Origin of the sequence: Arthrobacter sp. NPDC093139, from assembly GCF_044754165.1 — a bacterium.
Taxonomy (GTDB): domain Bacteria; phylum Actinomycetota; class Actinomycetes; order Actinomycetales; family Micrococcaceae; genus Arthrobacter.
Genome location: NZ_JBIVOO010000009.1, coordinates 1 through 113,281 on the forward strand (window position 1 = coordinate 1; position 113,281 = coordinate 113,281).

Genomic DNA, 113,281 nt, shown 5'->3' on the forward strand with positions numbered 1-113,281 from the left:
CGGCCCTTCACGGCGCTGATGATCGCGTCCGCGTCGTGCGGGGAGTCGATGATCACGCATTCGGTGTCGTTGCCGATGATCCAGACGTTGTTCTCCACGTCCCAGGTGCCGCCGTCCAGGGAGAACGTGCCGGAGGTGACGAGGTTTTCGATCCTGACGCTCATACCGACACCACCGCCGGCTCGGCCGCTGGTGCCGTGCCGGCCTGACCGGTTCCGGTTGCGGGTGCGATTTCGACGACGGAGCGCAGCACGGTGCCGTGGTGCATTTTGTCGAAGGCTTCCTCGACCTGGTCGATGGTGATGCGTTCGGTCACGAACGCGTCCAGGTCCAGGTTGCCTTGCTTGTAGTGCGAGACGAGCATCGGGAAGTCCCGGGAGGGCAGGCAGTCCCCGTACCACGAGGACTTCAGGGACCCGCCGCGGCCAAAGACGTCCAGCAGCGGCAGTTCGAGCTGCATCTCCGGGGTCGGCACGCCGACCAGGACCACGCGGCCGGCGAGGTCGCGGGCGTAGAAGGCCTGCTTGTAGGTTTCGGGCCGTCCGACGGCTTCGATCACGACGTCGGCGCCGTTGCCGTTGGTCAGTGCCCGGATCGCCTCGACCGGGTCGGCCTGCCGGGAGTTCACCCCGTGCGTGGCGCCCAGGGATTTGGCCATCGCGATCTTGTTCTCATCGATGTCCACCGCGATGATCGTGGTGGCCCCGGCCAGCTTCGCCCCGGCGATCGCGGCGATGCCCACGCCGCCGCAGCCGATCACGGCCACGGACTCGCCGCGCTTGACCTCGCCGGTGTTGATCGCGGCCCCGATCCCGGCCATCACGCCGCAGCCCAGCAGCCCGACAGCGGCCGGGTCGGCGTCCTCGTCGACCTTGGTGCACTGCCCGGCCGCGACCAGGGTCTTTTCCGCGAACGCGCCGATGCCCAACGCCGGGGACAGCTCCGTGCCGTCCTCCAGGGTCATCTTCTGCGTCGCGTTGGCGGTGTTGAAGCAGTACTGCGGCTGGCCCTTCGCGCAGGCCCGGCACTGCCCGCACACCGCACGCCAGTTCAGGATCACCCGGTCACCCGCAGACACCTCCGTCACGCCCTCACCCACAGCCGCCACCACACCCGTGGCCTCATGACCCAACAGATACGGGAACTCATCCCCGATCCCGCCAAGCTTGTAATGCAGATCCGTATGACACACCCCGCACGTCAGGATGTCCACCAACGCCTCCCCCGGCCCCGGATCCGGCACCAGAATCGTCTCCACCGACACCGGAGCGTCCTTCTCCAGGGCAATGACTGCCTTGACTTTATGAACCATTAGCTTGCGTTCCTTTCCTGGGTTCCGCGGACCCGCGGGTGACGGCACCAGTGCCAATCCAGCTGCTCGTTGGGGCTCTAAATCTTGGTCCTGCCGTTCGAGACCCTCGGCCATACTGTGACGCTTCGGCATTTGCGAATTGCGTATTACACAACACGATGCACATAGCGCTACTGCAAAATATGGCAGCCATCACACGGGCTGTCAACAGATACAGGCAGCACCCCAGGTAGAAGGCAGGGCCGGGTCGCGCTCACCGCAACGGACAGCCTCTTAGAGCAACCACGTGCCGCTTCCATGAGTACTAGTCGGAAAGATACGAAAAGCCGTGATGTCGGGAGTCGGCACGCCGCTGCCGCCGGCCAGGGGATTGACCGAGTCGCTGCTCACGCATACTCTGGTGCAACAGCGTTGCTTGCAATGCAACTCGCTTGATCTTGATTACGTTACAGCTCCCTCCCGGAAGCTAACGAAAGGACAAACCTCATGAGCATCACCGAATCCGAAGCCGTCAACGACGTCGCGCGGCTTGACCGCCTCAAGGTCCTCAACAACGGCGAAAAAGTCAGGCTGACGTTCTCTGACACGGAGTTCGAGCGCCGCCTGGCGGGCCTGCGCCGCATCATGGCGGAGAAGGAACTGGACGCCGTCGTCCTGACGAGCTACCACTCGATCAAGTACTACTCCGACTTCCTGTTCACCTACTTCGGCCGGTCCTACGCCATGGTGGTCACGAAGGACGACACCGTAACGGTGACGGCAAACATCGACGCCGGCATGCCCTGGCGCCGCAGCTACGGGGACAACCTGGTGTACACGGATTGGCGCCGGGATAACTACATCCACGCCATCCAGGAAGTGCTGCGCACCCGTGGCATCACTGTCCGCCGGCTCGGCGTCGAGGACGACTCCCTGCCGCTGGACAACCGCAACAAGATCCAGGCGGCCTTCGGATCGGCAACCCTGGTGGATGTGGCCCAGGCGGCGATGCGCCAACGCATGATCAAGTCCGCCGAAGAGATCGAAGTCATCAAGCACGGGGCGCGCATCGGCGACCTGGGCGGCGAAGCCATACGCAACGCCATCACCGCCGGCATCACCGAGTACGAGGTGGCGCTGATCGGAACCGAAGCCATGGTTCACGAGATCGCCCGCACGTTCCCCGACTCGGAGATCCGGGACACGTGGGTCTGGTTCCAGTCCGGCATCAATACGGACGGTGCGCACAACTGGGCCACCACCCGGAAGATCCAAGAGCACGACATCCTGTCGCTGAACTGTTTCCCGATGACGTCCGGCTACTACACGGCACTGGAACGCACGCTGTTCTACGGCGAACCCGATGCCCGCTCCCTGGAACTGTGGAACATCAACGTGGAAGTCCACAAGCGCGGCCTCGAACTGATCAAGCCCGGCGCTGTCTGCAAGGACATCGCCGCCGAACTCAACGAGATCTACGTGGGCCACGGACTGCTGGCCAACCGCACTTTCGGTTACGGACACTCCTTCGGCGTCCTCAGCCACTACTACGGCCGGGAAGCCGGACTGGAGCTCCGCGAGGACATCGACACTGTGCTCGAACCCGGAATGGTGGTTTCCATGGAGCCGATGATCACCGTTCTCGACGGCCAGCCCGGAGCCGGCGGCTACCGCGAGCACGACATCCTGGTGGTCGGCGAGGACGGCGCGGAGAACATCACGAAGTTCCCGTTCGGACCCGAATACAACATCATCGGCGCCTGACCTCGTCCGTCCCGCAGGACGGGCCGGAAGTGGCGCCACATTTAGGGGTGGCGCCACTTCTGTGTCCTCTTAGGGAATGATGGTAAGCACCATGAGCGCAGCAGAATCACCTAACGTCGCTGGCAGCGGCGACTCTAAAGGCGCGTCCGTCATCGTCAATGCCATTGCCGTCCTCCGGACATTCACGGCGGACGAACCGCTGCTGGGCGTCACGGAGATCGCCAACCGGGTGGGTCTGCACAAGAGCACCGTCTCCCGGATACTGGCGACGTTCGAACAGGAGCGCCTGGTGGAGCGGGACCCTGAGACGCGGAGGTTCCGCCTCGGGCTGGGCCTCATCGCTGTGGCCGGGCCGCTGCTTGCGGAGCTGGAAGAACGCCGCGTGGCCTACCCCGTGCTGCGTGAACTCGCCGAGCAGACGGGCGAGACCAGTGCATTAATGGTGTGGAATGGCTCCGAGTCGATGTGCGTAGAGCAGATCGCGAGCCATCACCAAATCAAGCACTCAACACCCCTTGGCGCCCGCTACAACGACGCCCTCAGTGCCTCGGTGCAGGTGTTCCTCGCGGCGGAGTCCCCCGACCGCGTACGGACCTTGCTGCGCAGTGGAACCATCACCTACCCCGGCCTTGATGAGACAGGCCTGGAGGACTACCTGGTCCGCTTAAAGAATGCCGGCCAGCGCGGCTGGACCATTAACTACGGCGACACATCGCTCGACGAGGTAGGAGTGGCGGCACCTGTCTACGATCACCGCGGCGGTGTTGTTGCCGCCGTCCTTATTCCTGCTCCCCGCTTCCGCGTCTCTCCGGAAACACTGCAGAGCCTCGGCGAATCCTGCCTGGCCGCGGCCCGCCGTGTCACCTCCCGGCTTGGCGGAGTCACTCCGGACTAGGATCGGCCCCGGCGATTCCATTTCCTCGGTGAACGATCTCTTGGGCGAAGTCGTCCAGCGCCGCAGCCACAGCGTCTGGATTGCTCAAGGTGGCGTAATGACCCCTTGGAATTTCCCGCGGTTCGACTCCAAGTCGCTCGTGTACTTGGCGTTTCATGAATGAGGCTGGAAAGAACCGGTCGTCGCGGCACAGTATTGCCCTGGTGGGGATGGCCGGATGCCGCTGACCAGGCCAAGGCCGTGCCATCCATGCACCTTGCTGATCGCGCTCCTTGCCGCGTGCCTGGTGTACCAAATCTTCAGAGACTTCGTTGAAAAACGCCGCCTGTGGATCCGGATCTATGGTCTCGAGATTATGACCCGTGTTGGTCCACCAGTCGCCGAATGTCTCTCCCGGCAGTGGGATCATTCCTGCGAGATATACGAGTCCGTCGGATTGGAGCGCGTCGCAAACTAAGGGCGCCGTAAAGCCTCCCAGCGAGTGGCCGACGACGATGGTGTGCTGAGCGTCGCCCACCGCTGCAGTCACGGCATGCGTGTAATCCTCAAGCCCTGCATTGTCGTCTTCGATGGGCAAGTCAACCGCAATGACATCATGCCCCGATGCCTCAAGCAGTGGTTTGACCAGATGCCAGTCCCATGCGGTGGAGCCGCCGCCATGAATCAGTACGAAAACCGCCAAGATGCCATCCCAGTTCCAAGACATGTACGATCACGTCCACCCTAACCAACAGCACGCAGAAGGCGGCCGCGGCTTGGATGGGTGCCGGAGTTGTAGAGTCAAGCTCGGATCGCTGAGATCGTGCCGGTAATTTCGCCCAGAAAAGTCACGCTTCCGCATGCAGGCGGGATTTCATTACGGTCACGTACACTCTTGCAATGAGGCTTCTGTACGTGACAGAAAGTATGCCCAACCGCGACCCGGTGTTTGGTGATGGCAGCTCTATGATCCCTTTCGAGTTTCTCCGTAATATTCCCGAAGACGTCCATGTCACACTGCTTACCTTTTCCGGGCCTGTAGGGCTTCCGGACGAAGTGCGGGAGCGTTGCGAAGCCGTTCATATCCTCTCTCCCCGTAATCGCAAAGTGGCATTCTTGCGCTCATGCTTTGGCCTGAATGGCCTGGGAAAGCAGGAACGGTCCACTGCGAAAGCAAAAGAAACGGCGTCGCGGCTTTCCGCGCAAAGCGACGCAACGCTGATACATGGTCCGCATGCGCTCCCCCTCGCCCACCATGTGCGTGGACCCATGGTCCTGCAGACCGTCGACCCCTGGTCGATTCGCGCCGGCATGGATACAGCCATTGCAGGGAGAATGCGGCCGGCGTACCGGGCCCGGGAGTACCAGGCGCTCAGGGCCGAACGTCGCCTTCCCGTACAGGCGAGGCTCCTCACCGTTGGCGCCCAGGACGCCGTCGAATGGTCGGACCGCCTCGGACGGGATGTGAGAAGCATTCCGAACGGCGCCGAGCTGGCAGTCCGCTCCGGCACCAGGCGCGACGGACCCGTGGTGTGCTTTGTCGGCAGCCTTAACTATGGTCCGAACATCGACAGCGTGGGCGTGCTCATCAACAAGGTGGCGCCGCTGGTGTGGCAACAGGTTCCGGATGCCAGATTCGTCATCGCAGGCCGCCGTCCCGCACCGGCGGTCCTCGCCCTGGCCGGGGACCGCGTGGAGATCCTGGCGAACGTTCCCACGGTCCTGGATGTTTTCCACGGCGCCGATGTTGCTGTGTTCCCTGACGAGCACGGGGTAGGCATCCGGAACTCGGTGCGCGAAGCCCTTGCCGCGGGAACTCCCGTAGTCGCCACGCCGGTGGCTGCCCGTGAACAGGAGGCCCACCCTCTGCTGACCGTCGAGGAGGACATCGGCAGGATTGCGGACCGTGTTGTGGGGTACCTGACCGAGCCCCGAACGGAGCAGAGCGGGACAGAAAGTGAGGCGGCTGTCCGGACATGGGGCGTGGTCACGCGGGAGTATCTCGACGAGCTTCGCCTGGCCATCACCCAGGACGGCCATAATCCGCAGCCCCGAAGCTCGCCGGTATGAAGTACGCGCCCGGGGAACTCGCCCAGGCCGGCGCCCGGGGGGCGATGTGGCAGGGACTCGCTTTCGTCGCCGGCAAGGTGTTCGTCCTGGTCACCATCATCGTGCTGGCGCGGCTGCTGTCTCCCGAAGAATACGGACTGGTCGCGCTGGCGATCGTCCTGATGGCCTATGCGGAAACCATAGCCGATGCGGGTGTCGCCCAGGCGCTTGTCTACCTGCCACACACCGGGGAAATCGCCAGGTCAGCCCTCCTGATCTCCGTGCTGCTGGGCTGCCTCCTGGCGTCAGGTGCCGTCCTTGCCGCACCCGCCATAGCCGATGTCTTCAACCTTCCCGAGGTGGCACCCCTGGTGCAGGTCCTCTCGATCTCATTGCTGGCCACCGCCCTGGCCGCCGTCCCCGAGGCGCTGCTGCGCCGCGACCTGCATTTCAAGCGCCAGACGGCGGCTCCCGTTCTTCGTGCAGCCATCATGGGCATCGTCACACTGTCACTGGCCTTTGCCGGCTACGGAGCCTGGTCGCTGGCCATCGGAACGGCGGCCGGATCGGTGGCCTACGCCGCTGCCTGCTGGTTCCTGCTTCCTGGTCGGGCACCGTGGCAGGTGTGGCGCGTCAGCAAGGATGCCCTCCGGGCGAACCTGCAATTCGGCGCCCCGGTCGCAGGAAGTTCATTGCTGGCCCGGCTGATCTTTGACATCGACTATCTCATCATCGGCCTTTTTCTGGGTGCAAACGCTCTGGGGTTCTACACCCTGGCCTTCCGCGCACCAGAGTTGGTGATCATCAACGTATTCTTCGTGCTGTCGACTGTCCTGTTCCCCCTGTACGCCAAGGTGCGCGGCGAACCGGACCGGCTGCGGAGCGGATACCTGAAGAGCGTCGAAATTCAGGCGCTTTACGGGATGACTGCCGGCGTAGGCCTGGCGGTTACGGCACCGATTCTTGTGCCCGCTGTCTTCGGTCCCCAGTGGGGGCAGTCCATCCTGCCGCTGGTCTTTCTGTCCCTGTACGCGGCCGCGCGTTCCCTGGGTGCCGGGGCCAACGACGTGTACAAGGCACTCGGCCGCCCCGGCCTCTCCATCGGCATTTCCCTCGTACGGCTGGCGATCCTGGCCCCGGTCCTGCTTTTTGCCGTCCAGTGGGGCATCGTGGGGATCGCCTGTGCGCAGCTTGCCGCGGCACTGCTGTTCGCCCTGGGGATGCAGATGGTGGCGGCCAGGGTCATGGACCTGCGGCTGCGGCAGCTCCTCCGGGCCGTTGTGCCCGGTGTGGTCTGCGGCGTGGCGGTGGCGGCCGTGGGCCTGGCCGGACTCGCCCTGCCGCTTGCCGACGGTCTCCTCACGATGTTCGGGATTGCGGCCGCTGCCATTGGACTGGTCTACGTAATCCTGCGCTGGGGCTTCTCGTCCCTGCACAATGAACTGCTGAAGCTGGTCCGGCGCCCTTCGCAGTGAGAGGCTGTCCGCCGGCTAACGCCCCGACCAGGTATCCACGACGTGCCGCCACAGCCAGAAGTCACGGTCTCCGAAAACCGCTGCCCGCATCTGGTTCCTGCCCTGATCTGGGCCCCGTTCGCTTTCCAGCCGATAGGCCAAGGTGGCCGCCGACCTGGCCCACACCGCGATGACCAGCAGCGGAAGCAGCTCCGGGTTCACCCCTCTCAGCTGCAGGTGGCCGCGGAGGGGTGCCAGGGCCCACCCGGTTGAACCGAACGCCTTGTCGAAGGCGGCGAGCTGGGCCAGCCGGGAGAACGCCCGTTCACTGGATTCACTGAGGTACTGAAGGTAGAACACGAGGTCGTGTCCGGGCACGCCGTCGGTACGCGACCGTTCCCAGTCGACAACCTGAAGCTGGCCGTTCGGCTGCAGGAAGAGGTTTGGGTGACTCATGTCGCCATGTTCGACGACGGCGGGAAGCTCCACGGAACGCAGCGGTTCCAGCATCGCGTGCGTGCGCTCTACGAGCGCGGAAACGTCGCGCTCCGCCGGCAGGAGGGATACGAGGTCGTCCAGGGGGCCGCTGATCGTCCGCTGGTACCAGTCCCCGTTCGCCGGCGCCGTCAGCGTGCACGGCAGTGCGGCCACAAAGGCCGTACCGGCGCTCACAGCGGCGCGTACGTTGGCGCCGACACGTTGTGGATTCAACGGGGCCCCGGTCACGGCGGTTTCGATCAACACGGCGTGGGGTCCGGCGTCGAGCACGGCCACCACCTCGGGGACGCCGATCTCCGGGCCCGCACCGTGTGACCGGAGCTGATCCATCACCTGTGCCTCATGCCGAACACTGGAGTTATCCCCCGGCTGCCGCGGCACCTTCACCACGAGGCTGGGTTCACGCGCCCCGGAGGCGAAGATCAGAGCCACCACGTGGCGGGACGTGACGAACCTCGGCGTGAGCAGCACGGTGTCCCATTGCCGGCCAATGCCGTGCCTCTCCAGCCCCAGCTCGCCGTAGTGGTCCGCGAGAACCCGGTCAATGAACGTCATCGCCGTTCCTCCCCCCATTGCGGCGGCCCATCACGGTGCCTTCCGGAATCGCCGAATCAAACAGCTGCAGCGCGAGGGCAAGGCGGGCTATCGCCACCTTGGTCCTGCGGAACCTGATGGCGTCCTGGAGCGACAGCGTGTCCCGGATAGCGGTCGTTGATGCCACCGGCACAATACGTGCTGTGCGCTCCAGATTCGGCGCGTGCCAATAGACGGCGACATCAGTGAAGCCTTTCTTCTCGAAGACGCGCTTCCAGCCTGCCAGCGTGCGCGGGCCGGAGCGGCGGAACAACGAACGGCTGACCTGGGCGCACACCCATCCACCAGGCTCCACCGCCGCCGCTGCCTCCTCAAAAAGCCGGAGGTCAGGTGACGAAAGCAGAACGACGTCGAAAGTCCCTGCCGCCGGGCTCTGGCGGTCAGCTCCGATGCGGTCGGGTTCAATACGGTCAGGTTCAATGCGATCAGTTCCGATGGGGGCGGCGTCGGGGTCCAACAGGTGCAGCGCCGCCACCATGTCCCGCCCCATATCCCCGCCGTAACCCAAGCTCCTTGGCTGCACCACGGGCAACAGGAACCGCCAGTCGAGCAACCTCCACAAGTGCAGGCTCAGCTCAGCCGGGCCTGCAGGAACTGTTTCAGGAGTCCTCGCGGCGCTGCGTGACGCGTTATGCCAGACAATGTCCGTGGCCAGCCTCTGCACCTCGCCCTGCGGCTGCACGGCGTCAAGAACCCTGGCCTGGGGCAGGCTGTCAGCCAGCTGCAGGTAGGCCTGCCGCCGGCCCTCCAGGATCTCGACAGAATGCTCACCCTTCCTGGCGAACATCACCTCACCCGGAGCATCAAGGACAAGAAGGACATCCGGATCCGGCACCAGGTAAAAGGCCATGGCATTGGTTATCCTGCCGAGTGCGCTGTTGTCAGCTGAACCCGGCAGCACAGCATCGTAAGCAACCCGGTCCATCAGCACCACCCGCCCCCGAAGGGAGTGATAACGTGCGGCCAGCCCGCCGCGGACAAGGCGGAACACCTTCTTGCCCAGCCGGCCGCCGGGGATCCGGCGGAGCCAGGCGTCCCAAGGGCCCGCGCCCCACAACCCCATATAGACGTAGCTGTTGGGAAGCGGGACTGCTGCGCCAAGATTTCGGAGCAGGGTGGTCTTACCGGCACCATCAGGTGCCATGACCCCCACCACCGGTCCGCGGCCCTGCAGTCTCGGGGTAAGAAGCCGCTGGGCCCTGTTCGCCACGGCAAGGAAGCTGGGTCGCCGTCGAGTCGAAGTGGTCCACGTGGACCGCATACGGGCTGCAACTGCCGGCACTTCGTCGAATCTGCCGGAGCGGATCAGGTTCAGCACCTGCCCGGCGGCGCCGGGACCTGCGCGCCGGTCCAGGAATTTAGCTATCACATCGTCAGCCGACGCGGCTGAGGCCGCCCGGCGCGCAATGTCGGCGCGTTCCGGGCGGACCTCCCCTTTGTCCAGCACCAGGTGGAGCAGCTGCAACCACGCCTGGTCTGCAGGCTCCGGCAGCCAGAACGGACCGTTCCGGACCCGCCTGCGGAGACAGCCGGCTGCCAGCCCGGTACGCCACTGCTGATACGGGCCGAAGGAGATGTCAGACACGAAGTCCAACTTCAGCCACAGGTCATCCGGGCCGGCATAGGCGAAATAGAACCGGTGGCTGCCGTGCCCGGTAGCCAGAACGCGGCGGAAACCTATGCCCGCCATCAAGTGGTCAAGACCTGGCAGCTGCTCACTGGCGACCAGAATGTCCACGTCACCCGAGGGCCGGGCAAGGTCGTGCTCGCCCCTCAGCAGAACCCATGGCAGACCCGTTCCATCCAATGCCCGGAAGACTTTGGCCACGTCCGGATGCAGAACCGTGGGCAGGCTCCCCGGTTCATGCACGCTGTGGTGTCCCTCGTCCACAGTCATCCGTTCCTCCCGACTCCAATTAAGTGTTGCTGCCGAACCTATGGAGTTCCGGCAATTTGGTAGATCCGGACGGTTTCACTCTCAAACACGCGCGACGCTCTGTTGTCGAATCCCAGGTCCCGTTCGAAGTTGGAAACCGTCCCGGAGGGTGACAGCTTGGCCGCAGCCTCGTCTTCGCGTTTGTCGTCCGAAAAGACAACATAGACATTGGACGTGGGCTTGATGCTGTCAGCGTATTTCTCAATGTTTTCCGCATTGACCGGCCCGGTCATGTTCTTAATGAGGCCTGACAGCGGCGTCACCCTGATTGTCCGATAGTAATTTGGATAATTTGATCCAATAAGCGTCGGGAAAAAGTAGCCCGGTTCGAAGATCACATCACCGGAACGGGCGCGGGAATCAATCCATTGGCTGGCAGCCACGTCGCCCTGCGGGACCCGGTGGTCCTCCTCCGGCTGGAAGTACACGACGCTGAACAGCAGGGCCATTGCACTCAGGGACGCTGTGGCTCCCACGAGTGCCTTCCGTGTACGCAGTGGTCCTGACCAGAACAGCCAGGCAACGCCGATGGCCAACCACGGCAGTGCGAAGAGATAGATGCGGAGCCGCGCCTCTCCACCGTAGGACTGGCCCAGCAGTCCGAACGCGGGGGCCACCGCCATCCACGCGACCATCAACGTGGTCCGGACTTCACCCTGGATAAGGCGCCGGACGAATCCGGCCACCGCCAGAACCCCGGTCAGGACGGACAGGAGCACAGCCGCACGGGCCATCCACCGGGTTGTCATCAGCCAGGCTGTGGGATCCGTGAATGTGTCACTTCGCGGTTTGTATCCAGCGTTTTCAAAGACATCGAATCCGGAGAACAGGCCATATTTGTCCTCGATGTAACCAATATTCGGAATCAGATAGAGAAGGGTCATGACCACAAGGGCGGGTGCCAGCCACCGTGGCCGGAAATACCCCAGCACGAAAAGCGGGACGAGCCCCAGGAGGGCCAGATATGGGCTTAACTGGTGGCTCACAACGATCGCGGCCTGCAGAAGCAGCACAGCAACGATTGCCATGATTCTCAGTGACCGGCCAACAGGCCTCTCATAGGATTCAATCACCGGCAGCTGGGGCCTCGTGAGGCGTTCTTCAAGTACCTGCACCACCATGATCGGCGTACTGCGCAGGAACGTGAGAACGACGAGGCACATAGTCAGATACAGCGTGTATCCGAACGCCTGCGGGGAGTAGTAATTCTGGTTGACCCAGTTAGCCAATACGAACACCAGCGTCGCCGTCCAGTACACCCGGGGATTCCTTGAAAGGGTGCGGACTATGGCCAGGACGGTGACGACATTCAGGAGCGCGAACCCGATCTCCGCCCATGCAGCGTAGTCCAGGGCCTCCCGGACTCCGATCGCCTCGCCAAAAAACGCACTGCTCGCAAAAAAGCCTGGCCATCGGTTGTAGATATCCACGGACATATCCATCTGGCCCGTGGAGCCAATGAAATCTGTCACGGCGATGTGTTTGTAGCTCCACGGCAGGCGCGGCACGGCTGTCAACAGGCTCGCTGACGCATAAAGCATGATGACCAGGCCGGAGACGGAGGCGATCAGGAACCGTGCGGAGATTTCCCGCCGCGTTCCGATACCCCAGATGCAGAGACCCAAGACAGCGGCCACGGCAACATACCAAGTCACCGGGTATTTGGACAGCAGGCCCCAGCTGTCCAACTTCCCTGTTCCGGTCAGTGCGAGCGAGATGCCCCACAGGATCAGAGCGGCACCGAGGATCAGCCAGGGCAGGAGTTCCCGGAGGCTCCGCTCGCGCATCCGCTCCAGCGGACGCAGCCGGCCCAGCGGAATCAGCTCCCGCAGCGGACGCAACCGCCAGTCGAACGGCCGGGATCCGAACCCGTGGGTGGCCGGGAACAGAACAATGGCGGCCGATGCGGCCGCCAGGCCCGCCGCGGCAACAGGGCGTGGATGCCAAGTGCCGGACCACGCCATGAGAAAAGCGAACACCGTGAACAGCATGGCACTGGCCACAACGGTCCATACCAGCCGTGCCGCCGGGTCGGCGTCAGCAAGGCGGCTGACCAGGGCCCATCCCGGCAGTGCCAGGCACATGATGAGCTTGAAGGGGGCGAGTACTGGCCCGCCGGCGTCCAGCAGAACCAGTAGTGCTGCCGCCAGGCCCAGAACCCCAATGACTCCATCCCACGACCGGAATGAACTCAGGGCCAACTCCCGGTAAATCAGCAGCCTCGATGTACCGACTTCCTCCTGCAATGACCGACTCATGTGGCTGAACCCTTCTGGTCCGAATGAAGAAAATGTGGGGAGACGCGAACGCGAACTTTGGGCAGTTCGGCGCCGCGAAAGACGGCCGCCTGACTCACGTCATGAACGGCGCTGCAGCAGGTAATTCAGGGGTCCCCGGGCGACCGAAAGCAGTTCCAGCCGCAGGACCTTGGCAAGCTCTGGATCCCAAGGATCAAAGGCTCCCGTTCCGACGTCCGCCGGCTCCACGGAGTGATGCCGGGCGTTGGCCAGCAGTTGGCGGAGCGCATGCGGCGTCCGCGCCAAGGCGAGCCGGGCAGTACGGGGATTCAGCAGGATCTTCATGAGCCAGGCGCCCAATCCGCTACCGTAGCTCCGCGCCTGGGCCTGCAGTTCCTCCAGGCCGTCGCGGTGACGGTGCCAGACCACTGCTGAGGGATGGACCACTAAGGGATGGCCCGCAAGAACCACCCGGGTGAACATGTCAATGTCTTCGCCTCCCCCGGTCCTGGTCCCGGCGCCCAGGGCGGTGTCGAATCCGCCCAGGCTGAGCGCAGTGCGGCGGTCCAGGGCGAAGTTGGCTCCTGTGCCGTAAGCGCCCACGCAGAAGGGAAAGTTCGGAAGATCAGCAGGAGGGTCGGCAAGGGAGTACACCTTCGGTGTGATGCTCTTGGACCAGCTCACCCGGTAATCGAAGTAGCCTTGGGCGCGCGAGCGGACCTCGCCTGCCGGCACGAGCCCGGTGACACACGCTGTGCCCGGAGCCCGTTCGAAACCGGCCGCGATTTCCCGCAGCCAGGCGTGGTCCACGACGACGTCGTCATCCGTGAAAGCGACGATGTCGCCCCGGGCGTGCTTGAGTCCGGTGTTGCGCGCCTGGGACAGTCCCGGGACGGGCTCCTCAATCAGCCTTACGCGGGGATGCTGGAACTCGTGCAGCACCATGTCTCTGGTCTCGGTGGTTCGCGCCGCATTGTCGACCACGAGGATGTCGTAGTCCGGATAGTCGAGGCGCAGTAAGGCCTCGAGGGCGCCGCGCAGCACGGCGGCCCGGTCCCTCGTGCAAATGATCACGGTAATAAATGGGGCCGACACCGCTGCGGAAACCGGCTCAGCCTTGGGCAGTGCAGCCGCTGCGGAATCGAGGACCGTCCGGTCCAGGACGCCATCGGGCGCTTCAACATCGACGAATCCCCGCAGGGATGAGCCCTCCCGCACCAGCAGCCGGGCACGCTCGTATCCCTCGGAATCCTGCAGCTTCAGGCTCTTGTGCCCGTTAAGTGATGCCAGGTCCACGGCGCCAATCCATCTGGCTCCGGACCAGTCCGGGGGGACGGGGCTCTCCATCGCGCGCGGCAGGTCCAGGACAAGGTGCTCGTGCCCCTCTTCCCGATGAACCGGCGCCCCCAGGGGGTCGCTCACGTCCATGCCTGCCACGCCGGCGCGCTGCTCCGCGAAGGTCTTGCCCGGCCCGCGGGCTCTGCATACGGAGCTGGAACTGCTCTGGGTCTGGACACGGGCCTCACCGCTTCATGAAAGGTAGCGACTTCTGGTGACGCCGGCGGATTCCACTGTTCAGAAGAAACCGACGGCAACTTGCGGCACTATAAGGCGTGTATCCGCGGCGACGATATTCTGTGCGCCACGCTTAGGCCTTGTGGGCTAAAAGCCTATGATTGGCCCCACTTAGTGTCACCAGTAGGCGATACCTGTTTTTCGAAGCGCGAATCGGCTCTCACTACTTGGTTGGTAGCAATGAAAGGGTAAGTACTAACAGGAGCGGATGTTCTTGACTTTGTCGGCGTCCTTCCGCTTCACTATTACGTATGCTGAAATAACAGTTCCATGATGCGGAAGAGCCGAGTAGCGAACAGGGTTCGGGCTTCGCCGGGAGAGGACCCGGCATTCCGCATAGCCGTCACCATGGATGCCAGCACCTGCAGAGAGAACAACAAGCATGAAGCTTGCCGAATTCAATGAAGCGGACCGCGCCGCCGCCAGCGCCGTGCTCCGGCCCTGCATCGACGTCCAACGCTGGGTGGACCAGATCGCCGATGCCCGTCCCTTCGCGTCCTGCGACGCACTGCTCGGCTTCGCCCGCGAAGCCGCCTCGCCGTTCACTCCGGACGAGGTTGAGGCCGCTTTGGCCCACCACCCTCGGATCGGTGAACGCCCGACGGCGGCGACCGCGGAGGCGTCCATGTCCCGTTCCGAACAGGCGGGAGTCGACCCCGCGGACGCGAAGGTCACAGAGGCACTGGCCGCCGGAAACCGCGCGTATGAGGAGAAGTTCGGCCGCGTTTTCCTGATTCGCGCCGCCGGCCGCACGACACCGGAAATCCTGGCGGCACTGCAGGAGCGCCTGGCCAACAGCCCCGCCCAAGAAGACGTCATTGTGGCGCAGCAATTGCGCGAGATCGCGCTGCTGCGCCTGGAAGGAGTGATCAGCGAATGAGTGTTTCCCACGTAACCACCCACATTCTCGACACCGGCGCGGGGCGCCCGGCGGCGGGGGTCGCCGTCGTGCTTTACGCGAACGACGGCGGCCGCTGGACACAGCTGGCCAGCGGCACCACCGATGCGGACGGCCGCGCGAAGGACCTCGGCCCCGAGGAGCTGGCCCCGGGCAATTACCGGCTCAACTTCGCCACGGGCGACTACTACGCCGGCCTCGACACGGCCACATTCTTTCCCGAGGTGGACCTCATCTTCGAGGTGACCGGCCCTGAGCACTACCACGTGCCGCTGCTGCTGAGCCCGTTCGCCTACTCCACCTACCGCGGAAGCTGAAAGGACGAGCATGCGGCTGATGCGCATTGGCACGACCGGGAACGAGATCCCGGTCATCATCGACGACGAGGGCAAGGCGCACGACCTGAGGCCCGTCACCGCCGACATCGACGGCGCCTTCCTGGAAACCTGGGCCCACGAGCTGGACGACCTCGACCTGACCGGCCTGCCGCTCGTTTCCATCGAGGGGAAGCGGATTGGGGCGCCCATCGCCCGCCCGGGCGCGGTGATCGGGGTGGGGCTGAACTACGCCGGGCATGCCGCCGAATCGGGCCTCCCCGCGCCCGAGCGGCCCATCATCTTCTTCAAGCACCCCAACACCGTGGTTGGGCCCAACGATGACGTCGTGATCCCGCCGGGCGCCCAGCGCGTGGACTGGGAGGTGGAGCTCGGGGTGGTGATCGGCCGGCGCGCCAGCTACCTCGGGTCCAACGCCGCCGCCGCAGCCTGCATTGCGGGGTATGTGCTTTCCAATGACGTCTCCGAGCGGGAATACCAGCTGGAACATTCCGGGCCGCAATGGTCGCTGGGCAAATCCTGCCCCACGTTCAACCCGCTGGGTCCGTGGCTGGTTCCCGCCGCGTCGGCAGACGCCGGCAGCATCGACCTCGCATCCTGGGTCAACGACGAGCCGCGGCAGAAAAGTTCAACGCAGGACATGATTTTCGGCGCAGCAGAACTCGTCCGCCGGCTGTCCCAGTACATGGTGCTCGAGCCGGGCGACCTGATCACCACCGGCACCCCGGCCGGCGTGGCGCTCTCGGGCCGCTACCCGTACCTCAAAAGCGGGGACGTCATGCGCATGTCCGGCGGGGAGGTGCTCGGCGAACAGCGGCAGCGGCTCGTGGACGCTCCGGTTCCAGTCTGACACTGCCCTGACAGTAGGCTAGATGGCATGGCCTCTGAACCCACCCCAGAACGGCGCGAGAACGCTGAACGGCGCGAAAACCCTGAACGGCGCGAGATCACCGTACGCCGCGCACCCAAGTACGTCCCGTTCCTGATTCTCGGCGGGCTCGTGGGCATTGCAGTGGCGGCGGTCATCGCCTATGCGCTGCCAGGCAACAACACCTACGACCCGGGGACGGTCTTCGGCTTCTTCATGGTCCTGTGCGGGGCCGGCGGTGTGATCCTCGGCGCAATTGCGGCGCTGGTCCTGGACCGGGTGAGCGTCAGGCGGACGCGGCACGCCGTCGTCGAGGCCGTCCCCGAGACCGAAGAGCAGCCGCTTCCTGACGCGGAACAGCCCGGGCCGGGCGCCGCTGGGCAGCCTGCTCCCGGGCACCGGCAGGACAACGGCAACGGGCCGGACCTCCGGTCATAAACGGGCCGCCGGAAGTTCCTTACCTGATGACGTGAGATAATCGACCAGTGGCACGCGGCGATGGAAAACTTTCTCATGATCTTCTCCCTGGCGAAAAGGGCCCTCAGGACGCATGCGGCGTCTTCGGGGTGTGGGCACCAGGCGAAGAAGTAGCAAAACTCACCTATTACGGGCTGTATGCATTGCAGCACCGCGGTCAGGAGTCGGCTGGCATAGCCACCAGTGACGGCAAGCGGATCAACGTGTACAAGGACATGGGCCTGGTATCCCAGGTTTTTGACGAGACCACCCTGAACACCCTGACGGGGCACCTTGCTGTCGGCCACTGCCGGTACTCCACCACCGGCGCCAGCCACTGGGCAAACGCCCAGCCCACCCTTGGTGCCACGGCCACCGGTACGGTCGCCCTGGCCCACAACGGCAACCTGACCAACACGGCCGAGCTCAATGCCATGATCAACGACCGCAACGGCGGCCAGCTCAGCGGCGAAATGAAGCAGGGCAACACCTCGGACACCGCCCTGGTCACGGCACTGCTCGAAGGCGAAGAGGGCAAAACCCTCGAACAGACCGCCATCGAGCTGCTCCCGAAGATCAAGGGCGGCTTCTGCTTCGTGTTCATGGACGAAGGCACCCTGTATGCCGCGCGGGACACGTTCGGCATCCGTCCGCTCTGCCTCGGCCGGCTGGAGCGCGGCTGGGTGGTAGCTTCTGAGCAGTCAGCACTCGCCACTGTCGGCGCGAGCTTCATCCGCGAGATCGAGCCCGGCGAGTTCATCGCCATCGACGAGCAGGGCGTGCGGTCCCAGCGCTTCGCTGAGCCGACGCCGGCCGGCTGCGTGTTCGAATACGTCTACCTCGCCCGCCCCGACGCCGCAATCGCCGGGCGCTCCGTCTACGAGTCCAGGGTGGAGATGGGCCGCCAGCTGGCCCGCGAAAACACCCAGGAAGCGGACATCGTCATCCCGGTGCCCGAGTCCGGCACCCCCGCCGCCGTGGGCTACGCCGAGGAATCCGGCATTCCGTTCGCCCATGGCTTCGTCAAGAACTCCTACGTGGGCCGCACGTTCATCCAGCCGTCCCAGACTCTCCGCCAGCTCGGCATACGGCTCAAGCTCAACGCCCTGGAATCCGTCATCCGCGGCAAGCGCGTCGTGGTGGTGGACGACTCGATCGTCCGCGGAAACACCCAGCGGGCCATCGTCCGCATGCTCCGCGAAGCCGGCGCAGCCGCCGTGCACGTGAAGATCTCCTCCCCGCCCGTCCAGTGGCCCTGCTTCTACGGCATCGACTTCGCCTCCCGGGCGGAACTGATCGCCAACGGCGCCACCATCGAGGAAATCTCGCAGGCCATCGGTGCTGATTCGCTGGCCTACATTTCCGAGGACGGCATGATCGGCGCCACCCGGCAGCCCCGGGAGCGCCTGTGCACCGCATGCTTCACCGGCAAGTACCCCATCGAGCTCCCGGGCTCGGACAAGCTGGGAAAGAACCTGCTCGAGCGCACGGACCTCGGCGGCCTCCCCGCGGATGCGGCCCGCCCAGATGCGGCCAGCACCGCTGCTCCCGCCGCGGGCGCAGCGATCCCCGGCAACCCGGACAGCATCACCGTCACGGAAGATCCGGCCGAGAAGCCCGGCGCAACGGGATGCGACCCCGGCCCGGATTCCGAATTTGAGAACCTGCTGACCGAGGCCGACCTCGTGCCTGAAGTTCACCACGACGCTGCCCCCGTCGGCGCTGACAAGAAAGAGTCCGTATGACTTCCGCCTCCCCCACTGCTGACATGAACGCTGCCCAGAGCGGCGTGGCACAGAACACCGCCGGCATCACATACGCCTCCGCCGGCGTCGACGTCGAAGCGGGAGACCGCGCCGTCGAACTCATGAAGGATGCCGTCAAAGCGACGCACAACGCCTCGGTGATCGGCGGCGTTGGCGGTTTCGCAGGACTTTTCGACGTTTCGAAGCTCCTGACCTACAGGCGTCCCCTGCTGGCCACGTCCACGGACGGCGTCGGCACCAAGGTGGCCATCGCCCAGGCCATGGACATCCACGACACCATCGGATTCGACCTCGTGGGCATGGTGGTTGACGACATCGTCGTGGTGGGCGCCGAGCCGCTGTACATGACGGACTACATCGCCTGCGGCAAGGTGGTCCCCGAGCGCATCGCGGACATCGTCCGCGGCATCGCGGCTGCCTGCTCCGTGGCCGGTACCGCCCTGGTGGGTGGCGAAACGGCCGAGCACCCGGGCCTGCTGGGCGAACACGAATACGACGTCGCCGGTGCTGCCACCGGTGTTGTCGAGGCCGATGCCCTGCTGGGCCCGGACCGCGTCCGCGCGGGCGATGTGGTGATCGGCATGGCGTCCTCGGGCCTCCACTCCAACGGCTACTCGCTGGTCCGCCGCGTCATCAACCACGCTGGCTGGGCCCTGGATCGGCAGGTTTCCGAGCTCGGCCGCACCCTGGGTGAGGAACTGCTGGAACCCACCCGCGTCTACGCTGCTGACTGCCTGGACCTGGCCCGGACCTTCCCGGTGGCCGCAGGCTCTGCCACGGGTGGCAAGGCCGTGCACGGGTTCAGCCACGTCACGGGCGGGGGCCTCGCAGCCAACCTGGCCCGTGTCCTGCCTCAGGGCCTGGTAGCCACCGTGGACCGTGCCACCTGGGAGCTGCCGGCCATCTTCAAGCTGGTGTCCGAGCTCGGCCGCGTCCCGCTGGCTGACCTCGAGCGCACGCTCAACCTCGGTGTGGGCATGGTGGCGATCGTCTCTGCCGACGCCGCCGACGCTGCCGTGGCCCGCCTCAACGAGCGCGGACTGCCGTCCTGGATCATGGGCACGGTCAGCGCCGACTCCGATTCCATCCTCAAGACCGGACCGGACTACGTCCAGGGCGCCAAGGGAGTGGACGGCGGCGCCGTCCACATGGTCAACACCTACGCGTAAATCCGCTAAACCTCCAGGACGCTGAATACCCCGCCCTGCGGGTCCTTCAGCGTGGCGATACTTCCGGCGTCCTCCACGAATTCGGGCTCCACGAGTACTTCGGCTCCCGCCGTCACTGCTGCGAGCACGGCTTCTTTGACGCTGGACACTCCGAAGTAGACCTGCCAGCCACGCCGGGCACGGGCCTCGGCGTCGTCTGCGGCCGGCTCATTCCCCGGCTCCGCATCCCTGGTACCGCCCTCCTCCCCGTTCCCGGGGACGGGGGCTATGCCGGCCACCTCGGAGCCGCGGACGATCAGCGTGGTGTACGTTCCGCCGTCGTCCTGGGGGTACTCGGTCACCTCGTGACCGAAAATCTGCTGGAAAAATCCGACGGCGGCCCGGGGCTCGGGGGTCAGGAGTTCGGCCCAGGCGAAGGCCCCCGGTTCATTGTGCCGCCCGCTGCCTGGATGCGTTCCGGCCTGCCAGACGCCCGTGGCACCGCCGCCGGGCGGCTCCAGGAACACCATGACGCCGGTGTCCCCCACATCTTCGGGCCCAAACTGCACCGTGCCGCCCGCGTGCGGCGCCTCCTCGGCCACTGCCTGAGCGTCGTCCGCGGAGAAGTACACGTTCCACTGCGCTGGGGTGCCTGATGCCTGCTGGGCGGGATTCTGCGGCGCCACAACCGCGACGAGGTCATCGTCGATGAAGGCCTTCGAGTAGCTGCGCCCGTCCGGCGTGGGCAGGTCCTCAAAGCGCCATCCGAACACAGCGGCATAAAACGACTTGGCGGACCCTACGTCCGGAGTCTGGACGTCTGCCCAGCACACTTCCCCATGGGCGTACCCGCTTCGCTGAACCATGCCAACTCCCTTCGCCGGACTGAAACCCCTAACAGCCTAGTGGAGTCCCGGCCTTCGAGTCCCAGCGTCCAGGAAGCAGAAAACCCGCCGGGCACGCCAATGGCTGGCATGCCCGACGGGCCTGTTAACTTGGTGGCCGCGCTCGCTTTAGGGAGAGCTTCCGTGAAAGAAAACTCTCTCCGAAACGAAGGGTGCCGGAATGTGACGACGGTAGGTGACGCCGAACCGAAGTGTACGACGCCGCGTGCAGCCGAAAGCCTTACGGCAGGTTCCGGCTGTACGACTAACCGATCCGACGGGTGTCTACCTCGTCGTCGTCGTCTTCCAAATCGTCCGCGTACTTATCCACGTAGGCTGAATAGTCCGGTTCGACCGGTTCATTCGCGAAATGGCTCGTGGCACGACTTCCTGGACCCGTGAGCTCACGCTGAAGGGCCGAATAGTCAGTGTTCGGGGAGTAGTACTTGATGTCCCGAGCCTGCTTGGTAGCTTTTGCCTTTTGACGGCCGCGCCCCATGGCGTGACCCCCTTTTGTACTTGGACCGGAGGTGGTCACCTTGGCGATCGGTGAGGCCCCGGAATGATTGGTCAATTTGTCGTATCCCTAGATTACATGCTTTCGGCGGCAACTGCTCGCCACCGGTGCGTCGGCCGGGCCGGTGTCGGGGCTACAACCGCGGCAATCATGGGGTAGGAGAGGAAATTTTCGGTAGAGTCTCCTGAACGAGTGAAATAGGCCGGTCAGGGAAACCTGCGCTGGGCAGCGCCGGAAACCCGGCAGCACAGCAAGCCGGACAGCGCCGGAGACCCCTCCAGCAGTCGCTGGAGGAAGCTGGTCCGAGGCCGCGCAACCGCATGGAAGGGGTGCTGAGCCAGTGAACGAAGGCAATCCAGTCCCCGGCGCCGGGCCTCGGCCCATCCCGCCGCCCCCCGTCGTCCCGCCGCGGACTGCACAGCCTGACCCGCAGGTTTCCGGCCCTCCTGTGTCTGACCCTCCTGTGTCCGAGCCGCAGGTTTCCGAGCCGCAGGACGGCTCCTCAGCACCCGGGACGAATCCCGTCGAGGAGCTTGGACCCGGTCTGCAGCAAAACCTTATGAAAGCGGGCTTCCTGGTCGCGTTGCTGGCGGTGGCCGGCATGCTCGTGTGGATCCTCGGTTCGCTGCTGGCCGGCGCCACGCTCCAAGCCGTCGGCGAGCCCGGGCCGGCCGCAGCCCCGGCGTCCGCTCCCCCGCCCCCGGCAACACCGCGCCCCAGCCTCCCCGTGAAGGGTGTCCGCCCCCTGGACTTCAGGGTTGGGGACTGCTTCAAGGACTTTGACGCCTCGGCGGCCGACGCCACTGTGGTGGCCTGCACGTCGGGGCATTCCGCCCAACTTGTGGCCATCCACCGTTACCCGGCCGGGGACTCTTTCCCGGGCGCCAAGGAAATGAAGGCAAAGGGCCGGGAAGCATGCCAGGCTGCGAAGCTGAACAGCAAGACCAACGCCTATGTGCTGACGTACCAACTCGCCTACCCCAGCCCCGACAGCTGGCGGCAGGGAGACCGCCGGGTTGATTGCTACATCACTTCCGCTTCGGGGAACATCATCAAGACCAGCCTGCTCCCCTAAGACGATCCCAAGCAGCGGTGACCCCGTCACCCCTTCCTGCGCACCGAGAGTCCACTTCCTGCCAGGGCGCGGCCGTCAGGCGTTCCCATGGCCTCCAACGCCTCGATGGTGAGTTCGTTGACGTCGGCCGCTGTATCCACGAGCACCGTGTCGCCGTCAGAGATCTCCCCGGCGAGAATCGCCTTGGCCAGCCGGTCGCCGATCTCACGCTGAACGAGGCGGCGCAGCGGGCGGGCTCCGTAAGCCGAATCGAAGCCGGACATGGCCAGCCACGCGCGGGCGGCGTCGGTCACCTCGAGGGAGAGCCGCCGCTCGTGGAGGCGGCCGGAAAGCTCTGCCACCTGCAGCTCGACGATCCGGGCCAGTTCCTCCACTGTCAGGGCGTCGAACAGCACTACTTCGTCCAGGCGGTTCAGGAACTCCGGCTTGAAGGACGCGTTCACGGTGGCCATCACGGCTGTGCGCTTCGCCTGCGCGTCCAGGGTGGGGTCCACCAGGAACTGGCTTCCGAGGTTGGAGGTCAGCACCAGGATCACGTTGCGGAAGTCCACGGTGCGGCCCTGGCCGTCAGTGAGCCGGCCGTCGTCGAGCACCTGCAGGAGGATGTCGAAGACCTCCGGGTGCGCCTTTTCCACCTCGTCCAGCAATAGCACCGAGTAGGGACGGCGGCGGACGGCCTCGGTCAGCTGGCCGCCCTCCTCATAGCCCACGTAGCCGGGAGGCGCGCCGACAAGCCGGGCCACGGAATGCTTCTCGCCGTATTCGGACATGTCAATCCGCACCAGGGCGCGTTCGTCGTCGAAAAGGAACTCCGCCAGGGCCTTGGCCAGCTCAGTCTTACCCACACCGGTGGGACCGAGGAACAGGAAGGAGCCGGTGGGCCGGTTGGGGTCACTGATGCCGGCACGGGCGCGGCGCACTGCGTCGGACACGGCCTGCACCGCCTTGGACTGGCCGATCAGGCGCCTGCCAAGTTCCTCTTCCATGTGCAGCAGCTTCTGGCTTTCGCCCTGCAGCATGCGTCCGGCAGGGATGCCGGTCCACGCCGAGATGACCTCGGCGATGTCGTTGGCTGTGACTTCTTCCGCGACCATCAGGGCAGACTTGTCAGCGACGGCGGCCTCGGCCTCGGCGGCGGCGTTCAGTTCACGCTCCAGGGCCGGGATTTCGCCGTACAGGATCCGGGAGGCGGTTTCCAGGTCACCCTCACGCTGCGCCTTGTCCGCCGTGGACCGCAGCTCGTCCAGCTTGGCTTTCAGGTCCCCGACGCGGTTGAGGCCCGCTTTCTCGGCCTCCCAGCGTGCGTTAAGGGCGGCCAGCTGCTCTTTCTTGTCCGCCATGTCAGCCCGCAGGGCGGCCAGGCGCTCCACCGAGGCGGCGTCCGTCTCGCCCTGCAGGGCAAGCTCCTCCATGGTGAGCCTGTCGACGGCGCGGCGCAGCTGGTCAATCTCCTCCGGGGCGGAGTCGATCTCCATGCGCAACCGGGATGCAGCCTCATCCACGAGGTCGATCGCCTTGTCCGGCAGCTGCCGGCCGGAGATGTAGCGGTTGGACAGCGTCGCGGCCGCCACCAGCGCGGAGTCGGCGATAGCCACCTTGTGGTGGGCCTCGTACCGCTCCTTCAGGCCGCGGAGGATGCCGATGGTGTCATCCACGCTGGGCTCTCCCACGTATACCTGCTGGAAGCGCCGCTCGAGTGCCGGGTCCTTTTCGATGTTCTCGCGGTATTCGTCGAGGGTGGTGGCACCGATCAGCCGCAGCTCGCCCCGGGCCAGCATGGGCTTGAGCATGTTGCCGGCATCCATGGCGCTTTCACCGGTGGCCCCTGCACCCACCACCGTGTGCAACTCATCAATGAACGTGACGATCCGGCCTTCGGAGTTCTTGATCTCCTCGAGGACAGCCTTGAGGCGCTCCTCAAACTCGCCGCGGTACTTCGCGCCGGCCACCATGGATGCCAGATCAAGGGCGATCAGGGTCTTGCCGCGCAGGCTCTCCGGCACGTCGCCGGCCACGATCCGCTGGGCCAGGCCCTCGACGACGGCCGTCTTGCCGACGCCAGGCTCACCTATCAGCACAGGATTGTTCTTGGTCCGGCGGCTGAGCACCTGGATGATGCGGCGGATCTCGCTGTCGCGGCCAATGACCGGATCGAGCTTGCCCGAGCGTGCCACGGCAGTGAGGTCAGTGCCGAACTTTTCGAGTGCCTGGAAGGTGTTCTCGGGATCGGGCGAATCGACCTTGCGATCGCCCCGGACGCCCGGCAGCGCCGCCGCCAGCGCCTCGTGGGAGGCGCCGGCGTCCCGCAACAGCCTTCCCACGCCGTCACTGCCCGCCGAGAGTCCCAGCAGCAGGTGTTCGGTGGAGACGAAGGTGTCTCCCAGCTTGTCCGCCTCGTTCTGCGCATTTTGAATTGCCTGCAGTGCAGGCCGGGACAACTGAGCCTGCTGGACCGAGCTTCCCGAGGTGGCGGGCAGCGCCTTGATGGCGGTGCTCGCCTGGACGCTGACGGTGTCCGGGTCCGCGCCGGTGGCGCGGAGGAGGGCGACGGCGACGCCCTCGCGCTGATCCATCAGCGCCTTCAGCAGGTGCGCCGGTTCCACCTGGGGATTCCCCGCCGTCGAGGCGTTCATTGCTGCCGCCGAAAGAGCCTCCTGGCTCTTGGTGGTGAATTTGACGTCCAAAGAGAGCTCCTTTCGGGATGTTATTTCTAAGTTGAGTCTACTACGCTCAACTTTGCTGAAGGCACCCCTGGAGCCTTCGTTTGCCCACAGCGAAACGCCCTCTCAGGGCAGGTGAACTTCGGGAAAACCATCGCTCTTGAACTGTATCCCTGCCGCCCGAATCCCCCTAGGATCGACCTGTGACCTGCGACGACCGTTAATCGCATACGTGAACCGAGGAGCCCCCATGAAGAAGTTTGTAGTTCTTTACAACGCCCCCCAGTCGGCACAAGCGCAGATGGCAGAAAGCACGCCGGAGGCAGCCCAGGAAGGCATGAAGGCGTGGATGGAATGGGCGCAGCGTGCAGGCGACGGGATCGTAGACATGGGCAATCCACTGGGCGCGGGCAAGGAGGTCACCGCCGCCGGCACCTCAGACACCAGCACGAACGTCGCCGGGTACGGAATCCTCCAGGCTGAGGATGCGGACGGCGCCCTCGCCCTGCTTGAAGGCCACCCGCACCTCATGATGCCCGGCGCCAACATCCAGGTCTACGAAGCCCTGGATCTGCCGGGGATGTAGCTCTGGCGGAATGAAACCGCGTCAGAAACCTGTGATGCCGATGGTCCCTGTGATCCAGCCGAAGTTCCGGGCAATGGACGCGTGGTCGCTGTAGTACTGCGAGTAATCCGATGGGTTCCCGCCGGGCAGGACACTGGATTCGGAGAGCACACCTGCCAGCTTGCCGTCCACCATCAGCGGACCACCGGAGTCTCCGCCAATGGGATGCCCCGACTGAGAATTGGTGCGGACGGATGCTCCGCCGTAGGTGTCCGATCCCGGTCCGGTGACGGTGACATCGGCAGTCTTCAGGAAGTACGACATGCTGCCGGATCCCTCGGCCTGGTAGCCCCAGCCGTAAACCTTGGCCGCTGTACCGGGGGCGGGCACGGAAGAGGAAAGGCCCACGTAGGCCCCGGCGTAGGGTGAGGACAGCTTGAGCAGCAGAAGGTCACCCATGGGTGACGCGTAGCGCGCAGCCACTGCCCGGACAGCCCCGTGCGCCTCCAGATACGTGCTGCCGAGGCGGACCGACCTGAGGCCCGGTGAGTCGCAGTGCTTGGCCGTGATGACCCAGCTGGCGGAGATTTGGCTTCCCGCGCAGCGAACGTCGGTGCCTGTGGCATCGAACGAGATCTGGGCCGCCGCAGGAGCCGCGAAAATGGATGTCGGGCTCCCTCCGGCGACCTTCCGGTTCATGGTCCCGCCTCCGCTGCCCTCCTCCGTGACGCCGGCGTGCCTCTCACCAGTCGGAGCTGCGGCGGCGGGCAAGGGTGCCAGCAGTGCGGCGGCAGCGGCAACTGCGGCCAGGGCTTTGGCGGTCTTCAAGAACTGTCTCCTTTGCAAGAGGCCGGACGGTCGGCCATGGTCATTCCTTGGGCATGCCCGCTCATGCCGGGTAGACGGACACCGCCCCGGCCTTGATCACGAAGAACACGGCCATTCCGGGGGTGAGCCCCAGATCTGCTGAGGCAGCGGGCGTGACATCCGCGGAGAGGTCCCCCGCCCGGACGCGGATCTGGTCGCCGTGCGGCTCCAGGTCCGTGATCGTGACCGGAAAGGAATTCCGGGGACTGCCGTGCGCTTCGGTCAGGAAAACCGAAACGGCCGACGGCGGGAACACCGCCACGCCTGCCTGGCCCGGAGCAGCGGCTCCGGCATCCAAACCAGACCATTCTTCCACGGCTGCCCCCGCGGCTTGAGCCGTTCCTGTGTCGGGGTGGGAATCTTGCTGCCCGGTGATGTCCTGCCCGGCGGCGGTCCTGAGACCATGGTCCGTCAGGGTGCCCGGTATCAGGTTGAGGCCGGCCAGGCCCGCCACGAACCTGCTCCGCGGCCGCTGCAGGACCTCGCGCGTGGGACCGGACTCGATGATCCTGCCGCCCTCGAGGACGATCACGCGGCCCGCGAGCATCAGCGCGTCCAGGGCGTCGTGGGTGACGATGATGGCCCGCCGGCCGGCCAGTACCCGCTTGAGAAGCCTGCGCAGCAGCGGGGCGGCGTGGACATCCAGGGCGGCCATGGGTTCATCGAGCAGCAGCAGCCCGGGATCGGCGGCCAGTGCCCGGGCTACCGCCACGCGCTGGGCCTGACCGCCGGAAAGTTCGGCTGGCTTCCGCCCGGCCAGCCCGCCAGCGTCCACCGCCTCGAGCCAGTGAAGCGCGGTTTTCCTCGCAGCACGCCGGGATTCACCCCGGCTTCGGGGGCCGAACGCCACGTTCTCCAGGGCCGTCAGGTGCGGGAAAAGGAGTGGCTCCTGGGCCAGCAGGGCGGTGCCACGGTGATGCGGCGCCATCCAAGCCGGCCGGCCGGAGCCAAGGCTGAACAGGGTCCTGCCATCCAGATCGGCCGTGCCCGAGTCCGGGTGCAGCAGCCCGGCGATGACGGCCAGCAGGGTGGATTTTCCTGCACCGTTGGGGCCCATGATTGCCACCGTCTCCCCGGGACCTACTGTCAGGTCCACGTCAAAGCCGCGCGCCGCCACCGCGGCTTTCAGCCGGAAGCTCACCTACTGCCCCCGCCCCGGCCGGGCACCGCCGTCGTACGCTCTTCGTTTCCGGACCTGCCGGCAGCGCTGGGCCCCGTATTGAACGGCCCCGCACTCAAGAGGCCGGAACCGAAGGGTCCGGCCGGTGGCCGCCGCGGGCCGCGGTAGGACACCGCCACCACGGTTACCGCTACGGCCACCAAAACGAGGGAAAGTGCGACGGCGGCGTCGGCGTCGGTTTCGCGCTGGAGGTAAATCTCCAGCGGCAGCGTGCGGGTGACACCCTGCAGGCTGCCCGCGAACGTGAGGGTGGCGCCGAATTCACCGAGGCTCCGTGCGAACGACAGCACGGCTCCGGAGGCAAGACCCGGCAGGACCAGGGGCAGCGTCACCCGGCGCAGAACCGTGCCGGGACGTGCCCCGAGCGTTGCCGCCACGGCCTCGTAACGCCCGCCGGCGGTCCGCAGTGTGCCCTCCAGGCTCACCACGAGGAACGGCAGCGCCACGAACGTCTGGGCAAGGACCACTGCGGTGGTGGAGAAGGCGATCTGGATCCCCAGGACCTCCAGGCTCCGGCCCAGCAGCCCCTGCCTGCCGAACGTGTAAAGGAGGGCGATGCCACCCACCACCGGTGGGAGAACCAGCGGCAGCAGCACGAAGGACCGGAGCAGCCGCTGCCCGGGAAAGCTGCCCCTGGCCAGCACCAAAGCCAGCGGAACGCCGAGCACGATGCACAGGACCGTGCTGGCGGCGGATGTCCGCAAGCTGAGGCTCAGGGCGGTGAGCGACGATTCGGATGTCACCAGCGGAATGAACTGGGCCCAGTTGACCCTGCCGGCCATGGCGGCGAGCGGGAGCAGTACGAGCAGTCCGCCTGCCGCAGCGATGAAGTAAATCCAGGACGGAATGCCGGTGTAGGCGCCGTGTGTCCGCCGCTGGCCGGTCCTCATCGGCTCAGGTTTCATTGGGCCGGGCTTCGGTCCGGTGGGGCGGGGACGCCGAAACCGGCGTCCTCCAGTGTTGTCCGCCCCTCGGTGCCGGCAACCAGGGCGATGAACTCCGCCGCCAACCCCGTGTTCCCGCTGGCTTCGAGCGCAGCGATCGGGTAGGTGGTCACGGCCTTGCCGGCCTCGGGGAACGGGATCCCTTCGACCTTGCCACCGGCGCTCTTCACATCCGTGGTGTAGACCAGGCCAGCGTCCGCCTCGCCCGACGTGACCTTGCCCAGGACATCGGCGACCGATGATTCCTCGCTCACGGGTTTGAGCGCCGTGCCCGTTTCCCTTTCGGCATTTTCAGCCGCCGCGCCGCATGGCACCTGGCTGGCGCAGACCACCACCCTCACTCCGGGCCTGGCGAGGTCCGCAAAGGACGAGATCGATGCCGGGTTGCCTGCCGGGACGGCGATCTCGAGGATGTTGGTGGCAAAATTCGTGGCGTGGCCGTGAATAAGCGAGGCGTCCGAAAGGCGCTCCATGTTCCGGGTATCGGCCGAGGCGAACACGTCGGCCGGGGCGCCCTGGGAAATCTGCGTGGCCAGGTCCGAGGACCCGGCGAAGCTCAGGCTGACTTTCGTGCCGGGATGGCGGTTCTCAAATTCAGCGGCGAGCCGGGTGAAGGTTTCCTTGAGGGAAGCGGCCGCGAACACGGTGAGGGTACCGGAACGCTGGGGAGTCCCGCTGGCCACCGAATGTCCCGACAGGCCCGGGGCGCAACCGGACGCAGCCGCCACCAGGAGGGCGGAAGCGGCCAGCAAGGCGGCGATGCGGGTGCCGGGGAACCTCATACGGCGCTCTTCCCCCGTGGCGTTTCCACAATCACTGTGGTGGCTTTGACCACGGCGGTGGCCACGGATCCCAGTTCGAGCCCCAGTTCGCGGACAGCTTCGCTGCTCATGAGGGACACCACACGAAAGGGCCCGCACTGCAGTTCCACCTGGGCCATGACCTTGTCAGCAGTGATGCCGGTGACCAGTCCAACAAAGCGGTTGCGTGCCGAACTGCCTGTTCTGGACGGGTCATCCGGAAGGTGCGCCTGCTTGCCAGCCAGCTGGGCCAGTTCCAGCCCATCCACGGCCAGCCGCCCGGACGCATCCCGGTGCGGCGTCAGGCTGCCGGACTCAGTCCAGCGGCGGATGGTGTCGTCACTGACGCCCAGGAAGCGGGCAGCCTCGGAAACGCGGATCATGGCCATCTCACAAGCCTATCCCGCTTCTGCGGTCTTTTCTCCATAAATCCGCCGCAGTTGCGTTCCAAAAAGCGAGAAGCCTCCGCCTCTGGTTTGGGCCGCCCTCCAGCGTTACGCTAGGGCGCAAGCATGTTCATGCTTTCGTCCCAGCCCGAGCTGTGGCGTCAGGTTCCATGTTGGTGATGCGAGGGATCATGAGTGGACCGAAAGGTACCAGGCTCCGGGTGAAAGCCCTCCCCGCCGCGGCGGTTGTGACCGCGACGTTGTTCCTGACGGGGTGCCAGCCGGCTGCCACGCAGCCGCCGCCGGCAGGCATTCCCACCGCGTCGGAGACTGCAGCCGCGTCGGAGACTGCAACCCCTGAAACTCCGGTCCTGCGGCGGACGCCGGATCCGGGCACCACTGCGGGAGTTTCCGCCGCCGCACCACGGTCTGTCCACTTCACCGCCCAGGGCGACGTCGGCATGGGCAAGGACGCCAAACGGGTGCTGGATACCATCGCGGGCCTGAAGCCCCAGCTGAGTCTTGCGCTGGGTGACTTCAGCTACCAGGCCGGGAAGGAAAAGGAGTTCTGCGCCATGGTCGCCGAAAAGCTGGGGGCTGACTTCCCGTATGAGCTGATCACAGGAAATCATGAGAGCGACGGCCACGACGGCGATATCAGGAACTTCGTCCAATGCCTGCCCAACAGGCTTCCGGGCCTCAAAGGCGAATACGGAACACAGTGGTATGTGGACGTTCCGGAGCAGAACCCGCTGGTACGCATCATCATGGTGTCGCCCGGCATCAAATTCCAGGACGGCAACAAGCTGGACTATTCCAAGAACAGCCCCCGCTGGCTCTGGACCGCGGCGGCCGTGGATGCGGCCAAGGCGAAGCAGATCCCCTGGACCGTGGTGGGCATGCACACACCCTGCCTCAGCATCGGCAAGTACGACTGTGTGGCCGGTAAAGACCTCACGAACATGCTGGTGGAGAAGAAGGTGGACCTTGTCCTGACCGGGCACAACCACTCGTACCAGCGGACCCACCAGCTAAGCCTCGGCAATGGCTGCACGGCGCTGGTTCCCGGGACGTTTTCTGCAGCCTGCGTTAAGGATTCGGATGCGTCCATGGCGAAGGGTGCCGGCACGGTCTTCGCTACATCCGGCCTCGGCGGAGCAGGGCTGCACCCGGTGAAAGAGGACGACTCGGAAATCCGCTACTTCGCGACCTGGTCCGGCCAGAACCGCCGCGCGGCGTTCGGCACGCTTGACGTCACCGCAACACCGGACCGGCTCGACGCAAGATTCGTTCCGGCCGAGGGCTCCTCCTTCAAGGATTCCTTCACCATCGAGAAGAAATAGCTATTCGGCCCGGGTCCACACACCAATCCAGTCCAGCTGGACATGCCCTTCCGTGCTGGGATCCGGGCATTTTGGCAGGCAGGACTCCGTCTGCAGGATCAGGTGCATAGGGGTTTTGGGGATGTTCTTGGTTGCGACCCCGATGGAGCGCCCGTCAAGGAAAAACTCCACCTTCCCGGGGCTCCACTCCATGGTGCCAACATGCCACTTCGTAAACGTCTTGTTCGAGTCGAACATCTTGAAGTCGGCAGGATCGTCACTCCTGAAGTGCACAGCGCCATGGGGCGATTCGGAGAGATCCCCTTCCGGGAAGTCGATCTCGCCGTCCCTGGGCCATTCGTCGCTGTTCGGCCACAGAAGCCACGCCATCTTGTAGCCCTTGAGGGCATCAGCCTTGAACCGGACCGAGTACCTCCCGTACAGAAAGCTGTTGTCCCGCCGCGGGTTCTCAGCCTTGTTGGGGAACCTGGGCCTGGGTGCCGCCCCCATGGATACGCCGTTTTCACTGTGGAGATACCAGTCCAGTACACCGTCCTTCACGCTCAGGACCTTGCCCGGGTAATACCCCGAATCCTTTCCCTTCTGGCCGGCCGTGTCCGGTGTGCCGTCCTTGTACCCCGCGCTCCACTGCGGGCGGTAGGCATCGCCCGGGAATTCTCCAATCGGAACGTCCCCCCGGTCGAAGTCTTCCCAAAACACCTGCTTCCAGCCGGGGAGGTCGCCCGAGGCCTTGTGGGACGGCGCCGGAGCGGACGTCCTTGGCCGCTCTATGGCCGCGACACTGCAGCCGGTCAGCACCAGGACGGTCGAAGAAACAAGCAGCCGGAGTAGCCCGGGACGGCATGAACTGCCCGGTGAAACCCCCCGCAGGCGGGCAATCCACATGGGGAAAGTCTCGCATCGGAGCCCTATGCACTCAATAGCCCCAAAAGGGGTGCGCAAAATGGCCGAAAACGCAGGGTGCCTTCAACTAATTCCAAGCTTTTCACAAGTCAGCAAATCAAACTTAGACGAGGGGGAGTGCAAGCAAGTTGCCTCCAGTAGCAGCGAGTGCCGGGTCTACGTCCTGGGCTTAGCAGCCAGGAAATCCTGCTACTGAGGCAAAAAGCAAACGACTCCATTGAGTGGTGAGGCTAGTGACCGTCCCGATACTCCTTTCAACACAAAGCTCTACAACTGCGCTCCCTGCAAGCATGCCTTCTGTCAGTGTTGTGATTCCCACGCTGAATGAGGCACTGAACCTTCCCTGGGTGCTTCGCCGTATGCCCTCGTATGTGGACGAGGTAGTGATCGTCGACGGACGCTCACTGGACAGCACCGTCGACGTCGCGCGGGCCCTTCGCCTCGACGTGGTGGTGGTCGCCGAGCCCAACAAGGGCAAGGGCGTCGCCGTCCGCGCAGGACTGGCCGCGGCCACAGGTGACATTATCGTCATGCTGGATGCCGACGGCAGCATGGACCCGCACGAGATCGGCTGGTTCGTGTCGCCGCTGCAGCATGACTTCGACTTCGTCAAGGGATCGCGCTACGTCACGGGCGGCGGCTCGGACGATATTACGTTGCTGCGAAGCGCCGGCAACCGGGCGCTGACTGGACTGGCCAACATGGTGCTCCGCAGCGATTATTCGGACCTGTGCTACGGCTATATCGCCATGCGCCGCGAGTGCCTCCAGGTCCTTGAGCTGGAGTCGGACGGTTTTGAAATCGAGACGGAGCTGATCGTACGGGCTTCACGTGCAGGGCTTCGCATTGCCGAGGTTCCCAGCCGTGAGCTTTCGAGGATCTCCGGAAACTCGAATCTCCACACGTTCCGTGACGGCTGGCGGGTGCTGCGAACCCTTGCCCGCGAGTATGTCGGGTGGGAAGCACCGACGGCCGGGGCCCGGCCCGAGGCGCTCAGACGGGTGAAGTACAAGTATCCGAGTATCGCCTTCCCACATGTCCCCACGGACCCCCGTACGGTCCTCGGTGCTACGGCAGGTGACTGAGATGTCCCGCTATTTCGACGTCCCTGACGTTTCAGTGGTGATCTGCTCCTACACGGAGGACCGGTGGGACATGTTGATGGCGGCGGTGGACTCCGTCCGCACCCAAACTGTCCCCCCTCGGCAGACGATCGTCGTCGTCGACTACAACAGCGACCTCTACAAGCGGCTCATCTTTACGGTGTCTGATGTGGTGATCCTCGAAAACACCGGGGCAAAGGGTCTGTCCGGTGCCCGGAACACGGGTGTTGGCGCGGCGACCACCGGCATTGTCGCCTTCCTCGACGATGACGCCCAGGCCGCACCCGACTGGCTCGAGCGCATGACCGCCATGTATGACGACCCCGATGTGCTGGCCGTGGGCGGCCGCGTTGATCCCGACTGGGAGGCCGGGCGGCCGGGCTATTTTGCCCCGGAGCTTGACTGGATTGTCGGGTGCAGCCACAGAGGGCTGCCCAAAGTCGCCGCGGAGGTCCGCAACGTCATCGGGGCGAACATGTCGTTCCGCTCAGAGGTCCTGACCGGCGTGGGCGGATTCAATACGGCACTCGGCCGACAGGATACTTTGCCCCTCGGATGCGAAGAGACCGAGATCTGCATCCGCGCAGTCATCGGCTCCCCCGGCTCCCGGATCGTCTACGAGCCCGAGGCCGTGGTGCGGCATTTCGTCCCGGCCACCCGTGGATCGCTGAAATACATGTTGAGCCGCGCCTGGTCCGAAGGGATTTCCAAGGCCCAGGTGAGCAAGGTTGTGGGACACAAGAGGGCTCTCGGGCCAGAACGCCGCTACGTCCGAAGGGTACTTCCCCGCGCCGTGTTCCTGGGAGTCAAGGACTGGCTCGTCGGCAAGGACAAAGACGGACTGCGCCGCGCTGCGACGGTTGTTGCGGTGCTCGCCGTCACCACCTGCGGATACGTCCAGGGCCGCAGGTTTCCCGGTGAGCCGGTTGGCGCGGAACCCGGGCAGGACGCCGCCCCCGCCAGTTGGCGGGAAGTCAGCTGATACCTGCCGTGAACTCCGTTAGCAGTGCCGGGGCGTCGAGACGCCCCGGCACTGCGAGCCGAAAAAGGACGTGATGAAGGACTCAGACGCGTCGACCGGAGCGAGTTTTGACGTCCACGGTCTCGTGGGCATTGAAGTGGACTCCGGCACGCCGGGCGGGTCCGAGTTACACGACGTGCTGGCGCCGTTCCGGGGTGGGTCCCGGTCTCCGCTGAAACTCCGCTTCTGCGGGACCGTAACCCCCATTCCAGAGCAGTCCCACGCGGACGGGCATCGCTTCACGGAGGACTCGCTCTATCTGCCCGCGCACGAGGTCCAGATCGTGGCAAACCGGCACGGTTATGTGATCCAGGGACGCGGCGAGCTGCTGTCTGCGCTCATACCCCTGCTGGACAGTCTGTGCATCAGGGCCAATGTGGCGATGATCCACGCTGCAGCGGTGGAGTACCGGGGTTCCGGAGTCCTGCTGCCGGCTTCGGGCGCGTTGGAGCCCGCCACGGTCACCAGACTCGCTGCACAGCCCGGGGTGCGCTTCATGGCCGATGACTGGTCCTTCCTGGATGCTGACGGAATGCTTCTGGGATACGCGAAGCCGATGCCGCATGGCCCGCCGGAAGGAACCAGGCACGCCGGCGGCATGAATCTGCTTCCCCAGCCGCCCGCACCGGAATGGCTGGCCAGATCCGCAGCCAAGCTGGCGGCATCAGCGCAGCCGATGTTAGAGCGATACCCCGCGGGCAGGGCTTTTGCCCGCAGCTGGTCGCCCCGGACAGTGCCCCCGGAGCAGATATTCGGCCCAGGCCGGATTTCGTCGGCCGCACTGACCCGGCTGGCCATCTTCCTTGAGCGCTTTGACGGCCGCGACGCGCGGTTGGAACCACGAAGTGCAGAGTGGATGACGTCACGGGTTGTGGGCAACTTCCACGCCGGGTTGCCCGCAGCGTCGCGGCGTCTGATCGAGGCGCTGGGCGCCACTGGGCTCGTCCCGCTCGAGGACCACTTCGGACAAAAGGCCGCCGTGGCCCGCCGGGCGCTCTCCGAAGTCCCGTGCTTCCTGCTGCGCGTGCCCGCATTCTGGCCCGCGGGGCGGACATCGGAGTACGTCGCCGGGCTCGTAAATTCCAAGCTGGAAGAGTGACGTGCTGCTAAACGTGGGTGTGCGCCCCGAAGACTAGACTTTGCTCCATGGCCATCTACCTTGATCCGCCACTTTGGCCTGCACACGAAACGCACTTTTCCCACCTGATCTCTGACACGTCCCTGGCGGAGCTGCATGCCTTCGCTGCGGCGGCGGGGATACCGGAGCGGGCCTTCGACGGCGACCACTACGACGTCCCGGAACGCCGGTACGACTCGCTGGTGGCCGCGGGTGCCATTCCCGTGGAAGCCCGGATCCTGGTCCGCAAACTCATTGCGAGCGGACTGCGGATTCCGGCCCGTGAGCGCACCAAGTCGCTGAAATTGCCGCTGCTGAACCGGTGGAACACGGTGATGCCCGGCCACGACGCTCTTTTCCTGGACCTTTTGGACCGCTGGAGCGAAAGCCACCGCCAGTACCACGGCTGCACTCATCTGCTGGCGGTCCTCGAGGCCCTCGACCTGCTCACGGAACCCGCCGGGCCGCCGCGCACTGTGCTGCTCGCGGCCTGGTTCCACGACGCCGTCTACCGCGGCGTCGCCGGCGAGGATGAGGAAGAGTCGGCACGGCTCGCCGAAGCCAGGCTTTCCGAGGCCGGCCTCCCCGCCCGCGAAATCGACGAGGTGGCCCGCCTGGTCAGGCTGACCTCCGACCACCGGCCGGCACCGGGGGACGACGACGGCGCCCTCCTCTGCGATGCGGACCTGTCCGTCCTGGGCGGCGAACCTGAGCCGTACTCACGGTATGTGGCCGCCGTCCGGAAGGATTACGCGCACATCGGGGACGCCGACTTCGCGGCCGGAAGGGCCGCCGTCGTCCGCCACCTGCTGGAACTCGATCCACTGTTCAATACGGAACGTGGCCGGGAGCTGTGGCTGGACGCTGCCCGGAGGAACCTCATGGGCGAGCTGGAGGCGGCTGAGCAGTGAGCAGCGGCCCGGGTCAGCGGTAGCTGGTCACGAAGGGCGCACTGGTAGGGACGATCTGCTTGCCCAGCGGCATGAGCGAGACAGGGATGAGCTTGAGGTTGGCGATGGCCAGCGGAATGCCGATGATGGTCACGGCCATGGCGATGGCCGTGACGACGTGCCCGATGGCGATCCAAATGCCGGCCACGAGGAGCCAGATCACATTTCCCAAGAGGGCGAACACTCCGTTTCCGCCGGGCTTGTCCACCACCATCCGGCCGAACGGCCAGAGCGTGTAGGAGGCGATCCGGAACGAGGCGATGCCCCAGGGGATGGTGACGATCAGCAGGCAGCAGACCACGCCGGCGAGGAAATAACCGATGGCCAGCCAGAGGCCTCCGAAAACGAGCCAAATGATGTTGAGGAGTGTCTTCATCTGTCCATTCTGCGGCCTGAGGTCTGCGGGCGCCTCGGGGCATGCCCTGAATTTAACCCTGAATCAGGCTTTCGCGGCCGTCACGAAGGCCCGGATCTTCGCCAGATCCTTGACGCCCCGGGACTGCTCCACGCCGGAGGAGACGTCGACACCCCAGGCCCCGGCAGCCCGCGCCGCTTCTGCAACGTTTTCGGCGTCCAGCCCTCCGGCAAGGATCCAGTTGCGTCCTTCCAGGCCCTTGGCGCGCATGGAGCCGTAGTCCCAGCTCTCCCCCGACCCGGGGACGGCGGCGTCAACGAGCAGCAGCTCTTCGCCCCAGTTTGCGAAGTCGTCCTGTGCGGCGCCCTTGGTGACGGCCCGGATGACTTTCATGCCGGCGTCGTGCGCGGTTTTGACGTCGTCCGGGGTGCGGTCACCGTGCAGCTGAATCCACTCCAGGCCCGCCGCGCGGGCTATCGCCACCGCATCTGCGGCCGGCTCGTGACGGAAAACGCCGACGGCGGCGACGCCGTCGGGAACGCTCCTGAGCAACTGCGTGACCTGCGCGGGGGAGACCACCCGGGGGCTGGCCGTCAGTATGAAGCCCACGGCGTCCGCTCCGGCATCCACCGCCTCCCGGATCGATTCAGGCGTACTCAGCCCACACACTTTGACGAACATTCACGGCTCCTAGCGTTGATGTGTCTCCGACGAACGAAGTCATCCTGCGCTGACTTTACGCGGGCGGAATGGCGGGGGCAACGAGGCCGGGCAACGAAGCCTCCCGCCCCAGCAGATGGCTGCGGCAGGTGCGTGCGGCGGGTGCTTGCAGGCGGGGCTCCGCGCGGCAAGGCTAGGCTGGGCGGATGGAGATCATTCGCTTCGCAGACCTCAGACCGCAGCCGTGGCGCAACGGAGGCGGCGTGACCAGGGAGCTGGTGAGCCATCCCCTGGCCGCGTCGGCGCAGGACGGCGCCTGGGACTGGCGGGTCAGCATCGCGGACATCACGAAGTCCGGAGATTTTTCGCCCTTCCCCGGCATGGAACGGGTGCTGACGGTGATCGAGGGCGAGCTCCTGCTCCTGAGCGTCGACGGTGGCGAACATCCTCTGGAGAAGTACCGGGCGTTCCGCTATTCCGGAGATGCGGGCTGCTCCGCCGCCCTGCCCACAGGCGATATCCGCGCCCTCAATGTCATCACCCGCGACGGCGCGTACAAGGGGTTCGCCTCGATCGTGGAGCTTTCCAAGAAGCGGGCCCACCCGCTGTTCGACGGGCAGCTGGGCATCCTGCTCCAGGGCGAGGCGACGGCGACCCCCGGCCCCGACCTTGAGGCATCCGGTGACGACCCCGAGGCCTCCGCTGACGAAGCGGGCACCGGCGGAAATGCCAGCCCGGGCGCTCCTCAGGCGCTCGGCCGCTATGACGCGGTAGTCGGTTCCCGCTCCCGGTCACCGGAAATTTTGGGCCGCGGGTTTTTGGCTGTGGTGTCCATCGACGCGGTCCCGGCCGGGCCCTGAACAGGGAAGCCTCCGCTTCCTTAGCCCAGCATTGCCACACTGGTTAGGCGGGACCGGCGGACCTAGACTCGGAGCCATGACGAAATCAAAGTTCAATGATCTCCTCTCGCTCCAGGTCGGCAACGAGTTCTCAGCCTCGCAGCAGTACATTGCGGTGGCCGTCTGGTTCGCCAACCAGGACCTCCCCCAGCTCGCGAAATACTTCTACCGGCAGTCGGTGGAGGAACGCAACCACGCCATGATGATGGTGCAGTACATGCTGGACCGGAACCTTCCCGTCTCCGTCCCCGGTGTGCCCAACGTCCGGAACGACTTCGCCTCCGTGACCGAGCCGCTGGCCCTGGCGCTGCAGCAGGAAAAGGAAGTCACCAAAAGCATCGAAAGCCTGTTCAGGGCAGCCCGGGCGGAGGATGACGCACTGGGCGAGCAGTTCATGCTCTGGTTCCTCAAGGAACAGGTCGAGGAAGTCGCTTCGATGAGCACTCTCCTCAATATCGCTGAGCGGGCGGAGAACCTCTTCGACATCGAGAACTTTGTCGCCCGGGAAACCATCGGCGACAGCGGGCATGACGCAGCTGCACCGGTGGCCGCCGGAGGCACACTCTAGGAGCTGCTGCCGTGGCGGGACACGCGCCGCGGTGAGGTAAACCACCAACGGTGGCACCCGCCGTCGGGCGTTGCTAGGGTGAAACCCAAGGTCCCTTTCCCGGGCCTCCGGACGACGGTTCAGTACCCGGCACGCGACAAGACTGGCCACAAGGAGCAGTCATGTCGTGGTTCATCCTCATTCTCTCCGGTGCCCTCGAGGCGGTGTGGGCCGCTGCGCTGCACCGTGCCTCCCAGTCCACCGGCCGGCGGCGGATCGCAGCCGCCGCGCTCTTTCTGGCCTCCGTTGTGGCCAGCACCGCTGGCCTGGCCCTTGCGATGCAGTCCATCCCCACCGGCACGGCCTACGCCGTTTGGGTCGGCGTCGGCGTCGTCCTGACCTCCGGCTACGCGATTGTCACCAGGGTGGAACGGCCGACGGCGGTGCGGATGCTGCTGCTCGGCGGGATCGCCGCGTGCGTGGTCGGCCTGAAGGTGGTGGCGTGATGACTGCGAACCAGATGTCCTCGGGAAAGCACCGCGCGGCCTGGTTCATGCTGCTGGTCTCCGCAGTTCTTGAGGCGGTGTGGGCCACAGCCTTGGGGCTGTCCGACGGCCTGACCCGCCAGGTGCCGTCCCTGGTGTTTGTCGTGGCCGCGGCGCTGAGCATGTGGGGCCTCGGCCTGGCGGTGAAGCGCATCCCGCTCGGCACGGCATACGCCGTTTGGGTGGGGATCGGCGCGGCGCTGACGGTCGGCTGGGCCATGGCCACCGGGGTCGAGCCTTTCAGCGTGCTCAAGGTGCTGTTTATTGCCGGGATCGTGGGCTGCGCGGCGGGCCTGAAGCTGCTCCCCGCCGGGACTGCGGGCGGGCCACGGCAGACACCGCACGGGTAGCCGGGTTAGCCGGGTGGAATATGCGGGGCGGAATATGCGGGGCGCCGCCAGGGTTCTTGGCTGGGAAAGCTGTTTACCAACAGACTGACCAAGATACTGCTGACGACGAGACGGAGATTGAGATGACGGACAACGCGGCAACATCGGTTCAGGCAGCATCGGTGCATCTGGGTGACGGCCTCCACGTCAGCCCCCTCGGCTTCGGCGGCATGGCCCTCACGCCCGTGTACGGCGAGGTGGACCCTGTAGAGGCCCTCCGGACCCTTCACCACGCGGTGGACGCCGGGATGAGCTTCATCGACACTGCTGACATATATGGCGGCGGCAGCAATGAGGAGCTGATCGGCCGGCTGCTCAAGGACCGCCGCAACGACGTCCAGCTGGCTACGAAATTCGCCCTCGTCGGCAACCCGCATGCCGGCTACAGAGACGTACGCGGAGACGCGCCCTACGTGAAGGCAGCCGTAGACCGCAGCCTGCAGCGCCTGGGGACGGACGTCATCGACTTGTACTACATGCACCGCCGGGACGTCCGGGTTCCGATCTCAGAAACCGTGGGGGCCATGGCCGAACTGGTCCGCGAGGGCAAGGTCCGGCATCTCGGACTGTCCGAAGTGACCGCCAGTGAACTCCGCGAGGCCAGCAGTGTCCACCCCATCGCGGCGGTACAGAGCGAGTGGTCCATCTGGAGCCGGGATGTGGAACGCAACGTGGTTCCGGCCGCGGCGGAGCTGGGCGTGGGCTTCGTGCCGTACTCTCCCCTGGGCAGGGGATTCCTCACCGGAACCGTCGACGCGGCGCAACTCGGCGACGACGACTTCCGGCGCAAGATCCCGCGTTTCGCCGAGGACGCAGCGGATGCGAACCGGGCGGTGGTGGCGGCCGTGCAGCTAGTGGCCACGGTGCTGGGGGCAACGCCGGCCCAGGTGGCGCTGGCTTGGCTGCTGGCCACCGGCCGGCGGCTTGGCCTCCCGGTGGTCCCGATCCCCGGCACGCGCAAAGCGCACCGCATCGACGAAAACCTGGGCGCACTGGCTGTGGAGCTGACGCCGGCGCAACTGGAAGCGCTCGACGCCGCCGCGGACGCCGTCGTCGGTTCCCGGTCCGCTGATCCTCAGTGGGTGTCTCTGGGCCGCGAATAAGCAACTCCCGGCATGGGTGCCGCGTACTGAACGCAGAAACGCCGCGGCCCTCCGCATTCCGATTCTGGAATCCGCGGAGGGCGCGGCGGCCCTGCAGGAGCGTCAGCGCTCAACCTTCGTAGACTGAGGCGCATGGACACGCTCATTCATTCACTCCGGGATATCACCATCCGCCGTATTTCCGTCAGCGAGATGGACAACAACGTGTACCTGCTGACCGCGAAGGAGTCAGGCGCACAGCTGCTGATCGATGCGGCGGATGACCTGCCGGCAATCCAAGATCTGCTCTCGGACGCTGCCGCCGACACCGCGGCCACGCCCAAGCTGGCCTTGATCGCCACAACGCACCAGCATTGGGACCACGTTCGCGCACTTCCGGAGCTTGTGGAAGCAACCGGGGCAAAAACGGCGGCGGGCACGGATGATGCTGCGGCGTTGCCGGTGGCGGTGGACGTGCTGCTGGACCACGGCGACGTCGGCACCTTCGACGGCTTCGACATCACGGCCGTGCACCTGCGTGGACACACCCCCGGCTCGGTGGCACTCGTCTACCAGGACCCGGCGGGGCCCGCACACATCTTCTCCGGTGACTCCCTCTTTCCGGGTGGCGTGGGCAACACCCAGAAGGACCCGGTAAGGTTCAGCCAGCTCATCGCCGACGTCAGCGAGCGGCTGTTCGATGTCTACCCGGATGACACCGTGGTCCACCCCGGCCATGGCAGTCCCACCACCCTTGGCGCGGAGCGTCCGCACCTGGCGGAGTGGCGCGCCCGGGGCTGGTGAGGCCGCTGCCCAAAGTGCCTGTCGCTGCGCAAAAAGCCGGACGCTGCGGAATTCCCGTAGCGTCCGGCTTTTTGGCTAGCGAAAAACAGTAACCTTAGCGGCCGCGGCGCTCGTTCGACGCCGGAGCCGAGGCGCGGCGGGGGCCGCTGCGGGCTGGCCGGCCGCCGCCGGAACGGCCATTTCCGCCGCCGGCGAAGGAGCCGCCCGAGGTGCCACCGGTGTTGGAGGACCAGACCGGGGCGCTTCCGCCCGACTTGCCGCCGGTTGCAGCGCGCTCGCCGCCCGTAGCGCCAGTGCGTGCACCGGATGCCGCGGCGCGCTGGCCCGTGGCCGGACGTCCGCCGCGCTGCCCGCCGGATGCGGGCGGGCGACCCGTGCCGCCGCGGGGAGCATCGCTGCGGGTGATGCGGGATTCAGAACGTCCGTCCGAACCGCGGCCGGCCGAGGAACGGCCACCTGCTGCGGGGACGTCGTTGCGGTGCGTCGACGCAGTGCCGCGGCCGCGGGCGTTGCGCCGTGCAGCAGCAGCTGCAATAGCGCGGTCCTCGTTCTGCTCTGCTACACGGTCGAATGCGGCGCGGGCTTCAGTGCGGCCTTCGAAAGCTGCTGCGCGGCGCTCGGCACGGGGAGCATCGGATCGGGCCGGCTCTGCGGAAACGCGACCGCGTCCGCCACGTCCGCCGCGGCCCCCGGCCGTGGGGGCGGCTTGGCGTCGGGCGCGCTTGCGCTCGGCGTTGGCCCCGGTGGAGGTGCCGCCGCCCTGCTGCTGCGCCTTGGCAGCGAGCAGTGCCGCGCGGGTGCGCGGATCGATCTTGTCGGCCATTTCGCCCACCAGTTCAGAAACCAGGGGTGAGTTGGCGGTGACGCGCTCGAAGTTGACCTCGACGCCGGCGGCCTTCATCAGCTTCTTGACGTCGGACTGCTGCTCGGGCAGGGTCAGCGTGACCACGGTGCCGTCGGAACCGGCGCGGGCCGTACGGCCTGAGCGGTGCAGGTAAGCCTTGTGCTCCGTGGGCGGGTCTACGTGGATAACCAGCTCGACGTCGTCCACGTGGACGCCGCGGGCGGCGACGTCTGTGGCCACCAGGACGCGGACGTCACCGTTGGAGAACTCGGCGAGGTTGCGGTCACGGGCGTTCTGCGAGAGGTTGCCGTGAAGATCGACGGCGGGGATCCCGGCGTCAGTAAGGGTCTTGGCCAGCTTCCGGGCGTGGTGCTTGGTCCGCATGAAGAGCACGCGGCGGCCGGCGCCCGAGGCGAGTTCGACGATCAGCTGCTTCTTGACGGTCTGGTCGTTGACCACCAGCACGTGGTGTTCCATGGTGGTCACCGCGGCCTGCGGATCGTCCACCGAGTGCGTCAGCGGGTTGGACAGGTAGCGCTGGACGATCTTGTCCACGCCGTTGTCCAGGGTGGCGGAGAACAGCAGGCGCTGGCCCTGGGTGGGGGTCATGTCCATGAGCTTCTTGACCACCGGCAGGAAGCCGAGGTCGGCCATGTGGTCGGCCTCGTCAAGCACGGTGATCTCGACGCCTTCGAGGGTCAGGATGCGCTGGCGGATCAGGTCCTCCAGGCGTCCCGGGCAGGCGATGACGATGTCGACGCCCGCGCGCAGGGCCTTCTCCTGGCGCGCCTGGGAAATGCCGCCGTAGATCACTGTGGTGTTCAGGCCGGCAGCCTTGGCCAGCGGCTCGATGGTGGCGTTGATCTGGGTGGCCAGCTCACGGGTGGGTGCAAGGACCAAACCCATCGGGCGGCCGGGCTTGCGAAAGTACGGTGCTTCGCGCTCGGCGAGGCGGGCCACCAGCGGGATGGCGAAGGCGATGGTCTTGCCGGAGCCGGTGCGGCCGCGGCCCAGGACGTCGCGTCCGGCCAGGGTGTCCGGCAGGGTCTTGACCTGGATGGGGAACGGGGTCTCGATCCCCTGTGCTGTCAGAGTGTCGGCAAGTGCTTTGGGCGTGCCGAGGGCAGCGAAAGTAGTCATGGGTTTCAAAGGTCTTTCAGGCGGTATCCATACGGATATCGGCCCCCGACGCCGGTTGGCACAGGGGTTCGCCGAAGAAAAGTCAGGTGATCAACCGGGCTGCTGCCAGTGATGCAATGCGGCAGTCGGGACCAAATAGAACGCGTTCATCGACGCAGGATGTGCCTCTCACGTGAAAAAACCCACTCCCTGCCGGATAAATCCTTCGGGGAAACCGGTTGATGAACCGGAACCGGTCAATCAAGACCAAAGTGGGCATCACTGCACATCAAGTTCCACCAGCTTAGCATCCGGCAGCACGCAGCCCCGACAAGGCGGCTCCCGCAACCGTTGGCGGGGACCTGACTTCAGCTGCCCGTACATTAGAAGTGAGGTGAAAAAGCCCGTGGTGAGAAAGGTGTTAAGCGGAAATTACACAGCCCGCAGGGGGCTGTAACACGGCGAGCGCAGGATGGCCCTATGCCGGGATAAGTGCACCACTCGCCGAAAGGGTCTGACCATGGTTCTGAAGAATCTCTTCCTCCAAGGAATCTTCCCGTTCAACGGAGCGGGGCTGGAAAAACCGGTTCCCATCCACAGCCAGCTTTCCCGCTATGTACCGGACGGCGTGATCAACCAGACGCTGTACTTCCGGGGAGGCAACTCCTCCGGGGAACTTATCACTGTCGTCCTGATGCGGGACGGCATCCCCATGCGCTACTTCCCCATCGGGGCCAAGAGCGACGTCCACGTTCCGCTGCGGGTGGTGGAGGACATCGAGGGCGGCTCGCTGATCGAGCTCAGGCTGCTGGCGGACACCGGCGTCAGCGGCTCCGTAGTGGTGGACCTCGGCATGGTGGAGCACTGATGACCACGCTGGCGAGCCGGGCCGCCCGGACCAAAACCGTTGACTCCCGCCGTCGCCTCGTGGTGATCGGCAACGGCATGGCCGGGGCGCGCGCCGTCGAGGAAATCCTGGCCCGCGGCGGCGGTCTGCAGTACAGGATCACCATGTTCGGCGACGAACCGTACGGCAACTACAACCGGATCATGCTCAGCCACGTCCTGTCCGGCGAGGAGGACACCGGCAACATCTTCCTCAACTCCTTGGCCTGGTACCAGGAAAATGACATCACCCTGCACGCGGGCGTCCGGGTGGAGAGGATCGACCGGTTCGCCAGGCTGGTATTTTCCGACGACGGCAGGGCAACCCCGTACGACGTCCTGGTGATCGCCACCGGCAGCCGCTCCCACCTGCCGCCGATGGACGGCTTGTACACGCCCGGTGGCCGCCTGCTGCCCGGGATATTCGCCTTCCGCACCATTGACGACACTCGCAACATGGTCGCGTACGCGCAGCAGGACCACCACCGCCGCGCGGTGGTGATCGGCGGCGGACTCCTGGGGCTGGAAGCCGCGCGCGGGCTGCAAAGCCACGGCATCGACGTCGACGTGGTGCACTCCGGCGGCCATCTTATGAACGCGCAGCTGGGACCCGACGGCGGCGCGGTCCTGCGCGGCAGCGTCGAAGCACTCGGCATCCGCGTGCACACGGGCAGCCGCACCACGGCAATCCTGGGCGGGGACAAAGTGAGCGGCGTCCGATTGCGGGACAAGCCGGACATCGGCTGCGACATGGTGGTGGTGGCGGCCGGCATCCGCCCCAACGTGGAAGTGGCGGTCACCAGCGGCCTGCCGGTGGAGCGGGCCATCGTGGTGGACGACCACATGCGCGTGCCGGACGAGGAGGACATCTACGCGGTGGGGGAATGCGTCCAGCACCGCGGCGAGGTGTACGGCCTGGTGGCACCGCTGTGGGAGCAGGCCGCCGTGCTGGCGGACCACGTGACGGGCGCTGACCCGAAAGCCACCTATCTGGGGACCCGGACCGCCACCAAGCTCAAGGTGGCGGGCGTCGACGTCGCGTCCATGGGGCTGCAGGCCCCCGAACGGGAGACGGACGAACACGTGGTGTTTTCTGAACCCAGCCGCGGCGTCTTCAAGTCGATCGTGATCCGGGACGGCAAAATCGTGGGCGCCACACTGCTCGGGGACAGCCGCAAGGTGGCATATCTGACGCAGGCGTTCGACCGCGGCCTCCCGCTTCCGGAGGAGCGCGTCTCGCTGCTGTTCGACGTCGGCGGGCCGGCTGAGGAGGCGGGAGTGGCTGAACTCGCCGGCGACTCGCAGGTCTGCAACTGCAACGGGGTCAGCAAGCAGGCGCTGGTGGATACGGTGAAGGGCGGCTGCAGCACGCTGGCCGGGGTCATGGACGCGACCCGGGCGGGCAAGGGCTGCGGCTCCTGCAAGCTGCTGGTCCGGCAGGTGGTGGAGTGGGCCGCGGACGGGGCCGTCGGGGAGGACCCGGCCGCCACGTACTACGTGCCGGGCGTTCCGCTGGAGAAAGCGGACCTGATGAAGGCCATCCGCGAACAGGGGCTGCGGTCCGTGTCGGCAGTCTTCGCGGCTCTGGCTCCAGGCGGCGCCGAGGACGCCAAATCCAAGATGGCCCTGGCGTCGCTGCTGAAGATGATGTGGGCCGGTGAGTACATCGATGAGCGGGACGCCAGGTTCGTGAATGACCGCGTCCACGCCAATATCCAGCGCGACGGCACGTTCTCCGTGGTGCCGCAAATGAAAGGCGGCGTCACGTCGCCGGCGCAGCTCCGCCGGATCGCCGACGTGGCGGACAAGTACAGCATTCCCCTGGTGAAACTGACGGGCGGGCAGCGGATCGACCTGCTGGGCGTCCCCAAGGAGGACCTGCCCAAGGTCTGGGCCGATCTCGACATGCCGTCCGGTTACGCCTACGGCAAGAGCTTCCGCACCGTGAAAACCTGCGTGGGGCAGGAGTTCTGCCGCTTCGGAACCGGTGATTCCACGAAGCTGGGCGTCGAGATCGAGTCGAGGTTCCAGGGCATCGAGTCGCCGGCGAAGCTGAAGCTGGCCGTGTCCGGATGCCCGCGGAACTGTGCCGAATCGCTGGTGAAGGACGTGGGCGTGGTGGCCGTGGAAGGCGGACGCTGGGAGATCTATGTGGGCGGCGCCGCCGGAGCACACATCCGCAAGGGTGACCTGCTCGCCACCGTGGACGATCCCGAGACGGTCAAGCTGCTGACGGGCCGCTTCATGCAGTACTACCGCGAGCGGGCCAACTGGCTGGAACGGACCTACGCCTTTGTGCCGCGGGTCGGGATCGAGCACCTCCGCTCGGTGATCGTGGAGGATTCCGAAGGAATCGGCCCGGAACTGGACGCCGCCATGCAGCAGTCCATCGACGCCTATGTGGACCCCTGGACGGAACGCAACGATCCCCTCACCCCTGGGCAGTTCCGCACCTCGCTTCCCCTCACGGTCCTCCCCCAGGTGCCGGTCCGATGAGCGCCGGGGCTGGTCCTGTGTCAGGCGGCGTGCACGTCCTCGGCCCGCTCGAGCAGGTACCCGTTGGCGAGGGACGCGCCTTCGGGGTGGCCGGTGAGCAGGTGGCGGTGTTCCGGCTCCGGGACGGCTCCCTCCGGGCAGTGTCAGCCATATGCCCGCACAAAGGCGGGCCGATCGCCGACGGCACCATCGACCGGTCCGTGGTGATATGCCCGCTGCACCAGCACTCCTTCGAACTCGATACAGGCTGCTCTACCACCGGCGCCGGGCCGCTGCGCAGCTATTCGGTAAGAGAGGACGGCGCGGGCAACATCGTCCTGCAGCTCCCCTGACGCCCCCTGACACCTAGTTGGGCGTGGGGTTCTGTGGCAGGGTGATACCCATGCACTACACCGCCGATCCGCGCGTGGACGCCTACATCGATGCCCTGCCGGAGTGGCAGCAGGCAGTGTGCCGGCAGGTCAGGGAGCTGGTCCATGCCGCCGATCCGGAGGTCACCGAAACCATCAAGCGCACGCGCCAGCCGTACTTTGAACTGCAGGGGAATGTCTGCGCCCTGCTGGCGGCCAAGGACCACGTGAACGTGTTCCTGTACGACGGCGGGCTGACGCCGGACCCGGAACACCTCATCACCGGCGGGCACGGGAACAAGACCGGCCGGACGGTGGCCTTCTACGAGGGGGAAGCGATCAACGCGCCGGCCCTGCTCGAGATGTTCAGGTCGATCATCGCCAACAACCGCGCCGGCGGCTGGCGCCGGATCCAGAAGGGCCAGTAACCGATGAGCGATGAGCAGCACTCCCCCGGCGGGCAGGCAGAACCAACAGACGACGGCGCCGCCCGCCTTTGGGACGAGATGTACCGCAGCCGCGCCCGCGTCTGGAGCGGCCGGCCGAATCCGCAGCTGGTCGTGGAAGCAGCCGGGCTCACGCCTGGAACGGCCCTGGACCTCGGCTGCGGAGAAGGGGCCGATGCCCTGTGGCTCGCCGAACGGGGCTGGACGGTGACCGCGGTGGATGTGTCCGCCGTCGCGCTTGAACGGGCGGCCGGACGCGCAGCGGAATCCGGGGCGGGCCACCGCGTCACCTGGCTGCAGCGGGACCTGGAAACGTGGGCTCCGGACGTGCAGTTTGACCTGGTCTCCGCGCAGTTCCTGCACTCCACGGAAATGCCCTGGCAGCGGTCGCACAGGATCGCGGCGGACGCCGTGCGGCCCGGCGGGACCCTGCTCGTCGTGGGTCACCATCCGGACGGGCTGCCGCCTTGGGCGAGCCACCGCAACAGCAGCCACGGCGCCGACGCGCCGGACGGCCACGGGACGGGCGGCCACGGGACAGGGCGATACTTCACGCCCGGGCAGCTCGTGGCGGAACTCGGCATCGCGCCGCCGGAGTGGGACGTGGAGGTGGCCGAAAGCCGGGAACGCGAGGCGTCGGGCCCGGACGGGCAGATGGCCATCCTCGCCGACGCCGTCGTGCGCGCCACCCGGCTGCCGCTGCAGTAGGCGGCGGGCCGGGCCGACGGTCCGCCCAGGTTCTATGCTTTGAATCCTCGCATCTGGGCCCTGCCCTCTTCAGTGATCTTTTCCGGTCCCCACGGAGGCATCCAGACCCAGCTCAGTCGCCATCCGTCAACGACTCCGTCCAGCGCCCTGGCAACCTGCTCCTCGATCAGCTCCGTCAACGGAAAGGCAGGCGAGGTCAGTGTGATCCTGATCAGCAGCGTGCTGTCGCACTCATATTCCAGGCCGTAGACGAGCCCGAGATCGACAACGTTCACACCCAGTCCGGGGTCAACAACACCCTTGAGGGCCCTTATGACATCCTCGATGGGCGCGGCGGCCGGGCTCACCGCTTGTGGCGTCGGCCTGAACTCTGTTTCTGACATCGACCCGGGACCTTCTATTACGTCATGCGTTTGTCACGCAATTCAAAGATCTTGATACAGTCTTCCGAAGGAGGAAGGTAAGCCTTACCTAAGCGCCTTCCTCCTGATCGTAGTTGGGAAGCGGTGCGATGAAAACACCCAGTCTCAAGCGGTGGTGTGCCAGGGGTGGGCCTTCACCGCGGTCGAGCAGTGGAGACGCACCGCTTTCGTCCGCCAAACCCCAAGGACCTTTTATGGCAATCCAGTACGCCCTCGCAGCCTCCAGGCCGCGTCATGGGGCCACGAGCCTCTCTTCCGACATGCCCAGCATCGATGATTTCAAGGCGGCTTTCGGCAACCATCCGGCCGGCGTCGCCATCATCACCGCCCAAGGCGCCAGCGGACCGGTGGGGCTGACGGCCAGTTCGGTCTTTTCCGTCTCGCTCAATCCGCCGCTCCTGGCGTTTTCACTCTCCGCGCAGTCATCGTCGGCGCATGCAATCCGCAAGGCCGGGACCCTCGTGGTGCATCTGCTCGGCGCAGACCAGATTGGTCTTGCGAAAACTTTTGCCACCGGCGGCATCGACCGCTTTGAGGACACGTCCGCCTGGTCCCGTTTGGTCACGGGTGAGCCCGTTCTCCCCGCGGCCGATGCCTGGCTGCGAGGGACCATCGTCAACGAGATGCATGCCGGTGACTCCGTAGTGGTCGCGATGCGTGTGCTCCAGGTCAACGTCCGCTCCGCTGGGGACGGGGTTGCCGGGCCGTCCCGGCCGCTCGTGTACCACCACCGTTCCTGGCACTCACTCAGCCCTGGCTCCATGGTCAGTTAGGACACCACTGCCCGCGGCCGGCCTCAAGACCGGCCGCCTGCTGCCGCTCGGGATGGGCTGTCAGAGCGTCCCTCCGGCGGCTTCCGGTGTTCCGGAGTCGTGGCCCCCGTGCCCGCCGTGGTGTCCGTGATGACCGCCATGATGGCCGCCGGGGCGACCGTGATCGCCGACGCGTTCGCGGGCGAGGAAGTTTTCGATGTCGAAGAGGTTGTCCGCGCGCCGGGCGATGTTCAGCAGCGTCGTCATCGAGGCCACTTCCTCGACCTGTTCCTTGAGGAACCAGAGCATGAACTGTTCTCCGAGGGCGTCGTTTTCCGCCCGTGCCGCGGCAAACAGTTCTTTGATGTTCTCGGTGACTGCCTGTTCCTGGGCGAGGGCAAGGGCCAATGGCTCCTCTACATTGTTGAAGTCATTGCGGACCGGTTCCACGCCGGGGATGGGGATCTTCAGCCCGCGGTCCAGGATGTAGCGGACCATCATCATGGCGTGGTTTCGTTCTTCCAGCGATTGACGGTAGAAATGTTTGGCCAGCTGGGGCAGGTCCTGGCCGTGAAACCAGACGGCAATGGCGATGTACTGCTGGGAAGCGGCGAACTCGTTGCCGACCTGGTGGGCCAGCAGATCATTGAATTTAGCGTTACGCATCGGAGTCTCCTCGGGTCGATGTTGAAAGGCTGGTTCGGTGTTGAAACGCTGTCCAGCGCCCGGGCCGGGGCTGCAGGCGGGCCCTGCAATGAGAATCCTCCGCCGCCAGCCCGGGGTCAATACGTCTCCATTACCTGGTTTCAGCAGCGGTTCCGTCGTGGGTCAGGCGGTCCGGAATCAGTCGGCGACACGGGGCGCTGTGACCACCGCGGCGGCGGCGATCACCGCCGTCAGGGCGAAAACTCCGGCGAAGGAAGCCGCCGTCGTCGTGAATGCAGTGAACACGATGCCTGTGGCGGCGAGCGCCAGGGCACCGCCGAGGGAGTCCGCAATGGACATCGCGGAGCTGTTGAAGCCTTCCGTGTCCGGCGCGGACAGTGCGAGTGTCATGACGCTCAGCCGCGGATACATCAGCCCCATACCGCCGCCGGCGAGAATCCATCCGGAAATCGCGACGGCGGCCGGCCAGCCAAACGCTGTCGTCACCAGGGCGAGGACGATGGCGGACAGCACCAGCAGCGAACCGATCCGCACCGCGACGGGGCTGCCGAGCCGGTTTCCCAGCCGGCCCTGAATGCCCGAGGCGGCTGCCCACGCGAGCGCGCCGCCGGTCAGGGTGAGGCCGGCGAACGTCGGCGCGAAGGCATAGCGCTCCACCAGCAGGTACGGCAGGTAAACCTCGGCGCCAAAAAACCCGGCGGACGCCAAACCACGGGTGAGGATCACGCTCGGCAGGCCCCGGCGGGCAACCAGCGTGCCGGGCGGCACCAGCGGCCTGACGGCCAGCAGCGCAACGACGACGGCGGTGCAGGCCACGACAGCCCCGGCCGCCGGAACGGCGGAGGACAGGTTAAGGCCCAGCACGGCTAACGCCGCGAGCGCAGCCCAGGCAAGCCTCCGGAATGCCCAGGGCGCCGGCTGGTCTTCGGGCCCCGAGCGGACGCCCCGCAGGGCAGGGACGAGCATGGCCAAGGCCGGGATGACCAGGCCCACCACGCCCAGGAACACCCACTGCCACCCGGCCAGCTGCGCCACGAGGCCCGCAGCGAAGGGCCCCACAAGGGAGGGGATGACCCATGCTGCAGAGAAGGCCGCGAAGATTTTGGCGTGCAGCCCGGGCGGGTAGGCCCTGGCCACCACCACGTATAGGGCCACCGTCATGGCCCCGCCGCCGAAGCCCTGGACCAGCCGGCCCGCCACGAGAACCGCCATGCTGCCGGCGGTGCCGGCAATCAGCAGGCCGAGCACGAACACCGCCACCGACACATAGAGCGGGGCGAGGGGGCCGCGCCGGTCGGACCAGTTGCCCGCGCCCACCATGCCGATCACCCCCGTGGCCAGCGGCCCGGCAAACGCGAGGGCGTACAGGTTGGCGCCGTCGAGCTCGCGGCTCACGAGCGGCATGATGGTGGTGACCGCCAGTGATTCGAAGGCGGCAAGGAACACAAGGGCGCACGATCCCACGGTCACCAGAAGATAGGGGTGCCGGAGGATCCCGGCGGCGGGGGCGGCGGAGAGCGGCGGAGCGGATTCGTGCACGGCAGCCTGATCGGTAGTCGGTTGGTACGGGGTAGCTTGCCACAGGACGGCGCCGATGTGGAGCAAGCCGGCTAGTCCGCGAGCTCCAGGCCGTGGGCATCCACGACGACGGCCCCGCTGGCCGTGGAGTCCTCGTTCAGCATCCAGCCCACCCGTTTAACCGTGGACAGCATGACGACGCTCTCTACCAGTTCGATGCCGGGCACCCTTTGCTGCAGGGCGAGCTCGGCGTCCATGACGTCGGCCAGGGACTGCAGCCACATGATGATCACGAAGTTGGTGGGGCCTGTCGTCGAGGCGCTGAGCCGCACATTCCGGATGGACCGAATGCTCGCGGCGGCGGCTTCATGCTGGCCCGCAGGCACGTTGACGAACCACTGGCAGGTCACCGGAAACGACGAGTATCGCTGCGCGACCTCGCACCGCAGGGACAGGATGCCGCTGGCCAGCACCCGGTTCAGCTGACGCTGGACGGTGGCAGGATTGCGGCCCAGGGCCCGGGCAATGTCGGCCGCCGTGGCCCGTCCGTCCCTGGCCAGATACGGCAGCAGGTCCAGGTGGCTTGCCGGCAGCGGCTCCCGCGCAGCGCCAGTCCGGTCCGGCTGCGAAGGTGCGGGCCGGGCGAACGCCTGGAGGGCAGCCTGCTGCGCACGGCTCAGAACGTTCAGCCGCCAGGTGTCAGCGCCGGTGTGAAGTCGTGTGCAGAGGGCCGTCTGGTACTTCACCAGTCCCTCTGTTTCCTTCAGCCGGGACACCACTTTGGTGCTGAAGTCCTCCAGGGAGCGGGTAACGACGGTCAGCATCAGATCGCGGTTGCTGGCCGCCTCCTCCACGGTGACCACCTCCGGCAGCGCAGCAAGACTGGCCGTGACCTGTTGCCGGCGGTCCATTTCGCAGTCCACAGCCACGAAGGCGAGACACATCTGCTTCGGGTCTCCGATCAGATGTGCCGTGGTCCACGAGGCGCCGGCCGCCCGCAGCCTGTCCCAGCGGGCGGCAAGCGTCGTGGCGTGGACGCCGAGAATGCCCGAAGCGTCCGACCAGCTGATCCGCGGCGCGATCTGCAGGGTGTTGATAAGTGCCAGGTCTTCCTCGCTGAGCTCCACGGCAGCCCCTTCATGATGCATGATTCCTGCGATTATCGTCTTGGCCTGCATTTTTCCAGCACTTAGACCGGTTGTGAAGCAGGTCACCCCAGAATAGAGCGAGACCGAGTAAGCCGAAGTCAAAGGGAGTACACGTGCCGATTGCCGCAGACGCCAGGGAAATGCAGGGAGACCTCGCCAGTCTCCGCCACAACTTGCACCGGGAGCCGGAAATCGGCCTCGAGCTGCCGCGGACGCAGGAAAAAATCCTCAAGGCCCTGGACGGTTTGCCCTTCGAGATCACCTTGGGCCAGGACACGACCTCGGTCACGGCGGTCCTGCGCGGCGGAGCCCAGGTTGGAGACGGGGAGGGGGCTACGGCCGGCGACTGTGCTGCGGCCCGACGCCCGGCAGTTCTCCTCCGCGCGGACATGGACGGGCTGCCCGTCCAGGAGAAGACCGGCGTGGACTACACCTCCAAAATCGACGGCGCCATGCACGCATGCGGCCATGACCTCCACACGTCCATGCTCGCCGGAGCCGCCACGCTGCTGGCGGAACGGCAGCACCAGCTGCCAGGCGACGTCGTGCTGATGTTCCAGCCGGGCGAGGAAGGCTTCGACGGCGCCAGCTACATGATCCGCGAAGGCGTGCTGGACGCCCCGGGCCGCCGGGTGGACGCAGCATACGGCATGCACGTGTTTTCCTCCCTCGAACCCCACGGCACGTTCTGCACCAAACCGGGCGTCATGCTCAGCGCTTCCGACGGGCTGGTGGTCACGGTACTCGGCGCCGGCGGCCACGGCTCCGCCCCGCACTCGGCCAAGGACCCGGTGACCGCCGCCGCCGAGATGGTGACGGCCCTGCAGGTCATGGTTACCCGGCAGTTCAACATGTTCGACCCCGTGGTCCTGTCCGTGGGGGTGCTCCACGCCGGCACCAAGCGCAACGTCATCCCGGAAACGGCCCGCATCGAGGCAACCATCCGCACGTTCTCGGAAAAGTCCCGGCAAAAGATGATGGACGCCGTGCCCCGGCTGCTCAAGGGAATCGCAGCAGCGCACGGCCTCGGCGTTGACGTGGACTACCAGCAGGAATACCCCCTCACCATCACCAACGAGGATGAAACACACACCGCCGAAAAGGTCATCACGGGACTCTTCGGCGACTCCAGGCTTTCGCGCTGGGCCACCCCGCTCAGCGGTTCCGAGGACTTCTCCCGCGTCCTCGCGGAGGTGCCCGGCACCTTCATCGGCCTGAGCGCGGTGCCCCGGGACACAGACCCTGCCACGTCCCCGTTCAACCACTCACCGTACGCAACGTTCGACGACGGAGTCCTCGCTGACGGAGCCGCCCTCTATGCGGAACTCGCCATCTCGCGGCTGGCCACGCTGGCTGCCGCCCCGGCGGCGGCAGCGGCCGCCCTTTCCGCCTCCTCAGCTTCCTAAGCCCAGCCCCACCAGGAGAAACCATGACCACCACCATCAACCACCAGCGAGCAGACCGGGCGTCCACCCGAAGGACTGTGGTCGGCACTGGCATCGGCAACGCCGTCGAATGGTACGACTGGGCCATTTACGCCACCTTCACGCCGTTCATCGCGAGCCAGCTGTTCAGCAAGTCGGACCCGGCCTCGGCGGTGCTGTCCACCTTGGCGATCTTCGCCGTCGGCTTCGTGGCCCGGCCGTTCGGCGGGTTCCTCTTCGGCTGGATCGGCGACAGGGTGGGCCGCAAGGCCTCCATGACGCTCGCCGTCGGGCTCGCCTCCCTGGGCAGCCTGATGATCGGCATCGCGCCGACGTTCGCAGCCGTTGGCGCGTGGGCATCACTGATGCTGCTGGTGGCCCGGCTGGTGCAGGGCATGGCGCACGGAGGTGAGCTGCCGTCGTCGCAGACCTATCTTTCCGAGATGGCACCCAAGGAACACCGCGGCTTCTGGGCCACCCTGATCTATACCTCGGGCACCGTCGGCATCCTGTTCGGGACGCTGCTGGGGGCGGTCCTGAACATGGCGCTGAGCACCGAGGTGATGAACGCCTGGGGCTGGCGGATCCCCTTCCTCATCGGCGCCGTGATGGGCCTGTACGCGCTGATCATGCGAGCCAGGCTGCACGAGACGGACGTCTTCGAGGGCGAGACTGTCACCGAGAAGCGCGCCCCGATCTGGCCGCAGATCGTCCGGCACCGCAAGCAGGCCCTGCAGGTCATCGGCCTGACGGTCGGGCTCACGGTGATCTACTACATCTGGGGCGTCGTGGCTCCGAGCTACGCGACTACGGCCCTGAAGATCGATCGCGGCGAGGCACTGTGGGCAGGCGTCATCGGCAACATCGTATTCATCGCCGCACTGCCGTTCTGGGGCAAGCTCTCCGACCGGATCGGCCGCAAGAAGGTGCTGTGGTCCGGCGCCATCGGCTCAGCCGTGATGCATTTCCCGATGACCTGGCTGCTGAAGGATTCGGCGTGGCAGCTCGCCGTCGGCATGTCCGTGATGCTCATCTTCATCGCCGCGAGCGCCGCGATCGTGCCCGCCGTTTACGCAGAGCTGTTCCCGACGAGCATCCGGACCGTGGGCGTGGGAGTGCCCTACTCCATCTGCGTGGCGCTGTTCGGCGGAACAGCCCCTTACCTGCAGCAGTGGCTCGGCACGTCGCTGCGCATGCCCGACCTGTTCAACGTTTATGCGGTGGTGCTGCTGGCCGTCAGCGCGGCGTTCGTCTTCACACTCCCGGAGACCAAGGGCAAGGACCTGGCGCACTAAAGACAGTCTCAAGGCGGGTCAGATGAAGCGGTTGCGGCCTGCCCGGTAGCCGAAGGCGGCCGCAAGCAGGCCCACTGCGAGGAACAGCACTCCGGCCGCCGCGAACGAGCCGGTGCTCTGGTGCAGCTGGCCTACGAGGAGTGTCCCCGTGGAGCCCAGCCCGTAGCCCACCCCCTGCATCATGCCGGAGAGGTGGGCTGCGGCATGCCCGTTCCGGGTGCGGAGCATGATCATGGTCAGGGCCACCGCGGTGAGGCTGCCCTGGCCCAGGCCCAGGAGTCCGGTCCACACCCAGATCAGCTCCAGCGGGCCGAAGATGCTCAAGGCGAAGCCGCCCCCGGTCATGAGCGCCACGACCATGTTGATGGCCCGCTGATCCCGCAGCCTCGCTGCCAGCGCCGGGGCGAACAGCGAGCCGAGCATCTGCAGGACGATCGAGGCGGAGACCATCAGCCCCGCCGTTCCGCCGTCGATGCCGCGCTCCCGCAGAATCGGCGCCAGCCAGGCGAAGACGCTGAACGACATCATGGACTGCAGCACCATGAAGATGGTGACCTGCCAGGCGACCGCGGAGCGCCACACGTTCAGGCCGTCGTGCACGGCGTTCTGCCGGCCGTGGCGTTGACGGATCGCGACCGGAAGGAATAGAAGTAGGACGACGGCGGCCGGCACTGTCCAGAACCACAGCGCGGCGGTCCACTGACCGGTCGCGCTGAAAACCGGATAGGTGAAACCAGCCCCCAGGGCCGCTGACGCACAAATGGCCGTGGTGTAGAGCCCGCCCATCAGGCCGAGCCGGTGCGGGAAGTCACGCTTCACCAACCCGGGCAGCAGTACATTGCACAGCGCAATCGCCGCTCCGCACGCCGCCGTGCCTGCGAGCAGGGCGGGCAGGTGCCCCCCGCCCGGAACAGCCGCGGGCCTGGCCAGCAGCCCGGCCGTCAGGACGGCCATGGCCCCCAGCAGGACGCGCTCGGCACCGAATCTTCTCGCCAGGACGGGGGCCAGCGGGGCGAACACGCCCAGCAGAGTCACCGGGACGGTGGTCAGTACCACCACTGCCCAGCCCGGCAGGCCGGCGCCGGACGTTATTTCGGGGAGCACTGCCGAAAAGCTGGAGAACACAGTGCGCAGGTTCAGCCCGATCAGCACCAGGCAGAGGCCAAGGTATGCCAGCCCCCGGCGACCGCCGACGTGCGTGGGCTCTGCGGACGGGACGTCGTCCACCTCGGCATCCACGAGCGATCCGGACACGGCACCCAGGGCGGGCCGGGGCGCGCCGTTCTTCACTGTCCTGTTCTTCACTGTCCCGTTCTTCGCTGTCCCGTTCTTCGCTGCCCCGCTCTTCCCACCGGTCATCCGGCCATTCTTGCAGGGGCCGGCGCCGCGTGAGCGCCACGCCCCCGGACCGCCACACGGCTATATCCCCGGGCCGGTAGCGGTGCCCGAAGGGTTATCCACATACAAAAGAACACCGGTTACGGCTGTCGATGGCCCGGAATTAGTGTGGCTCCAATAACGGGCCGAGGCACCGCCCACCCGCCTACCACTGGGAGAACCATGAGCATTCCGTGTGCTCCCAAGGTCCCCGACCATCCCAGGCCGTCACGGGGCCGGGCGGCATCGGAAGGCACGGGCGAAGGTGGGGCGAGCGTCGTGTTTGGTGCGCTGGTGCTGCCCAGCATGCTCCTGACTATCGTGCCCAGCATGTTGGCCATGCTGTTCACCCGCCCCGACACCGGCAGCAACGGCCTGGAGTGGGTGGCGGCGGCAGTCTTCTGGAGCCTGCCCACATTTTTCGGGCTGCTGGCCGCCCTCTTCGGCATCCTTGCCGTGAGGCGGCATCAGCGCGACACCTCGGCGTGGAGCGCCGGCGTGGCAGGACTCTGGCTCGTGGGGACGCAAGCTGCCTTCGTCCTTCTCCCAGGGGCCATCCACGTTGTTGTCACAGCCCTGCCGTGAACGCCCATCCTGTATGTTCGGGGGCGCCCCCACTGCCGATGCCGGCGGCGTCCGGCGCCGCGAACTCCACTATTCTGGAGATGATGAGTGAAACCCCAGATTCCCCCCGGCCGCCGGAGAACCAGACACCTGAGAATCCCAGGACGCCGAGGCCCGTCACGCCCGGCAGCCAGGCCTCATTCGGCACCTACGGCGGACGGCCCGTCAGTTTCGTGCGCCGCGGAACACGCCTCCAGGGCCGCCGGCAAGCCGCCTGGGAAGAACACTCGGACCGCTGGGCAGTGGACGTCCCGCGCCACGTGGCCAACACCTCGGTCCACCCGGACTACACGTTTGACGCGGAGACCGAGTTCGGCCGGAAAGCACCGCTGATCGTTGAGATCGGATCGGGACTTGGCGATGCCGTCTGCCACGCCGCCGAGCAGAACCCGGACACGGACTTCCTCGCTGTCGAGGTCTACACCCCCGGGTTGGCCAACACCATGATCAAGATCAACAGCAAGGGCCTCACCAACGTCCGTGTGGTGGAGGCCAACGCGCCTGAAGTACTCGCCACCATGCTTCCGCCTGGATCGGTGAGCGAGCTGTGGATCTTCTTCCCGGACCCCTGGCACAAGTCGCGCCACCACAAACGCCGGCTCATTCAGCCCGAGTTCGCCGAGCTGGCCGCCAGGGCCGTGAAGCCCGGCGGACTGTGGCGAATCGCGACCGACTGGTCCAATTACGCCGTGCACGTGCGCGATGTGCTCGCCGGTTCCACGGCGTTCGTCAATATGCATGATGGTGAACGCAGGGGGCCCGAGAGCCCGCTCACCCACGTCTGGCAGACGGGCGTCGAGTCGCTCGTGGGCGGCGCCCCGGTGAAGGAAGGCCGGGCGCCGGTCAGCACCGAGCACACGGGACCCAACGAGGGTATCGATGAAACCGGTGGCTGGGCGCCGCGGTTTGAGGGCCGCATCCGCACGAGCTTTGAGAACAAGGCGCACGAGGCCGGCCGTATGATCTTCGACCTCTGCTACCGGCGGGTCTGACGCCGCCCCGGAGCCTGGTCCGGGGAACATCTGCGGGCCCTATGCGGGGCACAGTTCCGGGGCACAGACGCGGCGCTTGGTTGCGCGCAGCCCCATCTGTTGTGCAGCCTCTGCCCGTGGCACGATGGGGAATGTGGCGGGTAGCCGCGGGAGACGCATGAGCCATGCCGGCGCGAAGGAACGATCATCAAACGAGAACTGCAGGGCGCGGCAGACAAAGCCGAAGAGGTCACCAACTCCCGCGCACTCGAGCTGCTGGCCCGGGCAGGGTTTGCCGTCAGCGGCGTGCTCCATTTTTTAGTGGGGACGATCGCCATCGGGCTGGCAGTGGGAAAGAGCGGCCGGGCTGACGTCAGCGGGGCTGTCGCAGAATTGGGCAGCCAGCCCTTCGGGCCCCTGCTGCTGTGGGCCAGCTTCGCCGCCTGCGTGGCCCTGGCACTCTGGCAGGCCAGTGACGCCATCTTTGCCTACCAGAACCTTCCGTCCAAGGACAAAATAGTCAAGAAGCTCAAGGCCGCCGGCCAGGCGGTGGTCTACGCCGCAATGGCTGTTTCACTCGCCGCGTTCGCGCGAGGCAGCGGCAGCGACAACCGGGAATCCACGAGTGACATGACCGTGGGTCTCCTGAAGGCACCGGGCGGCCTCCTGCTCCTGATTGTTGTCGGGGCAGCAGTAGCCGTCACCGGAGTCGTCTATGTGCTCCGTGGATTCCAGAGGAAGTTCGAGCGGCACATCCGCATGCCTGCATCACCGTCGGCACGCAAGGGTATTACGCGCCTGGGCATCGCCGGCTACGCGGCCAAAGGCGTCGCCCTCTTCGTGACGGGCCTGCTCGTCATCACCGCCGCAGCCACGCTCCGCCCCGAACAATCCACCGGACTCGACGGCGGCCTCCGGGCGCTGCGCGAACAGCCCTTTGGCATCTACCTGCTCGCCGCCGTGGGGGCAGGGCTCATCTGCTACGGCGTTTTTATGGTGGTTCGGGCCAGGCTCGGCCGCATGGAATCCCAGCGCCACGGGACCTAAGGCTTGAAGTCATCGTGCAGCACGATGCGCGAAAGCTCCACTTCGCCACCCGGAGTCTTCCAGTAGTGCAGCCGCCGTGCCGACGCCACGCTTCGTTCAATGGATGCGCGAAAGCATCTGGCACCGTCCTCGCGCTGAATCTGGGCCGCATCACCGCCACCTGTGGCGCGCAGGGGATGCACCTCCCTGGCCGAGCTCCGCTCCGCGAGACCGCTCAACACTTCCACCACCGCTTTCAAGGCCTTAGGCACGGCGCCCTGCTCCGTCCGTGAATACAGTGAGGCGGCGAAGTCGGGACCCACGCTGTACGCCCCTGGAAGTGGAAACCTGGACTTGTCCTCGCCGGGAACGTTACGTACCCAGGCCAGATAAATATCGTGCCGGACGCGGTCATCCGCTGTTTCGAAGGCATCTGTTGAGTCTTCACGGGACCGCTTCAGAGCCTGCTGCATTTCACGGTTGCGCGCGCGAAGCGTGCGCAGGTCCTCCAGCTGTTTGGCGTTCTTTGCTGCCAGTCCAGCCCGCAGCCCGTCACTGGCCGCCGCTTGCCGTCGCTCCAGCTCCAGCTCCGCCCGCAGGGCTGCGACCTCGCGTTCCAGCCGAAGAAGCTCCGGCCCGGCGCTGCTCCCCGCCTTGACCAACTCCTGGAGCCGGGCCACCTCAGCCTTCTCGGTGGCAAGGGAGAGCTGCACCGTGATCAGAGCGGGCGAAGGAATGTCGGGGGCGCGTCCTGCCGTGGCCGGCCGAACCGGTTCCCCTGCAGCCACCGGAGTTTCATCGATCCCGGTGCCCACGCGTTCCAGCAGGTGTCTTCCTGCCTGCAGCCAGGGAGTCCCGCCCAGCAGCAGCCCGGGGGGACGCCCGGACCTCCCCATCATCACCAACATCGATGAGGGAAAGAACAACGGCGCCCTTCACCCTGAGGAACCGGACAACCACCACTTCCCCCTCCGTCACCAAAGTGTCTGCGGTGTCCAGAGGGTTCGACGACATCCGCTCCAGGGGAACTGGCCACCTGCAGCCGGGGAAAAGGTTGAGCGTGGCCGCCTTGCCGGTCACCTCCTCCACCAGCGCAAGCACCAGGTCACCGGAGGAATAGAGATCTGTGAGCCGGGGAACCACTTTCAGCGCACTGACGTCCAGGGTCCTGGCACCGGCATCGTACAGCCCGGACACGGCTTGGCCTTCAGCCAGCATCCAGTCCAGGCGCACGGCCGGCAGGAGTTGCTCGCGCTGGATCGTGCAGCGCCGGCCGTCTGACAACTCCACGATGGCACGGGACCCACCGCTCGCAAAGGCCTTGACCACGCCGTCCATCTTTTCCGCGCGCTGCGGCACGACCGCCGGCGGCGGCGATGACGTAAGCCGTCCCAGCACGTCGTCAATGATCTCCTCCGCTGCCTGTACAGCAGCATCCGGACTCTGTGCCATCCAGAGCGGGCTTCTGTACACATCCTGAATCCAGTCGAGGTCCGCGGAATAGACCCGGGCGGCGTTTCCGTAAACATGGGCACCGGGAGGCAGCGCGTCACCGAGCCTGTAGGTCTCGGGGCCGTTTTCGAGGTAATAGACATCGGCGAGATCCCCCACTTCACGGGCGATATGCTCGACGTCGATCCTGTTCCGGGGCTGGCCGGGATGCCAGGCAATCACCGCTGCCGGCCGCACCCGGCCGGCTGACATCAGAGTCCGTGCGAGCTGCTCCCCGGAGGCCACAACTTCGTAGGAGCCGCCCGCATAATCACGCTGGGGATGGCCGCGGTTACCTGGCCGCCGGCCCACGGCGGCGCGGTTCCTGTACTCCCGGCTGCTGTGGCCGTGATCCCCGCCGCGCTGCTCCATCGAGTCCCCTTCGTCCTGGACTCCAGTAGAACACCCGGCTGAGACAAAAATGGGCTAATTCAGGCGCCCGGCACGGTGATCACAGCAATTGTCTGCTGCTGTTCGTTCCGCACCTCGACACTGGCAATGCTCGAGTACTGCAGCGGGGTCGCGCTGGTGACCCTGGCCCGGCCACTGGGGGTCGCCATCCATGCGCAGGCGCGGTCTTCCGTTCCTGCCCGGTCCTTGACCCACAGTGACAGCTTCCCTTTGTTCGGCAGGCTCTTGCCGTCCACCGCCAGTTCGGTACCCCACGTCTTCTTGACCATGCCCACTGTCACCTGGATGCCGGTATCTGCTTCCACCGAATAGCTGGCATCAGGCCGGTTAGCCGGGGCCAGAAGCGGCGCCGCAGCGAAGCCCAGGGCTAGGCATGCGGCGGCGACGGCACCGACGAACGCGGTCAGCCGCCGTCGGGAATGACGACGGCGGGCCGCCAGTTCGTCCAGGACAGGTTGCGGGACGTCAGCAGAAGGCTCCGGGGTGCGCGGCGCCCGCGGAGCCGGAACGGCGAGCGCCACGGCGTCGGGAACCGGCACGGCGTTCAGGAGGCCGGGAAGGGTTTCCAGGTCCGCTAGTTCATCCCTGCAGATTGCGCACTGCTTCAGGTGGTCCTCGAAGCGCGCCTTGTCCGCGTCGTCGAGGCCGCCCAGGATATATGCCCCCAGCAACTCATGGAGTTCCTTGCCGTTCACCGTTCCACACCCATTTCATCAAGAATTGTCCGCAGGGCCTTCACCGCGTAGAAGGCCCTGGATTTCACCGTGCCGCTTGGAATGTTCAGCTGGACGGCGGCCTCATTCACTGTGAAGCGCCGGTAATGCAACGCCACGAGTACGTCCCGGTGCTCCATGCTCAACCGGAGCAGGGCCTCTTCCATCAGCACCCTGGTGAGCAGTTCGTCGACCTTCCCGATAACCTCCGCCGGATCGGCAAGGTCGCGTTCCTCGGCCTCCCGTGGCCTGCGCTGGGATTTCCGGTAATTGTCGATCATGATGTTCCGGGCCGTCCGGAACAGGTAACTGCGCATGCTTCCCGTGATAGTCGGCGCCTGCTGCCAGACTCGCAGCACTGTCTCCTGGACGATGTCATCGGCCAGCATCGGGTCATGCGAGGCGCTGATCACAAAGCGGCGCAGGGCCATCCCATGATCGCGATAGATTGCGGCAACCACATCTTCGTCCAGCGGCACCAGGACCTCCCGGAAGTGACTCGATGACCGGTCCCTGCGGTCCGGCATTCTGGCATGTAAGACGCGGACCGGCCCAGAAAAGTTCATTCAGGTCCGTCGTCTGCGCCTTGAACCATTCTTCACCTTCATGCGTCATTCCAAATAGCGCCGGTTCCCAGATTCCGGCCTGAGCCAAGGAGCAGCACATGAACAAGCAATTGAGCGTTGGCCTTGCAGTTTTGGCCCTTGCCGCGTCGCTGACCGCCTGCGGCGGCGGAACCGGCACAACTCCTACCACGGCCGCCCCCACCACCACTGCCGCCGAGTCGCCCACCGAAACCGCCACGTCCACAGCCACTGAAACGGCCGCAGTTGACCTGATGACCGCATCGTCGGCCAAGGGCGACATCGTGGTGGACGGCAAGGGAATGAGCGTCTACTACTTCACCAAGGACGTGAAGGACTCCGGCAAGAGCAACTGCACCGGTGACTGCCTCGTTGCCTGGCCGCCGGTCCTCACCACCAATGACACCCCCACCGTTGAGGGCGTCACCGGAAAGGTCGGAACCATCGACACCCCTGACGGCAAGAAGCAGGTGACCATCGAAGGCATGCCCGTCTACCTGTGGGAGAAGGACAAGGCCCCCGGCGACATCACCGGCCAGGGCGTAGGCAATGTGTGGTACCTCGTGGCCCCCGACGGCACGATGATCAAGTAAGGCATCACAAGCGGTAGTGCCGGAGCCCATGCCCTCGGACACCGGCACTACCATCGGAGCATGGCGAACACACCTAACCTGAAATCCGCTGCCAAGACCTGGCAGACCATGGTGGAAAGCAACCAGGCGCTGCTGCTCCGAAAGTCTGGCCACGACGTGCGCTGGTGGGCGGAGCAGGGCCGCACGGCCGGAGTGCGGAACGACGGCGAACTCCGCGACTGGATGCGCGACGAGCACGGCATCACCGGCTACGCGCAATATGCCGTGTCCTGGGAAATGTTCGGCTATCCGGAGTTCATGCTGCGGGACGCGGACGAACTCATCGACGGCCAGTACGAATCCCACCCGCACCTGCGTCCCATAGCCGATGCCCTCCTGGCATGGGCGGCAGCCACTGACGGGGTGGAAATCCAGATGCGCAAGGGGTACGTCTCGCTGCACAGCCCCCGGCGCAAGTTCGCCCAGGTGACGCGGGCCAACAAGACGGCCGTGGACGTGGCGCTTCGCATCGAGATGCCTATTGGGGGACGTCTCGAACAAGTGCGCGTCCGCGGCGGCGACTTCTTCGACCGAAAAGTCCGGCTCACCGCCGTCGAGCAGGTGGACCAAGAGCTGCTGGACCTGCTGGAGAAGGCCCTGGAGCAAAACAGCTGAGACCGGGCCGCCGATTCGACGGTTCCGTGCACACTCGATGCTGCGAAGCATCGAGCCGGCAGGGAACCGTCGAATTGGCGGGCCGACTCCGCGGCCGTTGGCTCAGCCGGTGACGGTCAGACCCACCACGGTGCCGCCGTCGCCTTCTGCCAGGAGACCGACGGCGGTGCTGGAGTCCGATGGGAACACCTGGTCCGTGATCGTGGCCAGTCCATCCTGCGCGAAGACCTCCACGGAGCAGCGATCCAGGAAGACCCGGAGCCGCAGCCTGCCGTCGATCAGCGGAACGGCCACCCGCTCCACAGACGGGAAATCCTCGTGGAAGCCGACGTCGCCGGACGCGGTCCTGTCCAGGCTCAGCTCGCCCGTGGCGGAATCGTAAGCGAGCACGGTGCGCTCGAGGCCGGCGGCGTCACCGCTTCCGGCGCGGAGCACCAGACCCGTTTTCCCCGAGCCTGCGGGCTCAAACTCCGCCTCGATCCGGAGCACGTCCCCGGACGCCTCGGCCGGGAGCCAGGTGATGCCGCTCTCCAGTTCCTGCCTGCCGAGCGTGAACAGCCCGGTTCCGGAGGCCGCGAAGGGATCCACCGCTTCCTGGATCAGCACGGGACGTCCGCCCCGGGATTCCAGCCGGACCTCCCGGACCAGGGACATGGCGCTGCGCCAGCCCTCCGACGGCGTGGACGCGGCGTACTGCCAGTTGTTCATCCAGGCGATCATGAGCCGCCGGCCGTCGGGGGCGTTGCTGAAGGACACCGCCGCATAGTAGTCCCGGCCCCAGTCCAGCCAGCCGTAGTCGGCCATCCGGCTCCCGCCTGTCTGCTCGCCCTCGGTGACGGTCGTTTCGGAGTGGAAGGTCACGCCGTCGAACGTTCCGATGAAGTACTGGCCGCCGGAGCCGCCGGCGACGCCACCCGGGCTGAGGTTGACCACGAGCACCCACCGGGTGTTTCCGGCGTCACCGTCCACGGGCAGTTCGAACAGATCCGGGCATTCCCAGACGCCGTCAGTGGCGTTCGCCGGGCCGAAGGTGCTCAGGTACTCCCAGGTTTTCAGGTCCGCCGACTTGTAGAGAACCACTTCATGGGTGAGGGCTTCGACGGCGGCCATCACCCAGTAGCTGCCGGCGTCGCCGTCGTACCAGAAGACCTTGGGGTCGCGGAAGTCCGAGGACGCCCGGTCCAGCACCGGGTTTCCGGCGTACTTGATCCAGGTGGCGCCGTCGTCCGTGCTGTAGGCGAGGGACTGCGCCTGCCGGCCGGCGAGCAGCGAGTCGGGCGCATAGGCGCTCGTGTAGATTGCCACCAGCGGCGGGACTCCCCCTACACCGAACCCGCTGGTGTTGTGGGTGTCCACCACTGCCGACCCGGAATAGATGGCCTCCTGCTCGTCGCACGGGATGGCCACGGGCTGCTCGTCCCAGGTCAGCAGGTCCGCGGAGGTGGCGTGGCCCCAGGACATGTTGCCCCAGACATCGCCGTGCGGGTTGTGCTGGTAGAAGAGGTGGTAGACGCCGTTGGAGTAGACAAGGCCGTTGGGGTCGTTGAGCCAGTTGCGTTCCGCGGCGTAGTGCCACGTTGGCCTGTACCGGCAGTCGAGATCGGCGGTGGGATTCATGGAAGTGGTTGTCTTTCGAACTAGGAAAATGCCGGTCAGCCTTTGACGCCGCTGGAGGCGATGCTGTTGATGAAGGAGCGCTGGAACGCGATGAACAGGACCACCACGGGAACCGTGATGAGGGAGGCGTAGGCCATCACCTCGCCCCAGGAGACGTTCAGCTGGAAGAAGTACTGGATGCCGATCATGACCGGGCGGAGTTCTTCGGACTGGACCACCATGAGCGGCCACAGGTAGGAGTTCCAGGCGGGCAGGAAGGTCAGGATGGCCACGGTGGCGGTGGCGGGACCGGCCAGGGGCATCACCACCTGGCGGTAGATCTTGAACCAGCCGGCGCCGTCGATCCTTGCTGCCTCATCCAGTTCCTTGGGGATGGACTCGAAGTACTGGTGGTAGAGGTAGATGGAGAACGCGTTGGCGATGAACGGGATGATCTGGACCTGGTACGTGTCCAGCCAGCCCTTGGAGAACTCGAGGCTGAAGCCGTTGAGTTCAAAGTAGGGCAGCTGGTTGACCCACCACACCAGCGGCAGCGCCAGGGTCTGGAAGGGAACGATCAGGGTGGCCAGGATCGCGGTGAACACGATGCGCTTGCCGCGGACCTCCATGCGGGACAGGGCGAAGGCGCAGAGGCTGTTGATGAAAATGCCGAGCACCACCGTGACCGCGGAGATGCCGATGGAGTTGATAAGGAAGCGGGCCGCCGGCACGCGGTCAAACACGGCCGCGTAGTTGTCGAACGAGATGTTGCCGATGGGCAGGAATGCGGCCACCGAGGACATGTCGCCGAAGATCTGCTGATCCGGCTTGAGCGAGGACACCAGCATGAACACGATGGGGAACGCGGCGACGGCGGCGAACAGGATGCGCACGGCCATGGCGCCGATGGAGTTGAGGCGGAGGGCGCTTTTCACGTCAGTCCTTCTCTCGGGTCAGGTAGCGCTGCACTGCGGAGATCAGCAGCACGAGGACGAAGAATACGAGCGAGATGGCCGAGGCGTAGGAGGTTTCCTGCTGCTTGAAGCCGGAGCGGACTGCCTCGTAGATGATGGTGGTGGTGGAGTCGAGCGGCCCGCCCTGGGTCATGACGCTGACCTGGTCGAAGAGCCCAAGAGCCTGGATGGTGATGGTCACCAGGACCAGGCTTCGGGTGTGCTTCAGGCCCGGCCAGGTCACGTAGCGGAACTGGTGCCAGCGGCTGGCGCCGTCGAGCTGCGCGGCCTCGTACAGTTCGCCGGAGATGCTCTGCAGGCCGGCGAGCCAGATGATCATGTGGAAGCCGGCGGCCTGCCAGATGGACAGCGCGATGATGGCCGGCATAGCGGTGGCGGGGTCGTTGAGCCAGTCCGCTCCCGGAATGAGGCCGAAGCTCACCGTGGAGAGGATCTCATTGATCAGGCCGTCCTTGCGGTAGAGGAACAGCCACAGCAGGGACACCACCACCATCGAGGTGACCACGGGCAGGAAGTAGATGGTGCGGAAGAAATTCACGCCGCGGAACTTCTTGTTGATCAGCAGCGCCATGGCCAGGGCCAGCGCTGACTGGACGGGCACGACCACGACGGCGAAGTAGCTGACGTTCAGCAGGGCCCGCCAGAAGGTGGGATCGGTGAAGAGCCGGGCGAAGTTGTCCGTCCCCACGAACTCCACGGGCCGGGGCGAAATGAGCCGGGCGTTGGTGAACGCGAGGCCGAAACCGAGGATCGCGGGGAGAAAGACGAAAGCGAGCAGGAGGATCGCTGCGGGTGCGATCATCCCCCAACCGCTGAGCTGTTCGCGCAGCCGGCCGGGACGGCGGCGGCGCGGAGTGGCCGGGGCCGGGGCTGCCGGGGCGGGGGCGCCGGAGCGGCGCGTGGGAAGCTGGGTGGTTGTCATGGGAGTCTCCGTTGACGGTCAGTGCCGGCGGGAGGACGACGGCGGCGGGCGGGTACCGCCGTCGTCCTCCCTTTCGGCAGCCGGCTAGCTCTTGTAGCCGCCGTTGGACTTGATGTTGGCGTCAATCGCCTTGACCGCCTTGTCCAGGACGGTCTTGGGGTCGGCTCCGGCCAGGATGTCCTGGACGGCCTTGCCGTACTCGGTGGCGATGAAAGGGTAGGCCGGCGTCTCGGGGCGCATGACAGCCTGCTGGCGGGAGAACTCCATGAGCACCCGGTTGGCGCCGCCTTCGGCGAAGTCCGGGAGGAGCGCAGCGGCCTCATCCGTGGCGGGGATGGTTCCGGTTGCCTTGGCCACGGCGGCGACGTTTTCCGGCTTCAAGGAGTAGGAGAGGTAGTCCATGGCGGCCTCGGAGTTCTTGCAGCCGCTGGTGACGCCCCACTGCCACGAGGCGCCGCCGATCTTCGGTCCGTTGCCGAGGTCCACGCTGGGCATGACCACCAGGTCCTTGCCGAGTGCCTTGCGGGCCTTGTCGGCGGCCCAGGACCCGGTGTAGACGATGCCGCTCTTGTTGTTCAGGAAGTCCTGGGTGGCATCCTTGCCGCTCTTCTTGGCCATGAAGCCCTGGTCTGCGAGTCCGCGGAACCATGTGGCCCATTCGATGGCCTTCTCGCCGTTGAGCGCACCGTCCGCGGACTGGAAGCCGTCGCGGTTGACGAGGTCTCCGCCGAAGGACTGCAGCAGCGGCGAGTAGGCGTAGGGAAGCCACTCTCCCGTGCCGGCCGTTCCCATGTCGAGGGGGTACTGCCACTTGCCCAGGGCCTTGAGCTTGGTCAGCGCCTCCTGGAACTCGTCCTTCGTCCATGGCTTCTCGAGAGTGGCTACGCGGATGCCGGCAGCCTTGAGGTCGGAGGCACGGGCGAGCATCGCCAGCGCGACGTCGTAATAGCCGACTGCGTAGGTCTCGCCTTCCCACTTGGCCACGGTGCTGGGCAGGTTCTTGGACAGGTCGGCCGAGAGCTTGAGCGGAGTCAGGTACTGAGCCCACGCCCAGTTGGGGACGTTGGGGCCGTCGATGTCCACAATGCAGGGCAGCTTGCCCGCGGCGGCGGCGGACACCACCGAATCGTTGTAGGACTCCTGCGGGAACGCCTGGACCTTGATCTGGGCTTTGGCGCCGCTGCTCTTGTTGTAGGAGTCCACGACGCCCTGGATGGCCTTGAGCTCATCCGGGTTGCCGGCGTTGTGGGTCCACATGGTGATTTCGTTGCTGCCCTCGGTTGTTGCCGAGGCGCTGCCCTTGCCGCAGGCGCCCAGGGTGCCCACGAGGGCCGCGGCGGCTATGCTGGTGGCCAGGATCCGAGTGAATCGCTTGTTCATGACGGTCAATCCTTCTGCTGAATTTGTGCGTGGTTGATTGCCCCGGGTCCGTCGGGACGCGGCCGCTGCAACGGCTGCGTCCCTTTTTCGGGTCCGGGCTTCGGACTGAATGATGTTGTGGTGGTGGTTGCTGACCGGTTATGCCGGGGGCGGACCCACCGAGCCCCGCTCGATCAACGGGCAGTCCAGCTGGGTCTGGACCGGCGGAGCCCCTGGATTCTCGATGTCGTCCAGGATGCGGTTCACCGCCCAGCGCCCCATGTCGTAGTGCGGCAGAGCCACGGTAGTGAGTCCCGGCCAGAGAGCGTCCGCGATGAGCTCCAGGTTGTCGATGCCCACGATGGAGACGTCTTCGGGAATGCGCAGCGACAGTGCCGTTGCTGCCTGGTAGGCGCCCATCGCTACCCTGTCACTGAAGCAGAACAACGCCGTAGGCGGTTCCTCCTGGCCGAGCAGGGCCAGGGCTGAGCGGCGGCCTCCCGGCGTGTCCGACACGCCGGCGACGAAGTGCCGGGGATCGTGCTCCAGACCGTGCCGTGCCAAAGCGTTGCGGAAGCCCTCCAGGCGCCCGTGCGTGGCTGGAATATCGTCCAGGTTGTTGATCATCCCGATCTTGGTATGGCCCGCCCGGATGAGAGCTTCGACGGCGGTTTCGGCGGCGCCAACCTCGTCCGGAACCACGGATGAGACGGAGCCGTCAGCGGTAACGGCGTCCAGCAGCACGGTGGGCAGGCCGGCCAGCTCGCCCGGCACCTGCACGCCCTGATGGTAGAGCCTGGCATACACAACACCGTCCACCTGGTGCTGCTGGAGCATGCGGATTTCCCGGGCCTCCAATTCGCTGTCCAGGCCGGAGTTAACCACCATGACCACGTAGCCGCGTTCGTAGGCGGCGTCCTGCGCCCCCCGAATCATGGCACCGGCAAAGGGAGTGGTGGTGATCTCATCACTGACAAGCCCAAGAATCTGGGACCGCTGGTTGCGCAGTCCGCTGGCAAGCCTGTTGGGCGCGTAGCCAAGATCCTTGGCAACGTCCCGGATGTGCTGCTGAGTTTCCGCTTTGACCCGGAAGCTGGTGGCGTCGTTGAGCGCGTGCGAGACCGTGGTTACCGAAACCCCGGCGGCTTTTGCCACCTCGCGTATTCCAACCCTTGTCACCATCGACTGTCCTTTGCAAAACGTTTTGTACTTCGTGTGACCCACAGTACACAAAACGTTTTGCAAATGTCAACGTGCTCGCTGACGGGCGCGCTTCGATGCGGCCAAGGGCCAATCGACATAGGCTGGCGTTGGCTCATAAAACGCGAATACTCCCGGCGGGCCGGGGTACGTGAACTCTGGGCAAAGGTCTTGGAGGCATCCACGGCACCGAGGAAAAACCTGTGGAAGGGAGCAATCAGTGCGGAAATCAACTACCGACGAGAGAAGCGCAGGACCGGAGGCCGTAGCCGCCGAGGCGGAAGAAACAGCGGCCGAAGAAACAGATTCGGCCACGGCCGATTCTGTTGCCGAGCCGGCGGACATCACCTACGACGAGCAGTTTTATCCGGCCCGCCCGAAAGCCCTGAGACCGATCGCCCGCAGGCGCCAGTACCTGGCCGCCAGGCCGTCCCTTGAGTTTGACGGGCGGAACGCGGCCTACGTCGAGTGGCTGCGGAACCAGGCCATGCTGGGAGACGCCAACACGCTGGCCCGGCAGCTCTCAGGGCAGGCCAGCATGTGGCAGAACTCCTACGCGCATCCCAACCCCCGGGCCGCCGTCGAGCGCGCTCCCGTATGGTTCACCGCCTACCCGCTGTCCTTCATTACCCGGCCTGGCCAGTCCTTCCTTTCTGCCCTGGGTGACCCGGGCATGTGGGAAGCCTTCCGGGAGATTGGGATCAGGGCACTCCACACCGGACCCGTCAAACTGGCCGGAGGCATCAGCGGCTGGACCCAGACTCCCAGCGTCGACGGGCACTTTGACCGGATCAGCATGGCGATCGACCCCGTGTTTGGAACGGAGGACGAATTCCGGCAGATGTGCGACGTCGCCGCCGACCACGGCGGAACAGTCATCGATGACATCGTTCCGGGCCACACCGGCAAGGGAGCGGACTTCCGCCTTGCCGAAATGAACTTTCGGGACTACCCGGGCATCTATCACATGATCGACATTCCCGAGGAGGACTGGCACCTGCTGCCGGACGTGCCCGAAGGGCAGGATTCGGCCAATCTCAGTCCCGACTCTGAACAGGCGCTGCAAAAGGCCGGATACATCATCGGCCGGCTCCAGCGGGTCATCTTCTATGAACCCGGCGTCAAGGAGACCAACTGGAGCGCAACGCGGCCGGTCGTTGACACCACCGGAAAGACCCGCCGCTGGGTCTACCTTCACTACTTCAAGGCGGGCCAGCCGTCCATCAACTGGCTGGATCCCACCTTCGCCGGCATGCGCCTGGTCGTCGGGGACGCTTTGCATTCACTGGTCGATCTGGGCACCGGCGCGCTCCGCCTGGACGCCAACGGCTTCCTGGGAGTGGAAAAGAGCGCCGAGGAACAGCCGGGCTGGTCTGAGGGACATCCGCTCTCCGAGGCAGCCAACCAGCTCATTGGATCGATGATCCGAAAGGTTGGCGGGTTCTCCTTCCAGGAGCTGAACCTGACAATCGACGACATCAAGGCGACGTCCGAGTCCGGCCCCGACCTTTCCTACGACTTCATCACCCGGCCCGCCTATCACTACGCGCTGGTCACCGCCGACACCGAGCTATTGCGGCTGACGCTCCGCCTGTCGATGGAAATCGGCGTCGACCAGGCCTCTCTGGTCCACGCCCTGCAGAACCACGACGAACTCACCTATGAGCTGATGCACTTCGCCTCCGGACACCGGGATGAGGTGTTCGAGTTCAACGGCCAGGAACTCACCGGGGCCCAGCTCGCCGAACAGGTGCAGCAAACCATGAGGGAGCGTCTGACCGGGGAGAACGCACCGTACAACGCCGTGTTCACGACCAACGGCATCGCCTGCACAACGGTGAGCTTCATCATGGCCGCGCTCGGCATCCAGGACCCTGAAGCGATAACCCGCGAGCAGGAGGCACAGGTGCTGGACGCCCACATCCTGCTGTCAATGTACAACGCCCTGCAACCCGGGGTTTTCGCCCTTTCCGGGTGGGACCTCGCCGGCATATCAGCCCTCGACCGCAAGCATGTCCACGAGCTCACCTCCCAAGGCGACACCCGCTGGATCAACCGCGGAGCCCACGACATCATGGGCACCAGCCCGGACGCGGAGACCTCATCGGCGGGCATGCCCCGCGCCCGCAGCCTGTACGGGCCGCTTCCCGAGCAGCTCCAAAATCCCGATTCCTTTGCACGTCGGCTCCAGCGGATCCTGGCCGTGCGGGAGGAGAGCGGCATAGCCACAGCCACTTTGTTGGATGTGCCGGACGTTTCCCACCGCGGACTGCTCGTGATGGTCAACCAGCTGGGGGACGGGACGCTGCAGGTGACTGTGCTCAACTTCTCCGGCCAAGACATCGCCGGCAGCATCCAGTCCGCGCACCTGCCGCCCGGCGCCGCCGTTCACGACCTGTTCAGCGGGGAGACTGTGGGGCACGTGGATGACCTGCACAGTTTCTTCCTCGAACTGTCCGCCTATCAGGGCACAGCCCTGCTGCTGAAGGAAGAGGACGCCGGGGACGAGGCCTAGTTAGGCTCCGGTTCGACGGTTCCCTGCAGGCTCGGTGCTGCGAAGCATCGAGTGCGCAGGGAACCATCGAAATGGCGTGCCCTTGCCGGTGCCGGAGCTAGAGGTGCCGTGCGTCCACCAGCGCCTCGTCAGCGTCCTCGAACTCCACGGCCGCGACGATTTCCCTGGTCTCGGGATGGATCATGAAGGCCTCGTCGTCGTCCTCGATCATGAGGAAGTCGCCGTGGTCCGTGCTGAACTGCCACGCCAGGACGGTCTCGCCGTTGTGCTCGAAGTTGGGGTCGCCCATGGTGATCTTCTGAAGTGTGTAGCCCGCGATGTCGCACAGTTCGCGGATGATCAGTTCAAACTCGGGTGCGGTCTCGAGAGCGGCCTGCTCGGCTGCGGCCCGGCGCTCTTCAAGATCCGGAACCCGTGCCACGCGCGAGGCGATGTGGGCGGCGAGCTCCTCCCCCACCAGGACCAGCAGGCCCTCCTGCCCGCGGAGCCACGCGGCGTTGAGCCCTGTGATGTCCTCGGTTTCCAGCAGCGCCTCGAACTCGGCGTCAAGGTCTTCGAGGGCCTGGACACCGTCCGGCAGTTCACCGTCCGACTCTGCGTCCCATTCGCCGTCCAGGTAGATCTCCGTTTCCTCCTCGGAGAGGGCGTCGAAGGCCTCGGCCGTGCGGTCGAACAGCGCCAGGTGGGCAGTGGCGCCCATGGCCTGGAGGCCCTCCCGGATGTACGTGTCCAGCTCGTCGCGGTCCGCGGCCGTGAAAACGTACTGCGCGAATCCGCCGCCCAGCGCCTGGGTGACGTAAAAGTCCACAAAGTAGCTGCGCAGGGCGTTGGGGGCGATTTCCCCGGCATTGAGCAGCTCCCGGAACATGGCATTGACCACGGCGACGTTGGCGTCAACCACCTCGTCGTTCGCGGCGTCGGTGCCTTCAAGCATCAATACGACGGGGTACTCGTTGGAAGTCATGGGGATCCTCACTGCAGAAGCCGGTGTTGCTCGGAACAGTTTCAACGTACGCGCCGCCGCCTGCCGCGGGTTGAGGCGCAGGTGAACGGCAGGCGAAGTTTCGGGGCCTCTGCCGGCTGACTAAGATGGATCAGATAACCTGCAGAATTTTGACCTGCCGAAAGTAGCGCGCACCATGCCATCCAAACCGGACGAGAGTGCGGCACTGGCAATCCAGACCCCGGCGATCAACGACCGCTCCCTCGCGGCCGGACTCGCCTATGCCATGGGCAGCCGCGTCGCCGGAATTTCGTTCGACGCCGCCACCGGCCTGATGCTGGGCAAGGTGCGCGGCGGCGCCGACGCACCGTACTCAACCACCGCCAAACTGGTCCGGCGAGGGGGAGGCTGGAGCTGTACCGTCGGCGTCTGCAGTTGCCCGGTCCGCAAGGACTGCAAGCATGTGGCTGCCCTGCTCTTCGCCGCCGAAGACAACCCGGCCATCAGGGTGAAGCTGTTGGCACCCGCTGACATTTCCCGGCTCTCCAGGGAGGGCACCGCGCCCAAACTCGCAGACTGGGAACAGGCCCTCAGCCCGCTGATTTCGCAGCCCGGCATCACGCCGTCCGCGGGCGGCATCCCGCTGGCGCTCCAGTTCGAGGTGGAGGAGCCGGCCCCGCACTTCTCCTACACCGGCCGCCGGGACCCGTTGCGCAGCGTCCGCCAACTCAAGGCCCGCCCGGTGATCATGGGCGCCAAGGGCAAGTGGATCCGCGGCGACGTCTCGTGGAACACGCTCAGCTACCTGAATTTCAAGCGGGAATGCAACGAGGCCCATGTGGAGTGGATGCAGTCCTTCCTCGCCGCCCACACGTCGGCGGCCAGCCGGGTGCACTCGTCGGCCGCCCTGTGGCTGGGGATGAACACGTTCGCCGGCAAGAACCTGTGGAGCCTGCTCGACGAGGCCAAAAAGATCGGTGTTGCCCTGGTCCACAGCCGCGGGCAGGAGCCCGTGAGGGTCGCCGAGGCGCCCGCCGCCGTCGGCCTTAATCTGAGCCGCTACGGCAGCCCGGCATCCGACGACGGCGGGCTGGAGCTTGCCCCCACCGTCACCGTGGAGGGGGTGGAGGCGGATCCCGCGGCGGTAGGCACCATCGGCCGTCCGGCGCACGGCATTTTTGTCACGTCCGGCGAGGGCGGCGCGCTTCCCGGCGTCGCCGGGGACAGCACCATCACCCTCGCCCCGCTGGAAAGCGGGCTCAGTGAGGAGCTCCTGACGTTCGTGACGGCCGGCAGCACCCTTCATATCCCGGCGCGGGATGAGAGCCGTTTCCTTACAGGCTTCTATCCCAAGCTCAAGCAGGCGGCACCGGTCACGGCATCGGACGAGTCGGTGGAACTGCCCGAGCTGGCCGTCCCCACGCTGTCCCTGCTGGCGAACTACGGCACCGACCACCTGGTCCGGCTGCACTGGGAATGGCACTACACATCCGGAAACCTCGTCACCGCGCAGCCGCTATGGCGCCATCCTGGCGACCATGGCTACCGCGACGACGCCGCCGAGGCCCGGATCCTGGAATCGCTTGGCCAGCCGTGGGATGTGGTGCCGAAGCTGGGTGAGTCCGCGACTGGCGGCTGGGGTACGCCGCGGCTCGCTGCAACGGCAGAACTCAGCGGCCTGGACACCCTGGCGTTCACGGAGGAGGTCCTCCCCCGGTTGCGGGAAACCCCCGAGGTGTCCGTGGAAACATCGGGCGACATGGCCGACTACCGCGAGGCCGAGGAAGCCCCGGTGGTGGAGATCTCCACCAAGGCCACGGACCAGCGCGACTGGTTCGACCTGGGCATCGTGATCACCCTGGAAGGCGAGCCCGTGTCCTTCGCCGCGCTGTTTTCTGCGCTTGCCGCCGGGCAGACGCGGATGCTGCTGCCCAGTGGCGCCTACTTCTCCCTGGACCTGCCGGAGCTGCACCAGCTGCGGGCGCTGATTGACGAAGCCCGCTCCCTTCAAGACAACCCCGACAACAAGGACGGCACGCTGCAGATCAGCCGTTTCCAGGCCGGGCTGTGGGACGAGCTGGCGCAGCTGGGGATCGTCGATGAACAGGCCGCCGCCTGGCGCCAGTCGGTGGGCGGTCTGCTGGAGGGCGACATACGGGGCCTGCCCCTCCCTCCCACCTTGAACGCGGAGCTGCGCCCGTACCAGCTGGAGGGCTACAACTGGCTGAGTTTCCTGTACCGGCAAAGGCTCGGCGGTGTGCTGGCCGACGACATGGGGCTCGGCAAGACGGTGCAGGCGCTGGCCCTGATGTGCGCCGCGAAGGAGCATGAAGACAGCCCGGCCGACGGCGGTGCGCCCTTTTTGGTGGTGGCTCCCACGAGCGTCGTGGGCAACTGGCAGGCGGAGGCCGGGCGCTTCGCCCCGGGGCTCACGGTGCGCGCGATCGGCGAGACGTTTGCCAAGAGCGGGGCCGACCCGGCCGAGGCCATGGCCGGGGCGGACATAGTCATCACGTCCTACGCCCTGTTCCGGATCGACTACGAGGCTTACGCGGGGCGGCGGTGGTCCGGACTGGTGCTTGACGAGGCCCAGTTTGTGAAGAACCACCAGTCCAAGGCCTACCAGTGCGCCCGCAAGCTTCCGGCGGCTTTTAAGCTGGCCATCACCGGCACGCCGTTGGAGAACAATCTCATGGAGTTCTGGGCGCTGACCTCGATTGTGGCTCCCGGGCTGTTCGCGAGCCCCTCGCGGTTCGCCGAGTATTACCAGAAGCCCGTGGAAAAAAACGGTGACAAGGGGCAGCTGGACAAGCTCCGCCGTCGGGTCCGTCCGCTCATGATGCGCCGCACCAAAGAGCAGGTCATCAAGGACCTGCCGCCCAAGCAGGAGCAGGTCCTTGAGGTGGTCCTCAACCCGCGCCACCAGAAGGTGTACCAGACGCATCTGCAGCGCGAGCGGCAGAAGATCCTGGGCCTGATCGACGATGTGAACAAGAACCGCTTCACGATCTTCCAGTCGCTGACACTGCTGAGGCAGCTGAGCCTGGACGCATCACTCGTGGATGCCTCGCTGTCGGGAGTGCGGTCCAGCAAGCTGGACGTGCTCTTCGAACAGCTCGAGGACCTGGTGGCTGAAGGCCACCGGGCCCTGATCTTCAGCCAGTTCACGGGCTTCCTCGGGAAGGTCCGCGAGCGCCTCGTCGAAGAGAACATCGAGTTCTGCTATCTCGACGGCGGCACCCGGAACCGCACGGATGTGGTGAACGAGTTCAAGAACGGCGCGGCCCCCGTGTTCCTGATCAGCCTCAAGGCCGGCGGCTTCGGCCTGAACCTCACCGAAGCCGACTACGTGTTCCTGCTGGACCCATGGTGGAACCCGGCGTCGGAGGCGCAGGCTGTGGACCGCACACACCGCATCGGCCAGGCCAGGAACGTCATGGTGTACCGGCTGGTGGCCAAGGACACCATCGAGGAAAAGGTCATGGCGCTCAAGGCGAAGAAGTCGCAGCTGTTCGCCGACGTGATGGAGGGCGACGCGCTCTCCGGCGGCGCGCTGACAGCCGAGGACCTGGCCGGGCTCTTTAACGACTGACTTAGCGCCTGACGGGCAGGGCGACGCGTGCCAGTCCGGCAGCCGGGGCAACCAGGGTCCGTGACCCGGCCTGCTTCCGGAGCCATTTGCCCAGCGCCTTGCCTTTGCCCTTCCACCAGCTGTCCTCATCGGTGTCGGTGCGCCACCGGTAGGTCAAAACCACCAGCACGAACATCCCGGCGGTAACGTTCGGCCAGACGCCGGAGGCCGCATCGAGCAGCACCCGGAGGGCCACGGTCAGAACCGCCAGCGGCGCAAGCGTCCGGAAAACAGTGTTGGCCACATACCGTCCGTGGGAGCGCGGCACGGACATCATGCGGACCATGTCCGAACAGGCGCACACGACCACCAGGGTCTGCCCCAGCGTCAAAACGATCGAGCCCGGCAGCGAGCCGGCGAACTGCACGGCCGAGGCCAGCCCGGAGCTCATGGTCTGCCCCCGCACGCTATGCGCGCCGCCCCGGATCTATGCCGGTGTGTGCCCGGCTTCCGCGAAAATTTCATGCTGTTCCCCCCGCTGATGTTGACTCCTGCCCTGTGACAACCCATTCAACGGCGCGTCCGGGCCTGGCGTCACGCGAGGCGACTACCCGTTTTTAGCACGGGAACTACCCGGAATCTTCCGGCAGTACGCGGCTGGTCAGGTAGGGCAGCCGAGCCTGCGGGGCCTCGCCTGGCCGGGCCCACGCCGGTAGAATCGGACAAACTTGCGGCCGGAAATCCGGCGGAACCGAGCGGCAGTCCCGTGAAACCACCCCGCTGCATCACGCCTCTCATCACACCGCGCAGAACGGACAAGACGCATGTCGAGACTGCTGATCATCGGCCCTCCCGGCTCGGGCAAAGGCACCCAGGCGCACCGCCTCAGTGAACAGCTGGGCATCGTGGAGATCTCCACGGGCGACATGTTCCGGACCCACCTGGCCGCCCACACTCCCTTGGGGATCCAGGCGGAAAAGTACCTGGACTCCGGCGACCTCGTCCCGGACCACGTCACCACCGCCATGGTCCGCGAGCGGCTGTCCCGGCAGGACGTCACGAAGGGTTTCCTCCTTGACGGCTACCCCCGCACCGTTGCCCAGATGAATGACCTGGACGCCATCCTGAAGGGCACGGGAAATGCATTGGAGGCCGTTCTGGAAGTCACCGTCGGTGACGAGGAGATCGTCCGGCGGCTGCTGCTCCGCGCCGGCATTGAAGGACGAACCGATGACACCGAGGACGTCATCCGCCACCGCCTGCGGATTTACCGTGAAGAAACCGAACCCGTCATCGCACACTATGCCGAACGGGGCATTGTGGTCCGCGTCGACGGGGCCGCCGACATCGACCGGGTCACCGCCAGCGCGCGGAAGGGGATCGAAACCGTCATGGCACGGACGGCCACCTGAGCACGCTCACCCCGCCTTCCATTCGTACCGCCGCTCGGGGCGTCCGACGCCGTACTTCAGGGTGACTTCCACCATCCCCTCGTCATTGAGGTACTCAAGGTAGCGCCGAGCGCTCACACGCGACGTGCCTACCAAGCCTGCCAGCTCAGCGGCGGAGACGTCGCCCGCGGCCTCGCGCAGCGCCCGCTCCACCACCTGCAGGGTCTCCGCGCTGCAGCCCTTGGGCAGCGGACGCTCCCCACGTTCCAGTCCGAAGACCCGGTTGACGTCGGCCTGCTCGGCGACGTCCTTGGAGGAATCCAGGCTCTGGTAGGTGTTCCGGTAGTGCTCCAGGCGCTCCTGCAGGTCCGTCTGGGAAAACGGCTTGATCAGGTAGTGCACAATCCCGCCGCGGAGCGCCCGGCGGACGGTTTCGACTTCCCTGGCGGCGCTGATCACCAGCACGTCCAGCTCCGGCGCCACTTCCCGCAGCTGGTGCATCAGGTCGAGGCCGTTGATGTCGGGCAGGTGGATATCCAGCAGGACCAGGTCCGGCTGGAGCCGTTGTGTCTCCAGCACCGCCTGGGCGCCGGTGTGGGCCACCCCCACAACCTGAAAGCCGGGCGTGCGCTGGATGAAACCGGCGTGCACCTTGGCCACCATAAAGTCGTCATCGACAATCAGAACGTTGATCATGGCCGCCTCGCTTTGCCTGGCTTGTCTCTTCCCGCCGGTCCCGCGCGGAACAGTTCCGCCGTGAACACTGCCCCGGCGTCATTGTGCACCGTCAGGCGGCCGCCATGGCGCTGGCAGACCACGCGTGCCAATGCCAGACCGTACCCCCGCCCGCCCTCGGACGTCGTCTTGGTGCTGAAGCCCTGCCGGAAAATGTCGTCCATGACCCCTGCCGGGACCCCTGGCCCGGAATCATGCACCACAACACTGATGCCGCCGTCGGCGTCCTCGATCAGCACCTCCACCTCGGCACCGGCCGTGTTGGTGACGGCGTCGAGGGCGTTGTCCACGAGGTTCCCCACCACCGTCGTCAGGTCCCGGGACAGTTCCTCATCGACGCGGTCCAGCCGGGACTCCGGCGCGAGTTCCAGCGACACGCCGCGCTCGGCGGCCAGGCTCGACTTGGCGATCAGCAGCGCGGCCAGCGCCGGGTCCGCGATCCTGCTGGTCACCTCGTCGTTGAGGCGCGTGCGGTTGGAGGTGGCGCCGTTGACGAACTGCACGACCGCGTCATACTCGCCGATCTGGATCAGGCCGGAAATCGTGTGGAGCTGGTTCGCGAATTCGTGCGCCTGCGCGCGAAGGGTGTCCGTGGCCGTCCGGGTGGTCCCGAGCTCACGCTCCAGGGAAGCAAGCTCCGTGCGGTCGCGCAGCGTGGTCACGGAGCCGATGACGCGCCCACGGGACCGGATGGGCACCCGGTTCAGGACCACCAGGCTCTCCCCCACGAGGACCAGCCGGTCGGCAACTGGCTGGTCCTCGGTGAGCACCTCCTTCAGCGACGGCTCCACCTCGAGGCTCGCGAGGTCCTTCCCCACACAGTCATCCGGCAGTCCCAGCAGCCGCCGGGCGCTGTCATTGGCCACGGTTATCCGCTGCTCCGGGTCGAGCGCCACCACGCCCTCCTTGAGCCCGTGAAGCATCGCCTCCCGGTTTTCGACGAGGCCGGTGATCTCATCCGGCTCCATGCCCAGGGTCTGGCGCTTGACGCGCCGGGCCAGCAGCAGCGACCCGGCCACGCCGAGGACGCTGGCAACCCCCAGGTACGTCAGCAGGTTCGGCACCGCATCCCCGAGCCGCTCCGTCACGGACGGAAAGTTCCTGCCGACGGCGGCGATTCCCACCATCTTGCCTTTTTCGTTCAGCACGGGGACGTGGGCGGAAAGCGCTTGCGACCGCCCGTTGCCCACCAGCCCGGTCCAGGCCCTCCCGGCCATCACCACGCTGTCGCCCAGCTCCATCTGGCGGCCCTGCTGCAATGGGTCCGAGGACGTCACCACTGTCCCGTCCGCGCGGGCCAGGGCAACATGCGCGGACCCCGAGATGGTGCGCACCGTTTCGGCGACGGAAGGAAGGGCAGAGCCGCTTCCCGGCTGGGCGTTTTCCAGCAGGCCGCGGACCGTTGGGTTGGCGGCAAGCGTCTCAGCAGCCGACAGCGCCCGGCGTCCTTCGATGCGTTCGAAGGAGGCCGCGGACTGCGCCAGGGAAATCGCCACCACCGCCACTAGCACGGCGAGCACTATCAGCAGCTGAAGGCGCAGATACTGCCCCGCCAGGGACACTCCTCGCCGTCGAGTCATGCGCTGCTGTCTTTCCGTGTCTCAGTGGGCTGGTCCCCGCCCCGCGATTCCGCGCTGTTTTCAAGGCTGTGGGGTGAACTATACCGCACCTGCGGCGGCTGATTTCGCGGCTTCAAAGCCCCCGTGTTTGCGCCAACTGCAGGCCGTTTCGACGGTTCCTTGCACACTCGACGCCCGGAAGCGTCGAGTGTGCAAGGAACCAGCGAAATGGCGTCTCGGCCGTAAGCCGCGACCGGTCCGGGCCGCTGAGGTTCGGCTGGCGGCTCCCCATGCCCGGTGACGGGCCGAGCGTGGGAGCCTGCCCCGGGAGCCGGGCAGTGCCCCTACCCCTTGGCTACTTTCGGGTTCTCCGCGTCCACGAGCTCAGCTTCCGCTGTGGCCTGAATGAGTGCGAGCAGTTCCGGATCCAGCCCTGGCGCGAACTCTTCACGGCGTTCAGGCGAGATGGTCATGGGGAAGCCCTCAGGCATGATGTCGGTGCTGAGATCGGTTCCATCGTTGGATGGTGAAGCCCCACGGTAGAGCTTTCCCGCTTCGCTGAGATTGTCTGCGCTGAACGTGTACTGGATGCTCTGGAGCCCCTTGTCGAGCAACTTCTTCACCTCCGGAAACTGTTCTGCGTTGGTTTTGGGTATGGGCAGGACCTTGCCCCAGTTCACACCGAGGCTCTCAAGCGCCTTCGCAAAGGCGTTCTCATGAGCCTGGTCCCGGACGATCAGGTACGCGATGGTGGAGCGGGCTGTCTTGTTCTCCGTCATCTCGTAGATCCGACATTTCTGCAGCCGTCCTGTGGACTCCAGCATCAGGTTGTAGAGCAAGTCCAGGACGACGTTGCCGCTGTTGTACACGTACGATCCGCTCCACGGATTGCCGGCAGCATCCACGGGCAGGGCACCTTGGGCACCCACGAGGTAATGATGGATGTTGCTGGTATCCAACGCGATTTTCAGTGGGGTGGCCCCCTTTGCGCCCGGCTCATCCACAGGATCGGTTTTCTTGCCCTGATACCGCGGCGAGCCGTCCAGGAGTTGTGAAATCGTGGTTCCGATAAGCTCCACATGGCTGATCTCTTCAGTGCCCACACCCTGAAGAAGGTCCTTGTAGGGCTTGGCGGCTGCGTCGCCGCGGAAGTTCATGCTCTGGAACAGGTACTGCATCATGGTGCGCATCTCGCCGAACTGCCCGCCGAGGCCCTCCTGCAGGGCGTTCGCTGCGGCGGGATCGGGTTCGTCGGCGGCAATTTCGTTAATCAGAAGCTGTGTGTGCAGATACATGGTCAATTCCTTATTTTGGATCTGATAACTCTGCTGAACTGTGCTGGTTCGATCTGTTGATGAAGCCGGGGGAGGCGGCAAGGGCAGCTGCGCTTGGGCTTGTTAGCCGGCCACCTAAAGGGCGGGACCGATAGGTCAGGGCCAGGGCATTGCCCTGGCCCTGACCTGTCCACTTGTCACACCACTACCGGCGGGTGTCGTCTACACCGTCGGTTTCAATACGTTCCTTGCGGACTTCCTCATCGACCGTCACCTCGTCAGTGACAGTTTCGGTATCGAGCCGGACCCGTTCGACCGGGACGGTCTCCTTTTCAACGACGGGCCGCTCCTCATGGAGGGTTACCTCGTGCTCCTCGTCGCTGAGGTCCGGCCCCGACAGGGCTGCCCCGCGGTTGGCGTCCGTGATGGGTTCACGTTCGATCCGCACTTCTTCACGCTGCACCGGGACGGTCCGGGTGACGTTCTCGGTGGTGACGTACTTCCGCAGCCGCGCCCGTCCCGTCGCCTGTTTCTCGGTGCCGACGTTCAGGCGCTCCTCGGACCGCGTCATGGCGTCATCCGTGGTCGGTCCCGACGTGTCACGGCCCACGGTGTCGTTTGCATCAGCGGCGCTGAAACCGCCGGTGGCAGCGAACCCGCTGTCCGTCTGCGCCCGGTCAAGGTTTCCATCCCGGGCAGCGGCCGTATCGGTGTAGGCCCGGCCGGCGCCGGCGAGACCGTAGTGGTCGTAAAGACGGTCCTCCTCCGAAGGGTCCAGGTGGCCGTTGGTATCCACCCTGGGTGCGTCCTTGACCTGGTCCTTGGTGTACGGGACCACGACGTCAGCGCCTTCGAGACGGGCACCTTCGAGCGGGACGAAGGATTCGGACGTCCCAAAAAGGCCTGTCTTGACCGTGACCCACGTGGGCTGGCCGTCGGCGTCGTCCGCGTAGACCTGGCCAACGGATCCGATCTTGTCACCGTCGGCGGACAGGACGTTTCCATTGCGGTTGAGTAGATCGTCGATGTGTTCCTTGGCGAGCATAATGTCTCCTTGGATGGGGTATTTGGGGTAGCTATGCCTCCCTGCAGGACATGGCGCTCCACTACCATAAGCATGCTTAGTAACTATTTGGCAAGCATACTTAGTAATTTTCATGGCACCGGTGTTCCTCGCCCGCCCGGCGGCTTGCGCGGCAACCAACACGCCCGCGTACTATCTACTAGTAATCCTGCTTACTGTTCGAATGGAGTGGTTTCAACCCTAGATAAGGAGCATTAGCCATGATTGGATTCATCATCGCAGGACTCGTCATAGGCGCCCTGGCGCGCCTGATCAAGCCCGGGAAGCAGAACCTGGGGCTGCTCGCCACCTTGCTGCTGGGACTTGCGGGCTCTGTTATTGGGGGCGTCATCGCGAGCCTGCTGGGCACGGGAAACATCTTCGAGTTAAACTTCCTGGGCTTCATCGTTGCCGTAATAGCCGCGGTTCTCCTGATCGGTACGGCGGAAGCCCTGGCCGGAAGGCGGAGGGTGACGCGCTGATCCGGTCGGGGTAGAGCAGTTCACGCCTTGGCTGGTCGATGCGTCGTCAGCCAAAATTCGGCACATTCCTAAACCTTTTATTGGACCGAAACGGGCCGCATGATAGGCGCATGACTCACCTCGCATCGGCCGACGAATCCGCCGCAGCCAGGGCCCAGCGCGAACTCCAGGCGGCCGGAGTCCGCAGTGTGACCGGCACGATGGTGAACGCTGCGGGCATCACGCTGGCCAAGAGCGTTCCGTTGGCCAGGCTGGGAACCTTCCAGCAATCCGGAATGGGTGCTGCCCCTGTCTGGCATGTCTTCACGATTGACGGGGGGATAGCGTTCACGGACAGCATCACCACCGTTGGCGATATGCGCCTCAAGATCGATGTTGCGGGACTCCGCGTCCTGCAGGGTGGACGGGCGTGGGCACCGGCCAGCCTGTTCGAACAGGACGGAACCCGCTCTCCGGCCTGCGCTCGCGGCCTTCTGGCCGACGTCGACAGCCGTCTCGATGCAGCCGGATACCAGGCACTCGTGGGCCACGAGCTTGAATTCTTCCTCATCTCCCCGGATGGCTCAGCACTGCAAAGCACTCACTGGGTTCCGTATGGGGCAACCGGCCTTCTGGACCGTTCGGAATTCCTCGATGATCTGCTGACGCCCATGAACCAGGCCGGCATTCCCGTGGAGCAGGTCCACGCCGAGTACGGCAGAAACCAGTTCGAGTTTTCCCTTCCCCCTGCCCCACCCGTTCAGGCCGCGGACACCGTGGTCCTTGCCAGGATCATCGTTGGCATCGTCACCAGGGCCCACAGCATGCAAGCCTCGTTCTCCCCCTCGCCCTTTCCCGGCACCGTCGGAAACGGTGCCCACCAGCACTTTTCGCTCCACAAGAACGGCCTGCCGTTGTTCTCCGGCGGCAGCGGACCGCACGGCATCTCCGGCGAGGGAGGCTCGGCCATCGGAGGAATAATCGCAGGACTCCCCGAGGTCCAGGGATTCCTCACCGGATCCATTTTGTCCGGAAGCCGGTTGGCACCCGGCACGTGGTCGGGCGCCTACTTGTGCTGGGGCCTGGAAAACCGGGAAGCCTCGGTGCGCTTTCTGAACGAGGGCCAGAGCAACCCGCACGGAGCCAACGTCGAGGTGAAAATCGTCGACCCGTCGGCAAATGTGTACGTGGCCTCCGCAGCCATCCTTGCACTCGCCCTTGACGGCATTCGCAGCGGGTGCCAACTTCCGGCAGAGATCCCGGGTGACCCGGGAAGGCTTTCGGAAGACGAACGGCAGCGGGCCAACGTCCGCCTGCTCTCCGACTCCCCCGCCGCCATCATCGACACACTGGACAAGTCACGTCTCGCACGTACGCTGCTCGGAGACGCCATCGTCGATGCCACGGTGGCAGTCCGGCGTTACGAACAGCAGACCTCCGCGGAACTCACGTCTGACGAGCTTGCCGAGCGCTTTCGGCTGGCCTGGTCGATCTAATGGCGGGCAATGCCTTCCCGGACTTCGTAGAACAAGTCAGGCTTATCGATCACCACGTGCATGGCGCGTTTCACACCGACGGCGGCGAGGCACGCTTTCAGAACTCACTCAACGAAGGGAACACCGAACCCCTGATCAACCCAGGGGACACCTACAACACGCAGCTCGGGCTCGCCATCCGGCGCTGGTGCAGCGGCATTCTTGATTTACCGCGGCACGCCTCAGCGGCGGAATACTGGCGCAGGCGCTCCGAGCTTTCAGAACTCGAGATCAGCCTGCGCATGACCCGCGCTGCCGGGGTGAGCGACTGGCTGATCGATACAGGATTGGACAGCGCCGACTACCTCGGCCTGGCGGCCATGGCCGACGTCTCCGGTGGGCGAACCCACGAGATCGTTCGACTGGAAGTTGTCGCCGAGCAGCTGATCCAGAAGCTTGCCAATCCGGCAGACTACGCCGAAGAGTTCGGTCAGCGGCTGCACAACCTCGCCCTCAACGCCGTGGGCTTCAAAACAGTTCTCGCCTACCGTGCAGGATTCGACCGAAATCTGGGCCGACCGACCCCGGGTGCGGTCACTGAAGCAGCCCGCCGCTGGCAGGAGAACCTGGCCTCCGGAACGACTTCGAAGCTCACGGACATGACACTCATCGCCCATGGGATCCATACCGCGGTGTCGATGAAGCTTCCGCTGCAATTCCACGTCGGATTCGGCGACCGCGACCTGGACCTCCACAAAACCAATCCCCTGTACCTCCTGGACTTCCTCAGGTCCACCGGAGTCCGGGAAACACCGATCATGCTGCTCCACTGCTATCCGTTCGAGCGTGAGGCCGGCTATTTGGCCCACGCCTTTGAAAACGTCTACATCGACGTGGGCCTTGCCGTGAACTTCACAGGGTCACGGAGCCGGGACCTGGTGGCGCGCTCATTCGAACTGGCTCCGTTCACCAAAATCCTCTACTCCTCCGACGCTTTCGGTCCGGCCGAACTTCACTACCTGGGAGCAAGGCTGTGGCGCAACGCAGTCACCAAGGTTGTCGGCGCATGGATCGACGACGACGACTGGTCAGAAGCGGACGCCCGGAGGATCGTGCGACTCATCGCACACGAGAATGCGCGCCGTGTGTACGCGCTCCCCTGAGGCACCGCGCCGACCCGGCTGCCCCGCGTTGGCCTGCGGAAACGTGAACGCAATGAACTTAACTTTTTCTGGTTACACAAGCGTGATTCGCATCACTTTAGTCCTAGCATCGGAGAACACCGATCAATCGGATCAACGAGAAGAGGAACAACATGCGCGGATTCAGCGCTTTGCGGGTAGCAGCAGTTGCGGCAGGCATTGCACTGGTGGCCACCGGCTGCGGGGCTACAGGCAAGACTGACGCCGGCACCACCACCGGAGCAAGCACCGCACCCCTCACCGGGCTGCGCATCATGGTGCCCAACACCGCCGGCGGCGGCTACGACACCACGGCCCGCGTCGCGGCACAGGTACTCGAAGACGAGAAGCTCGCCACCAACCCCGAGGTCTTCAACCTGGCCGGTGCCGGCGGCACCGTCGGCCTTGCCCGCGTGGTCAACGAAAAGGGCAACGGCGACCTGGCAATGCTCATGGGCCTCGGCGTCGTCGGTGCGAGCTACACCAACAAGTCCGAGTCGAAGCTGACCGCGACCACACCGCTGGCGAAGCTCATCGAAGAGCCGGGCGCCATCATGGTTTCCAAGGACTCCCCGTACAAGACCATCGATGACCTTATGGCCGCATGGAAGAAGGACCCGTCCAAGGTCAGCGTCGGCGGCGGCTCCTCGCCCGGCGGCCCGGACCACCTCCTGCCCATGCAGCTGGCTGGTGCCGTGGGCATCGACGCGACCAAGGTCAACTTTGTCTCCTACGACGGCGGCGGGGACCTGCTGCCTGCCATCCTCGGCAACAAGCTCGGCTTTGCGGCCTCCGGAGCGGGCGAATTCATGCAGCAGATCAAGTCCGGATCCATCCGCGTGCTGGCAACGAGCGGTGAGAACCGGCTGGAAGGCGTGGACGCCCCCACCCTGAAGGAATCCAACATCGACCTGGTCTTCAGCAACTGGCGCGGCATCGTGGCTCCTCCCGGCATCAGCGACGCTGACCGCGACGCACTGATCGCTGCGCTGGAGAAGATGCACGCCTCAGAGTCCTGGAAGGCAGCATTGAAGAGCAACGGCTGGACCGACGCCTTCATCACCGGTGATGAATTCAAGACCTTCCTCACCGACCAGGACAAGCGCGTGGCAGACGTTCTGACGAAGCTCGGCCTGGCGTGACCTCCCTGGCCTCCCGCCTCAAAGGCCGCTCCGAGCTGGGCATCGCAGCCCTGCTCGGAGTGGTCGGCGCCCTGGTCCTCATCGACGCAGCGCGCCTGGTTGTGCCGTACTCCCAGTCGGACCCGGTAGGCCCCAAAGCCCTGCCCATGATCGTGGGAGCACTCCTGCTCGTCTGCGCCGTGCTGCTGGCAGTCAACGTTTTGCGCGGCGGCCACGGCGACGCCGAGTCCGGCGAGGACGTCGATCTGAGCCACCCGAGCGACTGGAAGACCGTCCTCCCGCTTGCTGCCGCCTTCATCGCCAACATCCTGCTGATCGACTGGGCCGGCTGGGTCATCTCCGGAACCGTGCTGTTCTGGGGCAGTGTCTGGGCGCTGGGAAGCCGCCACTACGTCCGCGACGGACTGATCTCCCTCGTTCTGGCGCTCCTGACCTTCTACGGCTTCTACTCCGGCCTGGGCATCGCCCTTCCCGCCGGGCTCCTTGAAGGGATTCTCTAGATGGACATCCTGTCCTCACTCATGGACGGGTTCGCCACGGCGCTGACCCCCATGAACCTCCTGTACGCCCTGATTGGCGTCATCCTGGGCACCGCCGTCGGCGTGCTGCCCGGCATCGGCCCGGCAATGACCGTTGCGCTGCTGCTCCCGGTGGCCACCGTCCTTGAACCAACGAGCGCGTTCATTATGTTCGCAGGCATCTACTACGGCGGCATGTTCGGCGGTTCCACCACCTCCATCCTGCTCAACACTCCCGGCGAATCGTCCTCGGTGATCACCGCGATCGAGGGCAACATGATGGCCAAGGCAGGCAAAGCCGCCCAGGCACTGGCGACGGCGGCCATCGGCTCGTTCGTCGCCGGCACCATCGGCACCACACTCCTTGTAGTCTTCGCACCGATCGTCGTCCAGTTCGCCGTGAGCCTTGGCTCGCCGAGCTACTTCGCCATCATGGTCCTGGCCCTGCTGGCCGTCACCGCCGTCCTGGGCTCATCCCGGCTGCGCGGTTTCGCGTCCCTGGGACTGGGCCTCGCGATCGGCCTCGTCGGCCTCGACATCGTCTCCGGCCAGGCCCGCCTCACCTTCGGGCTGCCGCTGCTCGCTGACGGCCTGGACGTCGTCGTGGTCGCAGTGGCGATCTTCGCCGTTGGAGAAGCCCTTTGGGTGGCGGCGCACCTGCGCCGCACGCCGCTGCAGATCATCCCGGTCGGCACCCCCTGGATGGGCAAGCAGGAGTGGAAGCGGTCCTGGAAGCCGTGGCTGCGCGGCACGGCCTTCGGGTTCCCGTTCGGGGCACTGCCCGCGGGCGGCGCCGAGATCCCCACGTTCCTCTCCTATGTGACAGAAAAGCGGCTGACCAAGCACCCCGAGGAGTTCGGCAAGGGCGCCATCGAAGGCGTCGCCGGGCCGGAGGCTGCCAACAACGCCGCCGCGGCCGGTACCCTGACTCCGATGCTGGCCCTCGGCCTGCCGACGAACGCCACGGCCGCCGTCATGCTCGCTGCGTTCGTGCAGTTCGGCATCCAGCCCGGACCGCTTCTGTTCGAAAACGAAGGCCCGCTGGTCTGGGCGCTGATCGCCAGCCTGTTTATCGGCAACTTCCTGCTGCTGCTGGTCAACCTCCCCCTGGCCCCGGTCTGGGCGAAGCTGCTCCGGCTGCCGCGCCCCTACCTGTACGCCGGCATCCTCTTCTTCGCCACGCTCGGCGCCTACTCGGTGAACCTGCAGGCGTTCGACCTGGCCATCCTGCTGGTCCTGGGAGCACTGGGCTTCCTGATGCGTCGCTACGGGCTGCCGGTCCTGCCGCTCATCCTCGGCGTGATCCTCGGACCGCGCCTTGAAAAACAGCTCCGGCAGACGCTGCAGCTGAGTGCCGGTGACGTCTCCGGTCTCTGGAGCGAACCGATCGCCGTCGTCGTCTACATCATCGTGGCGCTCGTGCTCCTCTGGCCGTTCCTGTTCAAGATGTGGCGGCGCGCCCGCCCCGCCCGCGTGGCGGCGGTGGGTCCCACGGCTGACGGTCCGGTGCCCGCCAGCCCGGTGCCCGGAAGCCCGGTGCAGGATGCCTCCGCAAAGGAAAGCCCGACGGCGGCCGGATCCCCGGCGGGACGCGACGGCCAAGATGTTCTCACCGACGGACGGAAAGACGCCGACGCATCCAAGGTCACCCATGCCAACCACGGACAGGAGAAAAAGTGAGCATCATCGTCGGCTACGTTCCCACGCCTGAGGGGGCAGCCGCCCTGAGCCGGGCGATCAGTGAGGCCCGGAAAAACCAGAGCCGGCTCGTCATCGTTAACTCCTCCCGCGGCGACGCGCTGGTCGACAAACGGTATGTCCAGGCCGAGGACCTCACGGCGGTCACCCAGCGGCTGGAGAAAGAGGGCATTGAGCACGTCGTCCTCCAGCCGGTCCGCGGGAACGACGCGGCCAACGAAGTGCTGGAGGCCGCGGACGAACACCAGGCGGAACTGATCGTCATCGGCCTGCGGAAGCGCACTCCCGTGGGGAAGCTGATCATGGGCAGCACGGCACAGCAGATCCTGCTCGAAGCATCCTGCCCCGTGTTGGCCGTCAAGGCGGGCACCTAGTCACAGCACCAATCCAATACGCCGCAGGCCGGGGGCCGGATCCGTTGGGAACCCGGACCCCCGGCCTGCCACCATCCGCACGTTGAAAGGACCATCATGACTGCTTGCTCCCCCGATGCACGCGCCGTCCCGGGAAGGCTGACCCCGGAGCCCGTAATCAACTGGGCAACGCTCTCCCCCGGCGACAAGGTCGAAATCCACCACCAGGGGCGCGCCGTCGCCGCGGGCCGGATCGACATGCGGGCTCCGGACGGCAGCGTCATCTGGGTCATCCGGGATGGCGGACAGGGCCGTGCACTGTTTCTGCAGGGCGACGGCGCGACGCTCTTCCGCCGCGCCCGGAGGCACAAAGCCGGCGCGGGCCGTCCCCGGGTCTCCAGCCAGCCGCGCAGGTCCTGACCGCCCGCGCGGTCCGCTGACTTAGCGTCGTCCGATAGCTTAAAGCCATGACTCAGCACCGCCTCGCCATTCTCGACGACTACCAAGGGATAGCGGAGGATTACGCCCCGTGGAGCTCGCTGGAGCAGCGAGGGGTCGCCGTCACCGTGCTGCGCCACCATCTGCGCCCGGAATCCGCAGTGGTGGCGGCCCTGGCGGACTTTGACATTATTATCGCAATGCGGGAACGCACACCCTTTCCCCGCTTTGTCATCGAGCAGTTGCCTAGGCTGAAACTGCTGGTGACCACCGGTGCCGCCAACGCTTCGATCGACCTGCAGGCCGCCGCCGATCATGGCGTCACCGTGTGCGGCACCGCCGGCTCACCAACAGCGGCTCCCGAATTGACCTGGGCTTTGCTGCTGACTTTCGCCCGGCACATCTCCGCGGAAGAGACCACCCTGCGCGCAGGAGGGTGGCAGCAGACAGTCGGCTTCGAGCTGTCAGGCAAGACGCTCGGGGTCGTCGGCCTGGGCAAAATCGGCCAGCGCATCGCCGCGTACGGCCGCGCCTTCGGCATGGACGTGCTGGCCTGGAGCCAGAACCTGACTGACGAGACGGCTGCCGCTGCCGGCGCGCGCAAAGTCACCAAGGATGAGCTCTTCCAGAAGTCCGACGTCGTGTCCCTGCACCTGCGCCTGTCGGCGCGTTCGGAGGGGACAGTCGGCGAACGGGAGCTGCGGCTCCTTGGCCCCGACGGCGTTCTGGTGAACACCGCACGCGGGCCCCTGGTGAACCAGCAGGCACTCGTCACTGCACTCCATGAGGGCTGGATCCGCGGCGCCGCGCTGGACGTTTTCGACCAGGAGCCGCTGCCCTCCGGGCACCCGCTCCTGGAGACCCCGAGGACACTCCTGACGCCCCACCTTGGCTATGTCACGCAGGAAAGCTACCGGGCATTCTTCCGCGGAGCGTTCGAGGACGTGACAGCCTTCCTGGACGGAACCCCGGTCCGGACGCTGGCGCCCTAACACCCAGCAGACGCGCCTCCTTTCCTGACGGCCCTGAGCCGTCCCTTCCGGTTGAGCGCCAAATCGATTCTTCGCGGCGGCGCAGTGTTGACCCTAGCCATGGGAACCCGGCGGTCAATCACTGGTTTTCTTTGGCTGTGACCCTTGACACACGTCCTGAGGCTGCCTTAATGTCGTGCCATAACGATTTGGCAAAACGGTTTTTCACCGATCGTCAGATCTCCAAGCCCCAGTAACCCGTATTTTCCCTTCAAAAGAAAGGGAGTCGACAGCGATGTCCTCTCGAACCACGATCTCCCGGATCGCCGCCATCGGCGGCCTGTCCACCGCGGTCCTTCTGGCAGCAACCGCCTGCGGCGCAGGGGGCCCGGCGCCAACGTCGGGTAGCGCCGGCGGGACGGTGAACGTCCTCGTCGAGGCCGGCGGCCACGCCGAACTGACCGGCGTCGCAGAACAGTGCAAGAAAGACACCGGTATCAGCGTCAACTTCGTTGAACTGCCCTATGACGGAATGTTCAACCGGCTCTCCAGCGAATTTTCCTCCGGCAATGTCTCTTTTGACGTTGCAGCCTTGGACTCCGTCTGGCTGCCGAGTTTCAAGGACGCAGTCCAGCCCATAGACGATCTCTTCACGGACGAAGCGAAGAAGGACATCTTCCCCGCGCTCGTCAAGGAAGCGAACGTGGACGGGCACTTCATCGGCATGCCCGCCTGGACCAACGCCGAGATCATTCTCTACCGCAAGGACCTCTTCGAGGACGCCAAGAACAAGGCCGATTTCCAGGCCCGGTACGGCTACGCCCTGGCAGCCCCCACCACCTGGAAGCAGTACCAGGACATTTCCGAGTTCTTTACCAAGGACGGCATGTACGGCACGGACGTCAAAGGCGGCGTCGAAACGGAATGGCTTGCCCACGTGCTGCAGGCCGGATCTGCCATGGTCCTGGACGAGAACAACAACGTGATCGTGGACAACGCCGCCCACAAGGAAGCCCTCGACTTCTACGTCAGCATGACGAAGTCGGCTCCCCCAGGGGCGGCACAGGTGGACTGGGCTGCGGCCCAAAACCTGTTCAACCAGGGCAAGACAGCCATGACCCGATTCTGGGCCCACGCCTACCGCCAGATCCCCGCGGACTCCCCGGTGGCCGGCAAGGTTGGTGCCGCGGCCATGATCGGCGGCTCTGCAGGTGTGGCCGGCGTTCCCGGACCGTGGTACCTGTCCGTCCCGAAGGCAACCAAGAACACGGACAACGCCAAGAAGTTCATCAAGTGCGCCTACGACCACAACAGCATGGGAATCGAGTCCAGCCTCGGCCTGGCGTCCCGCATCTCGGCGTTCGAGAAGTACCAGGACAAGCCGGGCTACGAGAGCTTCAAGCCGCTGATCGAAACACTCAACGGGAAGGCCACCGACACGCGGCCCGCAACTGCCAAGTGGCAGCAGATCGTTGACACCGTCCTGGTTCCGATGCTGCAGAAGGCCGTCGCCGGCGGCGACTCCGCCGCCCTCCTGGCCGATGCGAAGAAGCAGATCCAGGACCTCCTCAAGTAAGACTCCGCGGCCGGCACCTGCCTAGAGGTGCCGGCCGTGGCCCCAACCAGCGGAAGAGAAAACCGTGCGCATCTCCGATCGCCGCTTCGCCCTGTACCTCATGACTCCGGCGGCCCTGTTCCTGGCAGTGTTCGTGGCCTTCCCCCTGTTCCGCCTCGTGGCGGACAGCTTCTTCAAGATCTCGCCGATTGCCGGCGGACCCCGGGACTTCGTCGGGCTGGACAACTACTTCCGGGCCTTCGCCTCCGAGGCCTTCACGGGCGCCGGATGGCGCACGCTGGCCTACACCCTGGTGGTGGTCACCCTGGAATTTGCACTGGGACTCGGCATGGCCCTGCTGTTCACCACGCTCGGACGCCGGTCCCAGATCCTGCGGACCGTGTTCCTCTACCCTCTGATGATCGCGCCGATCGTCGCAGGCCTGTTGTGGAAGTTCCTCATGATCGACAACTTCGGCCTGATCGGAACCCTCCTGCACCAGGCGGGCATCCTGCAGAACCCGAACCAGATCGGCTGGCTTTCCGACCCCGGGATCGTCCTCTACTCGGTGGCCGTGCCGGACATCTGGCTCACCACATCCTTCATGTGCCTCGTCCTCTTCGCCGGACTCCAGAACATCCCCGGCGACCTGATCGAGGCGGCCCGGCTGGACGGCGCCAAGGCCCACACGCTGCTGTTCCGGATCATCCTCCCACTGCTGCGACCGGTCATCGCCGTGGCACTCGTGGTGCGCGGAATCGATGCCGCCAGGGCCTTCGACACCATCCTTATCCAGACCAACGGCGGCCCCCAGTCCGCCTCCGAAACCATGAGCCTGCTGATCTACCGGACAATGATCCGCTTCGGCGATCCGGGACTGGCCAGCGCCATGGGCACGATCTACCTGCTGGCCATGCTGGGTGTCGCCTTCTTCGCGGTGGCAACCATCTGGCGGCCAGGAAAGGACAACTGATGAGCATCGGCGAAACACACACCGCCGGAGGAACAACCGGCGGGAAGGCCGCTGGTGAGGTGGCCAACCGCCCCCGGCACACCGGCGTCGTGCCTTCCGGTCCGGGCAACGCAGCTGAGCCGGCAGCTCCGACGGCGGCCAGCAACAACCGCCGGCCCCGCCGTCACCACGCCGAAGGCCTCGAGGCCGGAAAGCGAAGCACCCGAACCCTCCTGTGGATCCTGCTGGCAGCGGCCATGGTGCTCTACGGCTTCCCCTTCCTGTACCTGCTGTTCACGTCCTTCAAGACCCCGATCGACACCATCGCGGTGCCGCCCACCATCCTTCCCCGGGAATGGACGCTGGAGAACTACGCCAACGCCCTCGGCCGGAGCGGCGTGCTGGCCTCGTTCATCAACAGCGCACAGACCGCCGTCATCAGCACGGTCCTGTCGCTGGTCCTCGCCGTCCCGGCGGCTTACGGCATCACGCGGTACAAGACGCCCAGCGGCAGGGTTTTCATCATGGCGGCCCTCGTAACGAGGATGGTTCCACCGGTTGCGATCGGCATCCCGCTGGCTTCCATGATGACTTCAGCAGGCCTCGCCGACACGCCCATCGCCCTGGCGATCGCTCACACCACCATTTCGCTGCCGCTGTCCATCTGGCTCATGGCCAGCTTCTTCGAAGCCGTGCCGCAGGACCTGGAAGAGGCAGCGACCGTGGACGGCTGCAGCCGGCTGGGGGCCCTGTGGCGGGTGGTCATCCCTGTGGTGTCAGGAGGCATGGCGGTCACCGCTATCTTCGCCTTCCTCGCCTCCTGGAACGAGTTCCTGTTCGCCCTGCTCATGACGGCCATCCGTTCGCAGACCACGCCCGTGGTCATCGCAAACTTCCAGACCCAGTTCGGGCTGGACTGGGGATCCATGACCGCCCTGGCCGCCGTGTACTCAATCCCGGTCATTCTTCTCACGCTCCTCTTGCAGCGCAAGATCGTCGCGGGCATGACGCTCGGCGCCGTCAAGGGCTGAGAAACCACAACACAAAGGGAAGAACCTATGTCCAGCAACAACTGCTACGACGTGACCACGTGGCCCGTTGGCGATCCGTCCGAGGACGTCGGTGAAGTGATCAACAGCATCATCGCCGACATCAAGGCCCGGCAGACGGTCACCGATGTGAACAATGGAGGAAAGCCAGGCGCGGTGATCTACATTCCGCCCGGGGACTACCGCCTTCGTACGCAGGTGGTGATCGACGTCAGCTTCCTCAGGATCCATGGCTCGGGACACGGCTTTACATCGTCCAGCATCCGGTTCAACGTTCCTGAAGACGAATGGCCCGACTTGCATGAGCTGTGGCCCGGGGGGAGCCGCATTCTCGTCGACATTCCCCTCGATGGAGACGAAGGTGGAGACGGGGAGGAATCCAAGGGAGCCGCCTTCTACGTTGAGCGAACCGGGAGCCCGCGGATCAGCTCGGTCGAGTTCGCCAACTTCTGCATCGACGGGTTGCACTTTAACCCGGATGGCTCGGGAATGCATCCGGAGAACACCTACGTCAACGGCAAGACCGGTATCTATGTGGCGAGCGCCAACGACTCATTCCGCGTAACCGGCATGGGGTTCGTCTATCTGGAGAACGCTCTCACTATCTACAACGCGGACGCGCTTTCAGTTCACGACAACTTCATAGCTGAATGCGGAAGCTGCATCGAGCTGCGCGGGTGGGGACAGGCGTCGAAAGTCACCGACAACCTGGTCGGAGCAGGCTTCAAGGGTCACTCGATCTACGCCCAGAACCATGGCGGGCTCCTGATAACCGCGAACAACGTCTTCCCGCGTGGTGCGAGCAGCGTCCACCTGGACGGCGTCACGCGTTCAAGCGTCACCAACAACCGTTTGCATTCGTTCTACCCCGGGATGCTGATTCTCGCGGCGAACAGTTCGGAGAACCTCGTGGCCACGAATCACTTCCTGCGTGACCATGAGCCCTGGACGCCTTTCTTGGGAATCGACAACGGACTGGACGACCTCCATGGGCTTCTCTGTGTCAGCGGCAGCAACAACTCTGTCGTCGGCAACCACTTCTCCCAGATCGTCGACTCACAGAGCATCCGGCCGGCAGGTGCCACGCCTGTCATCATCCGGCTGACGGCGGGGGCTGGCAACTTCGTCTCCAACAACCACGTGGTGGCGATGGACGTTCAGTCCAAGTCAAGTGACTCCTGCTTCTCGGCTCAGGTGGACGCTCTGTTGACGACCGAGGCTTCGGACGGCCTCGCCGTTACGGCCGTCATGGTCGATTCCGAATCAGCCCGGAACACGATCCTCGATTCCGGAAGTGACGCCCAAGTTATCGCAGACAGGGCTGTTAATGCCTTTAGGGCCACACCCACGGTCGGTTTCCAGGCGGCCCATGCACTTGTGGCCCAGTGACCCGCTCAGGCCCGCCGCGCCGCTGGCCGGAGCACGGGCTCTGGGACGAATAACCCGAACGTAGAATCAGCATCAACATAAGGACGTGGGAGACGCACATGAACAAGTCAGTGGGAATCAAGGACGTAGCAGCCGCGGCAGGCGTGTCCGTCACCACCGTTTCCCACGTCCTCAACGATGTTGCCTACGCCAGGGTGGGGGCCGAAACCCGCGAGCGGGTCCAGGAAGCGGCCCACCGGCTCGGCTACGGCCCGAATCGCCTGGCTCAGGCTCTGCGGACGCAGCGCTCGGGCATGATCGGGTTCATCAGCGAGGAAATCGCCACCACGCCGCACGCGGGCAGGATCATCCTGGGTGCCGAGGAAACAGCCAAGGCCCGCGGGTACAACATCATGATCATCAACTCCACCAGCACGGGGTCGGAGGCTTCCCGCGAAAGCGATGTGGCCGCGTTGTTGGACCGCCAGGTGGACGGGGTCCTCTACGCCACGATGTACCACCGCCGCTTCACGGTACCCAGGAACCTGGCCGGTCTTCCTGCCGTACTAGTGGACTCGGAGGACGTCGGTCAGAGCATCGTTTCGGTGATACCGGACGAAGAGGGCGGCGCCCGCGCGGCGGTCCAGACCCTGATCGACGCCGGCCACACCAGGATCGGAATGATCAACAACACCGACGACGTGCCCGCCACGCACTCCCGGCTACGGGCCTTCAAGGAAATCCTGTCGGATGCCAGCCTGAAGTTCCACCCCGAACTGGTCCAGTCCGAACACTCCGAGGTACCCGGTGGCTACCAGGCAGCCCTGCGCCTGCTGCAGCCGGAGAACCGGCCAACGGCCGTTTTCTGCTACAACGACCGCATGGCCATGGGCCTGTACCGGGCCGCCGGCGAACTGGGCCTCAGGATTCCGGACGAACTCTCGGTGGTCGGCTTCGACAATCAGGAACTCATCGCCGAGAACCTCTACCCTGCCCTCACCACCGTGGCCTTGCCCCACTACGAGATGGGCGCGTGGGCCACGGAAAACCTGATCGATGCCATTGAAGGCAAGACCGACCTGGGCCTGTTCGCAGCCCACGCCACGGTCCTGGAATGCCCACTGGTTGTGCGGGATTCCGTCGCCTCCCCAAAACTTTAAGACCTTCCTCCAAGACCAAAGGAACACTTCGATGCACAGATACCCAGCTACCGCATGCCCGGAACTGCCATGACCGAGACCACCAGGCTGCCCTCCCCCGGCGCCGCCGGCCAGGGCCCGGACTACCGGCCGCTCCTGCACTACACGGCCGCCGACACATGGCTGAACGATCCCAACGGCCTCGTCTACGACGACGGCACCTACCACCTCTTCTACCAGAACAACCCCTACGCCAATGTGTGGGGCAACATGTCCTGGGGCCACGCCACGTCCACCGACCTGCTGGCCTGGACCGAGCACCCGATAGCGATCACTTGCGACGACCGCGAGGACGTGTTCTCGGGCAGCATCGTGGTGGACCACCTCAACACCTCCGGTTTCGGATCCGCAGAATGCCCGCCGTGGGTGGCCGTTTACACGAGCGCCTTCAAGGAACCTTCCGTTCACCGCGGCACCCAGGCCCAGTCCCTGGCCTACAGCCTGGACCGCGGCATGACCTGGACCAAGTACGCCGGCAACCCCGTTTTGACCCGGCACTCGGCGGACTTCCGGGACCCGAAGGTCTTTTGGTATTCGGGACCCGCCGGCTCCCACTGGGTGATGGCCGCTGTGGAGGCGCGTCAGAATATGGTCGTGTTCTATGGCTCGGGCGATCTTCGGGAGTGGACGCTGCTCAGCGAGTTCGGGCCCGCCCACGCCAGCGGTGGTGAATGGGAATGCCCTGACCTCTTCCCGTTGCCGGTGGACAACGACCCGACCAGGGCAAAGTGGGTTCTGACGGTAAACATCAACCCGGGCGCAGTGGCCGGAGGATCGGGCGGCCAGTACTTCATTGGAGAGTTCGACGGCGTCCGCTTCCGTCCGGATGCCCTGGACCCTGAGCCCGGGGATGACGAAGGGACGGGGAGCCAGGGCCAGGCAAATCCGCTTCGCCGCTATCAGTGGATGGATTGGGGCCGGGACTACTACGCCGCAGTTTCGTTTAGCAATGTCCCGGACAACCGTCGGGTCATGATCGGGTGGATGAACAACTGGGACTACGCCAACCAGATCCCCACTGCACCGTGGCGCTCGGCCATGACCTTGGCCAGGGACGTCAGCCTAGTGACCATCGAGGGCAAACCCACCCTCGTGCAGCGGCCTGTCCTCCCCCCGCTGCCGCCGCAGGAGCCGCTTTTCCAGCTGGACAATGTGGAGCTTACAGATGACCGCCTGGAGTTGCCGGACGCTCCGCCCGGTTGCGCCCAGATCATCCGGGCACAGTTCCGCCCCGGATCGGCGGGTCGGATCGGGTTTGTCCTCCGGGGGTCCGCCTCCGGGGAAGGAGAGGAGCGGTCGGGGCATGGCCGCACGCGCGGGACGGTGCTCGCCTACGACATACCAAGCGGGGAACTGGTCCTGGACCGCAGGCACTCCGGCGACACCGGGTTCCATCCGCTGTTTGCCTCGGCGGAGTCCTGTCCGGTGCGGCTGAGGGACGGGGTGCTCACGCTGGAGATCATCGTTGACAGGTCATCGGTGGAGGTGTTCGCGCAGCACGGCGAGGCCACCATTACCGACCTGATCTTTCCGGATCCCCGGGATGGTGCCCTGGCTGTCTTCGCGGAGAACGGCAAGGCGACGCTCGTGTCGCTGGAGGTCAGGACCATCGGCTAAGGCGAAGGCAACCGTGCCGCGGGCCGCCGTTTACTGCCCGCTGCGCTGTTTATTGCCCGCTGCGCGGCCGCCAGACCACCACGGCCTGGGAGCGCGGCCGGGGGCGCTGTCCACGGGCCAGGCTGACGACGTCGCCGGCCGCTCCGGCGGCAAAGATCCGGGAGTCCAGCGAATCACGGCGCCGGCCCAGTTCCTCGGTCAGTTCGCTGACGCGTCGCTGCAGCGCCGCCACCTGGTTTTCCAGGTCAAGGATGCGCTTGATGCCTTCGAGCGAAACGCCCTCGTGCGAGAGTCGCTGCACCTCGCGGAGCATGGTCACATCACGCTGGGAGTACCGGCGGGACTTCCCCGGCGCCCGGCTGGGCTTGACGATGCCCAGCCGGTCGTACTGCCGCAGGGTCTGCGGATGCATGTCTGCCAACTCTGCCGCCACCGAGATGACGAAGATCGGCTGGTCGAAGTTGATATCCACGGCTGACGCCCGATTCTAAAGCCGGGCCCTGGCTGCCAGGCCCTCGCGGACATCCGCGCCGGCGGTGGCGGCGGCAAACGCCTTGACGGCCTCCTCGGCTTCCTTGCTCAGGTTCTTCGGGACGGCGACGTCGATCGTCACCAGCAGGTCGCCCGTGCCCTTGGACGTTTTGACGCCGCGGCCTTTCACCCGGAGGGTGCGCCCGGAAGGCGTTCCGGCGGGGACGCGGACCCGGACATGCTCGCCGTCGATCGTGGGGACCTCGATGTCGGCGCCCAGAGCAGCTTCCGGGAAGCTCACCGGCACGTGGATGCGGAGGTTGTCGCCGTCACGGGTGTAAAAGTCGTGCGGCTTGACGTTGACCGTCACCATGAGGTCGCCGTTGCCCGCCGGACCGTACTGGCCCTTGCCGCGGACACGGACCTTCTGGCCGTCCTTGATGCCGGCGGGAACGCGGACGTCGATGACTTCGCCGTCCGGCTCGCGCAGGCCGATGGTGGTGCCGCGGATGGATCCGGCAAAGGAGATGCTGGTGGTCGCCGTGCGGTCGGCGCCCTTTTGCGGAGCCCGCTGGTAACCGGCAGGCCCGCCGGCACCGCCGAAGCCGCCGCCGAACAGGTCGGCAAATTCAGGCGGGATGCCGCCGGCCGTGCTGAAGCCACCGGAATGGCGTCCGCCCCCGCCGGTGAACAGCCCGCCGAAGAGGTCCTCGAAACCGCCGTTGGCGGTGCTCCCGGCACCGTGCGGCGCGAAGCGCGCTCCCCCGCCCATGGCCCGGATTGCGTCATACTGCTGGCGCTCCTCAGGGTCCGACAGCACGGAATACGCCTCGGAGATGTCCTTGAACCTCTTCTCCGAGGCAGCGTCACCTGAATTCGTATCCGGGTGGTACTGCCGTGCGAGCTTCCGGTAGGCCTTCTTGATGTCAGCGTCGGAAGCGTCCTTGGCAATACCAAGGATCTTGTAGAAGTCCTTGTCCACCCAGTCCTGGCTAGCCAATGGCGTTTCCTTTCAACTCTGTGTAGCGAGACGACAGTTCGCGCCAATGTTCTTTCGAATCATTGCCGCGAACTGCCATTTCGTTAGGGGTAATGCTAGGCCGGTACGGCGACAATCACCTGTGCTGCGCGGAGAACTCGCTCACCTGACTTGTAGCCGGAACGGAGCACCTGGCTGACGGTGTCAACCTCGATGTCCTCGCCGGGCTGCTGAATGAGGGCCTCGTGGATCGTCGGATCGAACTCCACACCGGTCTCATCGATGCGCACCAGGCCGTACGTCTTCAACGCGTTCTCCAGCTTGGCGGCAATCGCGGCGAACGGGCCGTCCGCAAGGTCACCGTGCTGGCGGGCGGCGTCCACATCGTCCAGCACCGGAAGCAGGGAGTTCAGGACGCCGATGACGGCCATCTCCCCTGCCACGGCGCGGTCGCGTTCGACGCGCTTGCGGTAGTTAACGTACTCCGCCTGCAGGCGCAGCAGGTCGTTCTTCAGCTCCGCCGCAGCAGCCGCCTCGGTTCCCTGTGCCACTGATTCCTCAGCCGGCACCTCTACCTGGTTGAGGATCTCCTCAGCCTGGGCGAGGGCGTCGCCGTCGGAATCCGCCGAGGCGTTCACTGCCGGTTCGGCGTGCTTCTCACCTGCAGGGTGGCGGGCCTCCCCGGTCACCGGATCCACCTTGCGGTGGTCCCGGATGACCGGCTCGTCGCGCTTGCTTCCCTGGTCGCGGGAAGAGCTGTGCTCCTCTTCGTTACCGTGATGGGGCATGGTTACTTCTTCTCTTCTTCGTCAACGATCTCGGCGTCGACGATATCGTCATCTGAAGAACCCGTCTTGCCGCCGGCAGCGGCGCCTTCGGCACCGGCAGCACCCGTTTCACCGTTCGGCGATCCCGCCTGGGCGTAAATGGCTTCGCCGAGCTTGGTCTGGGAAGCCTGCAGCTTCTCAAACGCGGTCTTCACGGCGGCGTCGTCGGTGCCTTCGAGCGCCTTCTTGAGGGCGTCGACGTCGGCCTGGACCTCGGTCTTGACCTCTTCTGGCAGCTTGTCCTTGTTGTCCGCGATCAGCTTGTCCACGGAGTAGGCGAGCTGCTCCGCGGTGTTGCGGGTGTCGGTCGCCTCGCGGCGTGCCTTGTCCTCGGCTGCGTGCTCCTCGGCGTCGCGGACCATGCGCTCGATGTCTTCCTTGGAGAGCGCGGTGCCGCCGGTGATGGTCATGGACTGTTCCTTGCCGGTGCCCTTGTCCTTCGCGGAGACGTGCACAATGCCGTTGGCATCGATGTCGAAGGTGACCTCGATCTGCGGGACGCCGCGCGGGGCCGGAGCGATGCCGGTCAGTTCGAACGTGCCCAGCGGCTTGTTGTCGCGGGTGAATTCGCGTTCGCCCTGGAACACCTGGATGGCCACGGACGGCTGGTTGTCATCCGCCGTGGTGAAGGTTTCGGACCGCTTGGTGGGGATGGCCGTGTTGCGCTCAATCAGGTGCGTCATGACACCGCCCTTGGTTTCGATGCCCAGGGACAGCGGGGTGACGTCGATCAGGAGGACGTCCTTGCGCTCACCCTTCAGCACACCTGCCTGCAGGGCTGCACCGACGGCCACGACCTCGTCCGGGTTGACGCCCTTGTTGGGCTCCTTGCCGCCGGCGAGTTCCTTGACCAGTTCGTAAACGGCGGGCATACGGGTGGAACCGCCCACGAGCACGATGTGGTCGATGTCGGACAGTTTGATCCCGGCTTCGGTAATGACATCGTGGAACGGCTTCTTGGTCCGGTCCAGCAGGTCCTTGGTGAGGTCCTGGAACTTGGCGCGCGTCAGCTGCTCGTCCAAGTGGACGGGGCCGTCCGGGGTGACGGACAGGTACTGCAGTGACACGTTGGTGCTGGTGGAGGAGGAGAGTTCCTTCTTGGCCTGCTCGGCAGCTTCGCGGAGGCGCTGCAGGGCGATCTTGTCCTTGGAGAGATCGATGCCCTTGACCTTGAGCTGCTTCAACAGGTAGTCCACGACACGGTTGTCCCAGTCGTCGCCGCCGAGGCGGTTGTCGCCGGCCGTGGCGCGCACCTGGATGGTTGAGAATTCATCTTCGTCCTTGCCAACCTCAAGGAGGGAAACGTCGAAGGTTCCGCCGCCGAGGTCGAAGACCAGGATGAGTTCGTCTTCCTTGCCCTTGTCCAGGCCATAGGCCAGGGCCGCCGCCGTGGGCTCGTTGACGATGCGCAGGACGTTCAGGCCGGCGATTTCGCCTGCTTCCTTGGTGGCCTGGCGCTCGGCGTCGTTGAAGTAGGCCGGAACGGTGATCACAGCGTCGGTGACCTTCTCGCCGAGGTAGGACTCGGCGTCGTTCTTCAGCTTCATCAGCACGCGGGCGGAAATCTCCTGCGCCGTGTACTGCTTGCCGTCAATCTCGTGCTTCCAGTCGGTGCCCATGTGGCGCTTGACGGAGGAGATGGTGCGCTCAATGTTGTTGACGGCCTGGCGCTTGGCGATCTCGCCGACCAGGACCTCGCCGGACTTGGAGAACGCAACGACGGACGGCGTGGTGCGGCCGCCCTCGGCGTTGGCAATAACGGTGGGCTCGCCACCTTCGAGAACGGAGACGACGGAGTTGGTGGTTCCGAGGTCGATACCTACTGCACGTGACATGTGTTGCTTCCTTCTTTCCTTGGAAACTGGATGGCCGGAATCCGCCTTCACTGATCGGCCTTTGACGGCCCATCGGGCTTCTCGGGATCCAGGCTCGCCCACTCCTTGAGCGATCTACACTCAACTTTACTCAGCCCGACCTTTAAGTCAATCCAAAGTTGAGTCAGATCCGCTCAACTTTGCCCGCCAAGGGGTGCTCGAGCATGAGAATAGCCCCCGGCCATCCGCGGAAGCTGGCGGAAAGCCGGGGGCCATGGCGGCAGCCGGGCCGCGTTTCGCCCTGCGTGAACCTGAGGCTGGACTGCCTCGGCGTGGCGCCTAACCGCCGGAGGAAGGGCCGCCGTCGTTGTTCTTAGGAGCATTGACCTGGCCCTCGATGAGCTCATCCTTCAGATCATCGGCCGGACCGCGCTCCTGCGTGGCTCCGGCGTCGCCGTAGTCGCCTTCGCGGTATTCACCCTCTTTCTCGTCGGCAGGTACGTCGGCCACCGTGCCGGCGTCACCGTAGTCGCCTTCGACGTACTGTCCGCTGTCGCCTTCGAGTGCCGGGTTCCTGGAGCTGGAGTGGGCCTTTCCCGTGGTGCTCGGCTCGCTGTCTTCGGTCATCGCTTGATCACTCCTTCAGAGGATTGGGCCGCGCCCGGCCGGACGCACGGGCAGTCTACTCAGCCGGGGCAGGCGGCAACAGGGTGCCGCGGTCATTCAATCCGGCAACGCCGGCCAGCAAGTCCACGTGATGCCGGAAGAGTTCGTCACGTGCGGAAAACGTGTCTGCGCCGTACTGCCCGAAGACTTCGAAACTGACGGCCCCGAAGATCGACGAAGGAGGAGTAGCGTTTTCCTATGAGTGCGCAGCAACCAGACGACGTATACACCCACGGCCATCACGAGTCGGTGGTCCGGGCCCACGCGTCGCGGACAGCGGAGAACTCCGCGGCATTCGTGATTCCCCACCTCACACCGGGGGTCAATGTGCTGGATGTGGGATGCGGGCCGGGAAGCATCACGTGTGACTTTGCCGTGCTCGTGGCCCCAGGAAGGGTGACCGGCCTGGACCGTTCCCCTGACGTGATCACCCATGCCAAGGAGCTCGCCAGCGACCGGGGCGTGGAAAACGTCGAGTTTGTGGCCGGAAACATCTACGATCTCGACTTTGAGGACGATACCTTCGACGTCGTCCACGCGCACCAGGTGCTCCAGCATCTGACCGATCCGGTGGAGGCCCTGCGGGAGATGCGGAGGGTCGCCAAACCCGGCGGCATCGTGGCCGTCCGCGACGCAGATTTCCACGGCATGAGCTGGTATCCCGCCATTCCTGAACTCGATGAGTGGATGGACCTCTACCAGCGGATCGCCCGCCGGAACGGGGCCGAACCCGACGCCGGGCGCCGCCTGGTGTCCTGGGCCCAGGCCGCCGGCTTCACCGACGTGGCACCCACAAGCAGCAACTGGCTCTACGCCACGGGACAGCAACGGCGCTGGCAGGCACGCGTGTGGGGCGAGCGGGTGCTGCACTCGGCCTTCGCTGAGCAGGCCCTCGAATATGGCTTCGCGCAGGAGGCCGACCTGACGCGCATCTCCGCCGGCTGGCACCGCTGGGGTTCCACCGAGGACGGCTGGTTCCTGATCCCGAACGGCGAGGTCATAGCCCGCGCCTGACGTGTGCGAGCGAGCCGGGCATTGTGCGGGCCGGGCATTGTGCGGGCCGATCTGCGCATGTCCGGAGGCTCTGCTGCGGGTCACCTCATCCGTTAGCCAAAAATGGCCGCCTGCAGGTCTGCGCAGCGGCCCTTTTTGGCAAATGAGCGCGCCGGGGCCTGCTGTGTGTGCAGCACCCATCCCGGCACTAAACTTGATTGGTGCAGTTCTCCCTATGGCTGGCCCTCGCGGGTGCCGGCGTCCTCATCAGTTTCACTCCCGGCGCGGGCGCCATCAACACTATGAGCAACTCGCTGACTTCGGGGTTCCGGCGGTCCATCTGGGGAATCCTCGGGCAGCAGGCGGCCCTGATCGCCCATGTGGTCATCGTGGCACTCGGCGTCGGCGTCCTGGTGGCGGGTTCGCCCGTCGCTTTCAACGTCATCCGTTATGCCGGCGCCGCCTACCTCGTCTATCTGGGCATCCGGCAGTTCCTGCACAAGCCGGACCTGGACCAGGAGAAGGCGGCCGCACTCCGGAACGAGCCGGCATGGTCCATGTTCCGGCGGGGCCTTTGGGTGAACCTGCTCAATCCCAAGGCCATCGTGTTCTTCCTGGCGTTCATGCCGCAGTTCATCCGGCCCGAACACCCGCTGTTACCGCAGTATCTGGTTCTCACCGCCACCGTGGTGGTTATCGACATCCTGGTTATGTGGTTCTTCTTCGCCGCGGCGGCGAAGTCGTTCCAGCGCTTCACCCACAATGCCCGTGGACAGACCATCCTGAACAGGGTCTTCGGCATCCTGTTTGTAGCGGTGGGCATCCTGCTCGCCCTGATCCACTAATAGACCGCTTCCAGCGAAAGACCGGCGAAATGTTAAGAACAATAAGACCGCTTACTAGCCAAGCGGTGTTAGCGTCCGACATGCTTAGCAACATGTCCTCAAAGTCGAGCCCCTACCGGATCATCGCGGTTTGCACCGGCAACATCTGCCGGTCCCCGATGGCGGAGCTGATGCTGGCGGAAGCCTTCGCAGCGGCGGGGCTTGCCGACTTCGTCGTGGTGGATTCCGCCGGAACCACCTCCTACGAGGCGGGACGGCCCATAGACGCCCGCGCTGCGCGTAAGCTGACCGCCCACAACCTGGCCTCCGACCGGCACGTCGCACGGGAATGGCAGCCGGAGTGGTACACGGAGCGCCACCTGATCCTGGCCCTGGACGTGGACCACTACGGCTGGCTCCGGGCGTCTGCCCCCGACAGTGAAACCAGGGCCAGGATCCGGATGCTCCGCAGTTTCGATCCCGCGCTGGCGTCGCAGGACCCGCTCGACCAGGGCATCGAGGACCCCTGGTACGGGGACCACAGCGACTTCGCGAGTGTCTGGGACCAGATCCAGGCAGCCGTACCCGGCATCGTCGACTTCGTCCGGTCGGCGATCGCGGAAGAAATCCCAGATGAAGATGCCCGGCTAAAGCTTCGGAACAGCCAGCAGGTACGCTCTATTTCATGACCCCCGTACCTGTGATCATCGCCATCGACGGGCGGTCGGGCGCAGGCAAAACCACGCTGGCCATTGAACTCGCGGCCCGGCTGAGGACCCACCACAAGGTGGCGCTCTTCCATCTTGAGGACATCTACCCCGGCTGGAACGGGCTCGCTGCCGGCATCGAGCGCTACGTCAGCACCGTGCTGTCGCCGCTGCGCCGGGGAGAGCCGGCCACGTGGGTGAGCTGGGACTGGGAAAAGCATTATGACGGCGATGTCCGGGTCACGCTGCCCGCGGAGATTGTTATCGTCGAAGGTGTGGGGGCCGCCGCGGCCGCCGCCCGGCCCCTGCTGGACGCCGTCATCTGGGCCGACGCGCCGGAGGACGAACGCCGCGCCCGCGCGCTGGAGCGTGACGGCCAGACTTATGAACCCTACTGGAACCAGTGGGCCGCCCAGGAAGCGGAGCTCCTCGCCTGGGACGATGTGCGCGGCCACGCGGATGTCCGGGTCCGCAACCGCGCCGATGGCACCGCGCCGGCGGACGTGCTGCAGGCGCTCACCTACCTCCCGGGCCTAGCCACCGTGCTGGTTCCCGAGCTCTCCGCGCGCCGCGGCCTGCGGTTGCTGGCCGAGCGGATCGAGGCCCGCCCGGATCCCGCGGCCCTGTTCGAGCAGCTGTTCGGGACCTCCGCGAATGCCGTCTGGCTGGATTCCTCGCTTGTCCCGCCCCGGCCGCAGGGCAGGCACAGCGGACATGACCGGGAGGCTGCGGCCGCCGCGGAACGCAGCCGCTTCAGCATTCTGGCGGACGACGGCGGCACCTTCGGCCAGTCCGTGCGGCACCATTCCGGGACCAACCGGATCACCGCGGGATGCGCCACTGCCGAAGTCCCCGGGCCTTTCTTCCGCTGGCTGGAGACGGCGTGGGGGCAAAAGGCGGTCCGTGGTCCCGAGGGCTATGCGTGCGATTTCACGCTGGGCTGGCTGGGCTACATGGGGTATGAGCTCAAGCGTGAAACCGGCGGCTCGGACGTCCCCTCCGACACTCCGGACGCTGCCCTGATCTTCGCCGGGCGGGCGGTGGTCCTGGACCACGCCGAAGGTACGGCCTGGCTGCTGGCCATCGACGCCCCCGACGCTCCGGACTGGCTTGCCGACGCCCGGCACGCCGTGGCAGGGGCAGCCGAAGCCGGCGGTGCCGCGGCCCCCCAAGCCGGCGGCAGCGGCGCCGTCGTGCCGTTCCCGTCCCCGGTGTTCACGAGCCGCGATACGGAGCTCAGCTACAAGCGCAAGATCGCCGCCGCCCAGAATGAGATCGCCGAGGGAAACTCTTACGAGGTGTGCCTCACCACGTCCCTCACCGCGGAGGTGCCCGCGGACGGGCTGGACCTGTGGCCTACATACCTGGCGCTGCGGAAGAGGAATCCGGCGCCTTTCGCAAGCTTTCTGCGGTTCGGCGGCCTCACGGTTGCCAGCACGTCCCCTGAGCGGTTCCTGCGGATCACCTCCGACGGCGGCATGCGCGCCGAGCCGATCAAGGGCACCCGCCCCCGTGGCGCCGACCCGGAAGCGGATGCGGAGCTGCGGCACGATCTGGCCACCTCCCTGAAGGACCGGGCCGAGAACATCATGATTGTCGATCTGCTCCGTAACGACCTCAGCCACTTTGCGGAGCCCGGATCGGTCACGGTCAGCCGGCTGTGCGAGATCGAAAGCTACGCCACTGTCCACCAGCTCGTGAGCACCATCGACGCCCAGCTCCTGCCCGGTTCGCCGCGGGCCGAAGCCGTGGCGGCGTGTTTCCCTGCCGGCTCCATGACCGGGGCGCCGAAGATCAGCACCATGGCCATCCTGGACCGGCTCGAGGAAGCGCCCCGGGGGGTCTATTCGGGCGCGATCGGGTACTTCTCGCTCAACGGTGCCACGGATCTGGCAGTCGCGATCCGTACGCTCGTTGTCCAGACGGCGGATGCGGACAGCACTGCGGGGGCCCGTGCAGCGGGGGACAGCGCAGCCGGAGACGGCGCAGGGGGCGGCCCGACGGCGACGCTGAGTCTCGGCGTGGGCGGCGCCATCACGGCCGATTCAGCGCCCCAGGAGGAATACGAGGAGATCCGCACCAAGGCGTTCGGCGTGCTGTCCACCCTGGGCTCGGAATTCCCGGCCCGAACTGGCAGCTAACGCCCGCAAATTCGACGTTTGAGGGCATTAGCTGCCCGTTCGCGCTGGCTGGGGCTACTGGACCGTGGCCGTGAGGCGCGCCACGTTGTCCACATATCTCGCCGCGAGGGGCCGCCGCATCCAGTCCTCCAGCCTGAGCTCGTGGGAGATGTCCCGGTAGGTGTCCTCCACCTCGCGCATGTTGTTCACAGTCTGGCTGCCGAGCAACATCACCGACACCTCCATGTTCAGGGAGAAGGAGCGCATGTCCATGTTGCTGGAGCCGAGGACGGCCACCTCGTCGTCGATGGTGAAGTGCTTGGCATGCAGGACGAACGGCGCCTTGTACAGGTAGATCCGCACGCCGGCTTCCAGCAGCGCCTGGTAGTAGGACTGCTGGGCGTGGTGGACCAGGAACTGGTCGCCCTTTTCGGAGACGAAGAGCTCGACGTCGACGCCCCGCTGCGCCGCCGTGGTGATCGCATAGAGCAGTGAATCGTCCGGCACGAAGTACGGGCTGCAGATGGAAATCCGGTGCTGGGCGGAGTAGATGAGTGTATTGAACAGCCGGAGGTTGTTCTCGGTGCTGAAGCCGGGGCCGCTGGGCACCACCTGCGCCGTGACATTGCCGGGGGCGGTTTCATCGGGCAGTTCTAGCTGCTCCTCGAGCTGGGCCTCGAGCGATTCGTCGGTTTCGCTGAGCCAGTCTGTGGCGAAGACCACGTTGAGGGTGGGGACTATGGGGCCGCGCAGCCGCGCCATCAGCTCCACCCACTCACGCCCCACCTTCCGGTGCCGCGGGTTGTTGTAGGACGGCTCGATCAGGTTCTGCGACCCGGTGAACGCCACCTCGCCGTCGATCACCATGATCTTGCGGTGGTTCCGGAGGTCCGGCCGGCGCCACTGGCCGTGGATGGGCAGGAGCGGAAGCATCCGCCGCCACTGGATTCGGCTGGCTTTGAGGCGTTTAAGGAGCCTGGCATAGCCCTTGATCCGGAGCGTTCCGATGTGGTCGAACAGCACGCGGACCTCGACGCCGCGGTCGGCGGCCTCCTCCAGCGCCGTGAACAGCTCGTCCGTCACGTGGTCCGTGCTCATGATGTAGAACTCGGCGTTGATGAACCGTTTGGCGTTCCGGACGTCCTCGGTCATCGCCCGGATGGAGTCCGGGTAGCCCGGGATGAGCTCCACGGAGTTGCCGTCCACCATCGGAATCGAGCCCAGGCGGCGGTTGAGTTCGGCCGCGGACTTGACCCATTCGGGGCCGGGATATTCACTTCCGACGTCGGACAGCACGGACGTGCGGGCACGCACCCTTTCGCTGACCTGCTGCTGCTGCTCCACGCGCCGCCGGGACAGCCGGAAGTTGCCGAACAGCAGGAAAAGGATCAGGCCCAGGGCGGGTACGAAGAAGATGCCCAGCAGCCACGCCATGGCCGTGGTGGGCCGGCGGTTGCCGGGGATGATGCCCAGGGCGAGCACCCTGATGATGAAGTCCGCCGCGCTGAGCACGAAAACCAGCCAGGCCGGCAGGGTTCCGGAGAGCGGAAATGGCCACAACACTGGTGAAACCCCCGTTATTTCTTGCCCTCGGAGCCATTCCGGAAGGGACGCTCCAGCACAGCCTATCCGGGACCGGCCGCACTAAGCTTGAGGCATGACTTCTCCTGCTTCCGCCACCGTGCTGGTGTTCCTCGACCCGGACTATGAATTCGGTCGGATCGCCGACCCCACCCAGCCCCAGCTGATGGCCACCGATTTGGGCGCCACCCGGGGCGATGGCGTATTCGAGTCCATGCTTGCCGTGGCCGGCCGGACCCGGAAGGTCCAGGCGCACCTGGACCGGCTGGCCGACTCTGCCCGGGCACTCGACCTGGACATACCGGACCAGGACACCTGGCGGCGCGCCATCGAAACGGGCGTTGCCGCCTTCCGTTCCGATAACCCGGCTGCCTCACGCGAAGAGGACGAGGCCGTGGTCAAGCTCCTGGTGACGAGGGGCGTCGAGGGCGCCCCGGGGCCCACCTGCTGGGTCCAGGTCTCCCCCGTCGGGGCGGCAGGCCGGCGCCAGCGCGAAGCGGGCATCGACGTCATCCTGCTGGACCGCGGCTACGACAGCGACGCCGCCGAGCGCGCCCCCTGGCTCCTGCTCGGCGCCAAGACCCTCTCCTACGCGGTCAACATGGCCGCCCTGCGCCACGCCCACAAACAGGGCGCCGACGACGTCATCTTCACGTCCTCCGACGGCCGCGTGCTGGAGGGGCCGACGTCGACCGTCCTGCTGGCGCAGGTCGAAGAGTCCGACGGCGGCGCAACGGTTAAGCGGCTCATCACGCCCCAGCTGGACAGCGGCATCCTTCCGGGCACGTCCCAGGGTGCGCTGTTCGCCGCCGCCAAGGCTGCCGGCTGGGAACTGGGTTACGGCCCGCTGGAACCCCAGGACCTGTTCGACGCCGACGCCGTGTGGCTGATTTCCAGCATCCGGCTGCTCGCGCCGGTAAACCACATCGACGGGAAAGAGATCGGCACGCCCGCGCTTCGGAAGCAGCTGACGGCTGAGCTGGCAGAGCTGTTCGCCGGGATCGAGTAACTGAGCAGGATCCTGTAGCGGTGTGTGGATCCGGTAGCTGCATGGCCGTTTCTTCAGTGACGCGATAGGGGTATGGTCTGCCTCAGGAGGGGCGCACATGGACTGGACCCTGGAACGACCGGATTCGCCGTTGCATGGCTGCCTGCCATCCAACGCGGTGCGGGTGACGAATAACCGGCATGAGCAAGGCAGAAAAAAAGAACCTGCGGTACTGCGACTACTACTGCTTCATGTCACTGGCGGACTTCACTGCGTGGGTCCAAGATGACAGCGGCAATGAACCGGACATGTCCTTTACGTGAGCGTCCCGCGCCCGCCCGCCGGACCGGCGAACGGCTGCACCATGACTGAGCACATCGGGGGCAGGCCCATCTCCCTGTGGCTGGCCACCGCCGGGCAGACCGGTTATCCGTCCCTGGCCGCGGACGTCGAGGTGGACGTCGCGGTGATCGGCGGCGGCATCGCCGGACTGACGGCGGCACTGGCCCTCAAACGGGGAGGCCTGACGGTGGCTGTCCTGGAGGCAGCCCGCGTGGGCACCGGAGTCACGGGTCACACCACCGGGAAGGTCACGTCCCTGCACCGGCTCGCCTACGCCGAACTGGCAGAGCGCCACGGCGCCTCCACGGCCCGCAGCTACGGCGAGGCCAACCAGGCCGCCCTCGAACACATCGCACGCACCGTGTCCGAGGAGAACATCGACTGCAGCTTCCGGAGAGTGCCCAACTACACGTACGCGGAATCGCAGGACGCCGCGGACCTGGTCCGTACCGAAGCGGAGCTGGCGGCACGACTCGGACTTCCCTCCTCTTTCACGACTGACGTGCCCTTGCCTTTTCCCGTGCGGGCGGCCGTTCGCTTCGATGGCCAGGCGCGGCTGCACGCGCTGAAATACCTGCAGGGACTGGCGGCGGCCGTGGACGGGGACGGCAGCTTCGTGTTCGAGGAAAGCCGCGTTTCGGGCCTCCGGGACGGAGCACCGGGCGTGGTTGACACCGAAGGGGGAGCCGTCCGCGCGCACGACATCATCGTCGCCACAAATGTCCCGTTCGGGGACGAAGGGTCATTCGAGACACGGTGTTACCCGCACCGCTCCTACATCGTGGCTTCCCGCGCACAGCTGCCAACCATGGACGCCACCTTCATCAGCGCGGACGAGCCACTGCGGTCCATCCTGACCATCGACGTGGAGGGCACCAGCTATGTACTCACCGGAGGAGAAGGACACCGGGTGACCGACGGCGGCGACTCCGCCGAACGGTATGCCCGGCTGGCGGCGTTCTCCCGGGACCGCCTCGGCGCCGGGAATGCCGAGTTCCGCTGGTCCACGCAGGACATCATGACCGTGGACGGGCTGCCCTACGTCGGGCGCATGTCGTCCGGCGGCAAACACGTCCATGTGATCACAGGACTCCGCAAGTGGGGCCTGACGAACGGCACCGCCGCCGCGCTGATCCTCGCCGACACCCTCAGCGGAAGGCGCAACCCGTGGGCGGCGGTGTTCGACAGCAACAGGCCCACGCCGCCGCGAGCGGAGATCCCCGCCTTGCTGCAGGAAACCAAGCCGCAGGAAGCGGGAAAGCCGGCTCCCGGGCTTCCGGCTCCGGGTGAAGGGACGGTTGTTGACGCGGGCGGGGAGCCAGTGGCTGTCTACGCCCACCCCGACGGGAAGCTGCAGGCTGTCTCCGCCGTCTGCACGCACCTCGGCTGCACCGTGGGATTCAACGCGGAGGACGCTACCTGGGACTGCCCCTGCCACGGGTCCCGGTTCGCCACGGACGGCACCGTTATCCAGGGCCCGGCCACGGCAAACCTTCAGTCAAAGCTGCTGCCGGGATCCGCGAAAACTGGTACCTGAAAGGTGGGTTCCGAAAAAAACAGACAATTCGGATGCAGCCGTTGTACTCTTCTAGAACGGTCTGACCGCCTCATCCGAGGGGATGGGCAGGTCAGTCCGGGGTTCCGGGCTCAGCCGGAACCAGGAGCCATAAAGGAATAGCCGATGTCCAGGGATGAATCCTCCGTTCCCGCATTGACAAACTCACTACCCGAGGGCTTGGGGGCCCAGGCAGCGTTGCCAGGGGATGTGGGCGAAGTAACTGTGCGCTGGCAAGCCCAGGAAATTATTGACGTGCTGCTGGCGGAGTCCGATCCTGCCAGCGACAGGGCCCGGAAGAGGCTCCGCGACCTGGTCGCAGCGCATCCGGACCATCCCGAGCTCGCACTCCTTGAGCACCTCAAAGTGACGACGGCACTCGTCAATAACGAAGGTGCCGTACCCTTGACCGTCGAGCCGGCCCAAGCAGCGGAAGTGCCCGCGCCGGTTCCTTTCACCAGACGCAGCAGGAACAAGAT

General features: G+C 65.7%; 107 protein-coding genes, 1 pseudogene and 1 riboswitch (1 of these 109 cut by a window edge). Of the genes and pseudogenes, 62 read left to right on the forward strand and 46 right to left on the reverse strand.

What is annotated here, in order from left to right; genetic code table 11:
- Together ACIP90_RS14175 and ACIP90_RS14180 are read right to left on the reverse strand one after the other, a co-directional pair.
- Window positions 1-164: pseudogene (locus tag ACIP90_RS14175) on the reverse strand (MBL fold metallo-hydrolase); the annotation flags it as partial.
- Window positions 161-1,312, reverse strand: coding sequence for an S-(hydroxymethyl)mycothiol dehydrogenase (locus tag ACIP90_RS14180; RefSeq protein WP_400580053.1), 1,152 nt, complete (start codon window positions 1,310-1,312; stop codon window positions 161-163). The pseudogene ACIP90_RS14175 and the gene ACIP90_RS14180, both read right to left, overlap by 4 nt.
- Before the next feature lie 486 nt (window positions 1,313-1,798).
- Between ACIP90_RS14180 and ACIP90_RS14185 the strand changes: the two genes are divergently transcribed.
- A complete protein-coding gene (locus ACIP90_RS14185) occupies window positions 1,799-3,055 on the forward strand; it encodes an aminopeptidase P family protein (protein WP_400580054.1) in 1,257 nt (418 codons plus the stop codon).
- A gap of 91 nt (window positions 3,056-3,146) precedes the next feature.
- Window positions 3,147-3,950 carry an IclR family transcriptional regulator gene (locus ACIP90_RS14190; protein ID WP_400580055.1) on the forward strand — a complete coding sequence of 268 codons (804 nt, stop codon included), beginning with the start codon at window positions 3,147-3,149 and terminating at the stop codon, window positions 3,948-3,950.
- Here ACIP90_RS14190 and ACIP90_RS14195 read toward each other — a convergent pair.
- Window positions 3,937-4,632: an alpha/beta fold hydrolase gene (locus ACIP90_RS14195; RefSeq protein ID WP_400580056.1), complete on the reverse strand. Its 696-nt coding sequence runs from the start codon at window positions 4,630-4,632 to the stop codon at window positions 3,937-3,939. The genes ACIP90_RS14190 and ACIP90_RS14195 overlap by 14 nt on opposite strands.
- A gap of 566 nt (window positions 4,633-5,198) precedes the next feature.
- Between ACIP90_RS14195 and ACIP90_RS14200 the strand changes: the two genes are divergently transcribed.
- Both ACIP90_RS14200 and ACIP90_RS14205 read left to right on the forward strand, forming a co-directional pair.
- Window positions 5,199-5,999: a glycosyltransferase family 4 protein gene (locus ACIP90_RS14200; protein ID WP_400580057.1), complete on the forward strand. Its 801-nt coding sequence runs from the start codon at window positions 5,199-5,201 to the stop codon at window positions 5,997-5,999.
- The gene (locus ACIP90_RS14205; protein WP_400580058.1) at window positions 5,996-7,453 is read left to right on the forward strand and encodes a lipopolysaccharide biosynthesis protein; all 1,458 of its coding nucleotides are present in this window, start codon (window positions 5,996-5,998) and stop codon (window positions 7,451-7,453) included. Before ACIP90_RS14200 ends, ACIP90_RS14205 begins: the two co-directional genes overlap by 4 nt.
- Window positions 7,454-7,468: 15 nt before the next feature.
- Here ACIP90_RS14205 and ACIP90_RS14210 read toward each other — a convergent pair whose 3' ends face one another.
- The 4 genes from ACIP90_RS14210 to ACIP90_RS14225 all read right to left on the reverse strand — a co-directional run bounded on the left by ACIP90_RS14210 (window position 7,469) and on the right by ACIP90_RS14225 (window position 14,119).
- Window positions 7,469-8,485 carry an aminoglycoside phosphotransferase family protein gene (locus tag ACIP90_RS14210; protein WP_400580059.1) on the reverse strand — a complete coding sequence of 339 codons (1,017 nt, stop codon included), beginning with the start codon at window positions 8,483-8,485 and terminating at the stop codon, window positions 7,469-7,471.
- Entirely contained in the window at window positions 8,472-10,421 is a 1,950-nt protein-coding gene (locus tag ACIP90_RS14215; protein ID WP_400580060.1) for a hypothetical protein, read from the reverse strand. Before ACIP90_RS14215 ends, ACIP90_RS14210 begins: the two co-directional genes overlap by 14 nt.
- Window positions 10,422-10,459: 38 nt before the next feature.
- Window positions 10,460-12,718, reverse strand: a complete 2,259-nt coding sequence (locus tag ACIP90_RS14220) for a hypothetical protein (protein WP_400580061.1) — start codon at window positions 12,716-12,718, stop codon at window positions 10,460-10,462.
- A gap of 99 nt (window positions 12,719-12,817) precedes the next feature.
- A complete protein-coding gene (locus ACIP90_RS14225; RefSeq protein WP_400580062.1) occupies window positions 12,818-14,119 on the reverse strand; it encodes a glycosyltransferase in 1,302 nt (433 codons plus the stop codon).
- Window positions 14,120-14,654: 535 nt separating this feature from the next.
- Between ACIP90_RS14225 and uraD the strand changes: the two genes are divergently transcribed.
- From uraD to purM, 6 genes are read left to right on the forward strand one after another with little or no spacing between them, the layout of a single operon-like run.
- Complete coding sequence (uraD, locus tag ACIP90_RS14230) at window positions 14,655-15,152, forward strand: 2-oxo-4-hydroxy-4-carboxy-5-ureidoimidazoline decarboxylase (RefSeq protein WP_400580063.1); 498 nt, start codon at window positions 14,655-14,657, stop codon at window positions 15,150-15,152.
- Entirely contained in the window at window positions 15,149-15,487 is a 339-nt protein-coding gene (gene uraH / locus ACIP90_RS14235; RefSeq protein ID WP_400580064.1) for a hydroxyisourate hydrolase, read from the forward strand. Before uraD ends, uraH begins: the two co-directional genes overlap by 4 nt.
- Window positions 15,488-15,497: 10 nt before the next feature.
- Window positions 15,498-16,355, forward strand: a complete 858-nt coding sequence (locus ACIP90_RS14240; RefSeq protein ID WP_400580065.1) for a fumarylacetoacetate hydrolase family protein — start codon at window positions 15,498-15,500, stop codon at window positions 16,353-16,355.
- 27 nt (window positions 16,356-16,382) lie between these two features.
- Entirely contained in the window at window positions 16,383-16,811 is a 429-nt protein-coding gene (locus tag ACIP90_RS14245; RefSeq protein ID WP_400580066.1) for a hypothetical protein, read from the forward strand.
- Between the two features lie 47 nt (window positions 16,812-16,858).
- On the forward strand, window positions 16,859-18,574 hold the full coding sequence (purF, locus tag ACIP90_RS14250; protein WP_400580067.1) for an amidophosphoribosyltransferase: 1,716 nt from the start codon (window positions 16,859-16,861) through the stop codon (window positions 18,572-18,574).
- Complete coding sequence (purM, locus tag ACIP90_RS14255) at window positions 18,571-19,764, forward strand: phosphoribosylformylglycinamidine cyclo-ligase (protein ID WP_400580068.1); 1,194 nt, start codon at window positions 18,571-18,573, stop codon at window positions 19,762-19,764. Before purF ends, purM begins: the two co-directional genes overlap by 4 nt.
- Before the next feature lie 5 nt (window positions 19,765-19,769).
- Here the strand turns inward: purM and ACIP90_RS14260 are convergent, their stop codons facing one another.
- Complete coding sequence (locus tag ACIP90_RS14260; protein WP_400580069.1) at window positions 19,770-20,609, reverse strand: VOC family protein; 840 nt, start codon at window positions 20,607-20,609, stop codon at window positions 19,770-19,772.
- Window positions 20,610-20,892: 283 nt separating this feature from the next.
- Window positions 20,893-21,126, reverse strand: a complete 234-nt coding sequence (locus ACIP90_RS14265) for a DUF3073 domain-containing protein (RefSeq protein ID WP_205652002.1) — start codon at window positions 21,124-21,126, stop codon at window positions 20,893-20,895.
- Between the two features lie 466 nt (window positions 21,127-21,592).
- On the opposite strand from ACIP90_RS14265, the gene ACIP90_RS14270 reads away from it, so the two are divergent.
- Window positions 21,593-22,219 (forward strand): septum formation family protein, encoded by a 627-nt coding sequence (locus tag ACIP90_RS14270; protein ID WP_400580070.1) that lies wholly within the window; start codon window positions 21,593-21,595, stop codon window positions 22,217-22,219.
- Window positions 22,220-22,245: 26 nt separating this feature from the next.
- Here the strand turns inward: ACIP90_RS14270 and clpB are convergent, their stop codons facing one another.
- Complete coding sequence (clpB, locus tag ACIP90_RS14275) at window positions 22,246-24,903, reverse strand: ATP-dependent chaperone ClpB (RefSeq protein ID WP_400580071.1); 2,658 nt, start codon at window positions 24,901-24,903, stop codon at window positions 22,246-22,248.
- 226 nt (window positions 24,904-25,129) lie between these two features.
- Here clpB and ACIP90_RS14280 point away from each other — a divergent pair, with 226 nt between their 5' ends.
- Window positions 25,130-25,465, forward strand: a complete 336-nt coding sequence (locus ACIP90_RS14280; RefSeq protein ID WP_400580072.1) for a hypothetical protein — start codon at window positions 25,130-25,132, stop codon at window positions 25,463-25,465.
- 21 nt (window positions 25,466-25,486) lie between these two features.
- Here the strand turns inward: ACIP90_RS14280 and ACIP90_RS14285 are convergent, their stop codons facing one another.
- The 5 genes from ACIP90_RS14285 to ACIP90_RS14305 all read right to left on the reverse strand — a co-directional run bounded on the left by ACIP90_RS14285 (window position 25,487) and on the right by ACIP90_RS14305 (window position 29,624).
- Entirely contained in the window at window positions 25,487-26,272 is a 786-nt protein-coding gene (locus ACIP90_RS14285) for a S1 family peptidase (RefSeq protein WP_400580073.1), read from the reverse strand.
- Window positions 26,273-26,333: 61 nt separating this feature from the next.
- Window positions 26,334-27,452: a sulfate/molybdate ABC transporter ATP-binding protein gene (locus tag ACIP90_RS14290; protein ID WP_400580074.1), complete on the reverse strand. Its 1,119-nt coding sequence runs from the start codon at window positions 27,450-27,452 to the stop codon at window positions 26,334-26,336.
- Window positions 27,449-28,381, reverse strand: a complete 933-nt coding sequence (locus ACIP90_RS14295; protein ID WP_400580075.1) for an ABC transporter permease — start codon at window positions 28,379-28,381, stop codon at window positions 27,449-27,451. The genes ACIP90_RS14290 and ACIP90_RS14295 overlap by 4 nt, the downstream gene beginning before the upstream one ends.
- Before the next feature lie 11 nt (window positions 28,382-28,392).
- Entirely contained in the window at window positions 28,393-29,217 is an 825-nt protein-coding gene (gene modA / locus ACIP90_RS14300; protein WP_400580076.1) for a molybdate ABC transporter substrate-binding protein, read from the reverse strand.
- Window positions 29,214-29,624 (reverse strand): molybdopterin-binding protein, encoded by a 411-nt coding sequence (locus tag ACIP90_RS14305; protein ID WP_400580077.1) that lies wholly within the window; start codon window positions 29,622-29,624, stop codon window positions 29,214-29,216. The genes modA and ACIP90_RS14305 overlap by 4 nt, the downstream gene beginning before the upstream one ends.
- Before the next feature lie 188 nt (window positions 29,625-29,812).
- Between ACIP90_RS14305 and ACIP90_RS14310 the strand changes: the two genes are divergently transcribed.
- Complete coding sequence (locus ACIP90_RS14310) at window positions 29,813-30,964, forward strand: metallophosphoesterase (RefSeq protein ID WP_400580078.1); 1,152 nt, start codon at window positions 29,813-29,815, stop codon at window positions 30,962-30,964.
- On the opposite strand, the gene ACIP90_RS14315 is transcribed toward ACIP90_RS14310, so the two are convergent.
- On the reverse strand, window positions 30,965-31,849 hold the full coding sequence (locus ACIP90_RS14315; RefSeq protein ID WP_400580079.1) for a glycoside hydrolase family 16 protein: 885 nt from the start codon (window positions 31,847-31,849) through the stop codon (window positions 30,965-30,967).
- A 308-nt stretch (window positions 31,850-32,157) separates the two neighbouring features.
- On the opposite strand from ACIP90_RS14315, the gene ACIP90_RS14320 reads away from it, so the two are divergent.
- The 4 genes from ACIP90_RS14320 (at window position 32,158) to ACIP90_RS14335 (ending at window position 36,019) form a co-directional block, all read left to right on the forward strand.
- Window positions 32,158-32,952, forward strand: a complete 795-nt coding sequence (locus ACIP90_RS14320) for a glycosyltransferase family 2 protein (protein WP_400580080.1) — start codon at window positions 32,158-32,160, stop codon at window positions 32,950-32,952.
- Between the two features lies 1 nt (window position 32,953).
- Window positions 32,954-33,952 carry a glycosyltransferase gene (locus tag ACIP90_RS14325; RefSeq protein ID WP_400580081.1) on the forward strand — a complete coding sequence of 333 codons (999 nt, stop codon included), beginning with the start codon at window positions 32,954-32,956 and terminating at the stop codon, window positions 33,950-33,952.
- A gap of 73 nt (window positions 33,953-34,025) precedes the next feature.
- Window positions 34,026-35,090 carry a hypothetical protein gene (locus ACIP90_RS14330; protein ID WP_400580082.1) on the forward strand — a complete coding sequence of 355 codons (1,065 nt, stop codon included), beginning with the start codon at window positions 34,026-34,028 and terminating at the stop codon, window positions 35,088-35,090.
- A gap of 47 nt (window positions 35,091-35,137) precedes the next feature.
- Complete coding sequence (locus tag ACIP90_RS14335) at window positions 35,138-36,019, forward strand: DUF4031 domain-containing protein (RefSeq protein ID WP_400580083.1); 882 nt, start codon at window positions 35,138-35,140, stop codon at window positions 36,017-36,019.
- Between the two features lie 13 nt (window positions 36,020-36,032).
- Here the strand turns inward: ACIP90_RS14335 and ACIP90_RS14340 are convergent, their stop codons facing one another.
- Both ACIP90_RS14340 and ACIP90_RS14345 read right to left on the reverse strand, forming a co-directional pair.
- The gene (locus ACIP90_RS14340) at window positions 36,033-36,434 is read right to left on the reverse strand and encodes a YccF domain-containing protein (RefSeq protein WP_400580084.1); all 402 of its coding nucleotides are present in this window, start codon (window positions 36,432-36,434) and stop codon (window positions 36,033-36,035) included.
- Window positions 36,435-36,497: 63 nt separating this feature from the next.
- Complete coding sequence (locus ACIP90_RS14345) at window positions 36,498-37,094, reverse strand: phosphoribosylanthranilate isomerase (RefSeq protein ID WP_400580085.1); 597 nt, start codon at window positions 37,092-37,094, stop codon at window positions 36,498-36,500.
- 185 nt (window positions 37,095-37,279) lie between these two features.
- Here ACIP90_RS14345 and ACIP90_RS14350 point away from each other — a divergent pair, with 185 nt between their 5' ends.
- The 6 genes from ACIP90_RS14350 to ACIP90_RS14375 all read left to right on the forward strand — a co-directional run bounded on the left by ACIP90_RS14350 (window position 37,280) and on the right by ACIP90_RS14375 (window position 41,339).
- Window positions 37,280-37,933 carry a HutD family protein gene (locus ACIP90_RS14350; protein ID WP_400580086.1) on the forward strand — a complete coding sequence of 218 codons (654 nt, stop codon included), beginning with the start codon at window positions 37,280-37,282 and terminating at the stop codon, window positions 37,931-37,933.
- A gap of 76 nt (window positions 37,934-38,009) precedes the next feature.
- Window positions 38,010-38,540 (forward strand): ferritin, encoded by a 531-nt coding sequence (locus tag ACIP90_RS14355; protein WP_400580087.1) that lies wholly within the window; start codon window positions 38,010-38,012, stop codon window positions 38,538-38,540.
- 85 nt (window positions 38,541-38,625) lie between these two features.
- A riboswitch (guanidine-III (ykkC-III) riboswitch) is annotated at window positions 38,626-38,691 on the forward strand.
- A gap of 10 nt (window positions 38,692-38,701) precedes the next feature.
- On the forward strand, window positions 38,702-39,025 hold the full coding sequence (locus ACIP90_RS14360) for a DMT family transporter (RefSeq protein ID WP_400580088.1): 324 nt from the start codon (window positions 38,702-38,704) through the stop codon (window positions 39,023-39,025).
- Window positions 39,025-39,414, forward strand: coding sequence for a DMT family transporter (locus ACIP90_RS14365; protein ID WP_400580089.1), 390 nt, complete (start codon window positions 39,025-39,027; stop codon window positions 39,412-39,414). The genes ACIP90_RS14360 and ACIP90_RS14365 overlap by 1 nt, the downstream gene beginning before the upstream one ends.
- A 122-nt stretch (window positions 39,415-39,536) precedes the next feature.
- A complete protein-coding gene (locus ACIP90_RS14370; RefSeq protein ID WP_400580090.1) occupies window positions 39,537-40,556 on the forward strand; it encodes an aldo/keto reductase in 1,020 nt (339 codons plus the stop codon).
- 132 nt (window positions 40,557-40,688) lie between these two features.
- A complete protein-coding gene (locus ACIP90_RS14375) occupies window positions 40,689-41,339 on the forward strand; it encodes an MBL fold metallo-hydrolase (RefSeq protein WP_400580091.1) in 651 nt (216 codons plus the stop codon).
- 94 nt (window positions 41,340-41,433) lie between these two features.
- Here the strand turns inward: ACIP90_RS14375 and ACIP90_RS14380 are convergent, their stop codons facing one another.
- Window positions 41,434-43,323 (reverse strand): DEAD/DEAH box helicase, encoded by a 1,890-nt coding sequence (locus tag ACIP90_RS14380; RefSeq protein WP_400580092.1) that lies wholly within the window; start codon window positions 43,321-43,323, stop codon window positions 41,434-41,436.
- 499 nt (window positions 43,324-43,822) lie between these two features.
- Here ACIP90_RS14380 and ACIP90_RS14385 point away from each other — a divergent pair, with 499 nt between their 5' ends.
- From ACIP90_RS14385 to ACIP90_RS14405, 5 genes are read left to right on the forward strand one after another with little or no spacing between them, the layout of a single operon-like run.
- Window positions 43,823-44,170, forward strand: coding sequence for a molybdopterin oxidoreductase (locus ACIP90_RS14385; RefSeq protein ID WP_400580093.1), 348 nt, complete (start codon window positions 43,823-43,825; stop codon window positions 44,168-44,170).
- Complete coding sequence (gene nirB / locus ACIP90_RS14390) at window positions 44,170-46,683, forward strand: nitrite reductase large subunit NirB (protein WP_400580094.1); 2,514 nt, start codon at window positions 44,170-44,172, stop codon at window positions 46,681-46,683. Before ACIP90_RS14385 ends, nirB begins: the two co-directional genes overlap by 1 nt.
- Window positions 46,680-47,015, forward strand: coding sequence for a Rieske (2Fe-2S) protein (locus tag ACIP90_RS14395; protein WP_400580095.1), 336 nt, complete (start codon window positions 46,680-46,682; stop codon window positions 47,013-47,015). The genes nirB and ACIP90_RS14395 overlap by 4 nt, the downstream gene beginning before the upstream one ends.
- 50 nt (window positions 47,016-47,065) lie before the next feature.
- Window positions 47,066-47,461 (forward strand): DUF1801 domain-containing protein, encoded by a 396-nt coding sequence (locus ACIP90_RS14400; protein WP_400580096.1) that lies wholly within the window; start codon window positions 47,066-47,068, stop codon window positions 47,459-47,461.
- Window positions 47,462-47,464: 3 nt separating this feature from the next.
- Window positions 47,465-48,187 carry an SAM-dependent methyltransferase gene (locus ACIP90_RS14405; protein WP_400580097.1) on the forward strand — a complete coding sequence of 241 codons (723 nt, stop codon included), beginning with the start codon at window positions 47,465-47,467 and terminating at the stop codon, window positions 48,185-48,187.
- A 32-nt stretch (window positions 48,188-48,219) separates the two neighbouring features.
- Here the strand turns inward: ACIP90_RS14405 and ACIP90_RS14410 are convergent, their stop codons facing one another.
- Window positions 48,220-48,570, reverse strand: a complete 351-nt coding sequence (locus ACIP90_RS14410; protein ID WP_400580098.1) for a metal-sulfur cluster assembly factor — start codon at window positions 48,568-48,570, stop codon at window positions 48,220-48,222.
- 233 nt (window positions 48,571-48,803) lie between these two features.
- On the opposite strand from ACIP90_RS14410, the gene ACIP90_RS14415 reads away from it, so the two are divergent.
- Window positions 48,804-49,382: a flavin reductase family protein gene (locus tag ACIP90_RS14415; RefSeq protein ID WP_400580099.1), complete on the forward strand. Its 579-nt coding sequence runs from the start codon at window positions 48,804-48,806 to the stop codon at window positions 49,380-49,382.
- Between the two features lie 60 nt (window positions 49,383-49,442).
- On the opposite strand, the gene ACIP90_RS14420 is transcribed toward ACIP90_RS14415, so the two are convergent.
- The 3 genes from ACIP90_RS14420 to ACIP90_RS14430 all read right to left on the reverse strand — a co-directional run bounded on the left by ACIP90_RS14420 (window position 49,443) and on the right by ACIP90_RS14430 (window position 52,693).
- Window positions 49,443-50,027, reverse strand: a complete 585-nt coding sequence (locus ACIP90_RS14420; RefSeq protein ID WP_400580100.1) for a ferritin — start codon at window positions 50,025-50,027, stop codon at window positions 49,443-49,445.
- A gap of 177 nt (window positions 50,028-50,204) precedes the next feature.
- On the reverse strand, window positions 50,205-51,566 hold the full coding sequence (locus tag ACIP90_RS14425; RefSeq protein ID WP_400580101.1) for an MFS transporter: 1,362 nt from the start codon (window positions 51,564-51,566) through the stop codon (window positions 50,205-50,207).
- A gap of 71 nt (window positions 51,567-51,637) precedes the next feature.
- On the reverse strand, window positions 51,638-52,693 hold the full coding sequence (locus ACIP90_RS14430) for an Lrp/AsnC family transcriptional regulator (RefSeq protein ID WP_400580102.1): 1,056 nt from the start codon (window positions 52,691-52,693) through the stop codon (window positions 51,638-51,640).
- A 113-nt stretch (window positions 52,694-52,806) separates the two neighbouring features.
- Between ACIP90_RS14430 and ACIP90_RS14435 the strand changes: the two genes are divergently transcribed.
- Window positions 52,807-54,099 (forward strand): M20 family metallopeptidase, encoded by a 1,293-nt coding sequence (locus ACIP90_RS14435; RefSeq protein ID WP_400580103.1) that lies wholly within the window; start codon window positions 52,807-52,809, stop codon window positions 54,097-54,099.
- A gap of 23 nt (window positions 54,100-54,122) precedes the next feature.
- Complete coding sequence (locus ACIP90_RS14440; RefSeq protein ID WP_400580104.1) at window positions 54,123-55,412, forward strand: MFS transporter; 1,290 nt, start codon at window positions 54,123-54,125, stop codon at window positions 55,410-55,412.
- A gap of 18 nt (window positions 55,413-55,430) precedes the next feature.
- Here the strand turns inward: ACIP90_RS14440 and ACIP90_RS14445 are convergent, their stop codons facing one another.
- Entirely contained in the window at window positions 55,431-56,771 is a 1,341-nt protein-coding gene (locus ACIP90_RS14445) for an MFS transporter (protein ID WP_400580105.1), read from the reverse strand.
- 201 nt (window positions 56,772-56,972) lie between these two features.
- Between ACIP90_RS14445 and ACIP90_RS14450 the strand changes: the two genes are divergently transcribed.
- Window positions 56,973-57,374 carry a hypothetical protein gene (locus ACIP90_RS14450; protein WP_400580106.1) on the forward strand — a complete coding sequence of 134 codons (402 nt, stop codon included), beginning with the start codon at window positions 56,973-56,975 and terminating at the stop codon, window positions 57,372-57,374.
- A gap of 83 nt (window positions 57,375-57,457) precedes the next feature.
- Window positions 57,458-58,405 carry a tRNA (guanosine(46)-N7)-methyltransferase TrmB gene (gene trmB, locus ACIP90_RS14455; protein ID WP_400580107.1) on the forward strand — a complete coding sequence of 316 codons (948 nt, stop codon included), beginning with the start codon at window positions 57,458-57,460 and terminating at the stop codon, window positions 58,403-58,405.
- Between the two features lie 39 nt (window positions 58,406-58,444).
- On the opposite strand, the gene ACIP90_RS14460 is transcribed toward trmB, so the two are convergent.
- Window positions 58,445-58,699, reverse strand: a complete 255-nt coding sequence (locus ACIP90_RS14460; RefSeq protein ID WP_400580108.1) for a hypothetical protein — start codon at window positions 58,697-58,699, stop codon at window positions 58,445-58,447.
- On the opposite strand from ACIP90_RS14460, the gene ACIP90_RS14465 reads away from it, so the two are divergent.
- Window positions 58,604-59,431, forward strand: coding sequence for a DUF1206 domain-containing protein (locus tag ACIP90_RS14465; RefSeq protein WP_400580199.1), 828 nt, complete (start codon window positions 58,604-58,606; stop codon window positions 59,429-59,431). The genes ACIP90_RS14460 and ACIP90_RS14465 overlap by 96 nt on opposite strands.
- Here ACIP90_RS14465 and ACIP90_RS14470 read toward each other — a convergent pair.
- From ACIP90_RS14470 to ACIP90_RS14485, 4 genes are read right to left on the reverse strand one after another with little or no spacing between them, the layout of a single operon-like run.
- A complete protein-coding gene (locus tag ACIP90_RS14470; RefSeq protein WP_400580109.1) occupies window positions 59,428-60,198 on the reverse strand; it encodes a hypothetical protein in 771 nt (256 codons plus the stop codon). The two genes, ACIP90_RS14465 and ACIP90_RS14470, sit on opposite strands and share 4 nt — an antisense overlap.
- A 7-nt stretch (window positions 60,199-60,205) precedes the next feature.
- A complete protein-coding gene (locus ACIP90_RS14475; RefSeq protein WP_400580110.1) occupies window positions 60,206-61,273 on the reverse strand; it encodes a hypothetical protein in 1,068 nt (355 codons plus the stop codon).
- A 59-nt stretch (window positions 61,274-61,332) separates the two neighbouring features.
- Complete coding sequence (locus ACIP90_RS14480) at window positions 61,333-62,007, reverse strand: anti-sigma factor family protein (protein ID WP_400580111.1); 675 nt, start codon at window positions 62,005-62,007, stop codon at window positions 61,333-61,335.
- Entirely contained in the window at window positions 62,004-62,504 is a 501-nt protein-coding gene (locus ACIP90_RS14485; protein WP_400580112.1) for a sigma-70 family RNA polymerase sigma factor, read from the reverse strand. Before ACIP90_RS14485 ends, ACIP90_RS14480 begins: the two co-directional genes overlap by 4 nt.
- Window positions 62,505-62,689: 185 nt before the next feature.
- On the opposite strand from ACIP90_RS14485, the gene ACIP90_RS14490 reads away from it, so the two are divergent.
- Both ACIP90_RS14490 and ACIP90_RS14495 read left to right on the forward strand, forming a co-directional pair.
- The gene (locus ACIP90_RS14490) at window positions 62,690-63,202 is read left to right on the forward strand and encodes a hypothetical protein (RefSeq protein ID WP_400580113.1); all 513 of its coding nucleotides are present in this window, start codon (window positions 62,690-62,692) and stop codon (window positions 63,200-63,202) included.
- Window positions 63,203-63,262: 60 nt separating this feature from the next.
- Window positions 63,263-63,856, forward strand: a complete 594-nt coding sequence (locus ACIP90_RS14495) for a DUF5655 domain-containing protein (RefSeq protein ID WP_400580114.1) — start codon at window positions 63,263-63,265, stop codon at window positions 63,854-63,856.
- Between the two features lie 102 nt (window positions 63,857-63,958).
- Here the strand turns inward: ACIP90_RS14495 and ACIP90_RS14500 are convergent, their stop codons facing one another.
- From ACIP90_RS14500 to ACIP90_RS14520, 5 genes are all read right to left on the reverse strand, one after another.
- Window positions 63,959-65,473, reverse strand: coding sequence for a glycoside hydrolase family 32 protein (locus tag ACIP90_RS14500; protein WP_400580115.1), 1,515 nt, complete (start codon window positions 65,471-65,473; stop codon window positions 63,959-63,961).
- A 35-nt stretch (window positions 65,474-65,508) separates the two neighbouring features.
- The gene (locus ACIP90_RS14505; RefSeq protein WP_400580116.1) at window positions 65,509-66,387 is read right to left on the reverse strand and encodes a carbohydrate ABC transporter permease; all 879 of its coding nucleotides are present in this window, start codon (window positions 66,385-66,387) and stop codon (window positions 65,509-65,511) included.
- Window position 66,388: 1 nt separating this feature from the next.
- A complete protein-coding gene (locus tag ACIP90_RS14510) occupies window positions 66,389-67,348 on the reverse strand; it encodes a carbohydrate ABC transporter permease (RefSeq protein ID WP_400580117.1) in 960 nt (319 codons plus the stop codon).
- 84 nt (window positions 67,349-67,432) lie between these two features.
- Window positions 67,433-68,728 (reverse strand): extracellular solute-binding protein, encoded by a 1,296-nt coding sequence (locus ACIP90_RS14515; protein ID WP_400580118.1) that lies wholly within the window; start codon window positions 68,726-68,728, stop codon window positions 67,433-67,435.
- Window positions 68,729-68,866: 138 nt separating this feature from the next.
- Window positions 68,867-69,889 (reverse strand): LacI family DNA-binding transcriptional regulator, encoded by a 1,023-nt coding sequence (locus ACIP90_RS14520; RefSeq protein ID WP_400580119.1) that lies wholly within the window; start codon window positions 69,887-69,889, stop codon window positions 68,867-68,869.
- Window positions 69,890-70,250: 361 nt separating this feature from the next.
- Here ACIP90_RS14520 and treS point away from each other — a divergent pair, with 361 nt between their 5' ends.
- A complete protein-coding gene (treS, locus tag ACIP90_RS14525) occupies window positions 70,251-72,422 on the forward strand; it encodes a maltose alpha-D-glucosyltransferase (RefSeq protein ID WP_400580200.1) in 2,172 nt (723 codons plus the stop codon).
- A 97-nt stretch (window positions 72,423-72,519) separates the two neighbouring features.
- Here the strand turns inward: treS and ACIP90_RS14530 are convergent, their stop codons facing one another.
- Window positions 72,520-73,386: a hypothetical protein gene (locus ACIP90_RS14530; protein WP_400580120.1), complete on the reverse strand. Its 867-nt coding sequence runs from the start codon at window positions 73,384-73,386 to the stop codon at window positions 72,520-72,522.
- A 175-nt stretch (window positions 73,387-73,561) separates the two neighbouring features.
- On the opposite strand from ACIP90_RS14530, the gene ACIP90_RS14535 reads away from it, so the two are divergent.
- On the forward strand, window positions 73,562-76,957 hold the full coding sequence (locus tag ACIP90_RS14535; protein WP_400580121.1) for an SNF2-related protein: 3,396 nt from the start codon (window positions 73,562-73,564) through the stop codon (window positions 76,955-76,957).
- Window position 76,958: 1 nt separating this feature from the next.
- Here the strand turns inward: ACIP90_RS14535 and ACIP90_RS14540 are convergent, their stop codons facing one another.
- Window positions 76,959-77,387: a hypothetical protein gene (locus ACIP90_RS14540; protein ID WP_400580122.1), complete on the reverse strand. Its 429-nt coding sequence runs from the start codon at window positions 77,385-77,387 to the stop codon at window positions 76,959-76,961.
- A 373-nt stretch (window positions 77,388-77,760) separates the two neighbouring features.
- Here ACIP90_RS14540 and ACIP90_RS14545 point away from each other — a divergent pair, with 373 nt between their 5' ends.
- Window positions 77,761-78,348: an adenylate kinase gene (locus ACIP90_RS14545; RefSeq protein WP_400580123.1), complete on the forward strand. Its 588-nt coding sequence runs from the start codon at window positions 77,761-77,763 to the stop codon at window positions 78,346-78,348.
- Between the two features lie 6 nt (window positions 78,349-78,354).
- On the opposite strand, the gene ACIP90_RS14550 is transcribed toward ACIP90_RS14545, so the two are convergent.
- The 4 genes from ACIP90_RS14550 to ACIP90_RS14565 form a co-directional block, all read right to left on the reverse strand.
- Entirely contained in the window at window positions 78,355-79,023 is a 669-nt protein-coding gene (locus tag ACIP90_RS14550) for a response regulator (protein WP_400580124.1), read from the reverse strand.
- Window positions 79,020-80,624: an ATP-binding protein gene (locus ACIP90_RS14555; protein ID WP_400580201.1), complete on the reverse strand. Its 1,605-nt coding sequence runs from the start codon at window positions 80,622-80,624 to the stop codon at window positions 79,020-79,022. Before ACIP90_RS14555 ends, ACIP90_RS14550 begins: the two co-directional genes overlap by 4 nt.
- A 341-nt stretch (window positions 80,625-80,965) precedes the next feature.
- Window positions 80,966-81,916, reverse strand: coding sequence for a manganese catalase family protein (locus ACIP90_RS14560; RefSeq protein ID WP_400580125.1), 951 nt, complete (start codon window positions 81,914-81,916; stop codon window positions 80,966-80,968).
- A 184-nt stretch (window positions 81,917-82,100) separates the two neighbouring features.
- Window positions 82,101-82,940 (reverse strand): DUF2382 domain-containing protein, encoded by an 840-nt coding sequence (locus tag ACIP90_RS14565; RefSeq protein ID WP_400580126.1) that lies wholly within the window; start codon window positions 82,938-82,940, stop codon window positions 82,101-82,103.
- A gap of 239 nt (window positions 82,941-83,179) precedes the next feature.
- Between ACIP90_RS14565 and ACIP90_RS14570 the strand changes: the two genes are divergently transcribed.
- From ACIP90_RS14570 to ACIP90_RS14640, 15 genes are all read left to right on the forward strand, one after another.
- Window positions 83,180-83,440 carry a GlsB/YeaQ/YmgE family stress response membrane protein gene (locus ACIP90_RS14570; RefSeq protein WP_400580127.1) on the forward strand — a complete coding sequence of 87 codons (261 nt, stop codon included), beginning with the start codon at window positions 83,180-83,182 and terminating at the stop codon, window positions 83,438-83,440.
- A 110-nt stretch (window positions 83,441-83,550) separates the two neighbouring features.
- On the forward strand, window positions 83,551-84,915 hold the full coding sequence (locus tag ACIP90_RS14575) for a glutamine synthetase (RefSeq protein WP_400580128.1): 1,365 nt from the start codon (window positions 83,551-83,553) through the stop codon (window positions 84,913-84,915).
- A 56-nt stretch (window positions 84,916-84,971) separates the two neighbouring features.
- Window positions 84,972-86,057, forward strand: a complete 1,086-nt coding sequence (locus ACIP90_RS14580; protein WP_400580129.1) for an amidohydrolase family protein — start codon at window positions 84,972-84,974, stop codon at window positions 86,055-86,057.
- 152 nt (window positions 86,058-86,209) lie between these two features.
- Window positions 86,210-87,217: a Bug family tripartite tricarboxylate transporter substrate binding protein gene (locus ACIP90_RS14585; protein ID WP_400580130.1), complete on the forward strand. Its 1,008-nt coding sequence runs from the start codon at window positions 86,210-86,212 to the stop codon at window positions 87,215-87,217.
- Window positions 87,214-87,717: a tripartite tricarboxylate transporter TctB family protein gene (locus ACIP90_RS14590; protein ID WP_400580131.1), complete on the forward strand. Its 504-nt coding sequence runs from the start codon at window positions 87,214-87,216 to the stop codon at window positions 87,715-87,717. Before ACIP90_RS14585 ends, ACIP90_RS14590 begins: the two co-directional genes overlap by 4 nt.
- Window positions 87,718-89,415, forward strand: a complete 1,698-nt coding sequence (locus ACIP90_RS14595) for a tripartite tricarboxylate transporter permease (protein ID WP_400580132.1) — start codon at window positions 87,718-87,720, stop codon at window positions 89,413-89,415.
- Entirely contained in the window at window positions 89,412-89,807 is a 396-nt protein-coding gene (locus ACIP90_RS14600) for a universal stress protein (RefSeq protein ID WP_400580133.1), read from the forward strand. The genes ACIP90_RS14595 and ACIP90_RS14600 overlap by 4 nt, the downstream gene beginning before the upstream one ends.
- A 96-nt stretch (window positions 89,808-89,903) precedes the next feature.
- Window positions 89,904-90,206 (forward strand): hypothetical protein, encoded by a 303-nt coding sequence (locus ACIP90_RS14605; RefSeq protein ID WP_400580134.1) that lies wholly within the window; start codon window positions 89,904-89,906, stop codon window positions 90,204-90,206.
- Between the two features lie 47 nt (window positions 90,207-90,253).
- A complete protein-coding gene (locus ACIP90_RS14610; protein WP_400580135.1) occupies window positions 90,254-91,216 on the forward strand; it encodes a D-2-hydroxyacid dehydrogenase family protein in 963 nt (320 codons plus the stop codon).
- Between the two features lie 274 nt (window positions 91,217-91,490).
- Entirely contained in the window at window positions 91,491-92,771 is a 1,281-nt protein-coding gene (locus ACIP90_RS14615) for an ABC transporter substrate-binding protein (protein WP_400580136.1), read from the forward strand.
- A 64-nt stretch (window positions 92,772-92,835) separates the two neighbouring features.
- Complete coding sequence (locus tag ACIP90_RS14620; protein ID WP_400580137.1) at window positions 92,836-93,723, forward strand: carbohydrate ABC transporter permease; 888 nt, start codon at window positions 92,836-92,838, stop codon at window positions 93,721-93,723.
- Window positions 93,723-94,733: a carbohydrate ABC transporter permease gene (locus ACIP90_RS14625; RefSeq protein WP_400580138.1), complete on the forward strand. Its 1,011-nt coding sequence runs from the start codon at window positions 93,723-93,725 to the stop codon at window positions 94,731-94,733. Before ACIP90_RS14620 ends, ACIP90_RS14625 begins: the two co-directional genes overlap by 1 nt.
- Before the next feature lie 27 nt (window positions 94,734-94,760).
- Window positions 94,761-96,140 carry a right-handed parallel beta-helix repeat-containing protein gene (locus ACIP90_RS14630; protein WP_400580139.1) on the forward strand — a complete coding sequence of 460 codons (1,380 nt, stop codon included), beginning with the start codon at window positions 94,761-94,763 and terminating at the stop codon, window positions 96,138-96,140.
- A gap of 98 nt (window positions 96,141-96,238) precedes the next feature.
- Entirely contained in the window at window positions 96,239-97,279 is a 1,041-nt protein-coding gene (locus ACIP90_RS14635; protein WP_400580140.1) for a LacI family DNA-binding transcriptional regulator, read from the forward strand.
- 69 nt (window positions 97,280-97,348) lie between these two features.
- A complete protein-coding gene (locus ACIP90_RS14640; protein ID WP_400580141.1) occupies window positions 97,349-98,935 on the forward strand; it encodes a glycoside hydrolase family 32 protein in 1,587 nt (528 codons plus the stop codon).
- Window positions 98,936-98,984: 49 nt separating this feature from the next.
- Here the strand turns inward: ACIP90_RS14640 and ACIP90_RS14645 are convergent, their stop codons facing one another.
- From ACIP90_RS14645 to ACIP90_RS14665, 5 genes are all read right to left on the reverse strand, one after another.
- Window positions 98,985-99,407 carry a heat shock protein transcriptional repressor HspR gene (locus tag ACIP90_RS14645; protein WP_400580142.1) on the reverse strand — a complete coding sequence of 141 codons (423 nt, stop codon included), beginning with the start codon at window positions 99,405-99,407 and terminating at the stop codon, window positions 98,985-98,987.
- A 15-nt stretch (window positions 99,408-99,422) separates the two neighbouring features.
- Complete coding sequence (locus tag ACIP90_RS14650) at window positions 99,423-100,406, reverse strand: DnaJ C-terminal domain-containing protein (RefSeq protein ID WP_400580143.1); 984 nt, start codon at window positions 100,404-100,406, stop codon at window positions 99,423-99,425.
- A 95-nt stretch (window positions 100,407-100,501) separates the two neighbouring features.
- The gene (locus ACIP90_RS14655) at window positions 100,502-101,173 is read right to left on the reverse strand and encodes a nucleotide exchange factor GrpE (RefSeq protein WP_400580144.1); all 672 of its coding nucleotides are present in this window, start codon (window positions 101,171-101,173) and stop codon (window positions 100,502-100,504) included.
- A 2-nt stretch (window positions 101,174-101,175) separates the two neighbouring features.
- A complete protein-coding gene (gene dnaK, locus ACIP90_RS14660) occupies window positions 101,176-103,047 on the reverse strand; it encodes a molecular chaperone DnaK (protein ID WP_400580145.1) in 1,872 nt (623 codons plus the stop codon).
- Window positions 103,048-103,365: 318 nt separating this feature from the next.
- Entirely contained in the window at window positions 103,366-103,653 is a 288-nt protein-coding gene (locus tag ACIP90_RS14665; RefSeq protein WP_400580146.1) for a hypothetical protein, read from the reverse strand.
- Between the two features lie 237 nt (window positions 103,654-103,890).
- Between ACIP90_RS14665 and ACIP90_RS14670 the strand changes: the two genes are divergently transcribed.
- The 4 genes from ACIP90_RS14670 (at window position 103,891) to ACIP90_RS14685 (ending at window position 108,357) form a co-directional block, all read left to right on the forward strand.
- Window positions 103,891-104,706 carry a class I SAM-dependent methyltransferase gene (locus tag ACIP90_RS14670; protein ID WP_400580147.1) on the forward strand — a complete coding sequence of 272 codons (816 nt, stop codon included), beginning with the start codon at window positions 103,891-103,893 and terminating at the stop codon, window positions 104,704-104,706.
- A 200-nt stretch (window positions 104,707-104,906) separates the two neighbouring features.
- Window positions 104,907-105,530 (forward strand): LysE family transporter, encoded by a 624-nt coding sequence (locus ACIP90_RS14675; protein WP_400580148.1) that lies wholly within the window; start codon window positions 104,907-104,909, stop codon window positions 105,528-105,530.
- A gap of 92 nt (window positions 105,531-105,622) precedes the next feature.
- On the forward strand, window positions 105,623-106,198 hold the full coding sequence (locus ACIP90_RS14680; RefSeq protein WP_400580203.1) for a low molecular weight protein-tyrosine-phosphatase: 576 nt from the start codon (window positions 105,623-105,625) through the stop codon (window positions 106,196-106,198).
- Window positions 106,195-108,357 (forward strand): chorismate-binding protein, encoded by a 2,163-nt coding sequence (locus ACIP90_RS14685; RefSeq protein ID WP_400580149.1) that lies wholly within the window; start codon window positions 106,195-106,197, stop codon window positions 108,355-108,357. Before ACIP90_RS14680 ends, ACIP90_RS14685 begins: the two co-directional genes overlap by 4 nt.
- Before the next feature lie 54 nt (window positions 108,358-108,411).
- Here ACIP90_RS14685 and cls read toward each other — a convergent pair whose 3' ends face one another.
- Entirely contained in the window at window positions 108,412-109,899 is a 1,488-nt protein-coding gene (gene cls / locus ACIP90_RS14690; protein WP_400580150.1) for a cardiolipin synthase, read from the reverse strand.
- Between the two features lie 94 nt (window positions 109,900-109,993).
- On the opposite strand from cls, the gene ACIP90_RS14695 reads away from it, so the two are divergent.
- The 4 genes from ACIP90_RS14695 to ACIP90_RS14710 form a co-directional block, all read left to right on the forward strand.
- A complete protein-coding gene (locus ACIP90_RS14695; protein WP_400580151.1) occupies window positions 109,994-110,926 on the forward strand; it encodes an aminodeoxychorismate lyase in 933 nt (310 codons plus the stop codon).
- Between the two features lie 179 nt (window positions 110,927-111,105).
- Window positions 111,106-111,228: a hypothetical protein gene (locus tag ACIP90_RS14700; RefSeq protein ID WP_400580152.1), complete on the forward strand. Its 123-nt coding sequence runs from the start codon at window positions 111,106-111,108 to the stop codon at window positions 111,226-111,228.
- A gap of 41 nt (window positions 111,229-111,269) precedes the next feature.
- Entirely contained in the window at window positions 111,270-112,784 is a 1,515-nt protein-coding gene (locus ACIP90_RS14705) for an FAD-dependent oxidoreductase (protein WP_400580153.1), read from the forward strand.
- A gap of 144 nt (window positions 112,785-112,928) precedes the next feature.
- Window positions 112,929-113,281: the 5' portion of an EAL domain-containing protein gene (locus ACIP90_RS14710; protein ID WP_400580154.1), read on the forward strand. 745 nt of this gene lie beyond the right edge of the window; 353 of the gene's 1,098 nt are visible here — the first part of the coding sequence; its start codon is at window positions 112,929-112,931; its stop codon lies beyond the right edge, outside the window.

Excerpts from the sequence above, each read along its gene's own strand:
- ACIP90_RS14315 (WP_400580079.1), bottom strand. The coding sequence starts at position 31,849 with ATGTGGATTGCCCGCCTGCGGGGGGTTTCACCGGGCAGTTCATGCCGT.
- ACIP90_RS14500 (WP_400580115.1), bottom strand. The coding sequence starts at position 65,473 with ATGAATCCCACCGCCGATCTCGACTGCCGGTACAGGCCAACGTGGCAC.
- ACIP90_RS14700 (WP_400580152.1), top strand. The coding sequence starts at position 111,106 with ATGAGCAAGGCAGAAAAAAAGAACCTGCGGTACTGCGACTACTACTGC.
- uraD (WP_400580063.1), top strand. The coding sequence starts at position 14,655 with ATGAAGCTTGCCGAATTCAATGAAGCGGACCGCGCCGCCGCCAGCGCC.
- ACIP90_RS14535 (WP_400580121.1), top strand. The coding sequence starts at position 73,562 with ATGCCATCCAAACCGGACGAGAGTGCGGCACTGGCAATCCAGACCCCG.
- ACIP90_RS14560 (WP_400580125.1), bottom strand. The coding sequence starts at position 81,916 with ATGTATCTGCACACACAGCTTCTGATTAACGAAATTGCCGCCGACGAA.
- ACIP90_RS14190 (WP_400580055.1), top strand. The coding sequence starts at position 3,147 with ATGAGCGCAGCAGAATCACCTAACGTCGCTGGCAGCGGCGACTCTAAA.
- ACIP90_RS14640 (WP_400580141.1), top strand. The coding sequence starts at position 97,349 with ATGACCGAGACCACCAGGCTGCCCTCCCCCGGCGCCGCCGGCCAGGGC.
- ACIP90_RS14665 (WP_400580146.1), bottom strand. The coding sequence starts at position 103,653 with ATGACCGAAGACAGCGAGCCGAGCACCACGGGAAAGGCCCACTCCAGC.
- ACIP90_RS14445 (WP_400580105.1), bottom strand. The coding sequence starts at position 56,771 with ATGACCGGTGGGAAGAGCGGGGCAGCGAAGAACGGGACAGCGAAGAAC.
- ACIP90_RS14550 (WP_400580124.1), bottom strand. The coding sequence starts at position 79,023 with ATGATCAACGTTCTGATTGTCGATGACGACTTTATGGTGGCCAAGGTG.
- ACIP90_RS14345 (WP_400580085.1), bottom strand. The coding sequence starts at position 37,094 with ATGTTCGTCAAAGTGTGTGGGCTGAGTACGCCTGAATCGATCCGGGAG.
- ACIP90_RS14260 (WP_400580069.1), bottom strand. The coding sequence starts at position 20,609 with ATGGTTCAGCGAAGCGGGTACGCCCATGGGGAAGTGTGCTGGGCAGAC.
- ACIP90_RS14210 (WP_400580059.1), bottom strand. The coding sequence starts at position 8,485 with ATGACGTTCATTGACCGGGTTCTCGCGGACCACTACGGCGAGCTGGGG.
- ACIP90_RS14220 (WP_400580061.1), bottom strand. The coding sequence starts at position 12,718 with ATGAGTCGGTCATTGCAGGAGGAAGTCGGTACATCGAGGCTGCTGATT.
- ACIP90_RS14360 (WP_400580088.1), top strand. The coding sequence starts at position 38,702 with ATGTCGTGGTTCATCCTCATTCTCTCCGGTGCCCTCGAGGCGGTGTGG.
- ACIP90_RS14365 (WP_400580089.1), top strand. The coding sequence starts at position 39,025 with ATGACTGCGAACCAGATGTCCTCGGGAAAGCACCGCGCGGCCTGGTTC.
- ACIP90_RS14205 (WP_400580058.1), top strand. The coding sequence starts at position 5,996 with ATGAAGTACGCGCCCGGGGAACTCGCCCAGGCCGGCGCCCGGGGGGCG.
- ACIP90_RS14680 (WP_400580203.1), top strand. The coding sequence starts at position 105,623 with ATGTCCTCAAAGTCGAGCCCCTACCGGATCATCGCGGTTTGCACCGGC.
- ACIP90_RS14185 (WP_400580054.1), top strand. The coding sequence starts at position 1,799 with ATGAGCATCACCGAATCCGAAGCCGTCAACGACGTCGCGCGGCTTGAC.
- ACIP90_RS14430 (WP_400580102.1), bottom strand. The coding sequence starts at position 52,693 with ATGCATCATGAAGGGGCTGCCGTGGAGCTCAGCGAGGAAGACCTGGCA.
- ACIP90_RS14265 (WP_205652002.1), bottom strand. The coding sequence starts at position 21,126 with ATGGGGCGCGGCCGTCAAAAGGCAAAAGCTACCAAGCAGGCTCGGGAC.
- ACIP90_RS14610 (WP_400580135.1), top strand. The coding sequence starts at position 90,254 with ATGACTCAGCACCGCCTCGCCATTCTCGACGACTACCAAGGGATAGCG.
- ACIP90_RS14385 (WP_400580093.1), top strand. The coding sequence starts at position 43,823 with ATGGTTCTGAAGAATCTCTTCCTCCAAGGAATCTTCCCGTTCAACGGA.
- uraH (WP_400580064.1), top strand. The coding sequence starts at position 15,149 with ATGAGTGTTTCCCACGTAACCACCCACATTCTCGACACCGGCGCGGGG.
- ACIP90_RS14410 (WP_400580098.1), bottom strand. The coding sequence starts at position 48,570 with ATGTCAGAAACAGAGTTCAGGCCGACGCCACAAGCGGTGAGCCCGGCC.
- ACIP90_RS14245 (WP_400580066.1), top strand. The coding sequence starts at position 16,383 with ATGGCCTCTGAACCCACCCCAGAACGGCGCGAGAACGCTGAACGGCGC.
- ACIP90_RS14540 (WP_400580122.1), bottom strand. The coding sequence starts at position 77,387 with ATGAGCTCCGGGCTGGCCTCGGCCGTGCAGTTCGCCGGCTCGCTGCCG.
- ACIP90_RS14575 (WP_400580128.1), top strand. The coding sequence starts at position 83,551 with ATGACTCACCTCGCATCGGCCGACGAATCCGCCGCAGCCAGGGCCCAG.
- ACIP90_RS14355 (WP_400580087.1), top strand. The coding sequence starts at position 38,010 with ATGACGAAATCAAAGTTCAATGATCTCCTCTCGCTCCAGGTCGGCAAC.
- ACIP90_RS14670 (WP_400580147.1), top strand. The coding sequence starts at position 103,891 with ATGAGTGCGCAGCAACCAGACGACGTATACACCCACGGCCATCACGAG.
- ACIP90_RS14400 (WP_400580096.1), top strand. The coding sequence starts at position 47,066 with ATGCACTACACCGCCGATCCGCGCGTGGACGCCTACATCGATGCCCTG.
- purM (WP_400580068.1), top strand. The coding sequence starts at position 18,571 with ATGACTTCCGCCTCCCCCACTGCTGACATGAACGCTGCCCAGAGCGGC.
- ACIP90_RS14565 (WP_400580126.1), bottom strand. The coding sequence starts at position 82,940 with ATGCTCGCCAAGGAACACATCGACGATCTACTCAACCGCAATGGAAAC.
- ACIP90_RS14625 (WP_400580138.1), top strand. The coding sequence starts at position 93,723 with ATGAGCATCGGCGAAACACACACCGCCGGAGGAACAACCGGCGGGAAG.
- ACIP90_RS14685 (WP_400580149.1), top strand. The coding sequence starts at position 106,195 with ATGACCCCCGTACCTGTGATCATCGCCATCGACGGGCGGTCGGGCGCA.
- ACIP90_RS14605 (WP_400580134.1), top strand. The coding sequence starts at position 89,904 with ATGACTGCTTGCTCCCCCGATGCACGCGCCGTCCCGGGAAGGCTGACC.
- ACIP90_RS14695 (WP_400580151.1), top strand. The coding sequence starts at position 109,994 with ATGACTTCTCCTGCTTCCGCCACCGTGCTGGTGTTCCTCGACCCGGAC.
- ACIP90_RS14295 (WP_400580075.1), bottom strand. The coding sequence starts at position 28,381 with ATGAGGACCGGCCAGCGGCGGACACACGGCGCCTACACCGGCATTCCG.
- ACIP90_RS14330 (WP_400580082.1), top strand. The coding sequence starts at position 34,026 with ATGAAGGACTCAGACGCGTCGACCGGAGCGAGTTTTGACGTCCACGGT.
- ACIP90_RS14350 (WP_400580086.1), top strand. The coding sequence starts at position 37,280 with ATGGAGATCATTCGCTTCGCAGACCTCAGACCGCAGCCGTGGCGCAAC.
- ACIP90_RS14450 (WP_400580106.1), top strand. The coding sequence starts at position 56,973 with ATGAGCATTCCGTGTGCTCCCAAGGTCCCCGACCATCCCAGGCCGTCA.
- ACIP90_RS14440 (WP_400580104.1), top strand. The coding sequence starts at position 54,123 with ATGACCACCACCATCAACCACCAGCGAGCAGACCGGGCGTCCACCCGA.
- ACIP90_RS14280 (WP_400580072.1), top strand. The coding sequence starts at position 25,130 with ATGAAGAAGTTTGTAGTTCTTTACAACGCCCCCCAGTCGGCACAAGCG.
- ACIP90_RS14655 (WP_400580144.1), bottom strand. The coding sequence starts at position 101,173 with ATGCCCCATCACGGTAACGAAGAGGAGCACAGCTCTTCCCGCGACCAG.
- ACIP90_RS14615 (WP_400580136.1), top strand. The coding sequence starts at position 91,491 with ATGTCCTCTCGAACCACGATCTCCCGGATCGCCGCCATCGGCGGCCTG.
- ACIP90_RS14545 (WP_400580123.1), top strand. The coding sequence starts at position 77,761 with ATGTCGAGACTGCTGATCATCGGCCCTCCCGGCTCGGGCAAAGGCACC.
- ACIP90_RS14705 (WP_400580153.1), top strand. The coding sequence starts at position 111,270 with ATGACTGAGCACATCGGGGGCAGGCCCATCTCCCTGTGGCTGGCCACC.
- ACIP90_RS14240 (WP_400580065.1), top strand. The coding sequence starts at position 15,498 with ATGCGGCTGATGCGCATTGGCACGACCGGGAACGAGATCCCGGTCATC.
- ACIP90_RS14305 (WP_400580077.1), bottom strand. The coding sequence starts at position 29,624 with ATGGCCATGATCCGCGTTTCCGAGGCTGCCCGCTTCCTGGGCGTCAGT.
- ACIP90_RS14395 (WP_400580095.1), top strand. The coding sequence starts at position 46,680 with ATGAGCGCCGGGGCTGGTCCTGTGTCAGGCGGCGTGCACGTCCTCGGC.
- ACIP90_RS14310 (WP_400580078.1), top strand. The coding sequence starts at position 29,813 with ATGAGTGGACCGAAAGGTACCAGGCTCCGGGTGAAAGCCCTCCCCGCC.
- ACIP90_RS14585 (WP_400580130.1), top strand. The coding sequence starts at position 86,210 with ATGCGCGGATTCAGCGCTTTGCGGGTAGCAGCAGTTGCGGCAGGCATT.
- ACIP90_RS14475 (WP_400580110.1), bottom strand. The coding sequence starts at position 61,273 with ATGGAGCAGCGCGGCGGGGATCACGGCCACAGCAGCCGGGAGTACAGG.
- ACIP90_RS14370 (WP_400580090.1), top strand. The coding sequence starts at position 39,537 with ATGACGGACAACGCGGCAACATCGGTTCAGGCAGCATCGGTGCATCTG.
- trmB (WP_400580107.1), top strand. The coding sequence starts at position 57,458 with ATGAGTGAAACCCCAGATTCCCCCCGGCCGCCGGAGAACCAGACACCT.
- dnaK (WP_400580145.1), bottom strand. The coding sequence starts at position 103,047 with ATGTCACGTGCAGTAGGTATCGACCTCGGAACCACCAACTCCGTCGTC.
- ACIP90_RS14515 (WP_400580118.1), bottom strand. The coding sequence starts at position 68,728 with ATGAACAAGCGATTCACTCGGATCCTGGCCACCAGCATAGCCGCCGCG.
- ACIP90_RS14510 (WP_400580117.1), bottom strand. The coding sequence starts at position 67,348 with ATGACAACCACCCAGCTTCCCACGCGCCGCTCCGGCGCCCCCGCCCCG.
- ACIP90_RS14520 (WP_400580119.1), bottom strand. The coding sequence starts at position 69,889 with ATGGTGACAAGGGTTGGAATACGCGAGGTGGCAAAAGCCGCCGGGGTT.
- ACIP90_RS14340 (WP_400580084.1), bottom strand. The coding sequence starts at position 36,434 with ATGAAGACACTCCTCAACATCATTTGGCTCGTTTTCGGAGGCCTCTGG.
- ACIP90_RS14495 (WP_400580114.1), top strand. The coding sequence starts at position 63,263 with ATGGCGAACACACCTAACCTGAAATCCGCTGCCAAGACCTGGCAGACC.
- ACIP90_RS14180 (WP_400580053.1), bottom strand. The coding sequence starts at position 1,312 with ATGGTTCATAAAGTCAAGGCAGTCATTGCCCTGGAGAAGGACGCTCCG.
- ACIP90_RS14215 (WP_400580060.1), bottom strand. The coding sequence starts at position 10,421 with ATGACTGTGGACGAGGGACACCACAGCGTGCATGAACCGGGGAGCCTG.
- ACIP90_RS14595 (WP_400580132.1), top strand. The coding sequence starts at position 87,718 with ATGGACATCCTGTCCTCACTCATGGACGGGTTCGCCACGGCGCTGACC.
- ACIP90_RS14630 (WP_400580139.1), top strand. The coding sequence starts at position 94,761 with ATGTCCAGCAACAACTGCTACGACGTGACCACGTGGCCCGTTGGCGAT.
- modA (WP_400580076.1), bottom strand. The coding sequence starts at position 29,217 with ATGAGGTTCCCCGGCACCCGCATCGCCGCCTTGCTGGCCGCTTCCGCC.
- ACIP90_RS14570 (WP_400580127.1), top strand. The coding sequence starts at position 83,180 with ATGATTGGATTCATCATCGCAGGACTCGTCATAGGCGCCCTGGCGCGC.
- ACIP90_RS14405 (WP_400580097.1), top strand. The coding sequence starts at position 47,465 with ATGAGCGATGAGCAGCACTCCCCCGGCGGGCAGGCAGAACCAACAGAC.
- ACIP90_RS14420 (WP_400580100.1), bottom strand. The coding sequence starts at position 50,027 with ATGCGTAACGCTAAATTCAATGATCTGCTGGCCCACCAGGTCGGCAAC.
- ACIP90_RS14380 (WP_400580092.1), bottom strand. The coding sequence starts at position 43,323 with ATGACTACTTTCGCTGCCCTCGGCACGCCCAAAGCACTTGCCGACACT.
- ACIP90_RS14460 (WP_400580108.1), bottom strand. The coding sequence starts at position 58,699 with ATGGAGCACGCCGCTGACGGCAAACCCTGCCCGGGCCAGCAGCTCGAG.
- ACIP90_RS14490 (WP_400580113.1), top strand. The coding sequence starts at position 62,690 with ATGAACAAGCAATTGAGCGTTGGCCTTGCAGTTTTGGCCCTTGCCGCG.
- ACIP90_RS14200 (WP_400580057.1), top strand. The coding sequence starts at position 5,199 with ATGGTCCTGCAGACCGTCGACCCCTGGTCGATTCGCGCCGGCATGGAT.
- ACIP90_RS14325 (WP_400580081.1), top strand. The coding sequence starts at position 32,954 with ATGTCCCGCTATTTCGACGTCCCTGACGTTTCAGTGGTGATCTGCTCC.
- ACIP90_RS14415 (WP_400580099.1), top strand. The coding sequence starts at position 48,804 with ATGGCAATCCAGTACGCCCTCGCAGCCTCCAGGCCGCGTCATGGGGCC.
- ACIP90_RS14320 (WP_400580080.1), top strand. The coding sequence starts at position 32,158 with ATGCCTTCTGTCAGTGTTGTGATTCCCACGCTGAATGAGGCACTGAAC.
- ACIP90_RS14335 (WP_400580083.1), top strand. The coding sequence starts at position 35,138 with ATGGCCATCTACCTTGATCCGCCACTTTGGCCTGCACACGAAACGCAC.
- ACIP90_RS14375 (WP_400580091.1), top strand. The coding sequence starts at position 40,689 with ATGGACACGCTCATTCATTCACTCCGGGATATCACCATCCGCCGTATT.
- nirB (WP_400580094.1), top strand. The coding sequence starts at position 44,170 with ATGACCACGCTGGCGAGCCGGGCCGCCCGGACCAAAACCGTTGACTCC.
- ACIP90_RS14530 (WP_400580120.1), bottom strand. The coding sequence starts at position 73,386 with ATGACTTCCAACGAGTACCCCGTCGTATTGATGCTTGAAGGCACCGAC.
- ACIP90_RS14635 (WP_400580140.1), top strand. The coding sequence starts at position 96,239 with ATGAACAAGTCAGTGGGAATCAAGGACGTAGCAGCCGCGGCAGGCGTG.